The 115,343-nt window shown below is 59.0% G+C and carries 101 protein-coding genes and 14 pseudogenes; 60 read left to right on the top strand and 55 right to left on the bottom strand.

The genetic code is table 11. From position 1 onward, the window contains the following. Window positions 1-67 precede the first annotated feature (67 nt). Window positions 68-523, top strand: coding sequence for a YybH family protein (locus tag QA637_RS19260; protein WP_153441354.1), 456 nt, complete (start codon window positions 68-70; stop codon window positions 521-523). Window positions 524-877: 354 nt separating this feature from the next. Here QA637_RS19260 and QA637_RS19255 read toward each other — a convergent pair whose 3' ends face one another. The 9 genes and pseudogenes from QA637_RS19255 to ligD form a co-directional block, all read right to left on the bottom strand. After that, a complete protein-coding gene (locus QA637_RS19255; RefSeq protein WP_153441353.1) occupies window positions 878-1,171 on the bottom strand; it encodes a type II toxin-antitoxin system RelE/ParE family toxin in 294 nt (97 codons plus the stop codon). Further along, window positions 1,168-1,476: a type II toxin-antitoxin system RelB/DinJ family antitoxin gene (locus tag QA637_RS19250; protein ID WP_010967242.1), complete on the bottom strand. Its 309-nt coding sequence runs from the start codon at window positions 1,474-1,476 to the stop codon at window positions 1,168-1,170. Before QA637_RS19250 ends, QA637_RS19255 begins: the two co-directional genes overlap by 4 nt. A 421-nt stretch (window positions 1,477-1,897) precedes the next feature. Further along, window positions 1,898-2,125: pseudogene (locus tag QA637_RS19245) on the bottom strand (hypothetical protein); the annotation flags it as partial. A gap of 291 nt (window positions 2,126-2,416) precedes the next feature. Beyond that, window positions 2,417-2,737, bottom strand: a complete 321-nt coding sequence (locus QA637_RS19240; RefSeq protein WP_283066278.1) for a hypothetical protein — start codon at window positions 2,735-2,737, stop codon at window positions 2,417-2,419. Window positions 2,738-2,890: 153 nt separating this feature from the next. Further along, window positions 2,891-3,118, bottom strand: a pseudogene (locus QA637_RS19235) (hypothetical protein); the annotation flags it as partial. A 291-nt stretch (window positions 3,119-3,409) separates the two neighbouring features. Beyond that, window positions 3,410-4,444, bottom strand: coding sequence for an ABC transporter substrate-binding protein (locus QA637_RS19230; protein ID WP_283066277.1), 1,035 nt, complete (start codon window positions 4,442-4,444; stop codon window positions 3,410-3,412). Window positions 4,445-5,090: 646 nt separating this feature from the next. Then, the gene (locus QA637_RS31015; RefSeq protein ID WP_428843156.1) at window positions 5,091-5,330 is read right to left on the bottom strand and encodes an HWE histidine kinase domain-containing protein; all 240 of its coding nucleotides are present in this window, start codon (window positions 5,328-5,330) and stop codon (window positions 5,091-5,093) included. A 384-nt stretch (window positions 5,331-5,714) separates the two neighbouring features. After that, on the bottom strand, window positions 5,715-6,626 hold the full coding sequence (locus tag QA637_RS19225) for a PhnA-like protein (RefSeq protein WP_283066275.1): 912 nt from the start codon (window positions 6,624-6,626) through the stop codon (window positions 5,715-5,717). 120 nt (window positions 6,627-6,746) lie between these two features. Next, window positions 6,747-7,590: pseudogene (ligD, locus tag QA637_RS19220) on the bottom strand (non-homologous end-joining DNA ligase); the annotation flags it as partial. 72 nt (window positions 7,591-7,662) lie between these two features. Between ligD and QA637_RS19215 the strand changes: the two are divergent. After that, window positions 7,663-8,690 (top strand): annotated as a pseudogene (locus QA637_RS19215) (IS110 family RNA-guided transposase). Between the two features lie 254 nt (window positions 8,691-8,944). After that, complete coding sequence (locus QA637_RS19210) at window positions 8,945-9,439, top strand: ferritin-like domain-containing protein (RefSeq protein ID WP_184108491.1); 495 nt, start codon at window positions 8,945-8,947, stop codon at window positions 9,437-9,439. A 287-nt stretch (window positions 9,440-9,726) separates the two neighbouring features. On the opposite strand, the gene QA637_RS19205 is transcribed toward QA637_RS19210, so the two are convergent. Beyond that, window positions 9,727-9,900 (bottom strand): DUF3606 domain-containing protein, encoded by a 174-nt coding sequence (locus tag QA637_RS19205; protein WP_153441349.1) that lies wholly within the window; start codon window positions 9,898-9,900, stop codon window positions 9,727-9,729. Between the two features lie 121 nt (window positions 9,901-10,021). After that, entirely contained in the window at window positions 10,022-10,378 is a 357-nt protein-coding gene (locus tag QA637_RS19200; protein WP_184108490.1) for a low affinity iron permease family protein, read from the bottom strand. A 365-nt stretch (window positions 10,379-10,743) separates the two neighbouring features. Here QA637_RS19200 and QA637_RS31010 point away from each other — a divergent pair, with 365 nt between their 5' ends. Then, entirely contained in the window at window positions 10,744-11,178 is a 435-nt protein-coding gene (locus QA637_RS31010; RefSeq protein ID WP_428843155.1) for a DUF892 family protein, read from the top strand. 210 nt (window positions 11,179-11,388) lie between these two features. Here the strand turns inward: QA637_RS31010 and QA637_RS31005 are convergent. Next, window positions 11,389-11,757 (bottom strand): annotated as a pseudogene (locus QA637_RS31005) (ATP-binding protein); the annotation flags it as partial. A gap of 527 nt (window positions 11,758-12,284) precedes the next feature. Here QA637_RS31005 and QA637_RS19190 point away from each other — a divergent pair. The 6 genes and pseudogenes from QA637_RS19190 to QA637_RS19165 all read left to right on the top strand — a co-directional run. Then, a pseudogene (locus tag QA637_RS19190) lies at window positions 12,285-12,548 on the top strand (hypothetical protein); the annotation flags it as partial. 81 nt (window positions 12,549-12,629) lie between these two features. Further along, entirely contained in the window at window positions 12,630-12,812 is a 183-nt protein-coding gene (locus QA637_RS19185) for a hypothetical protein (RefSeq protein ID WP_153441348.1), read from the top strand. Between the two features lie 309 nt (window positions 12,813-13,121). Beyond that, window positions 13,122-14,411 carry an SDR family oxidoreductase gene (locus QA637_RS19180; RefSeq protein ID WP_283066273.1) on the top strand — a complete coding sequence of 430 codons (1,290 nt, stop codon included), beginning with the start codon at window positions 13,122-13,124 and terminating at the stop codon, window positions 14,409-14,411. Beyond that, the gene (locus QA637_RS19175; RefSeq protein WP_283066272.1) at window positions 14,411-14,887 is read left to right on the top strand and encodes a DUF2269 family protein; all 477 of its coding nucleotides are present in this window, start codon (window positions 14,411-14,413) and stop codon (window positions 14,885-14,887) included. The genes QA637_RS19180 and QA637_RS19175 overlap by 1 nt, the downstream gene beginning before the upstream one ends. Before the next feature lie 102 nt (window positions 14,888-14,989). Then, the gene (locus QA637_RS19170; protein ID WP_153441345.1) at window positions 14,990-16,393 is read left to right on the top strand and encodes a cytochrome B6; all 1,404 of its coding nucleotides are present in this window, start codon (window positions 14,990-14,992) and stop codon (window positions 16,391-16,393) included. Window positions 16,394-16,412: 19 nt separating this feature from the next. Beyond that, a complete protein-coding gene (locus tag QA637_RS19165) occupies window positions 16,413-16,994 on the top strand; it encodes a DUF4142 domain-containing protein (RefSeq protein WP_153441344.1) in 582 nt (193 codons plus the stop codon). A gap of 317 nt (window positions 16,995-17,311) precedes the next feature. Here the strand turns inward: QA637_RS19165 and QA637_RS19160 are convergent, their stop codons facing one another. Beyond that, a complete protein-coding gene (locus QA637_RS19160; RefSeq protein WP_283066269.1) occupies window positions 17,312-17,704 on the bottom strand; it encodes a hypothetical protein in 393 nt (130 codons plus the stop codon). Window positions 17,705-17,983: 279 nt separating this feature from the next. Continuing rightward, window positions 17,984-18,400 carry a DUF6766 family protein gene (locus QA637_RS19155; protein ID WP_153441343.1) on the bottom strand — a complete coding sequence of 139 codons (417 nt, stop codon included), beginning with the start codon at window positions 18,398-18,400 and terminating at the stop codon, window positions 17,984-17,986. A gap of 478 nt (window positions 18,401-18,878) precedes the next feature. Here QA637_RS19155 and QA637_RS19150 point away from each other — a divergent pair, with 478 nt between their 5' ends. Together QA637_RS19150 and QA637_RS19145 are read left to right on the top strand one after the other, a co-directional pair. Then, entirely contained in the window at window positions 18,879-19,979 is a 1,101-nt protein-coding gene (locus QA637_RS19150) for a glycosyltransferase family 4 protein (protein ID WP_153441342.1), read from the top strand. 19 nt (window positions 19,980-19,998) lie between these two features. Further along, complete coding sequence (locus QA637_RS19145) at window positions 19,999-22,200, top strand: amylo-alpha-1,6-glucosidase (RefSeq protein WP_283066266.1); 2,202 nt, start codon at window positions 19,999-20,001, stop codon at window positions 22,198-22,200. Window positions 22,201-23,034: 834 nt separating this feature from the next. Here QA637_RS19145 and QA637_RS19140 read toward each other — a convergent pair. The 3 genes and pseudogenes from QA637_RS19140 to QA637_RS19130 all read right to left on the bottom strand — a co-directional run bounded on the left by QA637_RS19140 (window position 23,035) and on the right by QA637_RS19130 (window position 24,342). After that, window positions 23,035-23,737 (bottom strand): annotated as a pseudogene (locus tag QA637_RS19140) (molybdate ABC transporter substrate-binding protein). Window positions 23,738-23,818: 81 nt separating this feature from the next. Further along, window positions 23,819-24,031: pseudogene (locus tag QA637_RS19135) on the bottom strand (hypothetical protein); the annotation flags it as partial. 77 nt (window positions 24,032-24,108) lie between these two features. Next, window positions 24,109-24,342: a hypothetical protein gene (locus QA637_RS19130; RefSeq protein WP_283066264.1), complete on the bottom strand. Its 234-nt coding sequence runs from the start codon at window positions 24,340-24,342 to the stop codon at window positions 24,109-24,111. 115 nt (window positions 24,343-24,457) lie between these two features. Here QA637_RS19130 and QA637_RS19125 point away from each other — a divergent pair, with 115 nt between their 5' ends. After that, the gene (locus QA637_RS19125; RefSeq protein WP_283066262.1) at window positions 24,458-26,548 is read left to right on the top strand and encodes a bifunctional AfsR/SARP family transcriptional regulator/alpha/beta hydrolase; all 2,091 of its coding nucleotides are present in this window, start codon (window positions 24,458-24,460) and stop codon (window positions 26,546-26,548) included. Between the two features lie 125 nt (window positions 26,549-26,673). On the opposite strand, the gene QA637_RS19120 is transcribed toward QA637_RS19125, so the two are convergent. The 4 genes and pseudogenes from QA637_RS19120 to QA637_RS30895 all read right to left on the bottom strand — a co-directional run bounded on the left by QA637_RS19120 (window position 26,674) and on the right by QA637_RS30895 (window position 30,768). Further along, a protein-coding gene (locus QA637_RS19120) for an IS630 family transposase (protein ID WP_283064986.1) occupies window positions 26,674-27,619 on the bottom strand; the annotation gives its coding sequence in 2 pieces (ribosomal slippage) (window positions 26,674-27,279 and window positions 27,281-27,619; 945 coding nt in all). A gap of 391 nt (window positions 27,620-28,010) precedes the next feature. After that, window positions 28,011-29,399: a transposase gene (locus QA637_RS19115; protein ID WP_283066260.1), complete on the bottom strand. Its 1,389-nt coding sequence runs from the start codon at window positions 29,397-29,399 to the stop codon at window positions 28,011-28,013. A gap of 384 nt (window positions 29,400-29,783) precedes the next feature. Then, a pseudogene (locus tag QA637_RS19110) lies at window positions 29,784-30,399 on the bottom strand (IS110 family RNA-guided transposase); the annotation flags it as partial. Between the two features lie 207 nt (window positions 30,400-30,606). Further along, window positions 30,607-30,768 (bottom strand): hypothetical protein, encoded by a 162-nt coding sequence (locus tag QA637_RS30895; protein WP_346283777.1) that lies wholly within the window; start codon window positions 30,766-30,768, stop codon window positions 30,607-30,609. Here QA637_RS30895 and QA637_RS19105 point away from each other — a divergent pair. Together QA637_RS19105 and QA637_RS19100 are read left to right on the top strand one after the other, a co-directional pair. Continuing rightward, window positions 30,761-31,102 (top strand): AI-2E family transporter, encoded by a 342-nt coding sequence (locus tag QA637_RS19105; protein WP_346283776.1) that lies wholly within the window; start codon window positions 30,761-30,763, stop codon window positions 31,100-31,102. The two genes, QA637_RS30895 and QA637_RS19105, sit on opposite strands and share 8 nt — an antisense overlap. A gap of 94 nt (window positions 31,103-31,196) precedes the next feature. Then, on the top strand, window positions 31,197-31,634 hold the full coding sequence (locus QA637_RS19100) for a hypothetical protein (protein WP_283066258.1): 438 nt from the start codon (window positions 31,197-31,199) through the stop codon (window positions 31,632-31,634). A gap of 144 nt (window positions 31,635-31,778) precedes the next feature. Here the strand turns inward: QA637_RS19100 and QA637_RS19095 are convergent. The 4 genes and pseudogenes from QA637_RS19095 to QA637_RS19080 all read right to left on the bottom strand — a co-directional run. Next, a pseudogene (locus QA637_RS19095) lies at window positions 31,779-31,910 on the bottom strand (cysteine hydrolase); the annotation flags it as partial. 516 nt (window positions 31,911-32,426) lie between these two features. Then, a complete protein-coding gene (locus QA637_RS19090; RefSeq protein ID WP_283066256.1) occupies window positions 32,427-34,127 on the bottom strand; it encodes a pre-toxin TG domain-containing protein in 1,701 nt (566 codons plus the stop codon). A gap of 4,030 nt (window positions 34,128-38,157) precedes the next feature. Continuing rightward, a pseudogene (locus QA637_RS19085) lies at window positions 38,158-38,334 on the bottom strand (response regulator transcription factor); the annotation flags it as partial. A 352-nt stretch (window positions 38,335-38,686) separates the two neighbouring features. Beyond that, a pseudogene (locus QA637_RS19080) lies at window positions 38,687-39,201 on the bottom strand (OB-fold nucleic acid binding domain-containing protein); the annotation flags it as partial. Here QA637_RS19080 and QA637_RS19075 point away from each other — a divergent pair. After that, on the top strand, window positions 39,146-39,883 hold the full coding sequence (locus tag QA637_RS19075) for an amino acid ABC transporter permease (protein ID WP_283067382.1): 738 nt from the start codon (window positions 39,146-39,148) through the stop codon (window positions 39,881-39,883). The pseudogene QA637_RS19080 and the gene QA637_RS19075 overlap by 56 nt on opposite strands. A 522-nt stretch (window positions 39,884-40,405) precedes the next feature. Beyond that, window positions 40,406-41,292: pseudogene (locus QA637_RS19065) on the top strand (transposase family protein); the annotation flags it as partial. 149 nt (window positions 41,293-41,441) lie between these two features. Here the strand turns inward: QA637_RS19065 and QA637_RS19060 are convergent. Together QA637_RS19060 and QA637_RS19055 are read right to left on the bottom strand one after the other, a co-directional pair. Then, window positions 41,442-42,053 carry a hypothetical protein gene (locus tag QA637_RS19060; RefSeq protein WP_283066252.1) on the bottom strand — a complete coding sequence of 204 codons (612 nt, stop codon included), beginning with the start codon at window positions 42,051-42,053 and terminating at the stop codon, window positions 41,442-41,444. Between the two features lie 239 nt (window positions 42,054-42,292). Continuing rightward, a complete protein-coding gene (locus tag QA637_RS19055; protein WP_283066250.1) occupies window positions 42,293-42,748 on the bottom strand; it encodes a transposase in 456 nt (151 codons plus the stop codon). Window positions 42,749-43,541: 793 nt separating this feature from the next. On the opposite strand from QA637_RS19055, the gene QA637_RS19050 reads away from it, so the two are divergent. Then, window positions 43,542-43,694 (top strand): hypothetical protein, encoded by a 153-nt coding sequence (locus tag QA637_RS19050; protein ID WP_283066248.1) that lies wholly within the window; start codon window positions 43,542-43,544, stop codon window positions 43,692-43,694. A 149-nt stretch (window positions 43,695-43,843) separates the two neighbouring features. On the opposite strand, the gene QA637_RS19045 is transcribed toward QA637_RS19050, so the two are convergent. Beyond that, window positions 43,844-44,449 carry a hypothetical protein gene (locus QA637_RS19045; protein WP_283066247.1) on the bottom strand — a complete coding sequence of 202 codons (606 nt, stop codon included), beginning with the start codon at window positions 44,447-44,449 and terminating at the stop codon, window positions 43,844-43,846. Between the two features lie 138 nt (window positions 44,450-44,587). After that, a complete protein-coding gene (locus QA637_RS19040; protein ID WP_283066246.1) occupies window positions 44,588-45,565 on the bottom strand; it encodes a 3'-5' exonuclease in 978 nt (325 codons plus the stop codon). A gap of 334 nt (window positions 45,566-45,899) precedes the next feature. Between QA637_RS19040 and QA637_RS19035 the strand changes: the two genes are divergently transcribed. Beyond that, a complete protein-coding gene (locus QA637_RS19035) occupies window positions 45,900-46,205 on the top strand; it encodes a hypothetical protein (protein WP_283066245.1) in 306 nt (101 codons plus the stop codon). Between the two features lie 406 nt (window positions 46,206-46,611). Here QA637_RS19035 and QA637_RS19030 read toward each other — a convergent pair whose 3' ends face one another. Together QA637_RS19030 and QA637_RS19025 are read right to left on the bottom strand one after the other, a co-directional pair. Further along, a complete protein-coding gene (locus QA637_RS19030) occupies window positions 46,612-46,824 on the bottom strand; it encodes a hypothetical protein (RefSeq protein ID WP_283066243.1) in 213 nt (70 codons plus the stop codon). Between the two features lie 167 nt (window positions 46,825-46,991). After that, a complete protein-coding gene (locus tag QA637_RS19025; RefSeq protein WP_283066242.1) occupies window positions 46,992-47,351 on the bottom strand; it encodes a sunset domain-containing protein in 360 nt (119 codons plus the stop codon). Window positions 47,352-47,729: 378 nt separating this feature from the next. On the opposite strand from QA637_RS19025, the gene QA637_RS19020 reads away from it, so the two are divergent. The 9 genes from QA637_RS19020 to QA637_RS18980 all read left to right on the top strand — a co-directional run bounded on the left by QA637_RS19020 (window position 47,730) and on the right by QA637_RS18980 (window position 56,213). After that, window positions 47,730-48,683: a hypothetical protein gene (locus QA637_RS19020; RefSeq protein ID WP_283066241.1), complete on the top strand. Its 954-nt coding sequence runs from the start codon at window positions 47,730-47,732 to the stop codon at window positions 48,681-48,683. Between the two features lie 66 nt (window positions 48,684-48,749). Further along, window positions 48,750-49,073 (top strand): hypothetical protein, encoded by a 324-nt coding sequence (locus QA637_RS19015; protein WP_283066240.1) that lies wholly within the window; start codon window positions 48,750-48,752, stop codon window positions 49,071-49,073. After that, window positions 49,054-50,463 (top strand): His-Xaa-Ser system radical SAM maturase HxsB, encoded by a 1,410-nt coding sequence (gene hxsB, locus QA637_RS19010; RefSeq protein WP_283066239.1) that lies wholly within the window; start codon window positions 49,054-49,056, stop codon window positions 50,461-50,463. The genes QA637_RS19015 and hxsB overlap by 20 nt, the downstream gene beginning before the upstream one ends. Next, a complete protein-coding gene (hxsC, locus tag QA637_RS19005; RefSeq protein ID WP_283066237.1) occupies window positions 50,460-51,548 on the top strand; it encodes a His-Xaa-Ser system radical SAM maturase HxsC in 1,089 nt (362 codons plus the stop codon). Before hxsB ends, hxsC begins: the two co-directional genes overlap by 4 nt. Beyond that, entirely contained in the window at window positions 51,545-52,144 is a 600-nt protein-coding gene (hxsA, locus tag QA637_RS19000) for a His-Xaa-Ser repeat protein HxsA (RefSeq protein ID WP_283066235.1), read from the top strand. Before hxsC ends, hxsA begins: the two co-directional genes overlap by 4 nt. A gap of 48 nt (window positions 52,145-52,192) precedes the next feature. After that, window positions 52,193-52,873, top strand: a complete 681-nt coding sequence (locus QA637_RS18995; RefSeq protein ID WP_283066234.1) for a vWA domain-containing protein — start codon at window positions 52,193-52,195, stop codon at window positions 52,871-52,873. Further along, the gene (locus tag QA637_RS18990; protein ID WP_283066233.1) at window positions 52,870-53,640 is read left to right on the top strand and encodes a PP2C family serine/threonine-protein phosphatase; all 771 of its coding nucleotides are present in this window, start codon (window positions 52,870-52,872) and stop codon (window positions 53,638-53,640) included. The genes QA637_RS18995 and QA637_RS18990 overlap by 4 nt, the downstream gene beginning before the upstream one ends. Next, window positions 53,637-55,550 carry a helix-hairpin-helix domain-containing protein gene (locus tag QA637_RS18985; RefSeq protein ID WP_283066232.1) on the top strand — a complete coding sequence of 638 codons (1,914 nt, stop codon included), beginning with the start codon at window positions 53,637-53,639 and terminating at the stop codon, window positions 55,548-55,550. The genes QA637_RS18990 and QA637_RS18985 overlap by 4 nt, the downstream gene beginning before the upstream one ends. A gap of 9 nt (window positions 55,551-55,559) precedes the next feature. Continuing rightward, window positions 55,560-56,213, top strand: a complete 654-nt coding sequence (locus QA637_RS18980; protein ID WP_283066231.1) for an SH3 domain-containing protein — start codon at window positions 55,560-55,562, stop codon at window positions 56,211-56,213. A 1,015-nt stretch (window positions 56,214-57,228) separates the two neighbouring features. Here the strand turns inward: QA637_RS18980 and QA637_RS18975 are convergent. After that, on the bottom strand, window positions 57,229-57,459 hold the full coding sequence (locus tag QA637_RS18975; RefSeq protein WP_283066230.1) for a hypothetical protein: 231 nt from the start codon (window positions 57,457-57,459) through the stop codon (window positions 57,229-57,231). A 140-nt stretch (window positions 57,460-57,599) separates the two neighbouring features. Between QA637_RS18975 and QA637_RS18970 the strand changes: the two genes are divergently transcribed. Beyond that, window positions 57,600-58,637: an IS110 family RNA-guided transposase gene (locus QA637_RS18970; RefSeq protein ID WP_283066229.1), complete on the top strand. Its 1,038-nt coding sequence runs from the start codon at window positions 57,600-57,602 to the stop codon at window positions 58,635-58,637. A 263-nt stretch (window positions 58,638-58,900) separates the two neighbouring features. Here QA637_RS18970 and QA637_RS31000 read toward each other — a convergent pair whose 3' ends face one another. Further along, window positions 58,901-59,167, bottom strand: a complete 267-nt coding sequence (locus QA637_RS31000) for a thermonuclease family protein (RefSeq protein WP_428843154.1) — start codon at window positions 59,165-59,167, stop codon at window positions 58,901-58,903. Window positions 59,168-59,887: 720 nt separating this feature from the next. Between QA637_RS31000 and tnpA the strand changes: the two genes are divergently transcribed. From tnpA to QA637_RS18945, 4 genes are read left to right on the top strand one after another with little or no spacing between them, the layout of a single operon-like run. Next, complete coding sequence (gene tnpA / locus QA637_RS18960; protein ID WP_283066227.1) at window positions 59,888-60,283, top strand: IS66-like element accessory protein TnpA; 396 nt, start codon at window positions 59,888-59,890, stop codon at window positions 60,281-60,283. Continuing rightward, complete coding sequence (tnpB, locus tag QA637_RS18955) at window positions 60,280-60,627, top strand: IS66 family insertion sequence element accessory protein TnpB (RefSeq protein WP_283066225.1); 348 nt, start codon at window positions 60,280-60,282, stop codon at window positions 60,625-60,627. The genes tnpA and tnpB overlap by 4 nt, the downstream gene beginning before the upstream one ends. Window positions 60,628-60,672: 45 nt before the next feature. Further along, the gene (gene tnpC / locus QA637_RS18950; RefSeq protein ID WP_428843110.1) at window positions 60,673-62,307 is read left to right on the top strand and encodes an IS66 family transposase; all 1,635 of its coding nucleotides are present in this window, start codon (window positions 60,673-60,675) and stop codon (window positions 62,305-62,307) included. Then, the gene (locus QA637_RS18945; RefSeq protein WP_283066224.1) at window positions 62,265-62,678 is read left to right on the top strand and encodes a hypothetical protein; all 414 of its coding nucleotides are present in this window, start codon (window positions 62,265-62,267) and stop codon (window positions 62,676-62,678) included. Before tnpC ends, QA637_RS18945 begins: the two co-directional genes overlap by 43 nt. A gap of 40 nt (window positions 62,679-62,718) precedes the next feature. Here QA637_RS18945 and QA637_RS18940 read toward each other — a convergent pair. From QA637_RS18940 to QA637_RS18925, 4 genes and pseudogenes are all read right to left on the bottom strand, one after another. Next, window positions 62,719-63,258 (bottom strand): annotated as a pseudogene (locus QA637_RS18940) (Rossmann-fold NAD(P)-binding domain-containing protein); the annotation flags it as partial. Window positions 63,259-63,374: 116 nt separating this feature from the next. Beyond that, the gene (locus QA637_RS18935) at window positions 63,375-66,008 is read right to left on the bottom strand and encodes a patatin-like phospholipase family protein (RefSeq protein WP_283066223.1); all 2,634 of its coding nucleotides are present in this window, start codon (window positions 66,006-66,008) and stop codon (window positions 63,375-63,377) included. Window positions 66,009-66,541: 533 nt separating this feature from the next. Continuing rightward, the gene (locus QA637_RS18930) at window positions 66,542-67,429 is read right to left on the bottom strand and encodes a hypothetical protein (RefSeq protein ID WP_283066222.1); all 888 of its coding nucleotides are present in this window, start codon (window positions 67,427-67,429) and stop codon (window positions 66,542-66,544) included. Further along, on the bottom strand, window positions 67,414-69,102 hold the full coding sequence (locus QA637_RS18925) for a caspase family protein (protein WP_283066221.1): 1,689 nt from the start codon (window positions 69,100-69,102) through the stop codon (window positions 67,414-67,416). Before QA637_RS18925 ends, QA637_RS18930 begins: the two co-directional genes overlap by 16 nt. A 151-nt stretch (window positions 69,103-69,253) precedes the next feature. Here QA637_RS18925 and QA637_RS18920 point away from each other — a divergent pair, with 151 nt between their 5' ends. From QA637_RS18920 to QA637_RS18895, 6 genes are all read left to right on the top strand, one after another. After that, window positions 69,254-70,549, top strand: coding sequence for a GTPase-associated system all-helical protein GASH (locus QA637_RS18920; protein WP_283066219.1), 1,296 nt, complete (start codon window positions 69,254-69,256; stop codon window positions 70,547-70,549). Then, on the top strand, window positions 70,546-71,508 hold the full coding sequence (locus QA637_RS18915; RefSeq protein WP_346283775.1) for a TRAFAC clade GTPase domain-containing protein: 963 nt from the start codon (window positions 70,546-70,548) through the stop codon (window positions 71,506-71,508). Before QA637_RS18920 ends, QA637_RS18915 begins: the two co-directional genes overlap by 4 nt. Further along, the gene (locus QA637_RS18910) at window positions 71,508-72,347 is read left to right on the top strand and encodes a TRAFAC clade GTPase domain-containing protein (protein WP_283066216.1); all 840 of its coding nucleotides are present in this window, start codon (window positions 71,508-71,510) and stop codon (window positions 72,345-72,347) included. The genes QA637_RS18915 and QA637_RS18910 overlap by 1 nt, the downstream gene beginning before the upstream one ends. Then, window positions 72,344-74,788: a GAP1-N1 domain-containing protein gene (locus QA637_RS18905; RefSeq protein ID WP_346283774.1), complete on the top strand. Its 2,445-nt coding sequence runs from the start codon at window positions 72,344-72,346 to the stop codon at window positions 74,786-74,788. The genes QA637_RS18910 and QA637_RS18905 overlap by 4 nt, the downstream gene beginning before the upstream one ends. A 5-nt stretch (window positions 74,789-74,793) precedes the next feature. Beyond that, entirely contained in the window at window positions 74,794-75,849 is a 1,056-nt protein-coding gene (locus QA637_RS18900; RefSeq protein ID WP_283066214.1) for a caspase family protein, read from the top strand. 182 nt (window positions 75,850-76,031) lie between these two features. Beyond that, window positions 76,032-76,157: a helix-turn-helix domain-containing protein gene (locus QA637_RS18895; RefSeq protein WP_283066212.1), complete on the top strand. Its 126-nt coding sequence runs from the start codon at window positions 76,032-76,034 to the stop codon at window positions 76,155-76,157. A gap of 278 nt (window positions 76,158-76,435) precedes the next feature. On the opposite strand, the gene QA637_RS18890 is transcribed toward QA637_RS18895, so the two are convergent. The 6 genes from QA637_RS18890 to QA637_RS18865 all read right to left on the bottom strand — a co-directional run bounded on the left by QA637_RS18890 (window position 76,436) and on the right by QA637_RS18865 (window position 83,072). Next, on the bottom strand, window positions 76,436-76,753 hold the full coding sequence (locus QA637_RS18890) for a transposase (RefSeq protein WP_283066210.1): 318 nt from the start codon (window positions 76,751-76,753) through the stop codon (window positions 76,436-76,438). A 413-nt stretch (window positions 76,754-77,166) separates the two neighbouring features. Beyond that, the gene (locus QA637_RS18885; protein ID WP_283066208.1) at window positions 77,167-78,024 is read right to left on the bottom strand and encodes a hypothetical protein; all 858 of its coding nucleotides are present in this window, start codon (window positions 78,022-78,024) and stop codon (window positions 77,167-77,169) included. Between the two features lie 161 nt (window positions 78,025-78,185). Further along, entirely contained in the window at window positions 78,186-80,102 is a 1,917-nt protein-coding gene (locus tag QA637_RS18880; protein WP_283066206.1) for a GH25 family lysozyme, read from the bottom strand. Further along, the gene (locus tag QA637_RS18875; RefSeq protein ID WP_283066204.1) at window positions 80,056-81,003 is read right to left on the bottom strand and encodes a GH25 family lysozyme; all 948 of its coding nucleotides are present in this window, start codon (window positions 81,001-81,003) and stop codon (window positions 80,056-80,058) included. Before QA637_RS18875 ends, QA637_RS18880 begins: the two co-directional genes overlap by 47 nt. Window positions 81,004-81,197: 194 nt before the next feature. Further along, entirely contained in the window at window positions 81,198-81,863 is a 666-nt protein-coding gene (locus QA637_RS18870; protein ID WP_283066202.1) for a hypothetical protein, read from the bottom strand. 660 nt (window positions 81,864-82,523) lie between these two features. After that, a complete protein-coding gene (locus QA637_RS18865) occupies window positions 82,524-83,072 on the bottom strand; it encodes a thioredoxin family protein (protein WP_283066200.1) in 549 nt (182 codons plus the stop codon). Window positions 83,073-83,295: 223 nt separating this feature from the next. On the opposite strand from QA637_RS18865, the gene QA637_RS18860 reads away from it, so the two are divergent. The 13 genes from QA637_RS18860 (at window position 83,296) to QA637_RS18805 (ending at window position 93,501) form a co-directional block, all read left to right on the top strand. Beyond that, complete coding sequence (locus tag QA637_RS18860; RefSeq protein WP_283066199.1) at window positions 83,296-83,493, top strand: hypothetical protein; 198 nt, start codon at window positions 83,296-83,298, stop codon at window positions 83,491-83,493. Window positions 83,494-83,656: 163 nt separating this feature from the next. Next, window positions 83,657-83,926 carry a hypothetical protein gene (locus tag QA637_RS18855; RefSeq protein WP_283066197.1) on the top strand — a complete coding sequence of 90 codons (270 nt, stop codon included), beginning with the start codon at window positions 83,657-83,659 and terminating at the stop codon, window positions 83,924-83,926. After that, a complete protein-coding gene (locus QA637_RS18850) occupies window positions 83,923-84,711 on the top strand; it encodes a M12 family metallopeptidase (RefSeq protein WP_283066195.1) in 789 nt (262 codons plus the stop codon). The genes QA637_RS18855 and QA637_RS18850 overlap by 4 nt, the downstream gene beginning before the upstream one ends. Next, window positions 84,708-85,937 carry a S1 family peptidase gene (locus QA637_RS18845; RefSeq protein ID WP_283066194.1) on the top strand — a complete coding sequence of 410 codons (1,230 nt, stop codon included), beginning with the start codon at window positions 84,708-84,710 and terminating at the stop codon, window positions 85,935-85,937. Before QA637_RS18850 ends, QA637_RS18845 begins: the two co-directional genes overlap by 4 nt. A 235-nt stretch (window positions 85,938-86,172) precedes the next feature. After that, window positions 86,173-87,291 carry a peptidoglycan-binding domain-containing protein gene (locus QA637_RS18840; RefSeq protein WP_283066193.1) on the top strand — a complete coding sequence of 373 codons (1,119 nt, stop codon included), beginning with the start codon at window positions 86,173-86,175 and terminating at the stop codon, window positions 87,289-87,291. Between the two features lie 62 nt (window positions 87,292-87,353). Next, window positions 87,354-87,515, top strand: coding sequence for a hypothetical protein (locus tag QA637_RS30995; RefSeq protein WP_428843181.1), 162 nt, complete (start codon window positions 87,354-87,356; stop codon window positions 87,513-87,515). A 246-nt stretch (window positions 87,516-87,761) separates the two neighbouring features. After that, window positions 87,762-87,980: a hypothetical protein gene (locus tag QA637_RS18835; protein ID WP_283066191.1), complete on the top strand. Its 219-nt coding sequence runs from the start codon at window positions 87,762-87,764 to the stop codon at window positions 87,978-87,980. Between the two features lie 127 nt (window positions 87,981-88,107). Beyond that, window positions 88,108-89,637 carry an IS21 family transposase gene (gene istA, locus QA637_RS18830; protein WP_283066189.1) on the top strand — a complete coding sequence of 510 codons (1,530 nt, stop codon included), beginning with the start codon at window positions 88,108-88,110 and terminating at the stop codon, window positions 89,635-89,637. Window positions 89,638-89,648: 11 nt separating this feature from the next. After that, window positions 89,649-90,371, top strand: coding sequence for an IS21-like element ISRel16 family helper ATPase IstB (gene istB, locus QA637_RS18825; protein ID WP_283066187.1), 723 nt, complete (start codon window positions 89,649-89,651; stop codon window positions 90,369-90,371). Between the two features lie 506 nt (window positions 90,372-90,877). Further along, window positions 90,878-91,183 (top strand): hypothetical protein, encoded by a 306-nt coding sequence (locus tag QA637_RS18820; protein WP_283066186.1) that lies wholly within the window; start codon window positions 90,878-90,880, stop codon window positions 91,181-91,183. Between the two features lie 461 nt (window positions 91,184-91,644). Next, window positions 91,645-91,902 (top strand): type II toxin-antitoxin system VapB family antitoxin, encoded by a 258-nt coding sequence (locus QA637_RS18815; protein WP_077498148.1) that lies wholly within the window; start codon window positions 91,645-91,647, stop codon window positions 91,900-91,902. Further along, a complete protein-coding gene (locus QA637_RS18810) occupies window positions 91,899-92,300 on the top strand; it encodes a type II toxin-antitoxin system VapC family toxin (RefSeq protein ID WP_283066182.1) in 402 nt (133 codons plus the stop codon). The genes QA637_RS18815 and QA637_RS18810 overlap by 4 nt, the downstream gene beginning before the upstream one ends. Before the next feature lie 25 nt (window positions 92,301-92,325). Beyond that, the gene (locus QA637_RS18805; RefSeq protein ID WP_283066181.1) at window positions 92,326-93,501 is read left to right on the top strand and encodes a tyrosine-type recombinase/integrase; all 1,176 of its coding nucleotides are present in this window, start codon (window positions 92,326-92,328) and stop codon (window positions 93,499-93,501) included. Here QA637_RS18805 and QA637_RS18800 read toward each other — a convergent pair. The 4 genes from QA637_RS18800 to QA637_RS18785 form a co-directional block, all read right to left on the bottom strand. Then, on the bottom strand, window positions 93,490-93,849 hold the full coding sequence (locus tag QA637_RS18800; protein WP_184108997.1) for a hypothetical protein: 360 nt from the start codon (window positions 93,847-93,849) through the stop codon (window positions 93,490-93,492). The genes QA637_RS18805 and QA637_RS18800 overlap by 12 nt on opposite strands. 134 nt (window positions 93,850-93,983) lie before the next feature. Next, complete coding sequence (locus QA637_RS18795; protein ID WP_283066179.1) at window positions 93,984-94,463, bottom strand: RES family NAD+ phosphorylase; 480 nt, start codon at window positions 94,461-94,463, stop codon at window positions 93,984-93,986. Then, the gene (locus QA637_RS18790; protein WP_346283773.1) at window positions 94,460-94,843 is read right to left on the bottom strand and encodes an antitoxin Xre/MbcA/ParS toxin-binding domain-containing protein; all 384 of its coding nucleotides are present in this window, start codon (window positions 94,841-94,843) and stop codon (window positions 94,460-94,462) included. Before QA637_RS18790 ends, QA637_RS18795 begins: the two co-directional genes overlap by 4 nt. Window positions 94,844-95,005: 162 nt before the next feature. Next, window positions 95,006-95,917 carry a nucleotidyltransferase and HEPN domain-containing protein gene (locus QA637_RS18785; RefSeq protein ID WP_283066177.1) on the bottom strand — a complete coding sequence of 304 codons (912 nt, stop codon included), beginning with the start codon at window positions 95,915-95,917 and terminating at the stop codon, window positions 95,006-95,008. A 46-nt stretch (window positions 95,918-95,963) separates the two neighbouring features. On the opposite strand from QA637_RS18785, the gene QA637_RS18780 reads away from it, so the two are divergent. After that, window positions 95,964-96,227, top strand: coding sequence for a hypothetical protein (locus tag QA637_RS18780; RefSeq protein WP_283066175.1), 264 nt, complete (start codon window positions 95,964-95,966; stop codon window positions 96,225-96,227). An 887-nt stretch (window positions 96,228-97,114) separates the two neighbouring features. After that, window positions 97,115-97,612, top strand: coding sequence for a potassium channel family protein (locus QA637_RS18775; RefSeq protein ID WP_283067378.1), 498 nt, complete (start codon window positions 97,115-97,117; stop codon window positions 97,610-97,612). A 146-nt stretch (window positions 97,613-97,758) separates the two neighbouring features. Here the strand turns inward: QA637_RS18775 and cax are convergent, their stop codons facing one another. The 4 genes from cax to QA637_RS18755 form a co-directional block, all read right to left on the bottom strand. Next, window positions 97,759-98,904 (bottom strand): calcium/proton exchanger, encoded by a 1,146-nt coding sequence (cax, locus tag QA637_RS18770; RefSeq protein WP_283066173.1) that lies wholly within the window; start codon window positions 98,902-98,904, stop codon window positions 97,759-97,761. A 213-nt stretch (window positions 98,905-99,117) separates the two neighbouring features. After that, window positions 99,118-100,383, bottom strand: a complete 1,266-nt coding sequence (locus QA637_RS18765; protein ID WP_283067376.1) for an alpha/beta hydrolase — start codon at window positions 100,381-100,383, stop codon at window positions 99,118-99,120. Between the two features lie 343 nt (window positions 100,384-100,726). Then, window positions 100,727-101,695 (bottom strand): DUF2950 domain-containing protein, encoded by a 969-nt coding sequence (locus QA637_RS18760; protein WP_283066172.1) that lies wholly within the window; start codon window positions 101,693-101,695, stop codon window positions 100,727-100,729. A 17-nt stretch (window positions 101,696-101,712) separates the two neighbouring features. Continuing rightward, window positions 101,713-103,107 carry a DUF3300 domain-containing protein gene (locus QA637_RS18755; protein WP_283066170.1) on the bottom strand — a complete coding sequence of 465 codons (1,395 nt, stop codon included), beginning with the start codon at window positions 103,105-103,107 and terminating at the stop codon, window positions 101,713-101,715. A 211-nt stretch (window positions 103,108-103,318) separates the two neighbouring features. Between QA637_RS18755 and QA637_RS18750 the strand changes: the two genes are divergently transcribed. From QA637_RS18750 to QA637_RS18730, 5 genes are all read left to right on the top strand, one after another. Then, the gene (locus QA637_RS18750) at window positions 103,319-104,104 is read left to right on the top strand and encodes a pseudouridine synthase (protein WP_283066168.1); all 786 of its coding nucleotides are present in this window, start codon (window positions 103,319-103,321) and stop codon (window positions 104,102-104,104) included. Between the two features lie 203 nt (window positions 104,105-104,307). Beyond that, window positions 104,308-105,285, top strand: coding sequence for a tripartite tricarboxylate transporter substrate-binding protein (locus tag QA637_RS18745; RefSeq protein ID WP_153443082.1), 978 nt, complete (start codon window positions 104,308-104,310; stop codon window positions 105,283-105,285). Between the two features lie 335 nt (window positions 105,286-105,620). Further along, window positions 105,621-106,082, top strand: coding sequence for a tripartite tricarboxylate transporter TctB family protein (locus QA637_RS18740; RefSeq protein WP_283066165.1), 462 nt, complete (start codon window positions 105,621-105,623; stop codon window positions 106,080-106,082). 9 nt (window positions 106,083-106,091) lie between these two features. Further along, window positions 106,092-107,597, top strand: a complete 1,506-nt coding sequence (locus tag QA637_RS18735; protein ID WP_283066163.1) for a tripartite tricarboxylate transporter permease — start codon at window positions 106,092-106,094, stop codon at window positions 107,595-107,597. 232 nt (window positions 107,598-107,829) lie between these two features. Further along, entirely contained in the window at window positions 107,830-108,330 is a 501-nt protein-coding gene (locus QA637_RS18730; protein WP_153443074.1) for a hypothetical protein, read from the top strand. 45 nt (window positions 108,331-108,375) lie between these two features. Here the strand turns inward: QA637_RS18730 and QA637_RS18725 are convergent, their stop codons facing one another. Beyond that, the gene (locus tag QA637_RS18725; protein ID WP_283066161.1) at window positions 108,376-109,518 is read right to left on the bottom strand and encodes an RHE_PE00001 family protein; all 1,143 of its coding nucleotides are present in this window, start codon (window positions 109,516-109,518) and stop codon (window positions 108,376-108,378) included. Window positions 109,519-110,132: 614 nt separating this feature from the next. On the opposite strand from QA637_RS18725, the gene QA637_RS18720 reads away from it, so the two are divergent. Further along, the gene (locus tag QA637_RS18720; protein ID WP_283066160.1) at window positions 110,133-110,969 is read left to right on the top strand and encodes a glycosyl transferase; all 837 of its coding nucleotides are present in this window, start codon (window positions 110,133-110,135) and stop codon (window positions 110,967-110,969) included. A 702-nt stretch (window positions 110,970-111,671) separates the two neighbouring features. Here the strand turns inward: QA637_RS18720 and repC are convergent. The 3 genes from repC to repA all read right to left on the bottom strand — a co-directional run bounded on the left by repC (window position 111,672) and on the right by repA (window position 115,340). Continuing rightward, complete coding sequence (gene repC, locus QA637_RS18715) at window positions 111,672-112,982, bottom strand: plasmid replication protein RepC (protein ID WP_283066158.1); 1,311 nt, start codon at window positions 112,980-112,982, stop codon at window positions 111,672-111,674. 156 nt (window positions 112,983-113,138) lie between these two features. Then, window positions 113,139-114,143, bottom strand: coding sequence for a plasmid partitioning protein RepB (gene repB, locus QA637_RS18710; RefSeq protein WP_283066156.1), 1,005 nt, complete (start codon window positions 114,141-114,143; stop codon window positions 113,139-113,141). Window positions 114,144-114,146: 3 nt separating this feature from the next. Next, a complete protein-coding gene (gene repA / locus QA637_RS18705) occupies window positions 114,147-115,340 on the bottom strand; it encodes a plasmid partitioning protein RepA (RefSeq protein WP_428843180.1) in 1,194 nt (397 codons plus the stop codon). Between the last annotated feature and the right edge of the window lie 3 nt (window positions 115,341-115,343).

Below are 115,343 nucleotides of genomic sequence, written 5' to 3'. Positions count from 1 at the left end.
GCTGCCGGTATAAAGTTGTGCCCATCGGCCAAGAACAAGTGCCGGAATCGCCCAGGGGAGGATTTCGATGCGCTACTTTCTAGCGTCTTTTTGTTTCATCGCACTCGTTATCGGCGCTGGTGAACCTGCCGGTGCCCAGACAGCCCAATCGAGCATAGAGGCGAACAATGCTGACTTCGTCGCCAAGTTTGCCGCTAAGGATGCGAAAGGCCTGGCTCAACACTATACCGAAGACGCAGTAGCGTTTCCTCCCAACGAGAACCGGGTCGCCGGCCGCGAAAGCGTTCAGAAGATGTGGCAGAGCTGGATTGATGCCGGATTGACCGATCTGACACTGAAAGCGGCGCAGGTCGAGGAGAGTGGCAATCTCGCGTATGAGGAGGGCACCTACTCTATTAAGATTCCCGGCAAGGACGGCAAGACCAGCGAGGAAATCGGCAAATACATTGTCGTATGGAAGAAGGGCGACGACGGCGAGTGGCGACTGCATCGGGATATCTGGAATACGAACCCTGCTAAGTAGGGTTCGTGCTCGCGTTGCCGCTCGGCTGCGGCATGCAAACGCTCCCTGCGCTACGTCAAAGCGATTTAGAGAGGCGCTGCGTCCAGCAGGTTAGAAAAGCGGCAGTCTCAGCGTTTCACAAGGGCAGGGTCCGACCCACGCAGTCGCTCGGGCTCACCATCACTCTGGCGCAAGTTGGCGCTTTCTGCGCGTTCAGCTCGTCGCCAGCAATGTGAACTTCCGGGGATTGCCCACGGGACAGCGGCAACCCGACTGCAAATCCCTCGCCTTGAACGGGATCGAACCATCGACCTCGCGATAATCGGCGTGCTCAGGGAAACCGTAGGGGCCACGACGCGACAAGTGAGGCTGCTTCTACTCGTCGTCGAGCTCGCTGGGCCACTTCTGGGCGCCATGCAGGACACGCAGAATTCGAATTCTATCCGCCATTACCATGTAGGCGGCAATGTAGGGGGTCCGAGGGATAACAAGCTCTCGAGTTCCGGCAACCCGGCCAGGGCGGCCGCTTTCCGGAAAATCAAGCAGACGACGTACCGCGCTGACGATCTCCTCGTCGACGTGGACCGCCGCCCTCGGATTCTCCCTTTCGATGTAACTGAAGATGGTGTCGCGATCGTCAAGCGCATATCGCGCCCAGACGAGCCTCATCGATCACCCGCCGCAGCCTTGCGCAAAGCTGCCGCCCGGCGCTCTCGAAAGTGCGCATCGGCGTCGGCATCGTCGACGTCGGGTCGGGTATCCTCGAGTGCCCGCAACACTTTGGCGCGGAACCAAGCGTCGTGCGCCTCGCTGTGACTGAAGAGTTCCAGCGGTAGGGCGCCCTCATTCGCCGTCCGAGTTAACAGGATTCGAACAGCGTCCGAGACCGTCAGACCCATGTTCTCTAAAACCGCCGTGGCGCGCTCTTTGACCTCGGCATCGATCCGGGTCTGAACAAGTGCATTTGAAGCCATGTGCAATCTCCTTCACGCCAATGTAATGCACATGCATGACACATTCTAGAGCCGCAGCGACCGTCTCATGCCAAATTCACACGGACTCGGCCCAGCGACAGCGCCGTTCCTGTTGATACATTATGCGATCTTCTGTAACGGGCGTTGCGTCAATCCCTTGTGCGCTTGATCCCTCGCCGAGTGCTTGCTTCTGTCCGCAGTCGGAGCTTTGCCGCTGCTCTATGGGGTCTGCTGAGGACCGGTTGGCCAATCTTAGAAGCGCAGTCACCGGGTGCTGCTGATCGCATAGCGGCCTAACCCATCCATCGTCCCGGCGAAGGGACCTTGCTCCGGTCTTGAGGCTGGCGGAGGTACGGCTGTTCTCGAACCCGCGTTCAGCGATTGAAGATGGGTGCCTATTGATTCACAATGCCGCCGCCTACTAGGCTGTCATCCGTCCGCTCGCCACAATGGCACGTCTTTCCAAGCTCGGGCACCTCATGGCTAGGCGCCCACGAGCGAAATAACCCGACGCGGCTCGCCTTGGCCATTTCCAGCCGCCGCGTGGCGGACGCTCATGCACCTGGTACAACTGGGCGGGAATCTCGCGTAGCGACAAATCGCGATCAGCGATCGCAATCCCGGCGACCAACCTCGTCAGGTGATCCTCACGCCATTTGGTCGACGAACAACCTCGCGCCGGTCCGAAGTTACAGAGAGCCCGAATGCTACCGCTTCGCCACACAAAGTGAGGCAAACCAGTTAATGTGAGAACCAATGGGACTGCCAGCGAGACACCGCGGCCTACTTGCCGCCGGACAGCGGCATCACGGATTACGAACTGCTCACCCTCAGCGCATATGGCGCTCGGTGCGGACCGCAACGCAAACGATATCGTGACGCTGGCAAAATGAAGTAACGCAGGCCCGGCAGCTTGGCTGCCGGGTAGTTGACGCGGCGGTTAGTTCGCCTTGGGAGCGGCATAGACCTTGTCGATGAAACCGCTCTTGTCCAATTCAGCGACGAAACTCTCGTCGTAGAATTGGGCGGCATCATGACTGTCTAAAACAGGGTTGTGGTAGAGTTCCTTGACCAGGCGGATGCCATCGATGCCGGGATATGGTTTCTGTGGCGTGGTGCCCACTTCTGTAACGGGCGTTGCGTCAATCCCTTGTGCGCTTGATCCCTCGCCGAGTGCTTGCTTCTGTCCGCAGTCGGAGCTTTGCCGCTGCTCTATGGGGTCTGCTGAGGACCGGTTGGCCAATCTTAGAAGCGCAGTCACCGGGTGCTGCTGATCGCATAGCGGCCTAACCCATCCATCGTCCCGGCGAAGGGACCTTGCTCCGGTCTTGAGGCTGGCGGAGGTACGGCTGTTCTCGAACCCGCGTTCAGCGATTGAAGATGGGTGCCTATTGATTCACAATGCCGCCGCCTACTAGGCTGTCATCCGTCCGCTCGCCACAATGGCACGTCTTTCCAAGCTCGGGCACCTCATGGCTAGGCGCCCACGAGCGAAATAACCCGACGCGGCTCGCCTTGGCCATTTCCAGCCGCCGCGTGGCGGACGCTCATGCACCTGGTACAACTGGGCGGGAATCTCGCGTAGCGACAAATCGCGATCAGCGATCGCAATCCCGGCGACCAACCTCGTCAGGTGATCCTCACGCCATTTGGTCGACGAACAACCTCGCGCCGGTCCGAAGTTACAGAGAGCCCGAATGCTACCGCTTCGCCACACAAAGTGAGGCAAACCAGTTAATGTGAGAACCAATGGGACTGCCAGCGAGACACCGCGGCCTACTTGCCGCCGGACAGCGGCATCACGGATTACGAACTGCTCACCCTCAGCGCATATGGCGCTCGGTGCGGACCGCAACGCAAACGATATCGTGACGCTGGCAAAATGAAGTAACGCAGGCCCGGCAGCTTGGCTGCCGGGTAGTTGACGCGGCGGTTAGTTCGCCTTGGGAGCGGCATAGACCTTGTCGATGAAACCGCTCTTGTCCAATTCAGCGACGAAACTCTCGTCGTAGAATTGGGCGGCATCATGACTGTCTAAAACAGGGTTGTGGTAGAGTTCCTTGACCAGGCGGATGCCATCGATGCCGGGATATGGTTTCTGTGGCGTGGTGCCCACTTGGGCATACATGTCGTCAACCTGCTCGGGGTCAGATACGCCATACCATTTGCCTAAGGCCGCCTCGACCACGCCGCGGTCTTTCTTCATCAACGCATAGGCTTCGATCATCGCCTTGAGGAAGTTCATCGTCTCCTCGCGGTGCTCGGCGAGCCAGGCGCGATCGACGTTCACGCCGGAACCTGCGATCGGGAAATTGTAGTCCTGCAGGTTGACCAGGTCCTTGGCGCCGTTCTGTTCGGCCATGGTGTAGTAGATCTCGCTGCCGATGAAGGCATCGACTTCACCACTCTTCAGCCGCGAGTAGTCCATGCCTTCTTCGACCAAGGTGATGTCCTGGTCGGGCGTCCAGCCCTGCTTACGCAGGAATTCAAGGGCCATCAGATGGCTTACCGCACCAGGGCTCGAGAAACCCAGACGTTTTCCTTTCAGGTCACCAGCCGAATTCAGTGCGCTATTGGCGATGATGTGAAAGCGCGCCTCGCTGTCAGTCGTCGCGACAATCACGCGGTCCACGCCCCGTTCGGGGTGGGCGGTCATCGAATAGATAAGCGGGCTGCCGCCGCCGATCGAAATCGGCGCCTTGTCGCCCTGTTCCTTGGTGCCGATGAATTCCGTCGGCACGGTAACGCCGCTTCGGCTGATGCGGTCCGCGGCCCCCTTGGTGATGAACTGGTGGATATTGAGCCCATACTTCTCATAAAGCCCGTTATCCCCGGCTACGAGGAAAGCAATTTTATTGAGTGACACGTCGGTGAGCGACAAGTCGATCGGCTCGCCGTCTTGCGCGAGCGTCGGCATGGCAAATGTCAGGGCGGTCATAGCGGCCGCCATACAAAGCACGACTTTCATTGATTTTGTCTCCTCCTCACACAGGGAAAATCCCCCAACGCTGGCGAGGCTACACAGCACAACCTGGTCAGCAAGTCGCGTTCTGCGCTGGCTGCCAGCAATAAATTAGCTGACGCACGCATATCAAAAAATGCTGACTGAGCACCGACCGTCTAATTTCACCTTAGTTTGTCGGCGATTGAGCCGAGGTTTGCGACCGGTTGTGGAGGGATCGAAAACCGCAATATAAAAGCAAAAAAGATCGATCACTTTATCGCGAGAGTGGTTGTTCTTGGCACCGCCGCTTCGGACCGAAGAACTCCATCGACGAGAAGGCGGATTCCGATTGGGGACCGTTCCGCAGACGCGAGCTTCTAAAAGCTTGCGACCGCTTTGCGGCGATCACGCCCCAGCCGTAACGTTGTTGCTGTCAACGAGTCTGACGTCGCAAGCTATGGCGAAGCGCCACAGGCGTCGCCAGACGTGAAGGCGGACGGGCAGCAAAGCGGAAATAGCGGAAAGGGCAGCAAGAGCGGAAACAGCGGCGAACTCAAACCCGGGCGTTCATGATCTCCAGGCGCCGTGCTTTACGGCATTGGTGGCCAGTTCATGGATCCCCATGGCGAATGCTTGCGTGGTTTCACGCGACAGGGTGACGTTTGGACCGTCAAGCTGACATTTTTTCCTTCATAGCGCCCTGCGCTTCCAACTCCAAGCGCAGAACTTCAGCCATGAGGACATCGTGCGCAGGTGCGCGCATCAGCAGGTCCTGAGTCCTGGAGAGGGCGCCCAGGCGCGTTGCAAAGCTGTCGCGAAACTCATCAAGCGATCGGCTCTCATAGAGGCTGCGCTTTGGCCGCCTCCTGGATAACTTCCACCTCTGGCGCGAAGGCGAGGTTGAAGTCATACCTCGATCACTACGACTACCCCATGCCGAAAGAGAGGTAAGCAGCCGAACAGTGACTTGCGAACTAGTGCGATGCTGCCCAACATCGTGGGAACTTCGCTCTCCTAGACACGTTTTATAGATGCTGTGTAGTTACTGTGCAGAATCCCCCACGGAGACAGTACGTACATGGCTTCGTCATGCATACTTCGCCCGCCTCACGGCGGGCGTCTTTTTTCGGCGATACCTTGTCAGGAGACCGCTTCATATTGCCTCGAAGATCGTCGCGTCCTCGGCGCGCTCTCGAATCCCTTGAATGACGTGCCGCAGCTTCCGTCATCCATTGGTCATGGTCGTTAATCACGGCATCGTGCCATGGCGATCGTCGTGACGGTGCTGGAATGCCTAACCCATACGCCGAGTAGTGTCAGTCGTCACCACAGAGCGCGTCGTTCCAGCCGCGCCACCGAACCAGGCAGCGACGGCGCCTATAACGAGCGAGAGGAAGCCGAGAATCGCCCCACTTGAAACAGCGGTAGCAGCCGCGTCGGCGGCTTCGGTCGCCTGCTGCTTGGCTCTCTCGACCGAGGCTCTGTAGCTTTCTTCGTACTGTTGGACCTGCGCGCGCGCTTGGTCCACCGGAATGTTCTGCGCCTTCGCGATGGCGTCAGCGGCGCGATTTCTGGCTTCTTCCGCTGTCGCTTCGTCGCCGGTGACGGCCGCCCGTACGGCTGCGACGGCAGCATCGCGAAGAGTTGCCGGATCATTGCCTCCGGTGACACTTCTGACCTGCCGCTCTATGTCTGCCATCGGGTCAGCGGACGTAGCGATTGCCGGCGCCGCGGCAGTAGTGACCGTGGCGGCAGTTTTGCCGACACCACCGATGACGCTGCTAAGACCGCTGAAGGCCCCGCCGACTAAGGCGCCGACCGAGGTCGTCAGCAGATAGAGAATGATCAATGTCGTGACCGCCCAACTGGTAAGCCCATGGTAACTCCCCGTTGTCGTACTGGGACGGCCGGAGACCCTGCTGGCGACATATCCGCCGACGAAGGCCGCGACAATACCAGAGATAACGAACCAGAGACCCCCGGCTATCGAAATTGTGCTCGGGTTCGGATTAGCGGACGTTGTCGGCTCAATCACCGCGGCTCCAATCCCGACGCCCAATAGATTCAGCAGAAATTGCACCGCAAGGGCAAGCGCCACGCCCGCAAATACAGCTCCCCAAGAGATTTCGTTGATGGCGGCATTGGCCGAAAGACCGGCGGCGTAATCGGTCTCGCGGGTTTGACGAACGGCGACGGGTTCGCTCATCGTAAAATCCTCCCTTGTGTTCACGCCGCCCATCCAAACCAAGGTCCCGTGAAACTGTTCCCTGGCAACGCCGTAGAGCGGAACCCGCCCGTGAAAAGCTGGTCCCGCGGGGGCGCACGTTCACCACCTGGAGGGCGTGACAGGGACATCAAACACCGTCGCATCATCCGCTCGCTTCCGTATCCTTTTGAATGACGGATGCCGCAATTTCCCGTCACCTGTCCAGGTGCGATACTCCACCTCGGCGACGAGCATCGGGCGCACGAATACAGCACCCTTGCGCCGCAGCGACACCGCCGGCTTGTCGGTCCTGATCTCGTCGAGCAGCTCGCGCAGCTTGATCGATTCCTGATAGCTCCAGCCCGTCCCGCAGCCTCCAACACGGACGAGGCCCTCGCCCTTTCGTGCCGCCAGCAGCAGCCGGCCGATCGCGCCCGGCACGGTCGACGGCTCATAGCCGACGATCACGAAGCTGTCGCGCTGCCGGCAAGTGATCTTCAGCCAGCCGCCACGACCGGAGCGGTAGGGTTTCTCCCTGTCTTTGGCGATGATGCCTTCCAGGCCGTGCGCGCAGGCAACCCGAAAGAACCGTCCGCCTGGACCTCCTTGGAAAGCCGGATTGCCCCTCACCGCCGGCGAGGAGCGGCTCCAATTGCCGGCGGCGCTCGCGAAGCGGTAACCGTCGCAGGTCGCGGCCGTCGAAATAAAGGAGGTCGAATGCGTAAAGAACGATCGCGCCCGCTTCATGCGACGACGGTAGGCGCCCAAGAGCACGCTGCCGCACTCCGAAATCTGAACGGCCCTTGTCGTCGAGCACGACGGCCTCGCCGTCGAAGATGGCCGTTTTCACAGCAAGCCGCCGCGCATCGTCGGCGATAGAGGGAACGCGCTCGGTCCAGTCATAGCCGCCGCGTGTGATGACGCGCACCCTCCCCGGCTCCACGTGAACCGCGAGGCGGTATCCGATGGGGTGGACGCCCCTCGACGGCCTCGAATGTGACAGTATCTGGAGGGTGTTCCTGCGAGGAGAATGGTTATGAACGAGATCGGCATCATCGGCTTAGACTTGGCAAAGCAAGTATTCCAGATCCATGGCGCGAGCCCCGATGGGAGGGTGGTTCTCCGCAAGAAGCAGGGGCGCGGCAGAATGCTCGAGTTTTTTGCCAAGCTTCCAAGCTGTATCGTCGCGATGGAAGCATGCGCCAGCGCGCATTACTGGGGACGAGAGATCGGCAAATTGGGACATGAGGTTCGACTGATCAACCCGTCCTATCTGAAGCCTTTCGTCAAGCGCCAGAAAAACGATGCCGCCGATGCCGAAGCCATCGCGGAAGCTGCCTCCCGTCCGACCATGCGCTTTGTCCCGATCAAGAGCGCTGAAAAAAAAGCAGGCCTCCTCGATGACGTTCAAGGTTCGCGACCTTTTGGTCCGACAGCGAACGCAAACGATCAACGCGTTGCGGGGGCATCTGATGGAATACGGCTTGGTCGTCGCGCAAGGGATGCGAAACGTTCCCCGCCTGCGGCAATTGATCGAAACGCATCCGGACCTGCCAGAGACCGCCAGAAGCCTGAGCTTCGGACTTTTGCAGCACATCGAATCTCTCACGGATAAGATCAACGCGGTGAGCAAGACTTGCGAGCCAGAGCGCGACAGGACGAGGTTGCCTCGCGCTTGACCACCATCCCAGGGATTGGTGCAATTTGCGCCACAGCAATGGAAGCCTTGGCACCATCGGCGGCGGCCTTTTCCAAGGGCCGTGATTTTGCGGCGTGGATCGGGCTCACGCCTAAACAGAACTCGTCCGGAGGCAAGGAGCGTCTGGGAAAGACATCGAAAATGGGCAGCGGGATCTGCGGCGGCTGCTCATCATTGGAGCCACGACCGTCGTCCGCTGGGCGAGGCGACGCGGCGCGCCGGCTGGTACCTGGCTGGCAAGAATGCTTCTGACGAAACCGCCAAAGCTGATTGCAGTCGCTCTGGCCAACAAACTGGCACGTATCGCCTGGGCTCTCATGGCCCGCGGGGGCGTCTACGAAGCTGCGGCCACTGGCCCTGCCTGACGCAGCAGCCAGAAGTCGCGAGACGTCGGGAATGTGGTGAGGTCTAACGGAGGATTATGGGCAATCGGTCAGAGAACGGGATCGGATAAACCAGCAGTGGGATGAGTGCTCAGAAGCGCGCGTAGCCGATTGGGATCCGATCCACGAACTCCATAAAGGCCCGCGGCGTCTCGATCTCGCCGTTGGAGGCAGCCGCCGTCGGAACAAAAAGATAGCCTCAGTGTTTTAGGGCTCCCACGACAGGAGGAACGCACGTGACTGAAGCCCGCGACAATTTCATAGCCTGGCTGCGCGACGCGCACGCAATGGAAGAACAGGCCGTCACCATGCTCACCGCTGAGGCCGGCCGCCTTGATGACTATCCGGAACTCAAAGCCAAGGTCGAAACCCACCTTGAGGAAACGAGAGAGCATGCCCGTAAACTGGAGATATGCCTTGATCGCCTTGGTGACGACTCATCCTCGATCAAGGACGTAGCGGGTAAGGCCACAGCGATGGCGCAGGGGCTGAGCGGCATGTTTGCCAGTGACGAAGTAGTGAAGGGCTCGCTGGCAAGCTACACGTTCGAACATATGGAGATTGCCAGCTACCGCATATTGATAGCGGCGGCGGAGGAGATCGGAGATATGCAGACAAAGTCGGTTTGCGAAGAGATCCTCCAGGAGGAAACAGCGATGGCTGACTGGCTGGCAACGCATATAGGAGGTGTCACGCGGCAGTTTCTGACGCGTAGCGAAGCCACGAGATAGCTTTGACGGGCCGCCTCGACCATCCGAGATTTTCATCGGAACGATCGGTCCGCACATCCTGCCATATAAAAGCTGACCGGCCCAAGCAGGTCAGAAAGACCATCGCAGATCTGGCAGATCTGGCACCAAAGCGGTTCACTAAAGCAAAAGGCTCGGCGGGTCTTGGCCTGCCGAGCCCGGTTACTGCCATCGCTTTGCTCGGGACATCGGCCGTGGGACTTCATACCAAAGGAGATGTCACTGGTGGCGATATTCGCCTCCCGGTGGATCACCACCTGATGGCTGCGCTACTTCTTCGCAAGGTAGCCCATCACCTTCTCACGGCTCGGCCCGGCTTCACGGATCGCCTCGAGCGCCTTCTGCCGTGTCACTTTGGCCGTCTTAACGATGTACGCCACCTCATGCTCCTGGGTGGAAACACGCGATCGGTCGCGGCCTTTCTTCTTCGGATCGTCTGCCATTTCCTTCCTCCGACTTTATTGATGAAGGATAGGACCCGGTTCGTCCGCGGCAAGATCTCGAAGGCTCGTGGGCTCGCGATGGCGATCGCGGCGGTAAACGCCCGGAGCAACGATCACTCCGTTATGAAATGGTCTCCCGACTGGCTCTTGTTTGCCCGTTCGCTTCCGCTTCGAGCTGCTCGACTGCCGCCTCGATATGCTCTGGCTGTTCGTGCTCGAGCCCGACTACCCCGTTCCGGGTCTCACGCAGTGACACAATGATCTCGTCCAGCTTGGCGTGAATTGCCGCCGTGTCGCGATAGCCTTGGATCAAAACAACGCTGGTGATCACTATTGCCGCCACTGACAGAGCATAAGTGACGACGCCCGTGAGCCCGAAAGGCACCAATGCTGTGCTGACAACCATTGCCAGAATCACGAAATAGAAGCCGGGAGGGCGAGAAAGAAAATCAGCCATTCCAAAAAGAAAATGATTCACTATCAGTTCTCCCGCAAAAGCGTTGCTCTCAATAACGCGCCAATGCCAGATCTGGTTCGGCTGGGTGTTCGCGTCGCGACTGCGCGCCAAGCGCGGTGGCCGCTATGTCCGTTGATGATGCCATAGAACTGGTCATAGCTTCCTGAAGCCGTCGAATGGCCGGCAGCGGCCCTCAGTCCCTCCGACGGGCGCACTCTCATCTGGATGCAGACGTCCGCCAAGAACCGCATTGACATTATCGAGAACGGGAACATATCAGAAACACCGACGGCGCAGTGCGGTCGCTCCTCCACGACATGCGGGATATCGGCAACCTCAACCGAGGAGGGAATAGGCATGTCTGAAGAACCCAAACCCAAATACCAATGGCGGCATGGCCAGACGTCCCGAAACACTTTTCCGGGTACGACGGCAGCCGACATATCGCACATCCGCTGGTACCACATGGGATGGTGGGATTGGTACATGACCTGGAATTGGGCAAAAACGCCAACACCTGGATGCCACCGAACGGCCAGGCCGATTCCGCAAGGGCGGCGGCGCTCGAAGCGGAGGCATGCTACGATGCCGTCCTCAGGTGTGAATGGCCGATCATCTTGCTAACAAAACAATCCGGGCGGCTTGAAGATTATCCTGAGCTCAGGGCCCGGATCGCTGCTCATGTGCAGGCAAAGTGCGACCACGTCGCTATGCTTGAGCAATGCCTCCAGCAGCTTGACGCCTCCACCGCCAAGGATGTCCCCAGTCGGGATATGGTCGTTCGAAAAAGATTCAGCGCGCCGGTCAGCCCCCCTAGGTAGATTAGCGATAAAGAAAAAGCACAGGGGCGAAATGCCGCGTGAAGCATCCTCATGTAGGCTGCTTTGCGGCTGCGTCAGCCTCTGTGAACTGTTTCGCAGTTTCGAGCTGCGTTCGCAAAAGCCGGACAGGGATTCCGCTAAGTCGCGGACATTCGTTTCACTAAGTCGCGGACAGTTTGGTGGCGGTGGTCCTCGGGTGCCTGGTTGTCTTCATGAGTGATTGATTTCGTCGTTTTCGCCGCCGGTCAAGAGCGGGGGCGCTTTTTGCTTTCGCATGCTGTCGCCCCGGAGGGTGATGCGGTGGGCGTTGTGAACGATCCTATCGAGAATGGCGTCGGCGACGGTGGGGTCTGCGATCAGGTCATGCCATCTGGCCACCGGAACCTGGGCGGTGATCAGGGTGGATTTGCGCCGATAGCGTTCCTCGATGATTTCGGACAGATGGAAGCGCTATTGGTCGGTGAGGTTGTGGGTTCCAAAGTCGTCGAGAATGAGCAATTGCACGCGCGTGAGCTTGTCGGTGAGGCGGGGGTAGCGGCCATTAAGGCGGGCGAGCGCTAGGTCCTCGAAGAGCCGTGGGTCAGGCGCAGGATCGTCCGGATGTCTCTCACGCTCGTTCGTCTCGCTTGCTTCCGTCTTGGCATGGCGCCTCTCAATGTCTTCGTGAGACGCCACATTGCCAAAACGGCGCAGCCGAGAACCGGCCGTAAAATCCGCCCCGGAAACTGTCCGGGATTTAGCGGAATCGCCATCCGCGAGTTACTGAAATCGGTGTCCGGGACTTACTGAAACACGCAGCAAGATTAGGTCGCCGCCATCGGTCGTGTCGCCGCTATGGCGCTCGGCAATCTAACGCTTTTAGAGATGGCCAAGCAGGTGCGGTCGATGCTGGAGAGCGTTGTCGATGCCGGTCACCCGTAGACTGCCTCGCGCACGGAGGCGGCGACGCCATCAACGCCCGTGCTGACCTGCGCGGAGCGAGGCGGAATCAGCATCGCTCCGGAAGTAACGCGAGGCCGCCTCCGTGCCGGCGGCCTTCATCCATGATGGCGAAGACGTTCCTGAATTGCCGTTCGACTGTTGATTTATCCCGGTAGGATAAGCGCATGAGCCTTACGACCGCCTTCATTGCCGAGCTAATCAGTGCCGCCAACGAAGCGGACAGGCTGACCACGTTCGAGATCAAAGGGCTGCTCAATCGGTCGATCGCCGATACGCGACATGCGCGAGGAGAACGGGATCTCGGGCAGCAACCGGACGAAGAATGTCGTTGTCGATCTGCAGGTTGCCGCGGCGCGCCGATAGCCTAAAGTCAGAGACGCACTCTTGTATGCGGCCGACCCATAAGAACGTTGAAGGTTGTGTTGGAAAGAGGGGCTAGCGGGTGGAGCCCCTTCCTGCCGGAACCGCCAAGCTCCCGACGCCGTTCTTTCTTCCGAAGGAGATGCTCAATGGCAACGAAAGACACCAATGCAAAGCCTGAGCAGGCGAAGCCGAAAGACGTCCGTCAACCTGCGGATCGCAAGAAGCATCCGGACGAGGAGTCGATTGCACCACCGACGGTCCAGCCTCCCGGCGCTAAGGACACGAGCGAAAAGCCGAAAGTTAATCCGGTTACCGGTGGGCCGATGTAGTCCGCGCGAGCGCACAATGCCTCAGATCGCGATAGCATAACTCGAAGGTGTGTTCGTCGCCCAATCTCCTGCGTGATTGCGCTCAACGTCCTCGGCCGTGGGGCATACATAAACTCCGCTATGTTGCGGTCTCCCGACCGACACCATGCTTTACGGCATTGGTGGTCAGTTCATGATGGTGTAAGGACGATCGACAAAGAGCCGCCGAACGCTGCCGGCGACAAGAACAACCCGTCCTGACTGCAGGAGACGATCAGAACCTCGCTCGCGCGAAGCCGTTGTCGTAGCAGATATATCGAAGGACGAACCATGAGAGTGCTTGTGGTAGGCGCTTCCGGCCTGATCGGCTCAGCGGTATGCGCAATGCTCTCCGAACGCGGCATGAAAATCGTGCGCGTAATTCGGCCTGGCTCTGCGCTGGCGGCTGAAGCAGGTGGGAATGTCGTCGAACTCGATGTTGCACAGGCCGGCGAGCCGGCAGCCTGGCTACCTCATTTGTCAGGGATTGCAGCGGTGGTGTACTGCGCAGGCACACTACAAGACGGTCCCGGCGAGAATACGTCCGGCGTTCACGAACGCGGCCCGGCGGCTCTATTTAGAGCCTGTGAACAGGCAGGTGTGCACCGCGTAATCCACTTCTCTGCGATGGGAGTCGAAAAGGAACAGCCCTCGTCCTTTTCGCAGACGAAGCTCGAAGGCGACAAGGAATTGATGGCACGAGATCTGGACTGGGTCATCCTGCGCCCCTCGGTGGTGCTCGGTCCCGGCGCCTATGGAGCCAGTGCCCTCTTCAGGGGGTTGGCGGCTTTGCCAGTCTTGCCACTCATGCCGAACACCGGGCTGCTTCAGGTCGTGCGCCTGGAAGATGTGGTGCAAACGGTCGAAATATTCCTCAGTCCGGATGCTCCCAAGCGCCTCGTGCTGGAACTCGCCGGTCCGGAGGTCCTGTCCTTTGAGGACGTTGTAGGCACCTACCGGCGTTGGTTTGGTTGGCCGCCTGCTCGAGTAATCAGGGTGCCTCACCTTCTGGCCGAGCTCATCTATGGGTTTAGCGACTTCGCCGGAGCTCTGGGCTGGCGTCCGCCGACGAGAAGTACGGCGCAAAAAGAGATTGCGCGCGGGGCCGTTGGCAATAATCGGCTCTGGCTCGAGACAACGCAAATTCAGCCACTGGCATTGTCCGAAGCACTCGCGAGAACGCCGGTGTCTGTCCAGGAACGTTGGTTCGCGAAGCTCTACCTCTTGAAACCCATCATCTTCGTTATCCTGTCGCTGTTCTGGGCCAGTACAGGCATTGTCTCCCTTACCTCCGGATACGGCATCGGCGTCGATCTGATGCGACGGACCGGAGCCGGTATGCTATCAGAGCCGAGCGTCGTTGCCGGGGCGCTCGCGGACATCATTGTAGGGCTCGCGATCGCCATTCGTAGAACCAGCCGGATCGGACTCTATGGAGCGGTCGGCTTGTCGGTCTTTTACGCGCTCGCTGGAACGGTCCTGCTCCCCGAGTTGTGGAATGAACCGCTTGGACCCCTCACGAAAATCTTCCCGATCCTGGCGCTACACTTCGCCGCCCTGGCGATCCTCAAGGAGCGGTGATGCTTTATTTCTTGCTCAAGTATCTGCACCTCATCGGTGCCTCAGTCCTGCTGGGCACGGGTGCCGGTATCGCGTTCTTCATGCTGCTCGCCCATCGCACCGGCCGCGCAGAGGTCATTGCTGCCGTTGCCCGCATCGTCGTTGTGGCCGACTTCCTCTTCACAGCAACCGCCGTCATCGTGCAACCGATCACGGGCGTCGCCCTTGCCTGGCATGTCGGCTACGCCTTGACGGAGGGATGGATTCTGCTTTCGCTGCTTTTGTATGTCGTGACGGGCGCGTTCTGGTTGCCGGTTGTCCGGATGCAGATGCAAATGCGCCGGCTCGCGGAAACGGCGCACAAAGGCAACGAACCCTTGCCAAAACGCTATCACCAGCTTTTCCGCTTGTGGTTCGCCTTCGGCTTTCCGGCGTTTGGGGCGGTTCTCGCGATTTTCTGGCTCATGATAACGCGACCGGCGATCACCTTGGGATAGCGAACTCTTGGCCTCACATCCTTTGGAACATTCCTTACGCCGGAAAGTTTGGGGGACTTCATTCATCGTCAAGCACCGGTTCCGACGCAGGAGGACAGTGTCATGCCCAAGATCTCGACGCTGACGGTGGTCGGTGCTGCGGCACTCGGAGCCGTAGTCTATAGCTTGGAGGCCAATTCGGACCCCTTGCCGCCCGATCTCACCTACCGGCCGCTCGCCACACTGCCGTTTTCGCAGGTGAAGGAGATCGATGAGGCGCAGAAGTCAGCCGTGATGCAGAGGCAGCTCGACACGCTGAACCGGCGTTACGATCTCTCGAACCGTCCCGAGGAAGGCGCAATGATGTCGGGAGGCACCCGGCCCGTCCAGTCTGGCGTCAGAGTGAAGTTGCCCGACGGGGTGAGCTGGGATTCTCTTGCGTCGATGACGCCCCAGGAAATCCGCGAGAAGAGATTGCTGCCGGAGGGCTTCATGCCTCTACCGCATGTGAAGCAGGCAACCGGCGGTCAGGTCTTTCCGAACCGGCAGATCGAAGAGATCAACAGACAGGAGGCGCGCGACCTCCGCCGCTTCGACGTTGATTTCGATCTTCCCGATCATATGACACCGGAGTTCCCGCCGCCTATCTTCCTGACCACGCATCCCGAGCTCGGTGACGTTTCGCGGGGTCAGTTGCTGACGATCAAGAACCACTACGAGCTCTTGAACGGGATCATCACCCCTGTGCAGATGGAGGGGCTGAGATTGCTGCTCACACCTTTCCCGCAAGAGGAATTCAACCAGACCGAAGATCGGAAGGTGGCAGGGCAAAGTCTTGGAGTCGCCTGCCTTGATTGCCATGCCAATTTCAGCACCAACGGTGCGTTCCACTTGACGCCGGACATCCGGCCGCAGGCTTCCCGCTTCCGCCTGGACACGACAAGTCTGCGCGGCATGTTCAACCAGCAAATTCACGGTTCAAAACGGTCGCTGCGGTCGGTGGAGGATTTCACTGAGTTCGAGCAGCGCACCGCGTATTTCAATGGCGATCACGTCAGCGCAACGCGCAAGGGGGCCAACTTACCTGATAGGACCAACCAAGTTGCGATGATGGCGCAGATGCAAAACATTATTAATTTTCCGCCGGCTCCCAAGCTGGACATGTTCGGACGCCTCGATCGGGCACGTGCCACCGATCGGGAACTCGAAGGTGAAAAGGTCTTTCTCGGGAAGGGTAGATGCGCGGATTGCCACATCCCGCAGACGTCATTCATGGACAACAACATGCATGACCTCAAACTGGAGCGCTTCTACGACGTTGGCCGGACCATCAACGATTTCGTCGCCATACCGGACGGACCGATCAAGACCTTCACGCTTCGCGGTATCAAAGACACGCCGCCATATCTGCACGACGGTCGCCTTATGACGTTGGCGGACACGGTGGAGTTCTTCAACCTCGTGCTTGGCGTGAAGCTGAGCCAGCAGGAAAAAGACGCACTGGTGGCCTATTTGCTGACGCTCTAGCCGAGCCGAGGAGGAGATGATGTCCCGCTTTGCAGGTTGTTACCTTGCTACCGCCCTTCTCGCCGTGCCCGCCGCCGCCCAGATCGGCAACCCGGCGGGGCTGGATGCCGATACGCGGATGGCTAAGCCCGGCGTTCCGGCGCTCCACCAGACGAACAACCAGGATCGCTTGTTCGCCCGGCTGGCGGCAGCAGGCGGAATGGCAGAGGTCGAGCTCGGGAAACTGGCGGCCGGCAAGACCGAGACCGAAGCTGTCAAGGAGTTCGCAAACCGCATGGTCACCGATCATGGCACCGCGAACGACCGGCTCAAGCAGCTCGCGGAAGCGTCGAAGATGCCCCTGCCCGAGAAGCTGGACGCCGAGCACGCCGCGATCAGGAAAAGACTGCAGTCGCTCAATGGCAAGGCGTTCGACCTCGCCTATATCAAGGCCCAGATCGTCGACCACCAAAAGGCGTCGCACCTCCTGCAGTGGGAGATATCCTCCGGCGAGGACGCTGAGCTGCAGAGATACGCCGCAGAGATCCTGCCTCGCGTCTTGCTGCATCTTGAAATGGCCCGGAACATACATGACGAGCTTGCCGGTGTCGTGACCCAGTAGTTGTTACTCCACGCTGGTCGGTACGTCAGCCCGCTCATAGGTCACTGTGGCGTCGGAAAGTCGGCCGCACGAGTGCGGGTGACGCCTTTAAAGCCGAAGCGAGCCACGCCGCATGCCAAGGCCCCTCCCCTTGACCAGAGATTCTCGTCCGCTCGCCTCGACGTTGCACTTCCGGCGAAATCGTTCCGCCTAGTGCCAGACCGAGCGCCATCGCAATAAACGTCGCCCGATCGACCGCTTCGAAATGGCCGTCTCCCATCCAGGGGTCAACCGCTTTGGCACGAAGCCATAGTCAATCAAGGCCGCGGTTGCGGCGATTAGCGCGGCTTTCGGGTCACAATCGATGGAGCCCTCGAATGGCCGGCCGCCAGCCATACTTGAAACGGTACAGCCCAGAAAATGGCGGACACGTGATGCGTGCAGTAGCCGAACAGCGTGTGCCTCGCGTCTGCGGACCTGACACTCCCGGCAGCGTCGCCATACATCCAGTGACTGGTCGCATTCGTCGGCTGGAAGATGCTCTTCCCTTCCGATCTTGCAAGCAATGCCAGCGCGACGGTTGTCACTATACTGGTCACCGTGCCGGTTACGACCGCCGCCAGTGCCGTTTCCTGCCAGCTTGGACGCTGCCGCAGCAGCAGCAGCGTCGCCCGGCTGACGCCGTGTTTGCCGCCCGGACCGGCACGGGAGGTCCGCAGTTTATCGCGCATTCTTTCATCTCCGTAAGGCTCACCCAATCTTTGAGCGGCCGTGAAGTTCCCCCGGTCCGCCGCGTCCGGACCTTGCGTCAGGGCGCACAGTGAACATCCGCGACGAGATCTGATTGTTTTGGAACGTGCTCGGTGGGAGTGCAATCAATCATCACTGGGGTTGGCTCAGCGGTCCAGCGGGCAGCCGTGCACGGCGGTGAACCCCGAAATGGTGCTGATTGGAGGGGATCGCACCTGCGTGGGACAGGCTCGTCTTGTTCTGTCGGAGCTCCCGGCGGCCTACCCCCGGTGCTGATGCGGTTTGTCGGTATGCCGGCCGCCGTACTGTTCGTCCAGTTCGTGAATCAGAGCCTCTCCCTTCTCTTCGTCGACTAGCCTGAGAAGCTCGTCTACTTTCGCCTCCACCCGATCGGAGCCCTCCTTGGATTGCGGAGAGCCGACGAACAGCAAGAAAGCCAAACCACCGACCTGCCAGAGCAACTGCAGGAATTCCGACTGCCAATTTTCGAGCGTATCGCGCGACATCTCTATGAGGTAACCGCTGGTATCTGCCGGCTGACCAAGGGCGGTCTGCTCGTCGACATAAGCAAACCAGCCGAATATCCAGTGGCCGACGATGGTCAGAATAAAGAAGGCTAGCGTAATCCACGCGTAACTGTACGACCGCCAGATCGAGTGCGATTTTGGCTCGCTCATCGATAAGGTTCCCTTTCCGCTCTCAAACGTCGTCTTCGGCCTGGAGCCGCAAGAATATGACTGTGAACCGGTGAAACCGTAATAGATCGAACGTTGCCGGAACGGCTTTGTTCCTTCGGTGGCGCTCGTGGCCGGAAACCCGTGAGCGGACGCGGCCTGCTCCGCCGGATCGTCCTCGCCGTCGAGGATGGCGTTTCCACAGCAAAGCCGCCGCGCATCGTCAGCGGTCGAGGTGAACGGTCACTCCAGTCATGCCGCCGCGCGTGATGATAGTGTTCCGGCCGGGCTCAATGTGAACTGTAAGGTTGTAGCTGTCCCACTTCACGTCGGAAACACAATCCTGCCAAGAGCCCTTTCGCGGCGGAACATTGCGGCGGCGCAGCGATTGGGGGGAGGTTCCGGAGCCAACAGAATGCCCGCTTCTCCGCATCGGCAATCTTGGCCCGGTGTTGTTCATCGCTTGAACTTAGGTTTGTTCATGAAGATCGCCCAGATTGCGCCGCTGTTCGAAAGCGTCCCGCCGAAGCTCTACGGCGGAGCCGAGCGGGTCGTCCACCATTTGACGGAAGAGCTCGTTCGACAAGGGCACGAGGTCACACTGTTCGCGAGCGGCGACTCGATGACATCGGCGAAGCTCATATCTTGCTCGAGAACGGCGTTGAGGTTGAACCCTGCCATCCAGGATCCGATCCCCTATCACGTGATGATGATTGAACAGGTGCGCCGGCTAGCGAAGAGTTTCAATATCCTGCACTTTCACATTGACCTACTGCACTTCCCGGTCGTTCGCAGCTTCGCCCACAAGACGCTGACAACGCTGCATGGGCGGCTCGATCTCCCCGACCTCAAGCCGTTCTACGACGTCTTCCCCGATGTCCCGCTGGTTTCGATCTCGGACGACCAGCGAAAACCTATGCCGCCGGTCAACTGGGTCGGCACGGTGCACCACGGACTGCCACCGGACGTCCTGCCGTTCAACAGTCATCCGAAGGGCAATTATCTCGCCTTTCTTGGCCGCGTCTCACCCGAAAAGCGGCCCGACCGCGCGATCGAAATCGCTGATCGGGTCAATCTGCCGCTCAGGATCGCCGCCAAGATCGACAAGGTAGACGAGCACTATTGGCGCAGTGAAGTCGAACCGCTGGTGCAACGGTCTGCGAATGCCGAATTCATCGGAGAGATTAACGAGCAGCAGAAGGCTGAATTTCTCGGAAATGCGCGCGCTCTTCTCTTCCCGATCGACTGGCCGGAACCCTTCGGCCTGGTGATGATCGAAGCTATGGCCTGCGGCACGCCGGTGATCGCCTTCCGCTGCGGCTCCGTGCCGGAAATCATCGATGACGGCGTTTCAGGCTTCGTCATCGACAGCATGGAGGAAGCGGTGAAGGCGGTCCAAAGCCTCGACCGCATCGATCGCCGCGCTGTTCGGGCGACCTTCGAGGAGCGCTTCACTGCGCAGCGCATGGCAAGCGACTATCTTGAAATCTATCGCGGCCTGGCGGGCGGACGTCAAAAGGTCATGTCGATTCCCGCTATCAGCGACAGCGGGTTTGGCAGTGATTTGACCGAGGTCGTCTGATGTAACGGAGACCGAACCTATGGCAGCCGATATCTATGGGGGACCGGCGGAAGCCGGTCCAGGCGAAATAATTGCCGACAATCTCGTGCCTGCAGCAGTCTCGCGGTACGAGCGGAGCTCGAGATCTTTAAAGCATGGCGACACCTTCGCCGTGTTCGACTATCTCGGTGATGCGTTCTCCTCTCCGGCCAACCCAGAGGGAATCTTTCACCGCGACACACGCCATCTCTCGCAATTCTTACTGTCGTTGAACGGCGCTCGGCCACTGTTGCTGAGTTCTACCTTGCGGGACGATAACGCCACGCTCGACTGTGATCTCACCAATCCGCGTCTGGTGCTTGGTGACGGCGAGGTGTTGATGCACGACCTCATTCATGCGCGGCGCACCCGCTTTCTGTGGCAGGAGGCATGTTACGAGCGCCTCATGCTTCGCAATTACGATGACGTGCCGAGGACGCTCAAGGTCGAGATAGTGTTCGCCGCCGATTTCGCCGACCTCTTCGAAGTGCGCGGCACGCCGCGCCAGCGCCGCGGCATGCATCATAGTCCGCTGGTCGGCAACGATCGGGTCTTGTTGGCCTATGACGGCCTCGACGGTCGGACCCGCAGCACGCTCCTCCGTTTCGACCCGCAGCCGAATGCCCTCTCCGGACGCGAGGCGAGCTTCGTCGTCGAACTGGCGCCTCACCAGGCGCAATCAATCTTCATCGAGATCATCTGCAATGCCCGCCAGGAGCACCGGAACTCTCCGGCCCTCACCTTTTTTCTCGCGCTTCGCGATGCAAGGCGGGCGCTACGCTATTCGTCCTCGCGCGCCACCGCTATCGTCACCTCCAATGCGGCCTTCAACGAAGCCATCAGGCGCAGCGTCGCCGATCTCTACATGTTGATCACGGAGACACCCGAAGGTCCTTACCCTTACGCTGGCATCCCTTGGTTCAGCACGGCCTTCGGCCGCGATGCTCTCATCACCGCGCTGGAGACGCTGTGGCTGGATCCCGAAATCGCCAAAGGCGTGCTCAACCATCTCGCGGCCAATCAGGCAACCCAGTTCGATCCTACCGCCGATGCGGAGCCGGGGAAGATCCTACATGAGATGCGCTATGGCGAAATGGCGGAGCTGGGCGAGGTGCCCTTCCGGCGCTATTACGGCAGCATCGATTCGACACCGCTCTTCATCATGCTCGCCGGCGCCTACCTCGATCGCACCGACGATCTGCAGACGGCCCGGAAGCTCTGGCCACACGTGGTGGCGGCACTCGACTGGATTGAACGTTACGGCGATCGCGACTCGGACGGCTTCGTCGAGTACGGAAGCCGGAGCGCGAAGGGCTTGGTCAATCAAGGCTGGAAAGACAGCCACGATTCGATCTTTCATTCCGACGGGAGATTGGCCGAGGGGCCGATCGCGCTTGCCGAGGTACAAGCTTATGTCTTCGGCGCCTGGCAGGCGGCCGCTCGCCTGTCGCGGAAGCTCGGCCATGTCGACGATGGGTTGCGGTTTGAACGACGAGCGGAAGATATCCGCACCCGCTTCGACGATGCTTTCTTTGACGAGCAACTTGCAACCTATGTGCTGGCCCTCGACGGCGAGAAGAAGCCCTGCCGCGTCCGCTCCTCCAACGCCGGACATGCACTTTTCACCGGTATCGCGCTGCCGGAACGCGCCGACAAAGTCGTCTCGACACTGATGGCGCAATCTTCCTTCTGCGGCTGGGGTGTGCGCACGATTGCCACCTCGGAGGCGCGCTACAATCCGATGAGCTACCACAACGGCTCCGTCTGGCCCCACGACAACGCGCTGATTGCGTCGGGTTTCGTGCGTTATGGCTTCCGTGCCGAAGCGGCCAGCCTCTTCGAGGGGCTGTTTTCGGCATCGACCTACATCGACCTCAGACGTCTGCCCGAACTCTTCTGCGGCTTCCCACGCCGGCGTGCCCGTGGTCCGACGTTCTATCCGGTTTCCTGCATACCTCAGGCCTGGGCGGCAGCGGCGCCGCTTTATCTGCTTCAGTCAATGATCGGCCTCGGCTTCGATCCCGCTAAGGGGCATGTCACGTTGAACGAGCCGACGCTGCCGCGCTTTCTCGACGAGGTCGTGCTGCGACGCCTGCGGACCGGTTCAGGACTCGTCGACATCGCGCTGCGCCGCTCCAGATCCCAGGTCGTCGTCGACGTTCTTGAACGGTCGGGACGAGTGAGAGTAGCGACCACACACTAGGCGTACAGCGCCTCCTCGCATGTTCAACAAGGTTGCTGCCTCCCCGGATACGCCGACTGCAGGTCGAAGAGCGGCTCCTGCGGCGGCGCCGCACGGTGGCCCCTCTCGTGCGGGTCGCGGCCGCTCATCCTCGCGAGGTACGGCGCCCTATAGGCGGGCTTCGTTCGATTTCGGACATGGAGCGTTCATCATCGATACCGAGCGTGTTCACGTCTTCGCCGACGGTCCGTTAAAACCTGCCGCACCGCGCCGCTGAGGCGAAAACACCCGGTATATCCGGCTCGATGGACATGGAGGAGGCGCGTGCAGCGCTCCGGCTATGTCGAGGTTCGCGACAATAACGCGACCTGGCGATCTCGCGCGCTTGGCGGGATGCTGGCCTCAACGATGTCATCGACATGATCACCATTCGCATGGACTTCGCCAGCTTCGAAGATTTCTGGACGCCTAGGGAAGGCAAAGACGGGTTTCGCCGAATATGTCGGCACACTCTGGAAGGAAGAAAGGCGCGAGCTTCGATGCACTCAGGTTGGCTTACCTACACGGCGAATGCGACGGCGCGCGCTCGCGCGCTTTATGGCATTCGCCCCTACGGCTTTCGGCGTTCTTTCCGGTACGCTGAAAGCCTGTCTGGCGGCGACCCTTCATCGCGCAAATTCCAGTGTTCCAGTCGATATATTATGCGATTTTCTCAGCCCAGAACGTGAACGTCATCCCAACAAGGGCGCACAGGGCTCGTGAAGAACGGCTCGCTTCGACCCAGAGCGGACGCTTGGGCACCAGCAAGAGTTGCCACCACGACGCCCACCGGCTAGCGGCCGTGAGCCGAGCTTATCAAGCATGCGATTGGCGGCGCTCGACACCCTTTGCCGCCAAAGTGTCATCGACCTCATCCGCCATCAGAAACTCCGACAGTCGCTTGGCAGCTTCTGCGTCCCTTGGATCGGCGCTGATGCCAATGGCGAAGTCGATGTACCTTTGCAGTTCCGCGGGAAATCGGCCGCCGAGCATGACATCAGGTGCGGCGGCGAGAATCGAAGTCACGGGAACGACCCCCAATTCGGCTTCCCCGCGGGCTACAGCCAGCGCTGTCTGCCCTCCCGTTCTGCCCACCAGCTTGGGCTTCACCTCGTCCGCTATCCCCAGGCGCTCCAGCAACCCGGAGAAGTAGCCGCCGCTGGTTCCGTCAGCGGCATAGGCGATTGATCTGGCGCTCTTCAATGCGTGTTCGAACGCTTCCACGGACGCTATGTCGAGCGGTGGACTGCCTGCCTTGGCTGCCACGCCCATTGCTATCCGGCCAACGCAACCTGACTCCCCACCTTCACCTTTCCCAAGGCGGTCAGATGCTGAACCAATGTGGATTGATGATGACGACGTCAAAAGGCTCACCGGCCTCAATCTGCTTCTTTACTGTCGGATTGGGTTCGAACTTGGCCGCAACAGTATATCCTGTCGCTGTTTCGAACGGAGATATGAGAGCAAGGACGGCGGGCCGGACAGCAACAGCGCCAAAAAGTCGGATTTCCTGATCCATGGCCTAACCTGAAATCGGTCAAAATGACTTCGCCTATCATATCCCGTGCAGCGACATGCTGTGAATGCGGAAGCTGGTTCGCAGATCGGCGGAAGTCAGGTTCGTGAGTCTGTTGCGCACGGGCGCGGCCGTCAATCTGCCGACCAACGCTTCGACTGTCTTGCCCGTCACCTCATCCTGAACGGCGAAGATGTCCTCCAAGCCACTGTCGAACCGTTCGGCCCAAAGGTGGTCCCCTCCAATCGCATCGATCAACCGGGCGTTTATACGCACACGCACCGCCGCCCGCGGAGCGCCGCGGTGACCAGGCACAGGGGTGCCGTTCACACGTCGGACGAACGCCCGGTCAGGGCCGCTTGCCAAAAACACGCCTATTCGCGATCCGGAAAACGAAATCGGCGAAACGAGCCAAAGCTTCTCCGATACGCCTCCCACTCGGCATCGGCAGCGGTCTTGCCGATATCCCGCAGAAGATGCTCGCTCTGTCGGTGCCATAGGACAACCGGATTGAGGGCAGCAATCCATAGATCATGCAGGCGCGTCCACCACCAGGGCCTCTCGGCTCCCTCGCGCATCTCCTCTTCGCCTTTACGGATGAAACTCATTGCACTACCCTCCAACCTCGACGTGCGTCGTCGTCCGCAACGATCCTCCGTCCCCGTCAAAAGGGTGTGAGGCCGCGTGTGATGGATTCGTAAAAAGATGGCTTTAGCGAATTCGATGAGACGCCCCTTCCTCACCCTGCTGGGCGGTTTCGACTGCGCGGGGCTTGTTGCGGGGTCTCCAGCCTCCACGCGCAAGGCGCGTGCCTTGATGGCCTATCTGGCGCTCCAGGCCGGACACTCCCAATCACGCGAGAAACTTGCCGCCTTGCTATGGGGCGGGGCGAGCGAAGAGCAAGCCCGCACGAACCTGCGGCAAACATTGTCAGTGCTGCGGCGAACGCTGGAGGCGACAGGACGGGAATGGCTCGTGATCAAGGGGGACCGGGTGACACTCGCCCTTCGCGATGCCGATCTTGACGTCTGGCAGTTTGAGGCCCTGGCCGCCGGCACCGCGACGGACGAGCTCGAACAGGCGATCGCCCTCTATCGCGGAGAACTGCTCGAAGGCTTCAATCTTGCGGAAGAGCCGTTCGAAGACTGGCTTCGCACCGAACGGGAAAGGTTGCGGCTGCTCGCCATTGCCGTTCTGGAGAAACTCATCAGCCGCCGCATCGCGGAAAACGAGTCGGGTGCCTACGTCCCCGCGGCAACACGCCTGCTCAGCCTGGAGCCGCTGCGGGAGGACATACACCGCACGCTGATGCGCGCCTACGCGACGAAGGGGCAGTTCAATCTCGCCCTCGCACAATATCAGCGCTGCGCAGATACGCTGCGCAAGCAGCTCGGCGTCCGGCCCGAGCCAGAAACACAGGCCCTCTACCAGGATCTGCGGGCGCGGCGCACGGCCCCGGTTGCCGGGCGGCCGCCAGAAGAAGGGGCGCTGTTCGAAGGCCGCCCCCAGACCCTCTACGTGAAATCGGACGGGGTCAGCATCGCCTACCAGGTGACAGGGGACGGCCCCTTCGACCTCGTCTATGTGCAAGGCTGGGTTTCTAATCTGGACTACGCCTGGGAGTCGCCGAGACTGTCGCGCGTTCTGCACCATCTCGGTTCCTTCTGCCGCCTGATCCGCATCGACAAACGCGGCACGGGCCTTTCCGATCGTGGCACCGGCTTTCCAACACTTGAACAGCGCATGCAGGATGTTCGCGCCGTCCTCGATGCCGTCGGATCGCAGAAGACGGTCCTGTTCGGCAGCTCGGAAGGCGGCCTCATGTGCATGTTGTTCGCCGCAAGTTATCCTGAACGCACGAGCGCCCTTATCTTGCACGGCGCCTATGCGCGAGGACTATGGTCATCCGACTATCCCTGGGGGCGCACCCGGAAGGAACTCGAAGAGGACCTGCTCGCCATCGAACGGGAGTGGGGCCGCCCTGCGGACTTCAGCCGGGCGGCCCCGAGCCTCGTCGACAATATGGTGGAACGCGAATGGTTTGCGGCTTACCTGCGAAATTCGGCATCCCCCGCCGATGCGGTCTCCTTGTGGCGCTGGAGCGTCGAGATCGATGCGCGCGAGATCCTTCCGGCGATTCGCGTTCCAACCCTGATCACCCAGCGAACCGGCGACCGTTGGGTTAAGCCAGAAGAAGGGCGTTATCTAGCAAGCCGCATTGCCGGCGCGACCTATGTGGAGCTGCCCGGTGATGACCATATCATCTGGGGCGCCGATGCCGATCGGCTGATGGACGAAATCCGGCGGTTCCTGGCCTCTGCCCAGCCTGGTCCGAGCGAAAGCACCTTGCTGACGGTCTTGCATCTGAACATTCAAGCCCACTACCCGTCCGAGAACAGCTCATCTTCCGGACGGATGAAAGATTGGCAGGACGACGCCTTTCGGCAGCTTCGTGCCGCCGATGGTGAGGCGATCGACCTCCAGGATTTCGGGCTTGTCGCTGGGTTCCGGCAGCCCAGCCAGGCGATCGCCTGTGCATTCGATCTTCGGGGCCGCCTCAATCATATCGGCCTGAATGTGCGAGCAGCCGTCCACATCGGCGAGTGCGAGAGGCACCATGGCCGCTACGCTGGCCCGGTTTTGCGGCTTGCCGCCGAACTTGCAGGCTGCGCGGGACCGGGCGATATCATTGCCTCCCGCACCGTGCGGGATCTCGTCATCGGTGCCAACCTCGCCTTTGATCCGCGCGGTCAGCTCGACCTGCCCGGGATCCCCGGCCCATGGCCGTATTTTTCCGTTGGACCGCACTCCTGAACGATGAATTCGGACCAAGCTCGCATACGTCAAAGCGCAGCCGCGACGTTCCCGACGATACATATGCGATCTTCGAAGCACAGAACGGGAACATCGCTCGTCAACGAACCTAGAGTCTGTCAGACCTACGTTGAAACGTATCCTGCATGCCTGAAATAGGCGGCGCATTCGTGCGGGCTGAACGCCTTGAGAACTTCGCCGACGCGCCGCCATGTCGCCTCGACGCTACGCTCGTCGGCCTTGCGCAGCAGGGTCTTGAGTTTGGCGAACATCATCTCGATCGGATTGAGGTCGGGGCTGTAGGGCGGCAGGAAGAACAGATGGGCGCCGGCGTCGCGGATGGCGCTGCGCGCCGGCTTGCCCTTGTGGCTGCCGAGATTGTCGAGGATGACGATATCCCCGGGGTTGAGGGTTGGCGCCAGGCATTGCTCGACCCAGGCGGTGAAGGCAATGCCGTTGATCGGGCCGTCGAGCACGAAGGGTGCGACGATGCGGTCGTGACGCAGCCCGGCGAGGAAGGTCAGCGTCTTCCAATGGCCATGCGGTATTCTGGCGATCAGCGGCTGGCCGCGCTGACACCAGCCGCGGCTGCGCGTCATGTTGGTTTTGACCCAGGTTTCGTCAACGAACACCAGGCGGCGCGGATCAAGTCGATGTTGATGGGTCTTCCAGCGGCTTCGGAAGCGCGCCACCTTCGGCCTGTCCTGCTCGCTGGCGATCAGCGTTTTTTTTAAATGTCTTGCCTTCGCGGCGCAGGAACCGCCAAACGGTGTCATGCGAGACATCGATCCCGGCCGCCTTCAGATCGGCGGCAAGCGCCCGCACCGTCCAATCGGTTTTGGCCGCCAGTCGGCGGTGAACCTCATCGGCCGCCGCGCCCCGCAGCATGGGTTTGACATGGCCCCCCATCTTGGCCGGCGCCAAACCGCGGCCGGACCGGTCGAGCTGGCCGATCCGCACCGCCGTCGCCGCCGATATCCCAAAGCGCAAGGCGGCCGCCCGCACGGTCATGCCTCCGGCCAAAGCGGCGGCGACGCGCTGGCGTAAATCAAAAGAAAGAGGTCGCGCCATCATTGCTGGCCTCCTCACCAGCAATGATCTTGAATCACAATCCCAACAAAAAGGGAATCCTGTTTCGATTCAGCTTAACGCTGACCGACTCTAAAATTCGTGCATGAGCGTCTGTCGGATCAACGGCCGCCCTCGACCCGGCTGTCATTGGCGTCCGGGGCAATAAATGCTCGATTGAGCCCCTTGCGGACGTAGCCGACGAGGACCCGGAATGGCTCGTTTGAGCCCGGTCCAGTCGTTCCCGCCACGCTTTACGAACGTCGGCTGTGCGCCCGATATCGTTGAAAAACTCGCAGTTTGGGCATCCGCGACGCTCTGCACGCGGTTTTTCAAAGGGTCGGCAAGGTGTCTCCCGTTCTGATGCGGTGGGACGGCTCCAGGCAACCGGCCATTATGCGGCCATGGCGGAGGATGGGAGGCGTGAAGGCCTAAGCTTTGCCAGCCTTCTGAGGTTTTGTGCCGTTGCTGCGAGCAGGAATTCATCGCGTGCACCACATGGACCGCGCAGTCTCAACCTGGCCATCCGCAGGATGCGCTTGAGGTGAGCGAAGAGCATCTCGACCTTCTTGCGACGATGCCGTGAACGCTCGTAATCGGGCGTGCTGGCAATGGCTCTGGCGACGTCACGGGCATCCTCATTGAGATCACGCGGGACTTTGCGAGCAACTGCATTCGGGCAGCAGCGCTGCTTCAGGTCGCACACATCACAGTCCTTCTTGCTGGCCCGATAAAGCCGGGTGCCTTCACTGGTGATGCCCGATCGGGGCGTCGCGTAGGTGCGGCGGAACTGAACCAGTTCCTTGCCCGCCGGGCAGATGTAGCGATCTCCCTCGCCATCCCAATTGAAGTCGGCACGCGAGAAAGTCCCGTCTGTCCGGTTGGACTTGTCGAACACAGGAATGTGCGGAGCGATCTCCTTTTCCTTCACAAGCCAGGCCAGATTGTCAGCGGAGCCGTAGGCACTGTCGGCGACCAGATAGCCCGGCTTCAGACCAAAGCGGTTCTCTGTTCTGTCGATCATGGTGCGTGAAGCGCCAACTTCAGCCTGTCGAATGGCACGGGTCGCTTCCACGTCAAGAATGACGCCATGGTCGGTGTCGATCAGATAGTTGGTGGCGTAGGCGAAGAAGGCATGGCCTTTATGGGCACCCGTCCACTGGGCTGCCGGGTCTGACGGGGAAACAAACTTCGGCGTTACCGGCGAAGCCGCACCAAAAGCAGCGTCATCAAGCACCGCCAAATATTCCTGAACGGAGCGGCCTGCATTCTCCTTCGCCTCTTGCGCGCTCCATTCTGCGCCCGATACCGAGCGCTGTTTGTTGGCATCCGCGGCGATCAAGCTGGCGTCGACGGCAAAGCCTTCAGCACCGACAAGTCCCTGCACCAGGCAGCGCTCAACCACCGTCTCGAACAGATGCCGAAGGATATCGCTTTGCCGGAAACGTCCATGGCGGTTCTTCGAGAAGCTCGAATGATCCGGCACCTTGCCGTCCAGTCCAAGCCGGCAAAACAAACGATAGGCGAGATTGAGATGAACCTCCTCGCACAGCCGGCGCTCCGACCGGATGCCCATGCTGTAGCCAATGATCAGCATGCGCATCATCAGTTCCGGATCGATCGACGGGCGGCCCGTGCTGCTGTAGTAGGGCTTCAACTGCGCGCGAACGCCATCGAGGTGCAGGTGGCTGTCGATCCGGCGTAGGAGATGGTCGGCAGGCACGTGCTCTTCGAGACTGAAATCGTAAAAGAGCTGCGCCGGAGCCGCCTGAAATCCCATCATTCGCCTGATCCCCTGCCAAATCACTCAGACGATTGAATCACGCGTCCCAAGTGCCTGCAATGACGAGTTTTTCAACAGTATCGGCGCATCGCAGCCGCCGCAGCCATGTGGCCGAGCGACCGCTCACCATCTGTGGACGCCCCCTAAGACGCAAGCGGTTTTTCGGCGGTTGGCACGTTGTCGGATGCTGCCATCTGTCCGGCCTCTTCATGCAGCGCAAAGGCTGCGGGCCCGCATGGGAGTGCGCGGACCGGAACCATATCACCCTGAGCGTGCTCGCTGGCACGGTGGTGAGCCCTGGTTCTTCCGGCCCCGTCTCGCCGACTGCTGTGCCATACCCTCCTTCGACCGACCACGTCTCCGACGGCCCCTGGCCGGCCCGGCTTACGCCGTGACCGCGGCCGGAGCTCGGTAACTCTCCTGCTTCATGAGCAGCGCCCATACGATCCGTGCCATCTTGTTGGCGAGCGCGACCGCCATCAGCATCCGCGGTTTGCGCGCCAACATCTGTTCCAGCCATGAGCCCTTCGGTGCGCCGCGCCTTGCTGCCTGCTTTATCACCGCCATGCTGCCGATGATGAGCAGATGCCTGAGCGTGCGCTCGCCCATTTTTGAGATCGCGCCGAGCTTCTGCTTGCCGCCCGTCGACTTCTGCAGCGGGGCAAGCCCGAGCCAGGCGGCGAAGTCGCGCCCCTTTGCGAAGGTCTCGGCCGGCGGAGCGAGCGCGGCGATTGCGGTTGCGGTGATCGGCCCGACGCCCGGAACCGTCATCAACCGCCGCGACACCGCATCCTCGCGGGCGCGCCGCGCGATCTCGCGGTCAAGGTCGGTGATCCTGCCGTCCAGTTCGGCCAGGAGGTCCAGCATCACCCTGAACATCGCAAGGGCTGCCGGCGGCAACGAGGAGGCCATCTCCTCCTCTTCGAGCAGGGGCAAGCATCGCCACATAGGACGGTCCCTTGGGCGCGACCCAGCCATATTCCGTCAGGTGGCCGCGGATCATAAGACCGCCGACCACGATGAGAGCGCCTCCGGGCCAGCCAGGCAGTTCCGCCAGCCATTCAAGGAACCGTCTTCGCGCGTGTAGGAGTGCGTCGCTGGGTGTCTTCGGTTGGCCCAGCAGGCGCTCAGCCAAGGGCATTCGGGATAGCCAGAACAGGCCGAAGATGGAAATGATCGCGCCGAAAACATCCATCCTGTTTGCTCTTTAAGCCCTCTCCGCCGAGCGCTGTTCAGCCGCTTCGCGCTCACAATCAACGCCATCGTCAAAGGCAGCATCGTCGTGGCGCTCGTGCAGGGGACGCTTGGTGCCCTGATCCTTTGGATGCTTGGTATCAGAGCCCCGTGCTTGGGGCACGGTGATGGTCATTTTCGCACTTCTGCCGGTGGTGGGGACCAGTCTTGTGTGGGGACCGATTGCGATCTACCTGCTGGCCTCAGGGGCGGCATGGCAGGGCGTCGTGCTGCTCGTCTACGGAATGCTGGTGATCGGGCTCGTGGACAATCTGCTGCGGCCGACCCTCATCGACAAGGAGACCAGGATCCCCGACTACCTGGTGCTGATCTCGACGCTTGGAGGTATCGCCACGTTCGGTCCGAACGGCTTTGTCGTCGGCCCGGTGATCGCCGCGCTGTTCCTGGCGGCGTGGTCGGTATTTCCGGGCGAACAATCGACCGCGGACAAAAGCAACAGACAAAAGTGAAAACCCGCGCTCTTCGTAGGCGGGCCGTTCCGTTGTGAGCTGCGCCGGCCCCTCAACGCACCACGCCGGCGATGCCGAGTAGGATCAGCGGAGAATGCCGCGCAAGCAGTTGTTCCGGCAATTGCAGAATTCGATCTTCCTGCATCGGGCCAATAACTCGGCCTCGATAGCAGGAACCATCCAGCAGATCGCTGGTTGGAAAAGGTGCTATGCGATGCCGGTTCGCGCGCTGCCTCTATTATTGAGCCGGTTGATTGCAATGCCAGCCATCCATTGGCGAGCGTTGCTCACTTTAGGGGATAGCGCTATGTCAGGAGGCAATGTCATGGGCGCATGCATCGGCGACGGATCTCATCTTATCTTGCCGGGTGAATTCGAGATGCTCAGGGATGCCCTGGAGATTTCCGTCCAAGAACGAAACCTGCCGATTGAGAGTGAAGAAGCAAAGGAACTCGCTGCACGACTGGTCGAACTCTATCACAACGGCGTCAGGGATCTGGCCGGCCTGCGCGCCATGGCCAAGCTCTTTTAGCCCAATAACTACAATCGGCGACAGCCGACCGCAATTCGAGGATGGAGACAATCCTCTCGTTCAGCCTCTGTTATTAGCGTACCGACGAAATGCGGTAGCGGCAATAAAGCTGCGTGTTAACCTGCCTCCGTGAGAAATGTTTCGGAGAATTACCCGGTAGCGGAGGTCGACTGCGCCGAGGGTAGCGCCGAGAACGCAGACGTCGGTTTCGTCACTGATAACGAGCGTCGAGACCCGATCGCGTTGAAGTCTCGAGTGGAGAGTGCCGTCAACCCACAAATCAACGGGATGTTCCTGAGGCCGATCGATGGAGTCGACCGGCAGGAACCAAAGGAACGCTTTTCGCCGCGGCGCGTTACCTCGTCCTGGCAACAGAAGCGGATTCGCAAAATGAAAGGCATTATTCTCTGGCTGATGGGTGTCCCCCTGATCGTCATCATCTTGCTCTACATGTTCGTGTTCTGATCGTGGCGGCGCCCAGAATTGCGCGGCCATCCCTTGAAAGAGCGCACCTTGTCCACCGACAAGGTTTCACCCCCATAGTTGAGCTCGGCAAAGATAGCTTGGCACTTAATTTGAGACTTGGCAGTTAATTTGAGATTGTCCCTTTGATTTTGGCACGTAATGTGAGATTCAACCGTCGACGAAATAGACGGTGTTTCTGCATGAACGATCCATTGCCCGACGAGATTGACGAAGCGCTTTGGGATGAGGCGTGTCGACGAGCCGAGGCGATCCGCGGATTCCGGGCTTCGAAAGAGATCGTGACGGTGAATCCAAAGTTGTAGTGGTTCAAGGAACAACTTCGATCTTGATCGCGTCAATGATCTTTTCCAGTCCTTCCGATTTGACCCACTTCCTGCCGACCTTCGTGAAGATGTTGCCGTATAGATTGTCGACTATTTGTCGATAAATGTGAGCAGTCCGGCTGTCGCTGCACCGGATGATAATCTGGCCCAAAGCTTTTGGATTCTCGAGGATCAGTTGGGCCTGGCGTAAGAATTGATCGATCTTGCCGGCGAAGCCCTGGTAGTGCCCGGACTTCTCAAGTTCCTTGAAGAAAACATCGTCATACTTACCTTTCGATTTCTTCAGTATGTCGGCGATCTCGGTGACCTCTTTCGAGTGCTTGTAGTCGACCAGATCGAGAGTTTCGGGCGCGGCCTTGTTTATTTCGAGATCATCGATCCTGACCTCGCGACCATCCTTGAGCTTCGCGGCCTGCTCGTAGTTCTTTCCCGTCTTCCCGACCTGGTACCGCCCCCAGGGTTTGTATTGGTCACCTTGCGGCATATTCCTTCTCTCGAACCCGACGTCCTTATAGGCCTTTGTCCTCTCGGCCGCAGACAGGGCCTTTGGACCGGTCTTTCCTGGCGTTTTTTTCCTCGGTCGCCGTCCTGCTCCTCCGCTGCCGCCGGATCCCGCGCCGGGCACGGCGCCTGGCATGCCCGGGACCTGGGGCTTCGGTGTCGGCGGGGCCGGGCTTGTCGCAGCCTTCGACGCTGCCGGGGCCTCGGCTATCGGCGCCTTTGCCGCTTTCTGCGATATCGCTTTTTCGATATCCGCAACCTGCTCGGCGGAGAGCACACGGCTCAGTTCCCGAACCGCCGCGTCCTGCGCCTTGCTCGCGGAAAGGACGCCCCCGCTCACTTTCTCAGCCTCTTTTGCAGCGGTCCGGAGCACGGTCCTGTTGAGACCGGCGACATTCTTGATGATCTGCATCGATTCAGCGGGCGTTGCCTTGGCGACGGCCACCACCATGGCGATCGGGAGGACTGCCTTGACAGCAGCTTTGCTGCCGCGCTGGGCGGCCCTCAAGCCTGCGCGGATCGCCTTCCACGCAGCGCCCGCTCCAGGCAATACGGCCAGCGCCACGTTGAGGCACCGCGCCCAGTCAGGGATCTTGTCGCCAGTTATAAGGTCCCGGCCCGTATATGCCTCTATGAGGCCCTTGATGTTCCCGATCACCGGCATGAAATCGAGCGCGAGGCTCAGCGCCGTGCCAAAGCACTCGAGGAAGTTCTGGGGTTTCAAGCATTCCTGAGCGGCCGACAGGAAGAAGTCGAACGCGATCTGCGTGCGGGGCATCACGCCCACGTTGTAGCCGCGAGGGTCGACCGTGCCCGGGAAACGAGGCGGGGGCGGGTGGAGCGCCCGGATGCGATCCTCGAGGACCTCTTCGGACAGTTTGACGCCGCTGTAGAATTGCTCTCGCGCGTAAACGACGACGATCTCGAATTCCTTTTCGGTGAGGCCGGCATCAAGCAGGAGTTTCTTGAAGTCCGCTTCGTTGCTGCGCCGTTCGGCCGCGATCACTTGCGGCGAAGGAAGCAATGCGCGAAGCTGCTCGTTTCTGTGGACCTTGCTTGCCTCTGGAAGCGCTTGCCTGAATCTCTCCAGTTCCGAGGGTGGCGGGCTCACGCCCGGGGCATAACACATGCGGTCCTCGGTGAGCGGGGCGGAGCACATCCTGTCGCTGAACCCGTCGCCCATCGCGCGGTTCCTCCAGCTCTTATGTTCCTTCAGAAACATGCAGCAATTCAAGGTGCTACGGCGCCTTCGCGCGTCTGGCAAGGCGCGCGGGGGCGCAGCGTTCCTAAGTATCGTCGGCGGGAATTACAACACTCGACCCTTCGACGACGACCTTCCTTTCGATCTCCGGATCCTCGAGCTCATCGCCGAGTACGCGGGCGGCGTAACGGACATTCTCCAGCTCGATTTTTCGCACTTCCGCCTGAGCCCGTTTGACGTCGACCGCACGGTGGCGAGCCTTGAACTCCTCGATGAGGGAATGGGTCGCCGGAAGAGCTTCGATGAACAGCGATCCCGACGGCACCGTGACCATGTCGTCGGCCCGCCGGCTGGCGGTCAGAAGCCTCTTGAACTGAGCCTGGAGCTGGTCCTTGATCTGATCGAATTCAGCGTCGTCCAGCTGATCCCGCAAGCAACAAACATAATCGGAAAAGTCCTCGAGGGACCAGTTGCCGAGGTCGTCGGGGTCGACCAGGGCATTGAAGGCGTGGTCGATATACGGAGCCATCATGAAGTCCGTCAGCGCGTTGGACTCTTTCAACGGGAACACGGCGTAGTTGCCTTTGAACCCGAGAAGCGTTTCCAGATCGGCGACCTGCGACAGCGGCACGTAGTGGAGCTGGGGATCAAAATCGGGGTGCAGTTCATACTTCGTCTCGACTTCGTATGTGCGCACCGGGGAGGCGCTGAAACTCGGGAGCGTCCTGTGGGCCATCGCCGCCATCATGTCGGGGCGAGGGGCGCTGAAGTCGACCCGTATCCACTTGCGCTTTTTCCGCAGCACCGGCGTCTTCGTGTTGTGCAGCCGGAAGAAGCGCTGGTCCGGGGGCTCATGGTTCCAAATGGCCTGCATGTAAAAGAGGATGTTCTGTTTGACATGCATGCGCAGCCGGGCGATCTGCGTCAGATGATTGACGTGGTCCCGGAATGCCTCGGAATAGGCACTTACCAGTGCGTTCAGCGCTTCGGTTTCCTTCCCGATCTGGCCGCCGAGGTCGTTCAGATCGTCCGCGACGGCCTGAATGGCATCCTCGACCGCCGCCTTGTCCTTTGCGAATTCCTTGTACAAGGGGTTCCTGAATTCATCCAGGAATGACGGAGTCTTCAGCAAGCGAAGGTACTCCTTCAGGGCCATCATTCTGATTTGCAGGCGCTCCTGGATGGCTCGAAGCGATTGCGTCTTCTCGCTCTGGGCCTTGAGGCTCAGCCTCATCTGCGCCAGTGCCACGTCGTCGCCGGCGACGTTCTCAGTCAAATAATCGAGGGCCGGGAGGAACGAATCATCCAGGAGCACGCGCCGCAGGATCCAGTCGTAGGTCATCAGCCAATCGTTATCGATCTCGTCGGGTCGCGGCACTTCCTGAGCGACAAGTATGACCGGTGTTATCTTGTGCAGCGATTCCGAAACGCGGAAGCGGCGTTGCAGCTCGTAGAATAGAAACGTGACGGCAATCTCGTCATTCGGGTTGGTGATCTCCGTCGTTTCCACCGTTTCGAGATCCTCGGTATCCTCCGTGACGACCTCGGTGGAGCGCTCGTTCTTGTAGTCCTGTGCCGATTTGGTGACGGCCTCGTGGAAGGATTTCTTGATGTCGTCGGACGACTTGCTGGCGTCCCGTGTGAAGCTGCTCGTGACCGTATTGTCGGTGCTTCCGAGCCCCGGGACCTTGACGTCAAACTTATGCTGGGTCGTTAGGTTGAAGTTGGTCTTGACCGAAGCACGCCGCACGATCTCCTCTTCAGCCCGCGCCGTCAGCGTGGATTCCTCGCGCCAGCTCCGGACGTGGTTCTCCACCTCTTTCTGGTAGCGTTTTTTGTGGATCTTCCTGGTGACGCTTACCTTTTGCACCTGTTTCGGAGCAAGCGTGATGGTTCTGACCAATTCGCCCGCCTGGTAGGCCTGCGGCTTCCATTCCTGATTGTAGGTCAGCAGGATCCCGAAATTGATGCTGCGTTCCTTCTGGTTCGCCGCGTAGATGGTGAAATTGAAAGGCTCCTTTATCCGCTGCTCCAGATCCTTCAGGACCTGAGGCAGGTCGTCGGCGACCCCGAGCGCCCCGGTGCGATGGTCGCGGGCCTCGCCCCAGGAAGAGTCGGTGACCCTCGTGCCACCCGACCACGTTGAACTATCTCCGCTGTCGGCGCCATCTCGATGGTCCCTGACGGTCCTCGCGACCCGCCTGCCGAGCTTCACGAAGCCGTGCCCGACATTGGTTGTGAAATCGAACGCGTTTGGGTCACCCCCCAGGGCGACGATCGTGTCGAACGCATTTTCGGCGAGGTCGATCAGGCCCTGATCGATCACCTCCTGCCAGACATGCTCGAAAGCGATCTGAAGATTGTGAAAATCGAAATAGGCGGGCGTGTCCGCCGGGCTTTTCTCCAATGACAGCTGCCGTATCTGCTTCTGGACCTCGATCTTGTCCGACCGGGGCGTCAGGCCGTTGACGACTTCTTCCTCCGGCGAGGTCAGTGTGCTCATCAGATGGGACAGGCGTCGCCTTATATCGCTTTTGGTGATTTGATCGTCATCCGGAACAATCGCGCCGGCGCCAGCCTCGACATCGCCAGTGTCTTCATCCGGGCTACCCGCCGGAACATTCAGGAGTTCGGCTGCTCGCCTTTGCCTTCGCGAGAGGTCGCGGCAGACCTGGACCAAAGGAGCCTCTCGAATGAGGGCCGCGTTTCCGTTTTGCGCCTCGACTGACGGTGAGGGGCCCAGGACCTTCGCAACGTCCGATTCATCGATAAAGCCGTGGGCATCGCGAAGCGGTTCGAGTTGCCCCTTCTGATCATCGGAAAGGCTGACATAGCCTCGGCGCGGCGACCGGGCGACCGGATCGTTGATGACCTTCGTGATGGCGTCCGTCATGACGGCGACGCTCTTGTCGAGAACGCTTTGGCCCGGCAGGACCAAACGTTCGGGATTCACCAAGTTTTCGTTCACGGTCGAAAGCTCTTTGATCAACCGCGGTTTGATGTCGTTATGGAAGGTCTCGAGCCGTACCTTCTCTATCTCCAATTGCTTCCGCGTCAGCTCCGCGAGCCCCAAGCGCATCGCCTCGCGCCGTTCATCGATGGCGGCCACTCTGGTGAGAACACTTCCCGACGGCTCACTGTCCGCGAGGTTGAGCGTCGGCAAAGGGATGCCGGCTTTCGTCAACTGCTCGGAGGAAAGCCGGATCAGGAACGTCTCGAGCCGACCGGCATTCTGGCGTACGGCGAGCGAGAAATGGAGAATACGGGAGTTCGGGTCCTGGCCCGTTTCTTCCGGCGCTGCCACCATGAGCAGAAGGTCCGGGCGCTTTTCCTGCTCGCTCCGAATCTTGAATTCGGAATCCTCGAACTTGTACCCGAACGCGCCGTTCCGATCAGTCGCGACGGAGCAAATTCGATCGCCGAGCGCTGACATGCCCGCCACGCCGGTGGTCACCGCGGTGCCCGAAAGCAGGGTACCGTCAAGCGCCAATTCTTCAGGGCGCGTGTCGGGATCGAGGTCATAGACGATCACGAGTAGATCCGGGACCCCGAGGCCGCTTTCCTTGTGTGTAATCTTGCCGATGATCTCATTCATTGCAGCACCCCCAAGCTCGTGTCGTTTGCGCAAATCGACGAGCGCGCTACGGAAAGAAGCGGCCAGCAATTGAACCGCATGAGGCATGTGCAGATCGGGTCTGGAGATCAGGATAGCACCGACCGGAGCACCGGCAATCGTTGAAATATAGGGCAAATGGATGTGTTCCAGTTGGTGTTCGAGGCCAGCCTGACGAGTGTCGTTCCAGTCCTTGCCGAGCTTGAACATTGTGGCGTCATAGGCGGCTTGTATCGCATGCCATCGGCGGTGAAAGGGTGATGTCACTACCCGATTTTTCGCGGTCACGGCGCCAGCAGTTCCCTTCAACACACTATGCAATCTTTTTAACACCGACAGGGAACAAGGCCGCCAGCAGCAGGCGACCTTGCGAATTGCGTGGTCAGACTTGCCCTCGCACCAGCGCGACGCCGCCTCCGTCCTGTTGCGCACGTTCATCTTCTTGTAGATGTTGCGGACATGCACCTTGACGGTGTTTTCCGAAAGCCCGAGGCGACCGGCGATGATCTTGTTCTGCATGCCCATGCAGATGAGATCGAGAATCTGGGCCTCGCGCGTCGTGAGGGCGCCCTTGCCGATCAAAATGGACTAGTTCAGATCGTCGGCAACAAGGGTACAGTGGTCTGAGGAGCGATGCCTCTTTGGTGGGCAAGTCAAACGATCCGAGCGTTGGCGTTCGATCAAGACTCGCCTCAAGAAAATGAACGCTTTGCGGTCCGGAATCGCTACGGTTTCAATTGGGACAGCGCGCGACGTGTCCGACGCTTCAAGATCTCCCTTGACCCTCATGAGACCTGCGGCAACGGGTAAATTCGACCCAATTTGGACGATAGGTAGGCCGGCCATAACCGCCGCGTTTCGGGAACTCGACTGTTTATCCCTCGCCTGAAAGGATTCGAACCGAAGACCCAGTCGTCAGCCTTGAGCATTACTGAATATTCCGGCTCTTGACCTTCAGTGTATCGATATGAAGATCCGGCACAAACATATCCCTCGCCCGAACTCCCGGGACCGGCCGCTCGCGGGAATCCGGACTTCCGGGAGAGCCATGGGCGAACTCGTTGCCGCCGCCGGTCGGTGGCCGGAATGCTCCATCGCGTTCACAAGGCCCGATAGATCGGTCGAGAGATCGAAGAGTTGCTGGGCAACTAGGTGAACCACCTCCCCTTCCCGCTGGATCCTGCCGTTGATCGCCATCATGCTAGCGCCGAGCACCACCCGGCGCGACCGCTCGAAGAGTTTTGGCCAGAGACGACATTGGCCACACCGGTCTCGTCCTCGATGGTGATGAACATCACCCTTTGCCGAGCCTGGTCGCTGGCGCACCAGCACCAGGACTGCCGCCATTAGCCATTGCCCGTCACGCGGCGTCATCGCCTCGGCACAGGTGACGATCCGACGCTTGCCGAGATCGCTCCGCAGGAAACCCAGGGGATGCTGCCGTGGCGGCGATGAACCTCACGTCTGCCCCGCCGTTCCGACGACGCAATTGGGCGGCCTGCCGCTCTCCTTCACGCTGTCTTTCGTGGGCCTTGCCTGCGCGCTGCCGCTCGGCATCCTGCTTGCGCTGTCGCGCACATCCGAACTGCCCGTGATCCGCGTCCTGGCCACGTGCTTCATCGAGATCGTCCGCGGTGTGCCTCTGATTAGCATCCTTTTCATGGCAACGGTGATGCTGCCGCTGTTCATGCCCGACGGCGTTACAGTCGACAAGCTGCTGCGCGCGCAGATCGCCATCATCATCTTCGCCGCCGCCTATATCGCCGAGATCGTGCGCGGCGGCCTGCAGGATGTGCCCAAGGGGCAGCTCGAAGCTGGTGCGGCGCCTGGCATGGGCTATTGGCTGGTGATGTTCAAAATCGTGCTGCCGCAGGCGATCAAGAAGGTCATTCCCCCACTCGTCGCGCTCTTCATCGGCTTCTTCCAGGACACCACGCTTGTCACCATCGTTGGCCTGCTCGATTTCCTCGATACCGTGCGCTCGGCAATGCGCGATCCTGCCTGGCAGGGCATTGCCGTGCTGGAAGGCTATGTCTTCGCCGCCGCCGTCTACTTCACCTTCAGCGCGCTGATGGGAGCCTATAGCCGCTTCCTGGAGCGTCATTTCAGGACGACCCATGACTAAGTCCATCCACGTCATTCGCAATGTCGAGACGATCGTCATCTATGACGAACAAACTGGCACCCACGCCTATCTTTCCGATGGCGACATCGCCTTCGACGATAGCGCGATCCTCCATGTCGGAGGTCGCTATACCGGCCCATTTGAACAGGAGGAACAGGGTCCGGCCGCATGCTGCTGCCGGGCTTCGTCAACATCCATTGCCATTCCGACGAGGAGCCGCTGTCCAAGGGCATCTTCGACGACATGGGCACCGCCGCCCTCTGGGGCCAGGCGATGTACGAATACTCGACCCTGATCGAGATCAGTGAGGAGGCGCGCGAGGCCTCTTTGACGATCATGCTTGGCGATCTCATCCGCAGCGGCGTCACCACGCTCGTCGATATCGCCGGCCCACACGAGGCTTGGCTGCCGACGCTTGAAAGGCGGCGCCCGCGCCTATGCCGCGCCGGGCTTGTCGTTTGCCATTTAATCAGGGTATTCCTCAGTTTGTGTTCGTTAGATATGATGCCGCTATGGGTGGGCATGCGAACGAAAACGAAATGGTCGCCCGGCCCAGGGGGTCAAAGTTCTGGGTGTCGCGCTCACTGATGATGACAGTTGGGTTGTTTTTCCGCCGTCGGACCAGCCTTCGGCATTTGCCCTGATTGCGGACGGCGGACCCGAAATCGGCATGGCTGGTCCAACCGAAGCCTTCAAGATCTGCCGGCCCAGGGCAAGACCGTAACGGTGAAGCTTCGGTTGAGCCGCTGGCGGTGCGCACATCAGAACTGTCAACGACAAACGTTCACCGGATCGCACGTCGCACCGGCAACGGCCGACGCAGCATCGCGAAATGGTTGACTTTTGAGACGCCAACCCGACCGGCGAAGGTCGGTGTTGAAGCCGACATCCCCCTTATATTTCGAGGCGTTTCTCGCCCAGTGTTGGAAAGATCGCAATCGCTGCGGACGGCATCTGTTTCACTTTATCAAACAGCGCGGCTACCCGGGCGGTTTTTCGAATCTCGAGCGGCTTCTCGCAAGCTGGCGCCGCGCCGAGAGGTCGGTCAAGGACGGTGCGTCGCCGGCTCCGATCATACCCGATCAACCGGCTCGCGATGCTGTCCCGATACGGGATCCGGAGACCGGCCATGTGATCTCGCCGGTGGTCGCAACTGCCCTCTGTATGAAGCCGCGAAGCATGCTGACCATCAATCAGGCGAGCAAGGTGGACGCCCTGAAGCAGGGATCACATGAGTTGATGCGCAGCCTTGCCATGCGATTTCGCGGCATTCTCCGGAGGGTGAATCGAGCAAGCTCGACATTTGGATCGACGATACCATCAGCTCCGGGCTCGCCCCGATGATCCGGTTCGCGCGGGTCTTGCGCCCTGACATCGGCACCATCCGCAACGCCATCGAATTGCCCTGGCACCCGTGATGGTCTGCCATGTGGAAAGCTTATCCGACTGAATGGGCGGCTGCGGCGGTGACATCGAGGTAGCGCAGCCCGCGCGCGGCTATCCGCGGAACGCGCGCCTAAGCGGTTTTCTTGGCCCTGACGCCAGTGGTGCGACCTCGCTATTCGGCACCAAATCGTTCAAGCATCTTCTTGAGCCACAGGTTCTGTGCACGCAGCTGTTCAGCCAGCAACCTCTTGAGGCGCTTGTTGTCTGCGTCCACGGCGGCAAGCTCGTCGTGGCAGGTCGGATTGTCGACAGTCCCGGTCCGCGGCTGTCGATCATCGTGCCCAACCGTCGAGTTGAGCGCAATCGTCTGGGCGGGCGCCCGCTGGGCGCGCATTCGAGGAGTGCCGCTTGATGTCGCTCGACGCTGCGGTGCCGGTTGGCTCTCCTCAACTTGCACAGCCGCTTCGGCCGGATGATCGGCCTCATGGTGCTTCGAGTTTTCGACCTCTACTCCGTTGCCAAATGGTACCGCTGCTGGCGCAACGTCGACGTCGTCGACGCGTTCGTTGCCAGACCCTGCATTGATCGGATCAGCCGGCCTAGTCTCACCCGAGTCAGGCGTTCCAGGTCCTTTATTTGAATCGAACAGATGCGGCGCCGCATCCTCCACTTCACGGGCCAAAGCCTTGAGATCTGTGTCCCCCCAGATGGAGTTCGTCGGGGCTTTTGGCTGTCGTCGCCCCGACCTGAATTCAACAGCGAATCTCCGTTGTGGCGTCTTCATCTACTTTCGATCCCAAGCAACCGTAAAAGATGCAACGCCGATCGGCGCCGCTGCATTCCTGCGGGCGCACCAATACAGCCCTTCCTCGCGCGCTTCAACCGCTCGCCAACTCGCAGCTGGCGCGCCTTTCAGCCGGCAACAGCAGGGCTTCGTTTGCCGCGACAATGCCGAATGGGAGCAAATATAAGCTCGACACGAAGGTCGCGAAGAGGCGTCGCCCGGCGCATCCCCGGCCCTGATTAGTCCAGACCGAGCCTCTTGCGCAGTTCGGCATTTTCCGCTCGCAGCTTCTCCGCCAGTAGCTTGCGGAGCCTCTGGTTTTCCTCTTCGAGCTGGACAAGATCTGCCAACTCATCGCCGGCTGGTAGCGGCTTGGCGCTCTTGGTGTCCTTTTGCTCGACAGGCTTCGCAGCACCTTTCCAATGATAGTAGGTTTGCTCCGATATGCCGGCGCTCTTGATAGCGTCCTTGAGGGTGCTGCCGTCGCTGACTTGCGTCGCGATCAGCCTCAACTTCTCGCTCTTCTCTTGCTCGGTATACGCCCTGCGTTTAGCGGCCGGCGCCTTTGATTGACCTGGTTCGGAAGCCGCCTTCTGAGGCCGTGGCGACCTCCGCTTCTTAGCCGTTGGTGCTTTCACCTCTGCGTCCGTCGCTACAGCCGCAGCAACTGGTCCCGCATTACTCTCGTCAGCCATCCGCAATATCCTCCTTTAGTCATCGCCTGTTTTCGGCTGAGTGCTTCACAGAGTCAACACAACCATCATAGTCCTGCTTTACGGATCGTTGATGTTTGGCTTGTGCCTGGAGCCTGATGATCGACGGTGAAAGGCTGCCAGCTCTCACCTGAAATAGACGGCACTCTGCTTACTACTGTCCCTCCATTTGACGATCGCGGCGACCCCTACAGGGTGGTGCAGGTTCGGCGCGGCGTGAACGGTATCGCAGTCTGATGCCGCAGGGTACCGCCTTCCAGAGTTCACGCCTGCCGGTCACGGCCAAGGCGATCGCCGTGCTTCAATTGCTTGGCGAGCTCTACTCCTCATTTTCTACCGACGCCAGTTGTACGCCAATATAAATCCCGCCGATGAAATTCGTTTAAAAGTAATACTTGAAAATTGACTCGACCGGAAAGTCGTTCTCTGGTTCTATCTTGGCGTACTGTTTCCCAGTAGCAAGGGCGTAGCAATGGCTTACGATTGGGATGGAAAGCGCACACGTCGGCTCCAGATGCTCAGGTTCATGGGAGCTCTGGCTATACCTGCCCTGCTATTCGGCTCGGCCATTGCGGCACTGCAGTGGACCGATACGGATGGTCCGGCCTTAAGGACGGCTCACGTTCGATAGATCTCCAGGAAGCTGCACTCGTACAAATTAGACTCAAACGCAGGGGTACAAAGGGTCTTCCGTCGCATCCGGTGGCGGAAGGGGGGAACGACGAATTCAGCGCAAACCTTGAGTTTCGATCCAATTGGGCCTGACGAGTTGGCCATGATCGGCAGGGCCTTCCAAGACGAGCTGCAAAGGCGAGCCTTGTCACGCAAGTCTGAAGAAGCTGAAGCGCTCGCCGCAAAGCTGATCAATGCTTATCAAGCAGGGATTCGCGACGATCTGGGCTTGAGTATTGTCGCTGGGCTGTCCTGAGGCGCAACGTGCGCAGCGGCGAATAGACACTGAGCCGATGGATGGCCGTCTGCTAAAAAAGGTCTCGCACTCATTCAGTTGAGTCGCGGCGAGGGCTTCGCCGCCGGCAAAAGATGACGCAAGTGCGCGCTTGTAGGAAGGCGCCAAGCTCATGAAACTTCGAATCGCTCAAGCATCTTCTTAAGCTGGGCGTTCTGCAGATGAAGCTTTCGGGCGAGTTGGGTCCTCAGCATTTTGATTTCTTCGTCGAGTGTTGCCATTTCATGGAAGAACAGGTCACCTGAAGACGGGGGCGGCAAGGTGTGATGATGCTTTGGGGCGACAGCGCTCTGCACAGCCACCTGGGCGTTGACTCTCTTCCTACGTTCTCGACGCTTGATCCGCGGTTTGCTTTGCGACTTTGTGCTTGCTGCGCTTTTTTGAACCGACGAATTGGCTTCGGCACCCGAATGGTCGGCTTCATGACGCGCACTTGTTTGAGGCTCTTCAGCATCGATCGGCGGTTTTAGCGCCTGTGCGACAGCGGCATCGCCTTTCGCCTTATCCGATGCGACCGCCCCTTGATCAATCGAGACGTCCTCATCATGAGCATGTGGGCTGGCAGCTACCGTCGAACTGGGCGGATCTGCGGACGTATGCTCCACTTCGCTCTCGAGAGCCTTGGAATCGGTGTCATTCCCGATCGAACTCTCTTGCGCTTCCGCCGATGGTCGCCGGGACATCAATTGGGCAAGGAATTTCCACGGTCTTTTCATAGTGTTCCAACCTTGAGCAAGCGGACAGTGATCCGGCTGCAGCTGTTGCTTCCTCACAACTTTCGAGACGGCAACACCATCGCGGTAACCGAGCCTGCGCAACCTGGATGCGACGGGCTGCGCGGCAAGGCCATCCCATCAAGCCTTGTACCGATCGAACGCCGTCAGCCTTTTGACCGGTGGGTCGGCCTCTTGCCACCGGTAGATCTCTGACTTCAGGAAAGCGAGCTCCGCGGCGAGCTGCTCCTCGTCGATGTCGATCCACCAGGATTTCGGGCGGCCGTCGCTGCCATCCGACCAGCGGTATCCCCGAGCCTTCAGATGATCTTTCATGTCGAAGGGGCTATGCTCGGCGAAGATGCGCACGCGCGAGCGCTGACTTGTCTGGAGAAGTTCCGCAAAAGCGCTTGGCTCCGTCACTCCGTCGGCGCCGGCGAGCACCTCGAGCAGAGCAAAACAGTCGTCGACGGCGCGATGGCCATCGTGGAAATAGCCACTTTGACCAATCAGATAGCCGAGCTTCGTGCCCTCGAAACCGCGCGTCGCCCAATCGACTTCCTTGACCGAACAGGCCCATGCCTTGCCGGAAAACATGCTTGAGAACGCCTCGCAGAACGGACGATCGAATCCGGCATTGTGGGCGATCACCAGGTCGGCCGGATCGAGCAACGCTCGAAGCGAACCGACATCGATCATCCGCCCGGCAACCATCTGGTCGGTGATTCCTGTCAGGCGGGTGATTTCAGGGGGGATTGGGACAGTTGGCTGCTGCAGGCCGCCGTAAACGCCCGTGACGTCGCCGATATTGCCCTCGTCGTCAAAGGTGAACGCAACTGCGCCGATTTCGATGATCTCGTCCTTGCTGTGGTCGAGGCCCGTCGTCTCGGTGTCGACGATCACTCCGATGCGAGGAAATCCCGCCCGCGGTATATCGACGATCCGGCGGCCGACAAGCTTGCGCAGCACGCGATAGCTGCCGCTCTCCTCCAGAAGCCGGGCCATGCTCTCGTCATCGAGTGGCCGCCGCCGCCGCAGCTTCAAGGGTCCTCGCAGCTTCACAACGACGTCATTGCCTGGCTCAGGCGGCGAGGCAAACATATCCAGCTGAGATGTCATCGGCCTTAGTGTCCTCGGGCTTCGGGGCACCAGTGCGGTGCTGATCATGCGTCAGGATAGAAACCGAGTGAGACTCTGGCAACGCGATTGAGGTCGGCAGAACAGGTCACACCAGCCAGAATACCCAGAAATCTGTCGAAAAAGGATATCCACCTCCGGCACGCCGCTCGCTCACTACGGCGCTGTCGAGGGCGCGAGCGGTTTCGCTACCACCTATTACACCACCTGTGGGGACGCGACCCAGTCAATCCATAGACAATGGATTGTGCAAGGTTGGAGTTGACCGTTTTCGATGGTGAGGCGACACTTCTGCAGCAACGCAGGAGGAAAAATGATGGCCGAGCCAGACGACTGGCGCCACATGGCAAGCGCGCCGAAAAACGGCAGTCGGATCCTCGTCACGATCCGCCCGTCCGAACAGGGGGCGGCAGAAGTTGACCTCGCGTACTGGTCGAGTGGCGATCAGTTCGGCCCAGAAGGCTGGCGCGCCGCTGATTCCTCGCCAGGCTGCATCATCATATACGCCGAGCCCGAATTGAAGTGCTGGATGCCGATGCCATCGGCCAATCTCAATCGCACCTCTATGCCCTCACCCTGGGAAGGCGATGACGACCAAGAGCTCAACGGGTCAGGGATTTAAGAACTCGCGCCGCCATGTTGCGAAGATAGTATGCAGCGAGCGGCAAAATCCGATGCGGGACAGTGCAGCCCCGAGACGCTTAAGACTCATGGATGGTCCAACAAAATCGATCAGCGTCTCTATTTTCGGAAGTGCCATGCGAGAGCTCGGTATTTCGGTATACTTCTCGCAATTCGCGTTGGCTGACTTCCTCGTACACGACGGCGTCACGAGAACTTTTGAGACGTGCGCTTGCAGCCTGTGGAACGCCTAATCTGGAATCCGATGTAACGTCGCCTTGAAGAGAGTCAAACCGAAGGCCCCTGAAATCTGGAAAGGTGTTTGTCTGGACTATTCTTTCTGTCGCCTGCAAGCGCGACTAGAAGCGTAGCGCCATATCAAAGCGCAAGAAAACCAGATCTAAATCCTACCGGCGCCCGCTGATCAGTCCCCAAATAAGGCGCCACAAGCTGAACGTGGTCCAGTTATAGATCCTGTTGTAGGCGGCTTTCTTCGGATTGGTGATCCAGCCATACCCTTTCGGGGCCTTTACGCCCAAGTTATGCCGCACAAACCGCCTTGCCGAAGTACGGGCCGCCAGGCTCTTCTTCAAGCTCGGCTTCCTCATTCCAAATTTCATTCGCTTCTCCCACTTGTATCTTGACGCCTCCAGACCGCTCACCGGCTAGACGACTTCCCGCGCTTCCATCGGTTCGGCAATTTGCGCTCCATGGCTTTGGGCCGGAAGACCAGGACGTAACAAAGAAGAAAACGCGTGTGCAGGTGAGAGTCGGTGGTGCCTTCGCTTCAACGATATGCCTTCCTCCACCCAGCTTCACGCGCCGCCTCTTCGGAACAGAACCATCGTTCCCCCTGTAGCGGATTGATGATTGTCTCGCTGTAATATTCCTGTCCCGGAACGTGGTAGATCCGCTCGCCGCCGAAGCTGACGTTACCTTTGATGCCGCATCCAATGCTGGACGCGATTGGCGATGTGAGCATCGCGACGGCGAGTATTGCGATGCCGGTCGCGAGCGCTGCCCCGGGGACCCAATCGGGAAAATGACCATCCACTCGGACTTTGCGGGCATAAAGCGTCTGTGGTCGTACCGCACCTTTGCGTCCGGACTTCCACTTCTGACGCTTGCGCGGATCGAAATCGACCACTTTCCCCATCTCGCCCCTCACGTGGAGACAATGGGCTATGTTCACGGTTGAGTCCATTAGCCCCATCGAGTGAACCGAGGGGTGAGTTTCAGCCCGACGCGTGCATGTGTTTAAGCGTGAAACATCGCTATCACCGAGCTTGAATTCGATCTTAAATAAATGCTTTTATGTGGTCATTTACGAAGGCGCGATTGGGGGTGAGACGTGCCAAGCCATGAGCGGGCTCTGTTGTGTGTGCAGACGGCGCTTCTGCTGCTGGGCGTAGTGCACCAAGGACTTGCACAATCGTTATCCGGACATTCCATAGGTGAGAACCGGTCTATTCTTGAGGCAGAGGGGTCGCCTGTCGCAATCGAGAATCGCGGTGAACACACATCGATGACATTCGGGATCGCTTCGTCGGTCGAGCTGTCAGGCACGTTTCAAAATTCGACAGGGGATATCGTTTACCTGGAGGCTAAGCGAAGCGCACAAACTGACGCATCGCCGGCTTATTTTGCCGACTTTAGGTTTGGGCAGACCAAACTCGCCGACATTCGGTCGCGTTTCGGAAGCGCGGGGATGCTGTTCAAGGGAAGCCCTCCCGCTTATGCGACACCGGACGGCGGGGTAGCAATCACCAGCAACTATGAAGTCGCAGACACGAACGTCATCGCATCGTTCGTCTCCAAGGTGTCGCCAATCGCGCTCGTCACCCTCAAGAATAGGCACGGTACCGACGTCTACACGCACGTGGCCAAGTTCGCATCGCTCGACACGGTCATCATATCCGATGCCGACTATTTCAAAAGCCTACGTGGATCCGCTTTTGTCTTCGACGAAGGGTATCATCCGATAGCCTGGCAGGAGGCAAGCGTCCCGACTGTGCCTTCCAAACAGATTTCGCTTGCGCGAATAAAGCCCGCTCAACTCCCCGCCTATCGCATTTATTCTGGGCCAATCAACGCCCCGGACTTCACAGACAGAGATTCCTCCTATCGTAGCTTTCAGACCCGTATCGCGGACGGTATGGCGAATGGTCCGAACTTCGCAGGCGAATTCGCTGTCATTCAGATCGGCTGTGGCACGGGATGCTCGATCGCCTTCGTGGCCAGCGTCAGAACGGGCGAAGTTTTTCGGCTGCCACTCGGCGGAGAGGACAATATGTATCTCAGCCTCGAATATCAGCTCGACAGCCGGCTCATGATTGCACAGTGGGCAGAAAATGAGGCAAGTAACTGTTACGTCGAGTTCCTTGGGTTCAAGGATGGCGAATGGACACAGTTGCTCAAACACGAGGTAGGATCATCAGAGCAATGTTACAACGCAGTCGCAGAAAATCTCAGGCAATGAAACACGATCACATGCGTTCAATTGCTCAAGCGCTCTCTCGTGGAAACCATCTTGTCGGGGCGCAGGATGAGGGCCGCCAACACATGCCTGAATTTCAATTGGTGTAAGTTTGTGATGGAAAGCGTCCCCGACCAGGTGCGAATAACAGTAGAAGCAGAGCTTATGCCTTGGCTAGCGGACGCCAGTGCGCGGTTTCGCTATCTGCATCCCGAAGTTGATGTCACGATTGAGGGCTTAGCAGTCGTCCTCAGCGGTTCCGGGGTACGCGAACCGGCGTTGGCGCAGGACTTCTGGCATTGCCTCTACCGCCAGAAGATCTTCAGCGAAACGCTACCGCTTCGGAAAATGCTAATTGAGGGCGTGACAGGCTTTGTCAGTCGTACCACTTAAATTTCGTCCCACCAGTGATGGACTCCTGCTCTTTGCGGACGATGCTGGTGGGTATTTCAAGTCCGATCATGACTTTCTGCGTCGCTATGCGCTCGGACACCTGAACCCGTTGGATTTGCGTTTCCTTCACGCAAACGGACACGCTTTCGACGAAGTGACTGATCTCGCCTATGCCGGTTTCGAGCACAGGTTTGCCAGCCGGCTGTACTCCCCCACTGAGCTGGACTACGTAATCCTGGTGCCGACGTTGAGATGTAACCTGGCCTGCGGATATTGCCAGGTGTCCCGCGTCAACGAAAACACGACCGGATTTGATTGGGATGAAAGAACGATTGAGGCGGTCCTTCACTTTCTTGACAAGCTCTCTGCGAAGAAAATCAAAGTAGAATTCCAAGGTGGCGAGCCACTTCTTCGGCTTGATGCGATCACACGGGTTCGAGATTTTTGCCGGGCCAGGTTTGACGCGAGCGAATTCGTGATTTGCACAAACCTTCAGGAAGTAAGCGCAGAAGCATGGGCCCTGCTGGAGCAGCCAGATGTCTTCACAAGCACGTCCTTGGATGGCAATCCTGCCACTCATCAAGTGCAGCGCACGATCACCGCCGATAAGACTGCTGCGTTTTTCGAGAATGTTGCGACAGCCGTGAAGAGGTTGGGTCCCGGCAAGATCTCCGCTCTACCAACCATAAATGTCAGCAGACCACCCGAGCCGCAGTCAGTCATCGATGCCTTCCTCGCCTACGATATCCGGTCAATTTATCTCCGCCCTGTGAACTATCAAGGATTCGCGCGCAAGCGCTTCGATGCACGAGCAAGCGCATCCCGGTGGAACCATTATTACTCATCCTTCATCGATGCGCTTGTCGAGTTCAATTGGAGCTCAGATGAGTCGATCGAAGAGTATTATTTCGTCCACTGTCTCCGACGGGTGCTGCGCTCGGGTCACAATGGTCATGCGGATCTGCGCAACCCCAATATAGTCGGCCATGGCTATTTAGTAATCGATTACGACGGCCGGCTCTATCCAACGGACGAAGCACGGATGGTTACCAGAGTAGGTCAGTTCGATCTCTCAATGGGCGATGTTTTCACTGGCCTTTCGCGCGAACCCATCGACACCTTAAACGCAGAGGCCCTCAACAATTTTCACCCAGACTGCGTCCACTGCCCCTATCAGGCGTTTTGCGGTGTCGATCTCATCGATGATCTGTCGCGCTACGGCCGCATCGACTTGCCGAAACACCTCACAGATTTCTGTCAGCGCCATACGTACATCTTCGACAAGATTTTCAGCATGATATATTCCGCTGACCCGAAAGTTCAAAAAACGCTGGCAATATGGTCAGGGGCACCTCGCTTCGACGCATCGCTCGCGAAAGTCCATCAATGATTAGCCTTCGCCTTCGGGTCGACCCGCTACCAATCGACCAACCCATCGTCATTAGGCTGCGGGAATCGTATACCGCGGACCAAACCCAACACGACGCCATACTCGTGGACCATGACGGAGAGCGCAGAGAATATGACTTCCAAGGGTTCTCCTTCGTTGTGCGGGCATCGCCTGACGAGGATCTTGACGGCGACGTCCTGCTTGTCGTTCCCGGCCAAGCGAGCGCGCATCGTCTGATCCGTGCGACCTCAACGCACAACACACTTCTGGTGACAGAACAGTGTGACCAGCTATGTGTGATGTGCTCGCAACCGCCGAAGAAGTACCACGCCGATCTCTTTGAGCAATTCGCCGTGGCAGCGTCACTTGCTCCCGAGGACGCCATGATTGGGATCTCCGGCGGTGAGCCTTTGCTGCACAAAGACCGTCTGTTCCCGATGCTTGAGGCGGTTGCAGCGGAGCGCCCCGACATTGGCTTTCATATCCTCACCAACGGTCAGCATTTTGAGCCCTCCGATGCCGTGAGGCTCGTCGGCCTCGGCTCGGACAGAATTCTGTGGGGTGTCCCTCTCTACTCGACAAATTCTCGGACCCACGACTTAATCGTCGGCAAAGTCGGCGCATTCAATCGTCTGGAGCGCGGCCTTACGACATTGATGCGCGCCGGGGCTTCCGTCGAACTTAGAACCGTCGTTCTTCAACAGAACTGGCGCGACCTTCATACCCTTGCTGACTACATCACCACGCGCCTCGGATTTATTTCGGTTTGGGCGATCATGCAGCTCGAGCGCATCGGTTATGGGCGCATGAACTGGAGCTCGTCGTTCAAGGACACGTCAATGGAATTCGAGCAGATCGCTCGCTCGGTAGACATCATGGCGGCGCGTGGAATGCCAGTTTCCCTGTACAACTTTCCGCTTTGTTCAGTGCCCGCAACATATCGCGGCTACGCGCCTTCAACCATTTCTGACTGGAAACGCAAGTACCTGGATTTTTGCGCTGACTGCAGTCTCCATGCAGCTTGTGGTGGTTTTTTCGAATGGTATAGTCACGATGAGGGGTTCGCAGCGCTGGGGGCGTTATGAAGACTCGACTATTTCTGATTCCGTCATTCGTGGCGGCGGGATTCCTGCCGTCCAAATCCGACGCAATGCCTGTCGGTGAAGTCGTAGCTAAGAAGAGCCCGCTTCCGTCGGTGCTAGAGCGGCTGCGCCTCAAGCACGTGTTCACATTAGCCGGACACCGCTCGCACAGTTCCCACCGGTCCCACAGCTCACATTCCAGTCATCGATCCAGCAGTGGCGGCGGCTACAGCTTTGGCGGGTACAGTGCCCCGACGTATTCCCGCGTGTCCCCTATCTACACGCCTCCGCCTGCTCCGTCCTACCCTTCCGTTCCCGTCACGCCCGTCGCTCCCTCCGCAGCAACACCCTCGATCGCTGCCCCTCTGGCCCCGGCTCCGCTGAAACCGTTGCCTGGTAACACCGACAAGTTCAGACGCATCGTAATGCAGGTTCAGACAGCGCTTACTGCCTACGGGTACTACTCCGGGCTCATCGATGGCCAAGTCGGCCCAGCCTGCAAGACTGCCCTTACGGCCATGCAATCCGACTACAATCTGAAAGTCACTGGTACCATCACCCCCGAGGTCCTTGACGCTTTCGGCATCGTCGCGAACTGACAACAGCTTATTCCTTGTAACCATCTCACAAGATTGAAGGTCCAATTCATGAGCAATCCATTTGATCAGCAACCATTCGAGGGCGCTGAATTCGTCGACAACCCCGAGCCCCGCTGCCCGTGTCTCCTTGTTCTGGATGTTTCCGGTTCGATGCGCGGAGCGCCAATCAAGGAACTCAACGAGGGCCTCGTTCAATTCAAGGACGAACTCTACGCGGACTCACTGGCGGCTAAGCGGGTGGAAGTCGGTCTGGTTACATTCGGGCCGGTCACCGTCGTCAACGATCTCCAGGGCGTCCAGAGCTGGCTGGTTCCCAGCTTAGAGTCGCAAGGTGATACCCCGATGGGACGTGCGATCGAGGAAGGCCTTCAGATGCTACGCGATCGAAAGAATTCCTACAGGCAGAACGGGATCTCCTATTACCGCCCTTGGGTCTTCCTGATCACCGATGGCGCGCCCACCGACGCATGGCAATCCGCGGCAAATGCGGTCAAGACCGGCGAGGCCGAAAAGGCATTCTCGTTCTTCGCCGTCGGGGTCCAAGGCGCAAACATGGAAATCCTGTCTCAGATCTCGGCACGTCAGCCACTTGCTCTCAAGGAGCTGCGCTTCCGCGACCTCTTCTCCTGGCTCTCGAGCTCGCTGAGTTCAGTTTCTCAATCGAACCCTGGCGATGCGGTTCCGCTCTCCAACCCCACCACTCCCCAAGGATGGGCCTCGATCGCATGAATGGCAACTGGCGGTGGGCGGGAGCTCGATCGATCGGGACCTCTCATCTGAAAAACGGCACGGCATGCCAGGACTACGCGTGCGCCAAACAATTCCTCACCGACGATGGCCCGGTCATGGCCGCGGTGGTGTCCGATGGCGCGGGGAGTGCTTCTCGAGCCGAGATCGGATCAAGAATGGTCTGCTTCTCGTTTCTTCGTGCATGCCGGGAATTCTTAATCCGAGAATCCCTTCAGTCGCTTAGCGAGGAGATAGTCTGGGATTGGATTGACAGCATCCGCGAAGGGATAGGTGTCAGGGCGCAGTTCGCGGATCTTCGCCCGCGAGACTTTGCCGCCACCTTGATCGCTGTTCTGGCTGGTCCCGAGAATTCCATTGTTATCCACGTTGGCGACGGCGCGGCAGTGCTAAAACGCTCAGGCTCGGATGTTTGGGAAGTTCCGTCTTGGCCTTATCAGGGCGAGTACGCGTCCACGACTTCGTTTATAACAGACGATCCTCAACCCCGTCTAAGCGTTGTCTCCATCGACGACACTGTCGACGAGTTCGCGCTGTTTTCGGACGGGATCGAGCGCCTTGTTCTCGACCATGCTGCGAAGCTACCTCACGCACCCTTCTTCAATCGCATGCTCGCTCCTTTGAAGGCCTCCAGCGAATTTGGAGACGATAAGCAGTTGTCAATGGCGCTACAATCCTATCTCGACAGTCCAAGCGTTTGTGATCGGACCGATGACGACAAGTCGCTGATATTAGGCGTCCGACTATGAGTGGTATGATCTCATCGGATGGTCGAAGGCTCACGCTAGGCCCCTTGTTAGGACAAGGTGGAGAGGGTGCTGTTCATGAGATTATCGAGGCACCCAACCTCGCCGCAAAGATTTACAATCCGGGGAAGGCAAAAGAGCGTCACGCCAAGATCGAGGCATTGGTATCTGCGCGGCTTCACGCCACGTCGGAATACGTCGCTTTCCCCATAGAGACCTTGAAATCGGCGAACGGTGACTTCCTCGGATTCTCCATGAAGAAGGTGGCCGGCTTCAAGAGCGTGCACGACCTGTACGGCCCAGCGAGCAGAAAGACGGAATTCCCAACGGCGGATTCCAAATTCTTGCTGAGGACAGCCATCAATCTGGCAAGCGCAGTCGCGAACATTCACGCGAACGGGTGCGTGATCGGCGATATCAACCACTCCGGCATCCTCGTATCAAACAAGGCGCTCGTCACGCTGATCGACAGCGATTCTTTCCAGTACCGTTCATCCTCGACCTTGTATCGCTGCCTCGTGGGGGTGGCGGAATACACTCCCCCGGAGCTACAGGGAGCCTCCTTCGACAAGGTTGACCGAACGCCAAATCACGACAACTTCGGCTTGGCTGTCCTGTTGTTTCAGCTCTTGTTCCTGGGGCGCCATCCGTTCGCCGGGCGTTACCTCGGCAAGGGCGACATGGATATCAAGACCGCGATCCGTGACGGGCGCTTTGCCTATAGCGAGCGCCGCGCTGAGACACAGATGGAACCGCCGCCATACGCCCCTGCTCTTGCCGACTATGGCGCAGAAGTCGGCCGCGCATTTGAGGCGGCATTCCGTTTGTCTGGGCGTCAGTTATCAGCCCGCCCTACTGCAGCCGATTGGGCAGCCAGACTGAAGACAGTGGAAGGCAACCTTGCCACTTGTGCGACGGACAAATCGCACTCCTACTTTCGATCGCTCCCTTCATGCCCGTGGTGCAAGCTGGAGCGATCGATGGGACGATCGCTATTCCCTGTGCAGTATTCCCCATCAGCACCCGTTATGGATATTGGGCAATTACTGGCAGCGATCCGAGCGATCCCAACTCCCACCGTGCCGCCAGACCCGGAAACAATTATCGGACCTCTCCCTACCCTGACGATCTCCGCTGCTGGGCAGGCTGCGCGCTCCGAAAAGAGTGTAACCGTGTTCGCGGGTGTCATAGCGGTGGCGATTGGGATCTACCTAATGGTTGCCGTTCAAGGCTTTTGGGGTCTGGCCCTTGCGGTCGGCGCGGGGATCATGACGCTGCGGGCAAAGGATCTTGGGTTGAGGTTCCAGGGCGAACACAAGAGCGCCCAAGCCAACTGGGAAGAGCAGCGAAAGGTCTGGTTGGATCAAGCCGGGCCTGAGAAATTCGAGCGTAGGAAGAGCCACTATCTCTCGCTCGCCAACGCACATGCCGCGTTGCCAACCAAAGAACGCGAAAAGTTGGCAGCACTTGAGCAGAAGAAACGCCAATTGCAGCTCGCCAAACACATGGAGTCGCATCGCATCGACAGGGCCAATATTCCGAACATTGGCCAGGGTCGGAAGGCGACGCTTGCGTCATATGGCTTTGAGAATGCGTGGGATATTCAACATCGTTCGGTGACAAGTGTTCCAGGATTTGGCCCGTCTCTCGCTGGTGACCTGCAGGCTTGGGCGCGCTCGATCGAGAGGAAATTCGTTTTTAATGCTTCTGTCCCGACCGATCCGCGGGCGATCCAGGAGGTCAAAGGGGAAATCGCCAAACAACGAGCTGAGATCGAGCGCGAACTTGCCAATGGCCCTTTGGAACTGCGCCGTTTATCCGATGAGGCTTTAGCGCTGCACAAGACGCCGCCTCAGCGACTTGTCGACGCCTACACCCGGTTGAAGCAGGTTGAATTGGACATGATGGCTTAGGCGGATACGATGGCTGCGCCCTATCGCGATTTCTGGATCATCGTCGGCATGACCGTTGGAGCGGTCGTTGTCGCCAACATCACCGCAAAGCCTAATCCGCCGCGGATGCCGGATCTTTCGACCCGTTATCAAACAAACAGGACCAAACCTTCCCTCGATGTGGCCCGGGCGCCAAGCACAGGAACGGAGGTCCTCGCCCCGCGAGCAACATCGACAGAAGCGGCGAACTCTGAAAAGGCAACGGTGGAGCAGCAAGTTCGAAGCATCGACCCGGACATCCGCATCGCTTTCGACAACGCCGTTCAAGTTGCGCTCGCCAACGCTACACGCGAACAGGAAGATCAGCCGCCAGACACGACGAATACCGGATCTGACGTGCCCCAACTGGAAACGCGGGAAATCCGTTCGGAGCCGAAAGTCTTCGAAGACCCAATCCCGACGGCAAATCCAGGCTTGCCTTTCCCGTCGGATCTCGGGATAGGGAAAACGACCACGAACTTGAATATGCGCGAAGGTCCGGGTCCAAAGTACATCTTGATCGACACTTTGGGCACCGGCGCTCCACTGGTGATCATGGGGACCGAGGCCGGCTGGTTGCATGTGAGAGTTACAGCATCAGGGCGTGAGGGTTGGGTAAACGCGAAATACGTTTCTACGAACTAGCTGTGAGGGCGACAACGAATCGAGCGTAGGCGACGAAGTTGCTCCGGTTTCCGGACGATATATTAGCAGGCTGCTCCATAGCGCGCTCCATCGTTGTACCACACCGGAAATCCATTGACCACGGAAGTACCGGCAATGGCTGCAGGAAAGTCGGGTTGCTCCGACCTCCTTCGTTAACTCATTGGCGATGATCTTTCCATGCGCGCCAAGATTCCTGTCGGTTTCCTGCCTTTATCAACGTCATCGTAGCAACTGTAGACTCGACTCCTCGTTAGGTTGTGCCATGATCGCCTCGGGCAACTGGGGGAATACACTTGAAATCCGTTCTTTTTGCGCGGCTTGGCACAGCCGCGGTGATGGCTTTTGCCTTGTCGAGCTGCACCACAACTCAGGCCGAACTCCGCAAAAATCCGAAAGCCGTCAGTAAAGCCGCTCTCTGCAGGACTCTTGTTGAAAACCAAGATCCATACTTCCGGCAGGAGCTCGCCGTTGAGCTAGGCCGACGAAATATCAACCCCTACGACTGCTATGGGATGGTTCAGCAGCAAAACCAAGCCGCTGCTGCGCTCGTTGCTGTTGCTCTCGTCGGTACTGCGGTCGCCGTGTGCGCAAACAACAACTGTGGCGGAGGGTCTTACTATTCTCCGCCTAGGTACCGAGGAAACTGCCAGTACGACTGGCAGTACGATGCAGCTGGTAACCGGTGCGGCAGAAGAAGCGCGTACTCGCGGACAGGAGGCTGGTGATGCGAGCTGTATGCAGATTCCGACTGTCGGCGCGTTTGTTTGAGAGAGCCACGGGCGTTATTCGACTTGCTCTGGCCGTGGCCCTGGTACTGGCGCTACCCGACCTCGCTACTGCGCACGGCGGTGGATGCAGGAAGAGCTCCCCTCCAGGCAAATGCTGCCACATGGACCGGAAAGCTGGCTCCGTCCATTGCCATTGATAAGAGCCTGAATCACTTCGCACATGGGGATCTCCCCGCATTGTACGGGGTTCTTTTTGGCTGCCCTAGTCAGGCGCGCAATTCAAAGCTGATCGCGAAGATGATCATAAGACCGCCGACCACGATGAGAGCGCCTCCGGGCCAGCCAGGCAGTTCCGCCAGCCATTCAAGGAACCGTCTTCGCGCGTGTAGGAGTGCGTCGCTGAGTGTCTTCGGTTGGCCCAGCAGGCGCTCAGCCAAGGGCATTCGGGATAGCCAGAACAGGCCGAAGATGGAAATGATCGCGCCGAAAACATCCATCCTGTTTGCTCTCTAAGCCCTAAGATGGTGTAACGGGCCGACCCGGCCCGGCAGGTTTGAAGGGCCGGTGGTCGTCCCTCACAATGATGGTGTCGCGGAGTCAGGAGTGGCCTGCTCCATAGCAGCACGGAGAGACGACCATGAAAGAGTATGCCGGCATAGACGTATCCCTGGAATACTCAAGTGTGTGCGTGGTGGATGCGGATGGCCGCATTGTGCGGGAAGCAAAGATCCTCAGCGAGCCCGCTGCGCTGATCGCCTGGTTCGGCGCGCACGGCGTTGCGATGGAGCGAATTGGTCTGGAGGCCGGGCCCTTGTGGCAGTGGCTCCATGCCGGGATGGTGAAAGCCGGTCTCTCGGTCGAGCTGATCGAGACGCGCCACGTGCGTGCAGCCTTCAAGACAATGCCGGTAAAGACCGACAAGAAGGACGTTCGGGGCATTGCGCAGCTGATGCGGCTTGGCTGGTTCAGGCCGGTCCACTGCAAATCTCTTGCGGCCCAGGAGGTGCGTGCGCTGCTGACCGCCCGCAAGCTCATTCAAGGCAAGCTTCACGACATCGAGATGAGCATCCGGGGCATCCTGCGCGGCTTCGGCCTCAAGGTCGGGCCGACGACGCGGCGCACTTACGCGGGGCGCATCCGCGAGCTGATTGCAGGCCATTCGACCTTGGAAGCGATCGCCGCTTCGCTGCTGAAGGTGCGCGACGCGCTTGTGCATGAGTTTGCAGGGCTTGAGCGCCAGCTGCGCGCCATCGCCCGCCAGGATAACAACGCACAGCGGTTGATGACGACGCCAGGCGTTGGTGTCCTGGTGGCGCTGACGTTTGTGGCGGCCGTCGATGCGCCGGAGCGCTTCCGCTCCTCCCGCGCGGTGGGGCCGCACTTCGGATTGACGCCGAAGAAATATCAATCGGGCGAGACCGATCATAGCGGTCGCATCTCGAAGATCGGCGATGGGAGCGTGCGCACCGCGCTCTACGAGGCGGCCAACGTCATCCTGACGCGACCGGTCAAAGGTTCCGATCTGAAGCGCTGGGCGTTGGCGGTCGCCAAACGGGCCGGTCCCAGAAAGGCGCGCGTGGCGCTGGCCCGCAAGCTCGCGGTGGTGTTGCATTGCCTGCTCAGGGACAGAACCAACTTCATTGCTCATAAGGGAGCGCCAGCCGTGGCGGCTTGATCGGAGGAGACGACAAGACAGGCTTTCGGACGGCCACAGCCATCAGCCCGCCGCAGCAAGGTCCCTTCGCCGGGACGATGGATGGGTTAGGCCGCTATGCGATCAGCAGCACAAGGTTGACTGCGCTTCTAAGATTGGCCAACCGGTCCTCAGCAGACCCCATAGAGCAGCGGCAAAGCTCCGACTGCGGACAGAAGCAAGCACTCGGCGAGGGATCAAGCGCACAAGGGATTGACGCAACGCCCGTTACAGAAGATCGCGTATCAGCACCAAGGCATGCGCTGGCCGGTCCATGTGCGCGCCAATCCTTCCTCAACGAGAATGCCGCCCAGCGATCGGCCGTCGCGGTAGACGGCCCGAAGCTTCCGCCCGTATTTGTCTTCGTCTCTAAGGCCCGCCTTTAGTCCGAATGGACCTTGGTTCAGCAGCGACAACAGTCGGTATTTCGCAGTCTCGCCGAGTGCCCGTTCCTCTCGGCACCGCGGTTCACTAATCTCGGGCGTGTCGATGTCGGAGATTCGATACTTCACGCCATCGAGCCAAAATGTGTCCCCATCAACAACGCAGGTATTCCTGGCTGTGGCACCACATATTGAGAACAAGGCGCTGATGTTGTCTTGCGGCGGGACCGTTGCCCAGCCATAAGCAGCGCCGGCCGCGATAGCGATCAACGGCACGGCGAACAGCCATGGCCACAAGCGCCTAGCGGCGCGCTGTGTTGAGCGTTCTTTTCGCTGAAATTTTACGACGGTCCCCATCACCACCCACTGCAGGTAGAGTAAAGCAGAAAAGCAACCATGCGTCGAGGCCCACGAGTCGTTGTGGTCGTGGCATATTCGCAAATTTATTTGATGCCGGCCGCCGCGCGACTGCTGGGGCGAACACCGTTTTGAGGGCGCAGTTACCCATTCCGATGTAGGCTAAGGCAAGCCGCAAGCCACGGCCCCGCGCGCCGTGGCCGGGTTCCCGTTGATACATTATGCGATCCTAAACGCACAAAGCGGGAACATTCCGTGAATCGCTACGCCGAGCGCCATCGCCCAAATGGCGGGAGTGGCGCGCCGCCCCCGCCTTGACCAATGCAGACCAGCATCGGTATTTTTACAGAGATCGCCGCAACATACCGACGTACCGAGCAGGTCGCGCGTATCAGCCGGGGTCAGCGATGATGTGTATCCCCACGGTGACGGCCGCCTTGCTGAGATGGCCTGAAGGCTGCAAGTCCTAGTGCAAGCACTAGGGATATTCCTATGACAAAGCAGCTTGTTGAGGTGATTACGTCGGTCGAGCGTCGTCGACGCTGGTCTCGTGAGGAGAAGGAGCGGCTGGTCGCAGCGACGCTCGAGCCGAACGCCAGTGTTTCGGAGATCGCGCGCTCGGCGGGGATCCATGTGAGCCAGCTTTTCCGCTGGCGTAAGGAACTCTGCCAGATCTCCGCGCCGTCCATCCCGCAACTGGTTCCCGTGGAGGTCGTCGAGACGCTGCCTGCGCCATCGATCCCGACCGAGCCGCCGCCGGGAGACCGGCGGCGCAAGAAGGCGAGCCTGGTGATGATCGAGCTTGGCGGCGGCCGTCGCCTGCGGGTCGAGAGTGACATTGACACCGAAGCCTTGGCCCGGATTCTTGATGTGCTGGAGCGGCGATGATCCCGGTCCCGAACAGTGTGAAGGTCTGGCTGGCAACCGGCTATACCGATATGCGGAGAGGCTTTCCTGGCCTGTCGCTGATGGTGCAGGAGACGCTGAAGCGCGATCCGATGAGCGGTCATCTTTTCGTCTTCCGCGGCCGACGCGGCGGGCTGATCAAGGTGATCTGGCACGACGGCCAGGGTGCCTGCCTGTTCACGAAGAAGCTCGAGCGCGGGCGGTTCATCTGGCCGTCAGCGGCCGATGGCACGGTGGTGATTACGCCCGCGCAGCTCGGATATCTGCTCGAAGGCATCGACTGGCGAATGCCGCAAAAAACCTGGCGTCCGAGCTCAGCGGGATGAGCAAAACCGCTGGCATGCAGGGAGCGAATATGATTCCATCCCGCCATGACCGATGCGGCCGATCAGCTTCCCGACGACCTTGCCAGCGCGCATGCGATGATCCTCGCCGAGCGCGCGGCCCGCCGTGAGGCGGAAGCACTCGCCGCCCGCGCCCAGGCGGTAAACTCGCATTCGGATGCGCTGATTGCCCGGCTCCGGCTGGAGATCGAGAAGCTGAAGCGCGACATCCATGGCAGCCGCTCGGAACGCAAGGCCCGGCTTCTGGAACAGATGGAACTGCAGCTCGAGGAGCTGGAGGCCGACGCCAGCGAAGACGAACTGGCCGCGGAGATGGCAGCACGCTCATCGACGGTTAGGGCCTTCGAGCGTAGGCGTCCGTCCCGCAAGCCGTTTCCCGAGCATCTGCCGCGCGAGCGCGTCGTCATCGCCGCGCCGGTGAGCTGCCCGTGCTGCGGTTCGGCCAAGCTGGCAAAACTGGGCGAGGACATCACCGAGACGCTGGAGGTGATCCCGCGTCAGTGGAAGGTGATCCAGACCGTGCGCGAGAAGTTCACCTGCCGCGAATGCGAGAAGATCACCCAGCCGCCAGCACCCTTCCATGTGACGCCGCGCGGCTTTGCCGGGCCGAACCTCTTGGCGATGATCCTGTTCGAGAAGTTCGGTCAGCATCAGCCGCTGAACCGGCAGAGCGAACGCTATGCCCGCGAGGGTATCGACCTCAGCCTGTCAACGCTCGCCGATCAGGTCGGGGCCTGCGCCGCGGCGCTGAAGCCGGTGCATGCGCTGATCGAGGCGCATGTGCTGGCCGCCGAACGGCTGCATGGTGACGACACCACCGTGCCGATCCTGGCGAAGGGGAAGACCGATACGGGTCGCATCTGGACCTATGTCAGGGATGACCGGCCGTTTGGTGGGCAATCGCCGCCGGCGGCGCTCTATTATGCCTCGCGCGATCGGCGGCAGGAGCATCCCGAGCGCCATCTGAAGAGCTTCACCGGCATTCTGCAGGTGGACGCCTATGGCGGCTACAATCCGCTGTTCAAGGTGGATCGCGATCCCGTTCCGCTGACCCAGGCGCTATGCTGGGCACATTCACGGCGCAAGTTCTTCGTGCTCGCCGACATCGCCAGCAACGCCAAACGCGGCAAGAATGCTGCCGCGATCTCGCCGGTTGCGCTCGAGTCGGTCAAACGCATCGACGCTCTCTTTGATATCGAACGTGACATCAACGGACTTGCCGCCAGCGAACGCCTGCAACGACGTCAGAAGGACAGCCGTCCGCTCGTCGATGAGCTTCAGGCCTGGCTTCGATCTGAGCGAACAAAGCTGTCGCGCAGTTCACCGGTCACTGAGCCGATCGATTACATGCTGAAGCGCTGGGACGGATTCACGTCCTTCCTCGGCGACGGCCGCGTCTGCCTCACCAACAATGCCGCCGAACGGGCGCTGCGTGGCTTTGCCCTCGGCAGAAAGTCATGGCTCTTCGCCGGCTCCGACCGTGGTGCCGATCGCGCCGCCTTCATGGCGACGCTGATCATGAGCGCCAAGCTCAACGACATCGATCCGCAGGCCTGGCTTGCTGACGTTCTTGCTCGTATCGCCGACACCCCGATCACCAGGCTGGAGCAATTGCTTCCGTGGAACTGGGTGGCATCGTCGGCAAAAGCCGCCGCTGCGTAGGTCAACTCGGACGATTTGGCCTGCTCACGCCGATGTATAGGGGAATGATCGTGGTCACCAAACTCTCGAAAAACACATTTTTGGCGAAGAAGCTGACCGGCAAAATACTCGTTGCTGTTTCTACGATCTCAGAGGAGACGACGCTCTCGTTTAAGGACGGATCGCGGTTGATAGCTTGGACGGCAGTTCGAGTTGATGGTCGGGTCGCTTGCGGGTCTTCATCGGTGCAAGCGGTCACAGTCACCGATGAAGACTTGATGTTAGAGTTCGATGAAGGCCGCATAACAGTCGGCCGGATTCCTGACAAAGGTCCGGAGAGTTATCTTTTGGAGGACAGCAGCGGTGCTCTCATCGTCGACAACGGAGCCTGACCGTTCGCTCAGGTGAATGACGATCGGCCACCTGCGGTGCTCACCGGACGGTTACGATGATGTCGATGTCCGGATAGAAATCGGTATCCTTGGGGACATTACGGACGTATCGAAGCGCGGAGAAGTCCTCAATCGCAAAACCAACGCTGTCAAACAGCGTTATCTGCCGTGTGTCACGACCCCCTTGTATTTCGCCGCATACAACACGCCAAAGATCGCTAACGGCATAGTCCGGCGTCTACTAGATCTCTCCTTCAATGCGGGGCGTGTATTCAACGAAGGTGTCGGCTCTGAGAATGTCGCCGTGCAGTTCTGTCTTGCCGGGGCAATCGCCGCCAATGGAGATAATGTGAACGCCTACCGCATCAGATTATCTGTGAGAATGGTGGCTAATTGTTTGTCGGCCGTGCAGGTCGTGATGATGCCGGCGCCCTCGATCGCATCCTGTGCCGAATTGCAGACGGTAACCGTCAGGCCGGAGCCATGCAGGTTCGACAAAGGTCTTTTCGGTCGCACGCGGATCGATGTCGTACCGAATTTCCTCGACGCCTACCACAGCCTTCATGGCCAACGCCTGGAATGGTATTTAGAATAAATGCAGCGAGGTCCAAAAGACTTCGCGCCAAGATTGATTGAAGCGTCTCCCTCCGGCAACTCTCTTCTTGCTAGGATCGATCGAGATACCGATCCCTCCCCTTAAATCGCAACCTTGATGCCTGCGCGCAGCTGGTCCAAAAGGTCACGATGGCGACTGTCCTCGCCGTCGTTGTTCAGAGCGTGATCCATCGCGTGTAACCCGAGGGCTCGATAGGCCTCGAACTGTTTCTGAGAGAAGAACTGGTTGATCGTTGCTTGGTGCGGGAAGCGTGGAAACCGGCGTTCGTAGTCCAGAATGCTGCAGCATTCATCGCCGGTCACCGAAGACTTCACATAAAGCAAGATGCCCTCCTTCTTTGGCTGGCCGGGTGACCCTGGCCGATCCGCCGTTTTAGGATAAAAGATCTTGCCAATTACGGCGTGGGAGGAAGATGGGGATTGATAAGGACTATCCGGCGCCGCCGCGAGCTTCTCCTTGCGTTTCAGCGCATGTTCCTTGATCGCCTGCCACGGAAGATCCAATTCGACGTTCAGATCCTCGAGGGCAAAGTGCTGGACATCGACCATGGAACCGAACTTCATGCCTGGGTCATCCTCAGCATCCGAAACGATAATTAAATCGCATCGCCGCTTCAGGAGTTGGAAAAGTCCAAGATTGTCAAGGTGACCGCCGTCCGAAAGCAGCACCTTGGATTTTTTCTCATCAAGCAAGCCAAGCATCTCGTAAAGGAGATAGGACAGCCGCCAGTCCTGCTCCCGTGCGCTTTCCGCCTCCACTTTGCCGTCAAGACGACTCGGGTTTCGGACCCAATAACCGAGCCTCATGTTAAAAAGCGCGAGTGTCGGCGCCAGCACGCGCACACCAACACGCCCCATAGCCGAGGAGACAGCCGCAGCCGATATCGCCACGGCGGCGGCTATATCCAACTTTTGCTCGGCGCGCTCAAATTCAGCGGTTGGAACATAGCCCGTGGCATCGCTTCCAACATATTCTGGTGTGAATACAAAGAAATCAGCATCGCGCCCATGCCGTTTCGTCTCAGACCCCTGCAGGTTCACAGTCGCGTTGATGATTGGAAATGGTCGCCGCGATCCGCCGCTTGGGAGCGGCGAGGAAAGCTCGGAAAGGAGAACCCTCTCCTCACTGTGGCCGAGATCGAAAGCCTGGTTCAGCCTGTTCCTGTAGAACCAGTGGAGCGAGTTGGTGTTTTCCGTGAACAGGATGCTGATGAATGTTAGGCAGACTGCTATCGCCAAGTAGATGATGCCCATCGTGAACCGTTGCAGCCATGCGCCCTGTAACCAGGGTCCTTGTAAAATGGGTAAACTCAACGCGATTACGATCAACACCACGCCGGCGACTACCCAGAGAGAGGGCTTCTCGCAGCGAACGCCCGGCCGACGTCTAATGCGGGATATCAAGGTTTCGGGGACTGGGCCGACTTTGGCCTTCCAACGCAACAACCCGATGCTTGCCACAGCGACAGCCATCCCCAGGGACAATACCTCTTTGCTTGAATTGACCCACGTCGAACGTACGTCGTCACTCAAGCGCATACCGATCGCCGTCATCCACAAATAGCCAGCATAGAAGAGCAATGGCATCACACAGGCGAGGGCGACCAACCGTCTATTATATTTGGCCACGGTTCCCGCTCGCTCATTCATCCGATTCTGGAGCCATAGACAGCAAGCCATCACCGCGGCCGCCACCATTGCCAAACAGAAAAAGATCAACAGAGCGTTCGGAAGCAACGTCCAACTCGGCTCGAATTCTTTAGGCCCAATCCGTTCAAGGACCACCCGCAGAATGGGAACCTGTGGCGCCGCCACGAAAACCACAAAAATAGCCATAACTAGGATGGCCATCACAAGTGCCGGCCAAAACCCGGGATTATTGCGTGACCAATCGATAGACCTCTTAAACGCCAAGAAAAGCAAAGAGACCACCACCAATCCTAGGAGCCATTCAAAACACTCCGGGAACCGGGACTGCCACGGACGCCAAAGACTGTCAGCTGTCGGATGGAAAAAGAGGGTCAACGCCGCGCAGAAGAATACGGCCGAGCTGACCACAACGGCATGCCCGCCAATGGCACGTAGGAGAAGTATCGCGATCTGGAAGAGATCATGCCAGCCATTTGGCATCAGATAGCGCCTGTAGTCACTCGATCGCCGCTCGTGGTCTGGCGTATCGCCAGGTCCGCAGGCCTCCCGGTTCGTCGACGGCAGATCGAATGGAAACTTTCCGTCGTCGCGCCGCATTGCCGCAACCATTGCCATTCCCGCGAACCCTCCGCCCGAGACTGTGGACAGGAAGTCGATGCTTTTGATCGCATTGTTCATGTGGAGGGCCTGCAACACACCAATGCTAAAGGCCGTAGACCGGATCCCGCCCCCCGACAGCGCAAGCCCGACTTGAGATCCACCTCTAGCGACCGGTCCTATTTCACGCCCCGACGGTGGCAGCGGGTCACCGGTTCGGGCATCACCGTCAACGAACGCCATCGGTTCCGGCACTAAAACTTCCGGCGACGAAGAAGATCGAGCGACATCAACGTCCGTTTGCTCGAAGACGCCGGATGCGGCTTTCTCGCTGTTTTCGTTCATGAATTTGCCGCTCTCAGAAATCTGAATCGCTTGAGTTGCGTCTGTTACATCAACATTGCCGCGAGTGAAAGCCAGCCGACATTGTGCCGCACCACCGATCCGGCCACTGCAAGGATTGGCCACGCGGTCTCGTATCCGCGACCAGATCGTGGATGGTGGTGTGATCAGCGTGCTAGCGGTCTACGTTCGCCCCGATGACAACGTCCGAAGTATGCTGGTAAAGTGACAGTCCTTTCCGTTGTCCCGGTGTCGGACGTCCTTTCACAGGCTGAGGTGAGATGCAGAAACCTTGCGCAACTTAGACAAGTCGGCGGATGTAGCCCCCGGTACGGCCATCTCGCCCTTGTTGGAGTTCGGGGGCCGACATCCATGGGCCTACAGCCCCTTTGATGCTGCGCTTGAGAGATGCAGGCAGCCAATCCCTGTTGCGATCTCATCACAGCCGAACTCCGCCAACTTGTCCGCACGAACTTTGCGGTCCGAGCGAGTCGACGTGGAGTTCAGTACTCGTGCAGGTGGCACCCCAAGTTGCCGCCTCTTGGGCGAAGGCTTTGATCTCATGGAAAAAGGGCGCAGCAAAATCACAGGAACGGCTAAAAGCGCGTCAATCGCGAAGTCGCTGTACTGTCAGTAAAATTTGGACCAACTGCATCGGATTAAAGCGTGGACATCACCGCTCTATAGATCTGGTCAGCAACAATAGGATCGCTCAGGTAGCCCGAAATACCGTGGGCATTATCCGTCCGGTTTCTGACCCTGTCGTAATTTGTCACTTCGCCACCTTCGATTGGAAAGTGTTTCGGATCCAACGAATTCAGCGCCACCACATCACGGTCATCGAATGCGTTGAACCACGTTCCTACTCGCGCCGGGTAGTTGATCGGCCGAAGTACACGCATGATCGGGCCCACACCGAGCGGCGAGCCGACTGTGATATAGGCCTTAGCTTCGAGGTTCTTCTTATCCCTAAGCACATCATAACCGACAACTGATCCGAGTGAATGGCCGATCACCACCAAGGGGCCACCTTCCCTAATCTCGTCTTCGATAATCTGGTTGATGTGACCGCGAACCTTCGATCGCGAAAGATAGAGGTAAACGTCTCGCGTGATTTTTTGAATAGAGTAGGCACTCACACCCGGGATAGCGTCAGCGGCTTGAAGTAGCGCCTGCACCCATCGCCAGTTCTCCGGGCCCCGCTGGAGCACGTCGGACGTTGCATTGGCTGCAAGCTGTTGGTCTGAAACACCCAAGTTCCGTTGTACAATGCCGCATATCTCGGTGATGAAGGCAGCGTATTCAGGCTCGGTGAGGTCGCCTTCCCCACGGACAACGATGTCCGCAGGTATGTCCTTGTCAACCTGTCTGGCATAGTCGTCCAGGACATCGCCGTAAAATGGTAAGCTGACGTCGACCTTCCCGAAGAACTCGTCGGCACGATTGCCGAGGCCGACAGCTAGCGCATCCTCCCATTCCCTCCTGATTACCATCGGGTCGCGTCCTTCCTGTGCGCGACCGTGGACGAAAATCAGCTTTGTTGCCATTGCAGTTCTCCGGCCTCCCTTGCCCTTTCGATTAAGTCCATCCCCTCCGCGGTAAACGTCGTCCAGAGCGAAGCCTGTCGATATCGACCAGCTTCGACGATGTTATCGGGAAGGTTTTTCATGTCGTTTTCCAGGAATGCCCACGTTTGGCTTAACAACGGGCAAAATGGCCCCGCATCAACGCTCCAGCTGCCGAGGTGAAGGCACAAGTCAAATAGTGCGCTGCTTTTGGACCATGCCATCTTATCGGTGAGTGAACTTATCTTGCTCCGCAGTCCGACCTCTACGAGTCCCATTACAGCGTAGAGGGTCAGGGTCGGATTGTTGAAGTGAGCTGAGCTGCTCGCGAACGCTTGTGCATCCTCGCGGCTCTCAGGAAACATCCCGAAATTCGCCGCAGTGGCTATCTCTGAAGCCATCGCTCCGTAGTCTAGTACCAAGCCCAGCTTACCATCCCAGTCCTGTGCAGCGAACTCGAATAGCACGTTGCTGATCCCAAATGGCTCGACCATCACCGTAGTGTGATGTTTTGGAACTATCCCGATAACCGCTCCAGTGCCATCCTCGAATCGTGCGACAACGCTGATGATTGAGACGATATCGTCTCGCACGCGGAGTTGGGTAATTCGACCGGACTTTACCACCCCTACCTCGACATCAGGGCTGAAAGCGCTCGCGACGGGCTTACCTATGATTGTCGCCCCAACCGTCTTGCCCAACAGAGCGAATGGAGGCCTAGCACGGTCACGAAAATCACGGAAGCTAGCCTCGTCTCTAAGTGGAACCGGTATTGAGAAATCGTTCAGGATGGAGCGGTTCAGTGACAGACTTGCAGTATGGCGGTAGAGCTGCGAGGCAGATTTGCGGGCGATACCCCCCTTTGACGTCGTTGGCCTAGCGACATAGCCGTCGTCTCCGCACTCGAGGACGAGCTGAGGTTGCTGTCTCAAGGACAAGGACTTGTCCTGTGCCCTGCCGTCCACAACGTGTGGCAGCAAAGACTTCAGTTTGCGTGATAGCACGCCGACGCTAGCCTTTCCCTCAATGGTAACAGGGCCAATAAGAGTAGCATCCGGATCGATGTGGATGTCGCGAAGGGCCTCGGTGAAAATTCCAACGTAACGTTCTCTATCCGATGACCCGGCTCCCTGCCCGCTACTTATTTCAAGGGCTGCCATGCCAGGCCGGGTAGCGAAAAATCTGTCGACTTCGACGTCGACCGAGTAGTCGTTCATCGCGGGGAAGATCATAGCTCCTGACGTCCGGCTCTGAGATACGGTGCCGGGAAGCAGGCGGCATGCGTCGGAAATAATGACTACACTTTTCACCCCGCAGGTCCGAGCCGCCTCCACGTTTCGGCTAACGTCTATCACTTGGTCAATATCGTGCGCGGCGTCGGATAACAGCCACAGTTCGGAAAGGCCATTCAGCAAACCGTGACCTGCGAAATAGACGACGAGCTTTTCCGTGTCCCCTTTTTCCACGATCGACTTCAAAGCCGCCTTCACATCGTGAACAGCGACAGCGCCGCCATTTTCGTCTGTCAGAAGGGTCGTTTGGTAGCCTTCGGCAGCGAGCCACTCGCCCACCGATTTTGCACCACTGACAGCAGCCTTCAACGGTGGAAACTGGGAAGCGTTGTCCAAGCCGATGAGCAGCGCTGCGCGCTTCATTTGTTTGCCCCTTCCGCGGTTCCCGGGCGTGATCCAAGTTTAAAAATACTTGTGGAAACATCTACGTTTACCCGCTGAGGTAGTCAATCATTCTCGTGCAATGCCATAAGTTTCAAGAACAAACGTGATTTTCGAAGAAAGGTAACTTTCGGTGGCACAAGACGTCCTGCAGAACTTTCTTAACGTGCGCCTTTTCGATCTTGGCGGGGACGACAACAAGCTCAACCAGCTCCGTGATGCTTCGGCCGACCTCGCAGCCAAATTTAAAAGCGATCCCGCGGGAATTCCCTCGTTTGTAATGGTTGCCATCGATTCGAAAGTCGCTCCGGACGAGCCGATTTTCAGGGACGTCGCGGACGTCGTCGGAAACAGATGGAATTCGTACATGGGCGCATTCTCAGACACGACTATTCCCACGGTCATGCGCGCGGTCATTCTCGAAGCCATCGCTAGATCGCTCGATGACGACCGCGTCGCTATTGCGGTTTCGTTGACGGCCAGGAGCCTGCTTCCACATCTCGGTTCGCCGATGGATGTCGGGTTGTGGACGGACATCGTCACCGATGCAGATACACGACTGGAAACCCGAGCGCGTAAAGAGTGGGCGTTGCCCTCCTCGACAGCTGTTGAGCTACCTAAAATCGAATTGCCCGAGATTGAAGACTTCACGCACAGAGTGATGAACGTCGACTGGCTAACCGGACAATTGGCCGCGGCGGTAGGCCCCAGCGACAAGGAAGGTCAGGCGCTCAAAAACCCGAACCCACACTGGCCAAACGCCGGTAACCCGTGGTCATTCGAATTTTCGCCGCGAGCGGCGCGGGCCATCTCCGCCGCGGTCGACGGTGTGTCAAAGGCCACGGCCTCGTATATGACCGAGCGGGCGAAGGCTGACGATCGTATTCGTTCCGCCCTGGATCAGATACTTGCATACGTTTCAAAGGGCTCCACAATGTCCAAGGGTCTGGAACGGCGCACTTCGCTTCTGTGGTGGAAGGAGTCTCTCTATTCCCCTGCGGCGGATGCAAGCTATAGAAATTTTACCGTTGGCAAAACCTGCGCTTGGATGGCGCTCGACGCAGTCGCGATTACGGGACCCTTTGCACCGCGCATGGCTGAAGCGTTGTTGGCCGAAACGCTGCGGTCGTTTCACCATGAGGACGCGGACGAGCCAACCTCGCTCGCGCAACTCTGTTCGGAAGTTCGAGATGTCGGCCAAAACGAAAGCATTCTGACCTCTTTAGCCATAGTGCGAAGCAAGGCTGGTCGCTCGCAGCTGGCCAGTATGATCGCCCAGCCTGACACTGTCGACATCCCGGCAACGCTCGGCCTCCCATCCGATGCCAAGCTGAGTCCCGTTGCGTTCGCGTTGTGGATCTACAGAGACCTTCAAATCGCCCAAGCAACAGCCGTCTCAGGAAAGCCCAAGCGAAAGGCCGCGCAATGAGGGAGTGTAGTTACTCGAAGTGCAACGTCCCGGACGTTAGCTGTTACATGGGCGAAAATGTGCCATCCAAATGTAAGTACTGGCAAGAAGGGGCCGGAGCTAGCAGCGATTCCGGCGGTACGAGATCGGCCGGAACTGAGGCTCTGTTTCCGTGGAGCGGAACCGCAATGGGCACGGGCGAGCTTGCATTCTTAACGAGTCGGGGGGAAGCCCGCCTTATCGCGATCGCTGGAGCTCACAACGCTGGAAAAACTACCCTTCTGGCCGCCTGGTATCAACTTATAGGCAGATCTGGAAGTATCAGCGGAAACCCGTTCGCAGGCAGTTTCACATTGGAGGGCTGGGAGGCCGTAGGGCATAACCTGCGATGGCAGGGGAACCGTCCAAGTTTTCCTCCACACACCTCGTCCGGGGCGGGCCGCGCGCCCGGTATGCTGCATCTGTCTCATCGCCAGTCTGACGGTGAGTTGTGTGATGTTTTGTTCGCCGATTCCCCGGGAGAGTGGTTTCAACGATGGGCGGTGGACAAAGACGCCCAGGATGCCGAGGGTGCTCGCTGGCTTGCGACGCGCGCTTCCTCCTTCTTGATCACGGCGGACTGCGAGGTGTTGGCTGGCGATAAACGGGGTCCTGCCCGGTCAGCACTCATCAATCTCATCCGGAGGATTGGCACCGAACGCGGAAATCGTCCGGTAGCGCTGGTTTGGACAAAGGCAGACATTCAAATATCGGACACCATGAGAAATGCAATCCGGGAAGCCGCCAGATTGGTCATGCCGGACATCGTAGAGTTTTGCACCAGTGTCGAGGGTTTCGAACAAGGCAGCGTGAAGGTATCGGGAGCAGACTCGATGCGAGCGGTGCTTAACTGGTCTGTTGCTGCACCAAGCCGCGGATTTGAGGTAAGGGCTCCCCAGCTTTCCGACGGCGACCCCTTTTTCAATTATGGAAATGCATGATGGACGCAAGAATCCTGCTGCTCGGCGAATCGAATGTTGGAAAGACGCATTTCGGAGGCCAGCTTCTCGGGCGGCTAAATCAGGAGCAGGGCTACCTTCGGATGGTGGGGTCGGTCGGATCCCTGGCTGGTTATGAGGAAGTGCTGAACGCTCTTAACGACGGCCGTGCGGCACAACATACGGGGGCCTCGCAGTACATCGAGAGCACCTGGAATGTCGTCGATCCAGACGGTATGGCGATCAATTTGGTGTGGCCGGACTATGGAGGAGAGCAGGTCAAAGCAATCCGGGAAAGGCGCGCTATGCCCCAGGCCTGGCGCGAGCGGGTTCTGGACAGTGACGCCTGGGTCGTGATGGTGAGAGTTCACAATATGCAGGTGAGCGACGATATATTCTCCCGGCCCATCGGCGACTTGAGCTCCGCGGAAAACCGAGCACACGACACGTTCGAGCTATCCGAACAGGCCCGTCTGGTGGAGTTCCTCCAATGGATGCTATTCGTAAAGGGCAAAGGTCAGCTGAAAGCTGTGACAACACCGCAATTGATGCTGGTCCTCTCGTGTTGGGATGAACTTCCGGAGCAAGAAGCCTCGATGCGGCCTTCAACCGTTCTCGAGAGGCGGATGCCGCTTGTGGCGGCGTTTCTTCGATCGAATTGGGAAGCCGACAGTGTGAAGGTGCTCGGGCTGTCAGCTCTTGAACGACCTCTGAGCGAAGATAGCCGAGACAATGACTATATCGACCAAGGCCCGGAGCAATTTGGTTACATCGTGGACGAGCTGGGCAATCGGTCGAAGGACCTGACGTTGATGTTCAAACCTTTCATGCGGGCCGGATGATGCTCGTAGGTCAAGCTGCTTACGGCGAGCGGAACAGTGGACATGCAATGCTTGGCGCAAGTCCGAGCGCCGATATGGCCACGGAACTGACAAACGAGATGGACCTTCGTGGAAGTCCGCCACCTGGGACGATATGGACGCCATATTTCACGGGATTCTCACATCGCACCCACTATGTGCTTGCGCGTACAGCGCCTGACGTTCATGCGTCCAGAGCAGGAATGGTGCGGTCCCGAGCGTTGTTTATCCCTATCGACGCCCTGACGGAGTGGGATTCGATCGGCCATGCGCTCTCGTTCCTGGTCGATGACTTTGATACCCAAGGATCCTATCAGGACGTGGACATCGCGACCGAGGGTGCCGTCGGCAGTCCGCATTACGGCCTGGCCAGCGCCCTAGCCGAAGTGAAGGAAGGCACCATTATTTGGGCTGATGACATCGGCTTTCAGGCTGCGATTGCGAACCTTTGGCATCACCTTTGGCCTCATGCTCGGGCGGCGTTGAGCTTTCGAATGGCATTTTCACCCCAGGACGTCCCGGATCGCCCAACGATTGCGACGACAATGAGCCAACTAAAGGCTCGTTGGACCGGGTTTCCGATAGTTAAAGACAATGTCACCCAGCTCGATCGAGCTGGGGCGGTGCTTGCAGGTGCCGAAGACGGGACAGCGCTGCGCAAGTTGATTGACGCTCTAAACGCTAGAGTGAAGTCATTCAATCAACTGCATCAGTTTGTCGATATCCTCGAGGTACTAGAAGGCGATGCAGAGTTTCCCGAGACAATTGCCGCCGTCAGGCTGACTGGACACCTGTCGCCTCAGCCTTCCGACGGCGTTGAGGAGAAGGCGCGCCTTATCGACAAGTCAACAGCCAAGCTCATCAAAGCTGACGTCGGCGAGGTTCGTACATCGCGAAATCTCTCATTGGCGGCGTTTCAGAAAGCTAATGACTTCTGGAAGGCGCTAGAGGATTGGGCTTCAACGGAGCTTTGGAAAAAGACCCCAGAAGACATTGGAAGAATAATACGCGACGTCTCTGATGAGGGTCCTACGGAGATCTGGAGGAATCATACCAGCAAGGGTATGCGATCGTTTCTTAAGAAGGAAACCCATGCAGCTCCAGCAATCTGGCGCGTACTCGAAGGCACGCCCGATCTCCTGTCGCCTATCGCTAAACTAGCGACGAACATCGACGCCTTCGATAAGGCGCTCGCTACGACATCCCCCAGGGCGCTCAGCCATACCATCGCTGAAGCCCTGCTAAATCATGCTGGACAACTAGGTCTTCCAGAGCTCCACGCCGTATGCTGTTCACTCGGTTTCGCTCCAGAGAAATCAATCGAGGTCCATCTCAAAGTCAAGTCGGCTACCGCGCGTAGCATCGCGTTGGCGTTGTCGCACGCCACGGCCGAACAGATTGCTCTTGCCGCGGTCAATTCGTCGGACGAGCGCGTTATAGACTTGGCTGTGAACCGTGCGGCCCTGGCAACGAGCGCGCTTCGCGGAATTGACGTCGATAATCCGACATGGCGCGGGTTATGGCGATTGACGCTGGCAAAGAATCCGACGGCGCTCAATGCGCCCCGCGATGCGCGGCGTTGTTACTTTCGCCTGCTCGACCTTCTAATCGACGGCGTGCTGACCGAGGATGACCTCGAGCTTATCCGGAAATTGGCAAATACGGGGCTTGCGGAGATATCGACCTATCCCCGCCGTGAAGACGTTTGGGCGTCGTTGCCCGGCACGATGCGGTCGAAAATTGCCACGGCCACGGCAAACACATGGCTTACCGAATTTTTGGAGGGCAAGCATGGACCTGCCCCAGAGCGTACCTTGTCAGACGCCATTATCGCGTTGGCCCAGGAGGCTCCTCACCTCGCAAAGCTTGTCGCCAACCCCTTGACCGGCTTGGAGTTCTTCAGAACGTTCCCGAACGTTGCAGAAAGCGCGTTCATTGAATGGCTGAAGCTCGCTCTGCGGAGCGCTGTATCGAAGGATATCGCGACAGCAATTGGCGCGTTCATCGCAACACGGTCGTGGTCTACATCTGCCAGCTTTCTTGCTGACCAAGCGCTTGCGGGGCGCAATGATGTTGAACCCGCCCTCGAATACTGCCGAGACCTCTTGGGATATTTTACGCGATTTTGGCTTGGCATTTTGGGGCCGACCGCAGACTCCGTAAAATGGCGGGTATTGGAGGACATTGGTGCAGACCTTTTCCCTATGGGGCCGGGGGACAAGAGTCTCTGGCAACGTGCTGGAGGAAAGGCCGCCGATATTCCAAATGCCCCGAGCGGCCGCGAGGCATGGCACACGGTCGTCACCGACATGGAAAAGGGCGGCAAGAGGATGAAGGCTCGCGATCTGCTGAACGCGATGCTGTCGGAGTTTCCCGACAACCGCGTTTTGCAGAAGCTTAGGCAGGAGCATTTTCGTTGGTGACCGGGATGAAAAACTATGTACCAGGCCGCGCATTGATCGTAGGTATTGCAAGTTACAAGAATATCCGCTCTCTGCCGGCCGCCATTCGTAACGACATCAACGATCTGCACTCGGCGCTGATCAATCCTGAGGTTTGCGGACTTGATCCGACAAAAGTCACATTGCTGGCAGACGCCGAGGCAAACCGCAAGACGCTGTTCGAAGCACTCGATAACCACGCTTCCTTGATGTCCAGTGACGAACCGTTTACGTTCTACTTCTCGGGGCACGGGGAAAGAGACGACCTCGACCAGAGTTTTCTCCTTACACATGAAGCCGATCTTGGCCGCCTAACGGAAACGGCAATCAGCGATACCGAGCTTTTGACGGCACTGCAGTCGGTGAGATCGGATAGACAAGTTCTAATTCTAGATGCTTGTCATGCCGGAGCTGTCGGAACCCTCAAATCCGGCTCCGCTTCCCAAAGACCGCGAGGGCTGTCCAAGAAGACCCTTGACCTGATGAGTGCTGGCAAAGGACGCGTCATAATGAGTTCTTGCCGCGCCGATGAGAGCTCTGTCATTCGCCAAGGTGACCGGAATAGCGTGTTCACGTCGAGCTTGCTGAGGGGTCTGTCAGGTGGAGCTAGGCCCAAGGAAGACGGTACGGTCGGGATATTCGATCTCTTCGGTTTTGTTGCCGATGATGTGCCCAAGTTTGCGCCGCAGCACCCGGTTCTCAAAGCCGACGGGCTTGAAGGGGACTTTGGTCTATTCAAAGCTCCTCCGGCTTCTACCAACCAATCGCCTAGCTCGACGGCGAGCCCGCCGACCGTTCTGGAGATCAGCGACCTGCTGGCCAATCTGTTTCCCACGGGGCCAACGCAGGACGACATATGGCTTAGAGCGGGCGGCGACCTTTCTCGCTTGTCACTCAGGGGTCACGGGCGTTCACAATGGTTTTCGGCCATAACCACTGTCACCCAAGGTGGTGGTGGACTGCAACTTCGGGCATTGTTGAACGCTGTCGCTCGTGACTTTCCCAATCACGATGAGCTCAAACGCATGATCGCCGGGTTATAGAGCGCTATCAAACATCCCACGTGCTGTCACCCTTCGCTACTAGTTGGCGCGTCGACATTGCTTGGGCCAACCCTCCCTCGCTTAGCACAGGGAGGTCAGCGGTCCAGTCGGCGCGGGCTCAGCTGTCGCTTTGCAGTTAATCGGGTGTCAAGCGAATCGAGGAATTGACCCCAGCCGGAGATGTGGCACTGTTTGCGACCGAGCTCAAAATCAGTCGAGCGACCGCGTACCGCCTTATCAAATTGTTTCGAGCCGGTGGCACGGTCATGTCGTTGGTGGATTGCAAACGCGGTCGACCGGTTGGATGACGAACGGGAAGAGATCATCCGCACGACCATCAGCCGATACTACCTGACGCGAAACCGTCCGACCGTTTCGCAGTTGGTCCGGGATGTCCAAACGAACTGCATTTCGGCCGGGCTCAAGCCGCCGCATCGCCGAACGATCGATGCTCGACTCGAAGACATCAAGACATCGACCTGCAGAAACGCGCCAAACGCCGCGGCGAAGATGAGATCGTGAAGCAGACACAGCCCGTTCCTGGGGTGTTCGGCGCCTCCCGACCTTTGCAGGTCGTGTAGGTCGATCATACGACGGAGCCTACAATAATCTCGGGGCGGCTGGCCTTTTTGATCGGCGGCTCCGAAACGGGTGGGGCGACGATCACCGCTGCGAACTCCACCGGGTCCTCGGGTGCGGGCAGAACCAGCTTGCCCTGCCGCGCCATCGTGCGCCAAGTGGACAGATGGTTGGGCTTCAGGCCATGCCGCTCTGTCACCTCGTTCACCGTCGCGCCGGGCCGAAGGCTCTCCGAAACGATCTGCGCCTTCACTTCGTCCGGCCATTGCCGGTGAACCTCACGTCCACGCTTCCTGGTCGTGAGAACCTCCAATGTACTCTCCATGGAGAAACTCCCGCTGCTCATCCATGGAAAGCCGATCACAGATTAGGACGGCTGGGACAACGTGGGAGCAAAACACCGGTTACTGTGCAACGGGTGCATAAACGATCGTTTGCGCAACACCGTCAACGAATTCCGACAGCTGCCGGCTCGTCACAGAGGCGTAATCTGGAGCCTCGTCAGCGCCGTTAAAGGTTAAAGGCTTAATTGTTGCAATTGATTGACGCGGACCGGCCCAGGCCGGGAATATGCACTCATAGTTTTTAGAAATGTTTCTGCTGACGTCATTGAGCCGATGCGGCCAAGCGTGTCCGCCTAGAAGGGACTCGAACGGAGCTAAGCTGGAATGCCCGTGGCACGACAGCCGGTATGTTCACGTAGTACTGAAAGGGAACGCCACGGCCCAGATTATATGACTATCGAAACTTTGAACACACGGACGGATTTTCTTTAACATAGCGCTGCACGCGCTGCAGCATAGAATCACATTGCAGAGAAACCTCCGCTTGCTTCTTTCGAATCGGATTGAATTCGCCCTTAGCACCTCCGCTCGTGCGTAGTACGATCGCTGCATATTCCACGGCGAAAGCAGGGCAGGCCTTGGTCAGCTTTTGCCAATCCGCCCCTACCCCGGATCCGGCGACGTCGCTGGTCGAATCTGGACACTTTGGGTTATGGCTTTTTCGGATCTTGCAAGTCAGGTTACCTTTAAAGATTGGCAGCATACAGTCGCGCTTCTTGCTGCTGTAGGTGTCAAATAGCTGCTTCAGTTCGAAACTGGCTTTGTTAACTCCCCAAGAAGTCTGAAACAGCCCTGCCTCCGCGCTACTGGCCTCGGCGAAGCACTGGCTCACATCTCGACCTTCACAATACTTGCCTGCACTTTCCATCATCCCAAGACCTATGAGCAGTACATAGGCATGTCTAAGCGTATCTTCGCCAGACGTACTGTTGATCATGTTCTTGGCAGCGAAGATGTCGCCATAGTGCGTTAGCGCGTCAGCCTTGCTGCTGGTGGCTTCGGGCGTGGCCGACACAACGACGACACCTGCAGCCCCCGGTTGGCAGATCGCGCGTGCGAAAACCATCGCCATGCCCTTGATATAGGGTTTAGGCGCGAGGCCGCGCCGTTTCCATTCTCGCGTCGCACACCCGGAGCCACCGGCGATCTGCTCGATGTCCTTCAACGACTGCGCGACGGCGCGCTGCTCAGCGCAGAGCGCGACGATGCCCACCGTGAGGGCCAGAGTTGTGAGGGTTCTCAAGGCGGTCACGTATCACCTCCGCTGTATCGACGGCCCAGGAGCTCCAACCCGAAAATCTGGTCCGATTGTGGGAAAGATCGATTGGCATCCAGGCACCCCTAATCACTGAAATCGAAAACCTCCCAACGGCTTCGGGGAGCAACGCAGCCGGTTTTGACAGGCTCGTACCCTCATTTGACAGATTCGGCTTGTAACGCTGCCTCTAAAGCAACATTCCTATTGCCCAAGACGAATTCCGCAAACTGCTCCTGCGTTCCAAAGAACGCATTTAGATCCAGGTCGTTGCTTCCAAAATGTGCGACCTCACCTGCGAATTGCCATATTGTCCAAGGATTGGCCCCCGACAGCGACGGCCCGGTACTTTCGGGCGTGCCGTCTTTCGTCCAGTCCTGAAGCCACAGTGGATACTCATTGAACTGATTCGCGATCAGTTCACGAATGCCGCGCTCATGGGCGAAGATCACTGGCAATTTCTCATAGTGTTCGCGGATCAGCTGCAACAGTTCGTGAAGGTTTTTTTGAATTCTATTGATATCCGTGCACTTCTTTTGGCTCTTCAAGATCGGTCCATCGTTATACCATTCGAGATCGACCGCAATTGGCATGGCGCTCGGATCCTTTGGGACGTTCTTCTTGATGTTTTCGAATTGCGGGGCAGCAGCTTTGCAGAAATTTACAACGTGATAGGCGCCGGTTACCAGTCCAGCATGCCTTGCATCTTTCCAGTTCTGTTCGAAATGATCGTCCACGAAGTCTCCCCCTTCGGTGGCTTTCATATAGGCGAATGTTAGTCCATCCTCTTTGGCTGCTTTCCAATCGATCTCGCCGCTCCAGTGGCTGACATCGAGGCCGCGAATCGCATAACTATCAGGTGCATTAAACACCTTGATCTCGGGATGGCGTTCTATCGCGCTACCAGTACTGAGTGCCACCTCTGGAGAGTCTTCGGAGCTCGCAGTGGTGACAGTTCCCACCCAATCGATGGAGCCAGCAGGTTTCTTCGGTACAAGAAAAAAGAAAGCCCCCCCCCATTCCTTGCCGTTGTGCAAACTGCCCGAGCGAACTTGCGGAAAGTCCTCTCCGGTCGCGGGGTTTTTAGTCATATCGAGCTTGAGCGAGATGTAGCTCGTGACCGGCCCAAACCGGGCGATTCCGCCACCGTTAATAAACGTCGCACCGCTCTTGTTTGATGTCATTCCGGCAAAGATCGGATCGGCCCATCCGGAGCGGACGCCCTCGATCAAGCTGTCAAAGAAAATGCTGCCGTCATTGTCGGTCAGCCCGTAGGCCAGCTTGTCAGACTCCGTAGACGACAACGCATGTGCTCCGCGAGCCTTTGGAAAGTTATCGCTCCCCCAGCGCGGGTCGACCATTGGAAATATGCCACCTGAATAGCACGAGCCGATCAGCGCGAGGAAATGATAGGTGTTGTGCGACAAATTGACGAGCATGGTCGCTAGGTCATTGAGTCGCAGCAAATTTTTGCTGTCATTGCTGTTTTTGGCTGCCGACAAGACGATCGAACCTGGCTCGTCATCGTTGCCAGGCGCGCCGTGGCCCGAATAGGCGAACACGATTCGCGCGCGCTTCTGCCGAGCCTTTGACTGCTCCGGGAGGTACTCTTCGAGAAAGTAGCGGATGTTATCTTTCGTCGCTTGGTCGTTCTCGAGAACGATGATTTCGTTGAATTTCTGCTCGACAAAGAATTTCTTCAGGTTCTTGAGATCATTCTCAGCCGGCTTAAGTCGCCGGTCCCTGGGCAGCGCGAAGTTCGGGTAGTAGTTGTTGTCGACGATGAGCGCATAACTCCTTATCGGTGGGTCTCCAAGGTTGCCCTTAAGACGTTCCGCGATGTTCGCATCAACAGCCATTGCCCCGTCGTCAACATAATGGAAGAAATACTTGCATTTGTCGTCTGGGACATCTGCGTCGTTGCCCTCGCACGCACTTGCAGGAAATGCGGCGAGAGCCACGAGTGAAACCAGATAGGGAATGAGCCGGCATGAGAAGCCCATGGTCCACACTAATCCCTTGAAGCAACTATTGCGTAATGCCGAAATCCTGTTCGAAGCTTGCTCGAGTCCCATAATAGATGTTGGCATCCAAGCCGCTCTTGTAGCCGGTCGTCACATTGGCGTCGTCTGCGAACTGCCACAACTTCTGGGTCTTGCCGTTGATAATGGCCGGCTTTTCGACGGCTTTGTGTGAGGTTGAATAGTCGGCGATCCAAATATGATATCTATCCAACTTGGTCAGGAGTTTTTCATCGATCTTGCGGGACTTCCACCAGCTCCTGGCTGTGTAGATGATTGGCGTACGCTTGGTCTTCTGCTCGACGATTTCGAGCCAAGTACGCGCCTTTTCGATAATTTTAGCGGCATCTTGGCCGGCCCAACGGTCGGGATTAGTCGAGGTACGATCCCATTCGAGGTCGAGGCAGGGCGGCATGTCGCCTGCACCGATACCCCCGTGAAGTGCCAGGAATTCGACAAAGCGGTTCGCCTGCTCCACGACATCATCATTGGCGGTTAGAAAATGATAGGCGCCGCGGTAGACCTTCTTATCGCCATCCAGCTTTCCAAGATCGGCCCAATATTTGCCGAACATTCCATCCTTAAACTTCGTACCTTGAGTCGCCTTCACGTAAACAAAGTCGACCTCTTGCAGCGCTAAGTTATGAAACTTTATGTTGCCGGTCCAATGGCTGACATCTATTCCGAAGATCACGTCCCCTCGCGCTTTCTTTTCGACTTTGTCGAATTTCGCATCGTCAGGAAAAACGAACTCTTTAGGTAGCGCAAAGTCTTTCGGGGCGCTGGGATTATCTTTCTCTTCGGCCAGCTTGGCCGGAATAACCTCATCTATGAACAACGTCTGGCGTGATACGTCGTCTTTGAGATCCTCCCAAGAGGTATCGCCCGCGCGCGCTATTCCGATACAACTCGTAACAAGGCAGAGCAAAGCTTTTACAGCGAAATTCCATTTCATAGCGGCCTCCACGTATCTTTGTTGTCTGCATGAATCTCAAGCTATTACATGGAACACACTGAGTAATCCTAGATTGCATTCGGTGCTTTAAAAGGCGTGCCTTCTGGATCCCAATTTACATGCGATATTATTATTTGCTTTTGAGCAGAGATTTTTCACGTGTCGACCGCGTTGGGCCTACGCCGACACCACGCCTAAAGATTATCGAGGTAAAGACCGTAGAATAGCCCCCTACCAACTTGTCCTTCCTGTCCCTCAAAGTTAATGCCGAACTCAGTGGCTAGCTCCTTTCGGATAAGCCGAGCGACGCCGGCCGAAACCGCGCGTTTGTATGTCAGCTTGTACTCCAGGTCGGCTTTGAACGCGCCAACGACCTGATAAGCATTTCCTTTGGCACGCTGTAGTTCCAAGAGTTCAGCGCAGACTGGCCCCAAGTTGCTCCTTATTGACCGAAGATCCTCTAGGGAATACTCCTGCACTTCAGTGTTTTTGAAGCTAATGCTCACGTTACTCAAGTATGCAGCAGATGTTTTTAATCCAAGTCTTTCCAGTCCGCTTGCACTAAAACTAAAATTCTTGTTCCTAGCGAAATCAATGGACTCCGCTCCAGACTTACTTAGGGAATCCGGAAATACCATGTACTTCGGCGAGCAAATATCTCCGAGCGTCACTTGGTTTCCGACTGGAACATTAGTGCTCCGTTTCCAGACCAGATTACCAGGACCATGAAGAGACGAGGGAGGAACATGCACTGAATACCCATATCTGGATAGAATCGACGTGGGTGAATAAGGAACAACATCTCTATGGCCGCACCCGGTAAGAAATATCACGAATATGGGCCCAAATAACATCTTCATTATTGCCCCCTCGGAACTCTCCACTAGCTGAAGAAACACAAGTCTCCATCCGAGCACACAAAAGAGGCCTTGCACGCGAGTTTGCGAGGCAAAAGCGTACTTCATGTGCCGCCCCGTGAGGCAGTCGTAGTCGCCTCCGGAGCAGAAGCGATCGAAGGAGAGGGTCTAAATCAAAGCAATCACAACCATGCTGACGATCGCTCGGAATTGGCGAAAAATGTTAGCAATTACTCTATTAGCTTGCGAAAACATTACATTGAGTTGTGGTCGATGTAAAGGACAATCCCCGCCGGCGGGCGCAGTCCAGCATGCCACAGCTTGCACACTTGCTCCGGGTACGGACGATCCGAGGCTGCTGCAAAGTAAGATCCATGGGCCGAACTATCTCGCCGGCTACAACTTCTCGCGGCTTCATCAATTGGTTCAGGCGGTTTTTGTGGCTGCTGCTTGCCTGGCCTCACACACTGAGCGAAACCGCGAACCCCTTAGCGACCGATCATTGTTCACGTCGAGATTCAGCGCTATAGCCGAATTGCTGCACGTCGATGTTCTTACGGATGCGCCACGGCGACCCGTATCCATATCTCCGTCGTTATCAAAGACTCGCTCCAGCTGCCGCGTCAATGTGAATCAAACTCTCGGGCACTAGCCACCATGACCTCACTGTCCACCGAAATAATAGAGAAAGTAAGAGACATACAACTGTTTCGGAGCTGCCCCGACCTTAGTTTCTATGTGTCTCCCGTTCCGCAACAAAACGACGGTAGGGATTGAGCGGACACCGTACAGCTCGGCCACATCTGGCGTTTTGTCAATGTCGATCCTGACAATATCAAACCTTTCCTTTTGTTCACTTGCTATCTCTGCCAACGATCTGCGGATCATCTGGCAGGGCCGGCACCATTCGGCCGAAAAATCGATAACGATCCTACTACCTTTAGCGCTGATGCGACGCTTAAGTTCGGCTCCATCGATGGTTCTGATATACCTCATTCCTGCTAGTCGGCGGACAGTTTTCGCTCTACACAGACTAATCGCCAGATCCGAGACTGTCGTGTAGTGGGCGCCACCGTCGAGCTCTCGTTCCGTTCGCCTCTCGGCATTCAACACCACTCCACCTAGAGTGTACTCATCCAATCCGAGATCCGAAATTAAGTTAGCATCGGGAACGATCGATTTCCGCTGAACCCCCGCATGCTCGACCAGCATGTCCGCTACAATTGTATAGCACGACCTCACTATTCGGTGGTTGGGTCCACCAGTTTCGTAAGTATAATCCAGCATTTCTCCTTTAGTTGTCGCGCACGCATAATCGACGGTAGTTGCTATTATTAGCCCAGCGAGGGCCGTGGTTTGCCAAAACGAGCGCAATGCAATCACCTCCTATTGGGGGCTCGGCATCGGCGTGTACATGGCCAGGCCGGTTGCGCTGATGTCGAAGTCCGAGGTAGATGCGACGGGCAGGAAAAAGCAAAAGATCCGCCGCGCCGGAGGATCGGCACGTCCAGGCATCGGCTTCGTCAAATATCGGCTGGCGAGTTATCCACTGAACCACGAAAGGTCGGAATACTTTTCGTGCTTCATCGCTGAAAGTTGGCCGATGAGCTTTGCCGCAAGACTGTTCTCCTAGCCGCCGTTCTTTACACGCTTTAGCCAACCCTGCGACTCAGGACAGTTGCAGAATGTTATAATTTTTGGTTTACTAATACAAGTTCAAAGAGAGTTCGATCTCGGCGTGCCACGCGACGGAAACAAATTCCAGGCCGGCGGCTTTTCAACCATGGGTTACCGCCATGGTGTCCGACATCAACGGGGTCGCCGCCGGACCTCTATACGCATTAATGCTCCGCTACGAATGCGACAACGATTTCGTGATCAAGAATACCGTCAAAGGCGGTGCATCACTCGAAATCGTCCCGATTGAAGTTTCCGGATCGGTGGACGCAAGCAGGTCCGACATTCAGCACATTAACGTCACCATCGCAGCAGTCAGTGACAATGGCCGCCGGAAGGCCGGTCCCGACTTCATTCAGGAGTTACAATATCGGGGGGAATCGAAATGAAGAGATGGTCAATCGCAATGGTCGCGGTCTTTACTCTCTTTTCGACGTGGGCCGTCGCGCAGGAAGGTGCGGCGATAAAGGCAGCCATTGAGAACGAAGCTTCGAACGGCGTGATGCTGGCCTTGCCCACAACGGCTGGAGACGCGGCTCCTGCCATACCCGGAGGTGCTACCTCCCAAAGCTTCTATGCGAACCTGACGACGCAACAGGAAAAGAACATCACTGACAAAGCCTATCCGCTAATGGCGTCCAAATGGCCGTTCAACGAAGTCTGGGTTTGCTGGGAAGAGTTGCAACCTGATTTCTCCGCACAACGACAGCTCGTACGGGAAGCCGTTCGAGACACCTGGGAAGCAAACTCGGGAATCCGTTTCGTGGGCTGGGGCCAATGCAACCCCAGCGCTGGCGGAATACGCATTGCGGTTAAAGATGAAGGCCCTCACGTTAAATTTCTCGGAAAGTTCGTGAACGGCATCAAGAATGGGATGGTGCTCAATTTTACCTACAACAACTGGAGCCCGGCGTGTCAGTCGATGCTCGATTATTGCAATCGGGTTATCGCAGTTCACGAGTTCGGTCACGCCATCGGGTTCGCCCACGAACAAAACCGACCGGACACACCCGGGGAGTGCGATAAGCGTCAAGGGACGGATGGCGACAATACGCAGTTGACGCCGTGGGATGTCCACTCGGTCATGAACTACTGCAATCCGGTTTACAGCAACGACGGTGTTCTAAGTCAATTCGATATCATCGCAGTCAAATACATTTATGGAGCAGGATGATGCGATCAGCGGCGATATTTGTCCTCCTGTTCCTGATTGTGCTTCCGGCAGGAGCCAAAGCTCAGAATCCGCATCTACCGGTACGGCCTTCGCTCATTCATCTGCACGCCATCGGAACACCGACGATAGGGCCTTCGGCTGGCACTGCAGACTCGGTCGAGAGCCAGGCAACAGGCTTTTTCATTAGCCCTGAAGGCTTCGCACTCACGGTCGAGCACTTCTTCAAGCCGCTGGAAGCGGTTGACGCAATCAACGTGAGGATAGAGGCAAGCATCGGCGACGCGGGAGCGGGTGTTATGAAATATCCGGCGTACTTCATCTCCGAATTGGGCAATCTCGACCTCGCATTGCTGAAAATCGATTTGCCCCACGACCACCCCCCAATCGAACCATTTGTACTTGGCACGATCGCAGACATCGATCCCAGCGACCCACCGGATATATTTTCGTCAGGATTTTCGGAGAACAACTATAAGACTCACGCGATATCGGTCAACGACCCCGAGAGCGATGAAGTTCCATACGGCTGGACACTCAATGTGGCCATCGACGGCGGGGAAAGCGGAAGCCCGGTCTACACGAAAAACGGCACGGTCATCGGGCTTCTCAAGGGATCACCCAAGCACATCGCCACTTTGGCGATAATGATCCCCGTCGATTTCGCTCAGCCACTGGTCGGATACATAAAGATCCGCGAACTGGAGAAGGAAATCCTGCAGCTCAGGCAAGTCGTCGGAGCGATGAAAGCTGGCGATCCGCCTATCGACATACGTTTGAACCAGGTCGAGGACGGGCTCAAGGAGATCGGAAAACGCTTCGAGTGGACCGCAACGACGTCAAGAGATGACGGCTCACTTCAAGTCAAATACACGAAGCTGATTAAAGGCGGCCCGCAGATTGGAAGCATACAGCTCCAGATCACGCCGAGATTGAGACTCCGCGAGGGTAACGATATTATCAGCAAGGACATGCCCACCCTGAAGCTGAAAAGCGGCGGCCCTCCGAGTTTTCCCCGCGATAGTTTTGATCCCGTCCTGAAACAAGGCGTGTTCGTTGTCGCCGACGTACAGGATAAACTTGAAGCGCAGTACGAGCTCGCGGAAAACGCCGTTGGAAAGCCGGAACCTTACCGTGACCTATTGATTTCCATTGTCCCCGCCACAGAGGACGGACTCAATTTACCGCCTGTAATTCTTAACGTGAGCCCCGACTATGTCTGGAAGTAACTCCACTCGGCTATCTTTGAAACTTGCACTTGCCGTAGGCCTGGCTCTGTCGCCATGCACTTCGCTCGCCGACGGCATGTACGTTCCGGAGTCCCCTCTTTCGAACGGGACGACAAAACGCCTCGACTTTCAACCAACCGTGGTTGTCGCGAGCGACAGAGTTGTCGTGGTCGCCGGCGGGCGAGACGAGGCCGATGCCCACATCGCAATACTCGACCCGAGTACCTTGGAGGTCATGAGACAAATCCAGCCGGAGATGCTGGTCGAAGATATGGTCGTCACAGCCGACGGCGGCAAAATCGTTGTGGTGGGGTCTAACGGCGTCTCGACTGAGCTTGCCGTTTACACTGAAGAGCTCCACGAACTTTCGCACCTCGACCTTGAGCGGCCGGTCGGATACCCGCAGCTCTCAATCGAGGACGAAGGCGTCGTCGCCCTCGCCGGACAGAGAACGTCGATTGCTTTTCCTGCCCTCTCCTTCTACCGCCTCAACGGTAGCGGCGAACTGGCCTGGCGAAAAGACTTTCAATCTGAGGTGAAGTTTGGCTCGCGGGGAGCGTGGGTTGATACGAAGTCGAAACTCGTGCTCGTCAACAACGCCACCCGTCCCTCGTTGACCGCGTACGATTTCAGTTCGGGCCGACGAGTTGCCACCCTGCAGGTCCAAAGTGACAACAGCCGCGACTTGACAGCTTATTCCGTCTTCGGACTTGTCGGTAGTGAGTGCGGGGGTTCTGCTCCAGCTTCGCTGCTTATCTCAGACGGTAGCTCGCGTGTTTCCCTTGTCGATTTCGATCCGCTTTTCGAATCCTTTGACGTCAAAGCCGCAATCAATGTGCGATTGCGGCTGCTACCAGGGACAAGGCTGGAAACCTTGAAGGACACGTCTTCTGTAAAGCCTGCGACATTGCTCGCAAGCGTGTGCGATCAGTCGGTGATCTGGGTGGCCAATTCATTCTCGAATGAGATAGCCCAGTTCTCGCGAAATCCGGTGACATCGGATCTTGAAAAGGTCGGAAGCCTGGATCTGCCGGGTCTCCCCAACGCCATCACGCTGCAGCCGAAAGGCCCGTACGGCTATGCGGTGTTGAAGAAAGCAAGGTCGATAGTGAGTTTTCGGCGATCAACGCCAGACAGCGAAGCGAACCCCATTGTGGGCGACGACAGAGTAAGGGAAATCCAGCGTTTCCTGTCGGCGAAAGGCTATCTGTATGGATCTATTGACGGTCTGGTCGGTCCTTCGACCATTAGGGCGCTAGAAGTCGTCAGTTCGCGCTATGGCGTGGACCTTGACATACGGTCCGATCCTGCAACAACTTTGGAGAAGCTGAAGACCACATTGGCTGATGAGTAGGATGGCTCTTCGGAGGGCCACCTTTAGGCCGGACAGTGACCGGGACCGAAACGGCGCGGACGATGCAGCGTCTATTGACTGAGAACGGCTTTTCGGTCGGTCCCATTACCGGACAGATCGGTGTCCGCACCCTCGAAGTCATCACCCGGTTTGAGCGCAGCAATAATTTCCCTCGACATCAGTCGCGACCTCAAAAGGGCTTTCGAGACGCCCCACCACAGTAGCACCGCTTACATGCAATGCAGCGCGGGAATGTCAAAATGAGAGTGCTCTGCAAACTCCTCGCCACTGCCGCACTCGCCTTGGCGCTGGCAGCCGGCGCTGCAAGTGCCCAGAGCGTGCGGCAGGGATGGACGGACGATGAGCGCGAGGCAATATATATTACGGCACACAGGGCTCGCGACTGATCCCCAAGACCTGGCTAGACGCCTTGGTCATGGACGACGGCAGGCGTCCAATGGGACGGCTCGGTGACAAACAGCCGCATCAAGATCGGCGCTGGCTGGGTCGAATATGGTGCCCTGGGCCGCAATACTGGCGAAGTGCTTGACGTCTTCGGCAATATCGTTTTGAAAGACAAATCTCTGCTCAGCGGGCTAATCGGCTACGACTCCCACCCTCGTTGCGGATTCCGAGGCAAGCCGCCCCCGCATTCCGAAATCATTCCGCCCCCCAATTCCGAGAATTAGTCGCCCCCTGATTCCGAGATGATGCCGCCCCCTGAACGGAGGCGTTTGTCGAGGTGTCCTGCTGGTGAGACGTTCCACCTTTCAGTGTCGGAGGGGAAGGAACGGGATGCCAGCGGAGAGACTAAAGATGCGGCGTGTCCGCGAGATTCTGAGATACAGATTTGAGGAAGGCCTTGGCCACAAGTCGATTGCAGTGCGCGTTGGCGCGGCCCCCTCGACCGTGCGCGAGACGTTGCGCCGTTTGGAGCGTGCCGGACTTTCCTGGCCGTTGGGCGACGATGTCAGCGATGCGGTGTTGGAAGCGGCTCTCTATAAGGCAGCCGGCACGAAGACCGGTCACCGGCGCAGCGTTGAAGCGGATTGGGCGCATGTTCATCGCGAGCTGAAACGCAAGCATGTCACGCTGCAGATCCTTTGGTACGAGTATATCGGCCTTCACCCCGATGGCTATCGCTACAGTCGCTACTGCGATTTGTATCGCGCTTGGGCCCTGAAGCTGCCGGTGACGATGCGCCAGGACCATGCGGCTGGCGAAAAGCTGTTCGTCGACTATGCCGGCGACACGGTCACAGTGGTCATCGACCGGTTGTCGGGAAAGACGCGGCAAGCGCACCTGTTCGTGGCCGTGCTCGGGGCATCGAGCCTTTCCTTCGCCCATGCTCGCTGGAGCGAAACACTTCCCGACTGGATTGAGTGCCACCTGCGGGCGCTCGAGGCCTTCGGTGGCGCACCGGCGTTGCTGGTTCCCGACAACGCCAAAGTCGCCGTGATCAAGGCCTGCCATTTTGATCCGCAGGTCAATCGCACCTATGCCGGAATGGCGGCCCATTATGGCAGTGCCGTTTTGCCGACGCGACCGCGCCGGCCGCGCGACAAGGCAAAAGTCGAAGCTGCGGTTCGCATTGTCGAGCGCTGGCTGCTGGGCCGGCTACGCCACCGCGTGTTTTACAGCCTTGCCGACGTCAATGCGGCGATTGGTGACTTGCTCGTCGATCTCAACGACACCCGTGTTCTGCGCCGCGTCGGGCGCACGCGACGGCAGTTGTTTGAAGAGATCGATCATCCCGCTCTGCGGCCGCTGCCCGCCGAACGCTTCGTCTTTGCCGAATGGCGCATACGCCGGGCCGGCCTCGATTATCATGTCGATATCGACAAACATTATTACTCGGTGCCCTACCGATTTGCCCGTGAGCAGGTCGAGGCGCGCATCACCGCCAATACCATCGAGATATTCCACAAGGGCGAGAGGATCGCTGCCCACCGACGCTCGAGCGGCAATGGCAAGCACACGACAACGCCGGAACACATGCCATCATCGCATCGCCGCTTTGCCGACTGGACGATTGAGCGCATTAGCCGCGAAGCATCGGCAATCGGATCGGATGTTGCCTTGCTCTGCGAGCGTATTCTCGCGGATCGGCCGCATCCGGAACAGGGCTACAGAGCCTGCCTGGGCATTATCCGCCTCGTCAAAGCCTTCGAGCGCGAGAGGGTCAATGCGGCCTGCGGCCGGGCATTGGAAATCGGCGCGCGAACCTATGGATCGGTGCGCTCCATTCTCGACAACAATCTCGACCGATCGCCAGCGTCAGCCGGCACAGCCTCACCTGACCCCATCCACCACTCCAACATTCGCGGTCCCCGCTATTACCACTAAGGAGAAGACCTATGCTTGCCCACCCGACCCTTGATAAATTGAACGCCATGGGCCTGACCGGCATGGCCAAGGCGTTCAACGAACTGATCAGCAACGGCGAGAGCGAACAATTGTCCCACGCCGAATGGCTCGGGCTGCTGCTCGAGCGAGAATGGAGCTGGCGCTACGATCGCAAGCTTGCCGCACGTCTGAGGTTCGCCAAGCTGCGCAATCAGGCCGTGCCGGAGGATGTCGATTATCGCAGTGAACGCGGCCTCGATCGCGCCCTGTTCATGAAACTGATCGGCGGCGACTGGATTGATGCCCACGACAATCTTGCCATCTGCGGGCCGTCCGGCGTCGGCAAAAGCTGGTTGGCCTGCGCACTCGGGCATAAAGCCTGTCGCGATGATCGCTCGGTTCTCTACCAGCGCGTTCCGCGGCTGTTTGCCAATCTTGCCCTGGCTCGCGGCGATGGCCGCTATGCAAGCCTGCAGCGAACCCTCGGGCACGTGCAGCTCCTGATCCTCGATGACTGGGGCCTGGAGCCGCTCAACGAGCAGGCGCGCCACGATCTCCTGGAGATTCTCGAAGATCGTTACGGACGCCGCTCGACGATCATTACCAGCCAGCTTCCGGTATCAGCCTGGCACGAGATCATCGGCAATCCAACCTATGCCGATGCCATCCTCGACCGCCTCGTTCACAATGCCCACCGCATCGACCTATCCGGCGAAAGCTTACGGCGAAACTAGCGCCGGAAAGCTTGACTCGCGACCACGATCAACTGACAAACTAAGACAGCCAGCAGGACCCCAACCTCAAGGGGGCGAGATCATCCTGGAATCCGGGGGCGCAATCATCTCGGAACAAAGGGGCGGCTTCATCGGAATCGGCACCCTCGTGCCGGATAAGGTGGCGCGCGGCCAGACCGTCTTCCGCAATCGCTGTGCCAGTTGCCATTTGACCCCAGACATGCAAGTCGATGGCCAGCCGACCGAACGGATGATTCCGCTGATCAACACCCCGCCGGAGGACCTCACGGACATCTGATGGCCTGCAACGCCTATGTCTACAACGGCCCTACCGGCCCGTTGAAAGGCGCTGAGGATCTTGAGGGCAATATCCTGGGCGACAAGGCACCAGTATTCAGTATGCTCGGCAGGCGGCCCTCACGGGAGGCGGGCTTTACGTCGCTAAGTGCTATCTCGATTTCGATCATACCGGTGTCGCGCTTCTACCGCTCATTGGTCAGCCTCAAGTGCAACTTACGCCAGACGACTGGCCAATCGAACGCGCCAAGCGCAATGGCGCCAAGGAAACCTACATCAAGCAAAACAAAATTGCCTTCGACTGGTTCGCCGACTTTCCCTTCTCGCAAACCGACGGCACCGCGCTGATCATCTTAAGGCTTTTGCCGCTACTCGCGCCCGAACAATGGCAAGACGGCGACAAACTATTATCCGAGGTCGGTCTATTTATGGATCCTCGCAATAGACAGACCATTCCTGCCGCGGCGGTTGGGTTTTCTGGTCTAGAAATCCGTCAGACTTCCGAGAAGCGCTGAACTATCACACGCGCCGACATGGTGGGCCAAAAAGCGCGTCGGCGTCGAGACCGTCTGACGGGAGCACCAAGAGTGCGGCGCGACAGACAAGGTGAGAGTGATTTCATCCAGATTGTCGCTCTATAACAGAGGCTACCGGGTGCTCCATATTCTTTTGCACGTGCCTCTTTAGCTATGCCCATCAATGATCTGGCTGCCGGAGAACGCCACAGCGCCTCTAGCCACCAAGCTCTGCAGCAGCAGCGACCATATTTGTAAACAATTAGCCATAGGAATTAACGTCTGAAATCCCACAAACGGAGGCTAAAAGGCATTTATTTTCCGTCATCCGGACGCTGTTTTCCGCGCCCCATCACTATCGATAGTATTCAAGTATCGATAGTTAGCCATCTGAAGGTGATTTCCTTGCCATCTGACGCCGAAATCGCTATTCTTCGATGAGCTTTGATCGAGGAAACGCAATGTCCGAACCGCAACTGTCAGTCCGCAGCACCAAGGCCAGGGATCTGGCGCACGCGCTGGCGCGTCGCACGGGTCAGCCGATCAACAGGCTGGTCGAGCAGGCGCTCGAGCACTACGATCTGGAACTGCGCCAGCAGTCTGCCCGGGCGCCGATCGATGTGCTGTCGGATTTGATGGCCGAAGGCCGGCGTGCGGTCCCGGCCGGCACGACATCGGCGCATGACGATTTCTACGACGAACACGGTTTGCCGCGATGATCGCGGTCGATACGTCGGTCATTCTGGCGATGGCGCTGGCAGAGCGGGAGGCCGAACGGTTCACGCAGTTGATCGGTCGAGAGGCGGTTGCGATCGGCTGGCCGACCCTGCTGGAGGCGCGCATGGTGCTGACAGGCAAGGGATTCCCCAACGCCTCAAAAATTGTCGATCAGCTTGTCCAGCTTCCGAACGTCACGGCGATTGCTTTCGATGAGGCGCATTACCGGGAAGCGGAACGAGCGTTCGACCGCTTCGGCAAAGGCCGCCACCCGGCGACGCTCAACATGGGCGACTGTTTTTCCTATGCTGTTGCGAGGATCACCAAGGCGCCACTGTTGTTCAAGGGCAACGATTTTGGCCAGACGGACCTGAAAATTCACCCGGCATCATCCGGTTGAGGGACAATTGCAAACCAAGCCCGAAATGATCGACAAACATAGAGCGGCGGAATCGGACAGCCAAGCGGTCCACCGACGCGCCGAAGAGCTCGACGCGCTCGACGCCATCCTGCCGTTCGACCGACGCGACCAGCTCGCCGCGCTGCTGACCGACGACGATGTCGCGACCCTGAAACATCTGGCAGCCGAAGGCATGGGCGACAACACATTGAGGGCCCTTGCCTCCGATCTCGGCTACCTCGAGGCCTGGTGCCAGCTTGCAACCGGCTCTCCCCTCCCCTGGCCGGCGCCGGAATCGCTGCTCTTGAAATTCGTCGCTCATCATCTCTGGGATCCGGTCAAGCGCGCCGAGGATCCGGCTCACGGCATGCCGGCCGACGTCGAGGTCGGATTGCGCGCCGAACACCTGCTCAAGGCCGACGGCCCGCACGCCCCAGGCACGGTGCGGCGGCGGCTGACCTCGTGGTCGATCCTCACCCGCTGGCGCGGCCTGATCGGCGCTTTTGCCGCGCCATCGCTCAAGTCCGCGCTGCGGCTTGCCGTTCGCGCCAGCGCCCGGCCGCGGGAACGCAAGAGCAGGAAGGCAGTCACTGGCGAAGTGCTCGCAAAGCTCCTCGAAACATGCGCCTCCGATCGACTGGTTGACGTGCGCGATCGGGCGCTGCTCCTGACCGCCTTCGCCTCCGGCGGCCGTCGCCGCTCCGAAGTGGCGGGATTGCGCGTCGCGGATCTCGTCGACGAGGAGCCTGTTCAGACGGACCCATCGGATGTCAGCTCCCCTCCCCTCCCCTGCCTGTCGATCCGCCTTGGTCGCACCGAAACGATGACGCATGATGACGACGAACACGTGCTGCTGATCGGTCGACCAGTGAGCGCCCTGAAGCATTGGCTGGCGGAAGTGCAGATCAACGACGGGCCGGTGTTCCGGCGCATCGACCAGTGGGGCAACCTCGATCGTCGGGCGCTGACGCCGCAGTCGGTCAACCTGATCCTGAAAAGTCGCTGCAAACAGGCCGGCCTCGATCCGGCACTATTTTCCGCCCATGGACTTCGGTCCGGCTATCTGACCGAGGCGGCCAACCGCGGTGTTTCCCTGCCGGAAGCGATGCAGCAGTCACTGCACAAATCGGTCACCCAAGCGGCGAGCTACTACAACAACGCGGAACGAAAGAATGGACGAGCGGCCCGGCTAATCGTCTAAGCGTGACGACGCACCGAAGAGTGCATCGGCTCGCCTCTCAAACGGCTGCCATTCTTCCGGTTCCGCTTCCGCCTCCGATCTATCGTGCCGGTCAGCACCCGATGCTGCCCTGCCCCAGGCTTCAGCACGCTGCATTAGCGACGCCATCTCTCCCCTCAAGCGATGCGAGCGTTGCAGGTCGGCGGCGTGCTCGGCGTTCTGGCGGGGATCGTAGAATACGGCGATCGCCTCGCCGACTGCCTGTCGTGCCGCCTCCAATTGTCCTTTCAGGCTCTCCAGCTCGGCTTTGGCCGCAAAATACTGTCTCATCACCGCGACAAGTTCGCGGTCACTGGCGCTGATTTCCACGATCCCTCCTCCTTGGTTCCTCTTTGCGGGAACTGATCGATAAGAATGGCAAAATCGGGATAAAGTTCCTGCGGAAACGACAAAAGCAAAGTCGGTCACGCAGGCGGCGAGCTACTACAAGACGCACTGCGCAGTTACGGTCCGAAGAGGCGACGATCCCAGTAAACCGGCTGATAAAGGCTGATCCGAATTTCAGGGAACTCCGAATGAGCTGGATTTATCAAAATATTGCGGTCGAGCCGGGCGACAACACTGGGGACCAACAAGATTACGCTCGTCCTTTCGAGACACCATTGCTCGCCAAACCCCTTGCTCACTGTCGGCGGCATCGCGTCCCAGCCTGGGAGGCCCGGCGAAAAGACCTCATAGGTCAAGCCGCGCGGCATTGTGATTTCCACGTAGTGCTGGGTTGGCGGCAATCGACCGCTGCCATGCACCAGCTTTTCGAGCACCGCCGTTGAGTAGTGCTCGCTGCTGTAAATGATCGGGCTTGCCGGCGTGTTCCAGCGCCCCGGGGCTATGGTTGAGCCGGTTGCGTCGAATATGGGATAGGTCCCTTTCGCATCGCCTATTCGAAGTGCCGACAGCGTGCAATCAGGAATCTGGGCGCTCACGCAGCGCTGCCGTATTTCAGGCTTGCGAGGGTTTCCAGGACGAGTTTGGCGCCGATCTCGCTCTGAATGACCACAGCAATCGGACGTTTGTTCTCGAGCATGGGGTGGGGCCGAAACAGGAATTTACGGGCTTCCTCATCGCTTTGCCAAACATCCAGTGACAGATTCCAAACCCTGGCGACACGCGCGACACGCATCCCTTCGTCCTGTGAGAGCCGAAGCGTCGCCTTTCGGCGTTCATAATAGGTCGCCTTCGGCACCAAGTGATACTTGAATTGGCTGTCATTTGGAGCCAGAAGGTGGACCACGCGCTCCAATGCCGCGACAGGCAACCCGCCCTCTCCGGAGATCGCATTCGACGGGAACGGAAGCTTCAGCATGCCGGCCCGGCCTGACCGCCGCTATAGCGAGCAGCGCTCCGAACGCTTTTGGTGGTGTAGCGCAATCGCGCTGTTTCTTCGGTGGACGGTATGCTGTTTGATCTCGACTGACGCAGTTATGCTGTAATTCGGACCTGGCCGGCAATCCGGCCACCGGACGGCTCAGTTGACGCCGCTTGTTTGCGCCAAGTCGGCCAGACGCTCCTTGCAGATCGCCTCGACAAGACGGTGAAGATGTTCGGTCCGCTCAATGAGCCATGCAAGAGCTTCCTCTGTGATTTCGAAATGCTTGGAGTAACGCGCCTTCACATAGGCCTCGTTGAGTATGTTGTACCAGGCGGTGAAGCGATGCTGGTCACGCGGCCAGGCTTCGACAAGCCGGCGATCCTGGTCTTCGGCGAGGCCGCGCAGAAATTTTAGATTATGCGAAGGCGGGCTGTAGTTGGTTAGGGTGAGGAGCAACGCAGAATAGGCTGACTCAACGGCTTGGTGCAATTCAAACACCGCCAGGTTCAAGTCCCCTTCGGAGAGATAAAACCTCGCACCCTTAGCGAACGCCGTCGAGTACCTGAAAACCCGACCGAAATGCTCCATTGCCACCCTGAGCGCATCGGACGACGCAAGCCGCTTCGGTTCCGCCAGCGGCCGGTCGTCGAGTTCGTAGAGCACAATGCCTTCGCGTAGGATGTCGACGAAGAAATACTGCCCGTCGGCCAGGAAGTTGTTCACCTCGCGGGCGCCATGGACGATCAGTCCAACCGGCGTCGAAACTGCCTTGTCCCACATCAGCCGGTCGGTCGCCTTGTCCCAGTATTGCGGTTCGGCAAGCTTCTTCGAATTGACGATGACGAGGATATCATAGTCGGAGCGATAGCCTTTCATAGTATGCGGCTCGTCGACAAAGGTGCCGCGGGCATAGGAGCCGAACAGGATGATCTTCAGGATCCGACCGCGCTTCTTGAAGCCCGCTGAACTTCCTTCGAGCGCATCGGCGAACTCCTCGTGAATGATCTCCACGACCCGGGCAAGTTCGCGCTGTTTTTTCTCCGGCAGATGTTCGAGGCTCGTTCTCATGTCCAACCGATAGGACAAAGATGACTCGCCGTCTACTGCGGGAATTATGAGTGGCGGCCGCGCCGCGGGCGTCGCCGCGGAGCCTCATTTTCTTGCTGAATGCGCGACCTTCCCTCCCGCCACCGGCGCACATGAACAGCGATGGAAGCATTCCTCCGCCGGACGCAAGCAGAATCCGGCCCGCTTCCGGTCGCCGATCACGAGCCACTGGTCAAACCGGGACGTGATCGCCAATCGCTACCGCGACGTGCGTATCGATACGGACGGGCTCGTTATCGACGAAGATGATATCGTTACCGCGGCGGCATGATAACCTGGATCAATCTCGGCCTGAGCTGGTCGGCCGGTCGCTCGGCACCGCTGTCATGCTTGCGAAAGCGCGCTTCATGCTGGTCGACCCCCGGCGCGCGCGAACAGAGCTACTACAGCGTCCTGGCCCCCAAGCCCGACCACGCGGACCCGGGTCATTCTGAAGATCCGGCACCCGCAGCAGCACAAAGGCCGTCACGCTGCAGACGATGGCCGGTCGCGCCGGCCCTGGAGGAGAACACATATTCCTCCGGCGCTTCCCGGAGGCGACGGGACTCAATCCAACGGAATATCGCCAAAGGTTGAGGATCGGAAGTCGCGCGAGCGTCTCGCCCAGGTATATCGCCTGCGCCTTCCGGTGGTCGACGGAACCCGCCACGCGGGGACGTGATCCTCATTCGGAAGACTCGGCGGCGCCGCAAAACGCATCTGGCGGTTATCCGGCGGTGTATTCGATGTGCGACCGCGCGTTAATACGAAGATTGCGAAGAGATGAGATAATGTAGAATTATGCGAAAATATATTATTAATATAACTCCTCGTTCATCCGATAAACTGAAGAAGCTCCGATAAAAGATCGGAGCCTCTTCAGTTCAACGGAGATCATGGAGGCGACGCAATAAAGCACCGGCACCGCAATACGTCTTCAGAACATCGCCAAGGCAGGGGAACTACAAGGAAATGCTTGAAGGTGTGCCCGCGCAATTAGGAGATTACACAATTGCTCAGACAAGGCAATCAAAAATAAGCGATGACTAATAAGTCATACTAAAGTCGAATCCAAAGAGCGCCCGCCTGCCAGTCACCATCGTCGGCACAGGACCGCATCATGCCGGCTGCCGCATGTTCACGGACAAGGCGACCTTTGATAGATTGACGCCGGCGGAGATGGTAACGCCCGGTTTGAATGCGCCCCGCCAGCCGTCGACACACCGAGGAGACGTCGTGATAATTCGGCTTTCCATTGCATGCGGCCTGATCGCGATAACAGTCGCCATCCAGGCATTATTCATGTCCGCCGGACTGCATGCCTTGCGCCGGATCGACGAGAGGCGGAAATTCTTTGCGTATCGCCACCCGACCGTGGTGACGGTCGCCTGGGTAATATACTTGATATTTCCCATTATAATCGATGTCTGCCTGTGGGCGGCGTTCTATTATGTCGCGGAAGCTTTACCGAGCTTCGAAGAAGCCTTTTACTTCTCGACCGTTACGTTCACCACGGTTGGATACGGCGATATTGTCCTTGGCAGGGATTGGCGCCAGATTGCGACGTTCGAGGCGGTCAATGGCTGGATCATCTTTGGCTGGGCGACAGCGCTCATGATGGCAGTGATCCAGCGCCTTTATTTTCGGGAGCCGGAACCTGGCCGCCACCGCGACTAGAGCGCGTCGCATTCAATTGGGGCCATGCGACGCGCTTTAGGTCTTTATTTTTCATGCAGCCGTTATCCGGAAATGCTGACACTTTCGGGCGACATGCAGTAGATCGGCGCTGGACCCGCGGCATCGGCCCGCGGTTCCGCCTCCCATCACGACGCCGCGGGTGGCAGGAGAAACAGCGTCATTCCGAATATGGCATAGGTCGCCAACGCCATGACACCCATGTACCAAGCCGCGCGTCCGCCGTTGGAAAGAAGGGTCGCGGCCATCGTCGCGACCAGCATCATCGCGACCGCGCCCGGCCAGAACTGCAGGGACATCGGTTCGGGACCGACGAAGTAGCTAACGAGCACCAGTACAGGGGCAACAAAAAGCGCGATCTGCGCGGCGCTGCCGAGCGCAATGCCAACGCTGAGATCGAGGCGATTGGCACGCGCCGCGGAGAAGGCCGTTGTCATCTCTGCGGCGCCGCCCACCAAGGCGACGATGATGAAACCGACGAAGGCAGGCGTCATCCCCAAATGCTCTGCGGCGATCTGCACCGAACCGACGAAAATCTCGCTGACGAGAGCAACCAGTAGCGTAACAGCAACCAGGACGACGATCGCTACGGAAAGCGGCCATGGTTTCTGCTCTTCGTCCTCATGACCGACGCTCGCAAAGAGCTCCCGGTGTGTCCTCAGCGAAAACAGCATGCCCATGCCGTAAACGGCGATCAGAAGTATCGCCAGTCCGAGGCTCAGCTTCTGGGAGAAGGCGGCGGCCGGAGCTCGATCCACTTCGCTGATCACAGAGGGAACCAGAATGGCAATCGTCGCCAGGAACAGCAGACAAGCCTGGAAGCGCGCGTTCACCCTGTTGAATTCCTGCAGGTGATGCTTGAAGCCGCCGAGGAGGAAGGCGCCGCCCAACATGAAGAGCGTGTTGGTGACGATCGCGCCAGCAAGGGAAGCCTTGACCAGCAGATATTGACCCGCCTGCAGGGCCGCGAGCGAAATCACGAGCTCGGTCAGGTTGCCGAGAGTGGCGTTAAGCAGGCCTCCCACCGTATCGCCGGTTTTCGCCGCCACCGCTTCGGTCGCGCGGCTCAACAGCGCGGCGAGTGGTATGATCGCTGCGACCGACAGGAAAAACAGCCACGTGTGCGCCTGTGGCGCCGTCTGCTCTAAAAAGATGACGACAGGCACGAACACGATGAGCGCCAGCAGAGGCGTTCGCCGAAGCTCCGCCAAGGCGGCCTTGCCGATTGCAGCGCCTGGCAGGCCCCCAGAGCTTCCGCCTTTCAAATTGCTCATCACATCGCCCTCCGGAGTCCGGGTGTGTCAGCCGCCGTTCGTCGCTTCGCACTACAGCGCTGCGCGTCCAAACGGACGCGCAAAGATTGCCGTAGAGCTTCGAATTCTGCATGGCGTCCTGGGCGCGCTTCGCCGTTCATTGACCAGTGGGGCGCTCTAACTCTTTGAAGGCGATCCCAAAGAAGATCGTTGCGCATCCCTCCTGGAACCGCGCTAATTGGTGGCCGCTCCGGCATGCGCGCCGCTTTCGAGCGTCTCGTCCAGATGCGGCCGCTTCTTGGGCGGCAGCGCCGGCTGCTCAAGCACTTTCACAGGCGCGCTGATCGTCGCGGCCGCGACCGTGCCGACATTCTTGGCGGTACCGGCAACGACGGCAGTGATGCTGTCGCCCAAGGTGACCTCGGAATCCGTCAGCGTCTGGCCATTGACAATGCGCTGGCCGATCAGTTGCACGATTTGCGGGCTTTCAGCGAACTTGCCATGGTGCAGACTATCCTCGGATTGAACCTTGGTGAGGTCGATCGCGGTGATGCCCGCCCTTTCGAGCTGCGTGCGGTAAGGTTCGGCCGTCGGATCGATCGCGCCGAGCCGCGAGATGTCGCCCGATATGAAGCTCGATACAGCGAGCGCCCGGTCATCCTGCGACACGAAGATCGTGAACTTCGGCCGCCGCTCACTCAGTTCCACGAACTGCTTGGCGAAGACATCGAGATCGATGTCGGGCGATGCGAGGATCACGTTCTTGATCTTGGGCGCGATGCCGCCGTCGCGAATGCCCATCTGCCTGAGCGACTCCATCGTCAGCCAAGTCCCCATCGAATGGGCGAGAATGGTGACTTCGTTGACATCCGGGGCGTTCGCCAAGGAGCGCAGAGCATCCTCGAGGGCCGTTCTCGAATAGTTGGTGCTTTCCTTGTCGTAGTTGTAGTCGAACACACGGGCGCGCGACGGCCAGGTGAACAGCATGGGTGTCGCCTCAGCGCCGGAATCATGCACGATCTGCGCCAGCCGGAACACCGAATCCTCGTAGGTGTTGTTGAAGCCGTGTACGAACAGCAGGATGTTTCCATCGACAGTATGCTCGCGGAACCACGCGCGCGCTTCTTCGCGCGATGGCAGTTCGCGCACGCGGGTCACGGCGAAATCGGTTTCCGGATTGGGAGGCAGGCGGCGCGGCCATTGCACGGTGCCAGGCTTGCGTTTCGAATCCGGCGGGATCGACACCGCGACGTCAGTCAAGGAAAGCGCTGCGTTTCGTTCGCCGGAAAAGAGGGTCGCAGGATTCCCGGACGGCTGGCGCGTCGTCGCGACCAGCATGTCGACCTGCGTTGTCTTACTCGGCGCCGTCAGCGCCACCGGCGTCATCACGCCTTTTGGATGCCCCCCGCATCCGACCAGTACGGCGGCCGCCACCAGCGCGCCTGCAACGGTTCGCCCAGTCCTACCAAGGCTGCGGCGACGCGCGCGGAGACCCCTCATTTGAGGCATCGGTATTCCCCTCTGACACCGCTACCAGACCCCGCGCCAGTTGACCGCGGCCGCGCAACGAATTGATGACGTCCCACGATATATCCGCACTTCAGCGTGTTGCGGAAGCCGGAATCGACTTTCCGCGCAGAACGAATTCTTCCTGACAAGGCGCAAATCACCCGATCGGATCGTTGGATACGGCAGAACCGCCGCCGTTTCGTTGCCGTCGCTCGCCGTTTCGCCAGCTCTTGGCTCTCTACACCACAGCAGGAAAATTCCCCACGCGCAGGCTGCTGCCGCAGCGCCGGCAGGCAGCCCGCCCGAACGATCGATATATTTTGCCGTCATAAAGTCAGTCGGCAACCACGGTCCATTTGTCGTCCGGATCGAAGCGGTCGATGAAGGGTACGATCGCTCCCGTGCTTGGGCCCAGGTCCCGCTCGTAGACGATGCCCTGCTGGTTGACGAGGAAGGTCTTGACGCCGGTCTCGGCATAGGTGACCGGCCAAGCGATCAGACCGAAGCCAGCGATCATGTTGCCGTTGATGGTGTAGTCGTATTTGCCGCCAGCGATGTTGTCGCCCTGTGACGTCAGGATGCGGAAGCGATAGCCGAAATAGCCCTCGCCGGCCTTCGCCTTTTCGAGCGCCGCTTCGCTGATCGCGTCGCCAACCGGGCTTGTCTCCTCGCCCTGATCGGCCGGCCAGTAGAGGCCGTCGGTCTGGCCCGGGCTGCTGATGAGCTTCTGGGCATATTCGAGCACGCCGTCGGCGTCGCGGTCCTGTGCGGCATAGTCCTTCTGCGCCTCGACATAGGCGCGCACCGTCTCGATCGCCTCGAGCTCGTTCTCGCCGACGCGACGGTTGACGATCTCCTCCAGCCCGACATAGGTGTCGAACGCCCATTTTCCGTCCTCGCCCTTGGTGAGCGGGAACGGCAGTGGCCAGAGGCGATCGCCGATTTCGAGAACCTTGCGTCCTTCGAGATCGCGAACGACGACATTGCGGGCCGCCCCCTCGCGAATGAGCGCGAAGGTTTCCATGATCCCTTCGCCCGTCCTGAGCTTGGCCGCATCGAGGCCCAGCAGCTTCGCCAGGCCATCGAAATCATTCGCGGCGAGCGTCGATTTGAAGGCCTCCACCGCCTTCAGCGGATCGTCGAACGCCGGCGGGTCTTCGGCCGCGGCATAGTCGTCGATGATGCCTGCCGGTTGCTGCGCCTGGTCCGGCTGCTCGGCCTGCGCGAGGGCGACGTCGATGGCAAGCGCGCTCGCAAGCGAGAGCGCCGATCCGAGGAGAAGGGTGTGCAAAAGCTTGGTCATGGCCGTTCTCCTCCTTGTCAGCGCCTGCGTCCACCACCGCCGCGGCCTCCGCCGCCACGGGCCATCGGCGGCCTGCCGCCACCGCGGCTCATCTGGGGCCGTCCGCCGCCGCGCTGACCGCCGCCCATGCTGTGACCGCCACGCCGCGACGAGGCGACCTCGCGCCGGCCCGAATTGACGTTGCCGAGGCCGGGTGGCTTCTTCGGCCGGTTCTGCGCCTTCGAAGCCATCTTCTTCTTGCCGGCTGGCCGGTTGGCAGAGGGCTTGCTGCCGCCCTTCGGCCGGTTGACGCTTGGCTTGCCGCCGTCGGCTCTCGCCTTTGCCGCCGCCTGCCCGCCACCGGGCCGCGCCGCGGTATCCCGTCTCGGTTGGGCCTTCAGCCCTTCGAGCGTGCTCTTACGCACATCCGTGAGCTGGCCGCCACCGCCGCCCGGTCGCGCCTGCGGCCGGTCGCGATTGATCTCGGCGGCGCGGTTGCGCAGGTTGTTGTTGCCGTTGGCCTTGATGTTGTTCTTGAGGTTGGTGCGATCGAACTTGTTGAGCTGGTCGCGGTCGAAACTGATCTTGCTACGGTCGACATTCTTCCAGTCGATGTCGTTCCAGTTGACCTTGCCGTCGAAGTCGATGTTGTTGAAACACTTGTTGCAGTCAACGTTAATGTCGCCGTCCCAGCGGCCACCCCATACACCCCAATCGTCCCAGTCGACGATGGCGGCGAAGGCCGCGCCAGTGACGGCACCAGCAAAGAAGGCCGCCCCGGGATACCAATAGGCAGGATAGGGGTCTTCATAATAGCTGATCGGCGCCGGTGCATAATCTGGCACATAAAGCATCTCCGGCGGATACTGCGGCACGTAGATCGTTTCCGGATTTGCCGACTGGATGATGATGTTGTCACCCTCCTCGACCACCTTCACCTTGTCGTCCGTCTTGATAATGTCCTTGGCGACCGCCTCGTCGCGCAACTGCTGGATGGCAATCAGCACATCCTTCTGCTGATTGGCGATCGCCTCGCCGAAGGATTGCGTCCATTCGAGGTCTTCGCTCATCATCTTGACGACCTGAGGATAGTTCAGCAGCGAGACAACGCTGCCGTCCCAATCTTCCTTGGGCTTCAGGTCAGGTTTTTTCTCGCGCGCCTCCAGGAACCGCTCGGCCTCGACGATTTGCAAGGGATAGAGCGAAGCCGCGGAGATCAGCGCCACCAGTTCGTCCGGATAGAGCGCGATGCGGGCTACCAGCACCTCAAGCTCGTCATCCGTCAGCGGTTCGGGTGCGGCCTCGGCTGGCGCAGCAGGAGCAGCCGCCGTCTGCTGGGCCAAAGCTTTCGTTGGAAGAAGGAAGCCGCCGCCGATGTGCAGCAGCGAGATTGCCGCAAGAGCGGTCGCCCCCCGCAGGATTGACTTGATCATGACAACGCCTCCCAAAATCGCCCGTCGGAGAACGTGTCGCTTTCTCGACGAAGCGGTTACCGTTCTAAGACGAGCCCTGTCGTACAAGTCGCAAGCGAGATTAGCACTCTTGATCGTTGCATCAAAGCCACAGCAATCAATGGTTTTCAACTCTGGCCGAGCGGCGCCGATTGTGCCAGATGGACCATGGTACCCTTGGAGACTGGAAGCCGTGAAACAACCGCGCCGCTCACCGAAGAGACAGGGCGAAACGAAAGCAGAGGCCGGCAAGCGCGTGACGCTCGCGCGTGCGCTCTCCAAACTCGGCTATTGCTCCCGCACGCAGGCCGAAAAGCTGATCGCCGACGGCCGCGTCAGCGTCGGCGGTCGAACGACGACGGATCTTTCGCGCTGGGTCGATATCGACGCCGACAGGATTGCCGTCGACGGTGTCGTAATCGCGGCGGAAGCAAAGACCTACCTGATGCTGAACAAGCCGCGCGGGCTTGTCACCACGCGTGACGACCCGGAGGGGCGGCCGACAGTCTATTCTTGCCTCGGTGCCGCGGACGCGCGGTTTCTCTCGCCGGTCGGGCGGCTCGACAAGGCGAGCGAGGGACTGCTGCTCTTCACCAACGACACGGTCTTGGCACAGCGCCTGCTGGACCCGGAGACGCATCTCGGCAAGATCTACCATGTGCAGGTGGACGGCATCTTCGATGACGCCGCGGTCGCGGGAATGATGGAGGGGGTCGTGGAAGGCGGCGAACGGCTGCGGGCCAGGAACGTGCAGCGGCTGAGAAGCGGCGAACGCAACAGCTGGATCGAGGTCGAGCTGCAGGAGGGACGCAACCGCCAGATCCGCCGCATGCTGGACGTGCTCGGCTTCGAGTGCCTGCGGCTCGTGCGTGTGTCGATCGGCGAGATAAAGCTCGGCGACCTGGCGAAAGGTGCGGTCCGGCCTCTGACAGAGGCCGAGATCCGATATCTCCGGCAGCGCACCGGCCTTGAGGTTTGAGCAATGCGATGGGTGGAAATCCACCCATCGTCCGGCCCTCTTGTTTCCAAATCCACCCATATCACGCGCATCAAGCACGGAAATCGGCAAAGTGACCGCCAGCGGCGGTTGTCTGTGCTAAAATCCCATCTGCAAATAGGCGATCCAGTACCGGCACGGGAGGAACCATGCCGGCTGGTCCATAATTTCATCGGGAGGAAAAGATGAAAATTCTGCAAGCGCTTTTGGGCGCTGTCGCCGCCGTTTCCCTTTTTGCCGCTTCGGCCAGCGCCCAAAACTATCCGGAGCGTTCGATCACGATGGTCGTGCCGTTCTCGGCCGGTGGCCCGACCGACACGGTCGCCCGTCTCGTCGCCGAGTCGATGTCCAAGGATCTCGGCCAGCAGATCATCGTCGAGAACGTCGGCGGCGCCGGCGGCACGCTTGGCGCGGGCCGCGTCGCCCAGGCGGATCCCGACGGCTATACGGTGCTGCTCCACCATATCGGCATGGCGACCAGCGCCACACTCTATCGCAAGCTCGCCTACGACACGCTGAATGCCTTCGAATATGTCGGCCTCGTCACCGAAGTTCCAATGACGATCGTCGCCCGCAAGGACTTCGAACCGAGCGATCTCAAGGGGCTGATCGACTACGTCAAGGCCAACAAGGACACGGTGACGGTCGCCAATGCCGGCATCGGCGCCGCCTCGCATCTCTGCGGTATGATGTTCATGAGCGCGATCGATACCCAGCTCACGACCGTGCCGTACAAGGGCACCGGCCCGGCGATGACCGATCTGCTCGGCGGCCAGGTCGACATCATGTGCGACCAGACGACCAATACCACGAAGCAGATCCAGGGCGGCACGATCAAGGCCTACGCGGTCACTTCGCCTGCCCGTCTGAAGATCTTCCCCGATCTGCCGACGGCGCAAGAAGCCGGTCTTTCCGGTTTCCAGGTCGGCATCTGGCACGGCATCTATGCGCCGAAGGGTACGCCTGCCGAGGTGACCGAGCGCCTGTCGAAGTCGCTGCAGCTGGCGCTCAAGGATGAGAACGTCGTCGCCCGCTTTGCCGAGCTCGGCACGGAACCGTCGAGCGAGGCGGACGCGACGCCGGCAGCGCTAAAGGCCAAGCTCGAAAGCGAGATCGCCCGCTGGAAGCCGGTAATCGAGGCCGCCGGTCAGTACGCCGACTGATCGCGTGAGAGAACGCGCCGCCGCCACCGCCTGTCGCAAGACAGAATGGCGGCGGCAACCCGTTTCCGTTTGGTATGGACGCATCCTTCCTCGTCCCGGGTCGGGGCCAAGAGGGGACGTTGACAGCTGTCAACTCGATAAGGGTCCGGCGCCCTGCCCGGACAATGAGACGCGAGCACATACGCCTACAGGCTGCGCGTCTTAGTAGGCGCACAAAGGACGCTGCAGCACTTTGAATTACTGCATGTTTTTATCCCTAAATCGGCTACGATTGAAGGAACCATGCAAGAGAAGGGGAGCACGGCTCAACGGCTCCCGAACAAAATGGGGACACGATGAAATCCATCTCCTTCGACACGACCAATGCCCTGTGCGGCGGCATCCTGACGGCCGTCGGGCTGTTCTTCGCTTGGCAGTCGCTTAGCCTCGATCTCGGCACCGCCTTCCGCATGGGTCCCGGCTACTTCCCGCTTCTTCTTGCCGGCGTATTGACGCTGCTCGGCGTCGTCATCCTCGTACAGTCGACCCGCGTGCAAGGCGAACCGATGGGGGCGATCGCAATCCGCGGCATGTTCTTCATCCTGCCCGCGCCGATCTTTTTCGGGCTCACAGTGCGAGGCCTGGGTTTTGCGCCGGCAATCTTCTTCACGGCGCTCATCGCCTGTTTTGCCTCGCATCGCATGAAGCCGCATTGGGCGATCGCCATTTCGCTGGTGCTGGCCGTCTTTTCGGTGGCGGTGTTCAGTTATGGGCTCAAACTGCCCTTCGAACGCTTCGGCCCCTGGGTCCGGTTCTAGGAGGCGGTCATGGATCTTTTCAGCAATCTGGCCCTCGGCTTTACCACCGCCGCCTCGCCGGCCAACCTTCTTTTCTGCCTGATCGGCGTTATGCTCGGCACGCTGATCGGCGTGCTGCCAGGCATCGGCGCCACGGCGACGATCGCCATGCTGCTCCCGATCACGTTCCAGCTCGAGCCGGTCTCCTCGCTGATCATGCTCGCCGGCATCTACTACGGCGCGCAGTACGGCGGTTCGACCACGGCAATCCTGATCAACATGCCAGGCGAATCCTCCTCCGCGGTCACAGCGATCGATGGCTACCAGATGGCACGCAACGGCCGCGCCGGTGCAGCGCTCGCAATTGCGGCGCTCGGCTCGTTCTTTGCCGGAACCGTCTCGACCTTTCTCGTTGCAATCTTCGCGCCGCCGCTCACCGAAATCGCGCTGGAGTTTGGCGCGGCCGAATATTTCTCGCTGATGATCGTCGGCCTCGTCTCCTCGGTCGCACTGGCGCACGGCTCGATCGTCAAGGCGCTGGCAATGGTCGCGCTCGGGCTTCTGCTCGGCCTCGTCGGTACCGACATCTACACCGGCACGCCGCGCTTCACCCTCGGCATCCGCGAATATGCCGACGGGCTCAATTTCGTGGCGCTCGCCGTCGGCGTCTTCGGCATTGCCGAAATCCTGCGAAACCTCGAAAACGAGAAGACCCGCGAAGTGCTGATGGCGAAGGTCAGCGACCTGATGCCGACGCGCGACGATTTCAAGCGGATGTTCGCTCCCGTGGTGCGCGGCACCGTGATCGGCTCGGCGCTCGGCATCCTGCCGGGCGGCGGTGCGATCCTCGCGGCCTTTGCTTCCTACACGGTTGAAAAACGCATCTCGGATCGGCCCGAGGAATTCGGCCGCGGCGCCATCGCCGGTGTCGCGGGCCCGGAAAGCGCCAACAATGCCGGCGCGCAGACCTCGTTCATCCCTCTGCTCACCCTCGGCATCCCGGCAAACCCGGTGATGGCGCTGATGATCGGTGCGATGATCATCCAGGGCATCGTCCCCGGTCCGAACGTGGCGGTCGAACAGCCGGCGCTCTTCTGGGGCATCATCGCCTCGATGTGGATCGGCAACCTGATGCTGGTGGTCTTAAACCTGCCGCTGATCGGGCTCTGGGTGAAGCTCCTGAAGATCCCTTATTTCGTGCTGTTTCCGATCATCATGGCCTTCTGCTCGATCGGGGTCTACAGCGTCAATTCCAACGTCTACGATCTTTACGCGGTCGCCTTCTTCGGCCTCGTCGGCTACCTGCTCCTGAAGCTGCGCTGCGAGCCGGCGCCGCTCCTGCTCGGCTTCGTGCTCGGGCCGCTGCTCGAAGAGAACCTCAGGCGCGCCATGATCCTGTCGCGCGGCGACCCGACGACCTTCGTCACCCGTCCGATCAGCGCCGTCCTGCTGCTGATCGCAGCGATCGTGCTCGTCGTCGTCTTCCTGCCTGCCGTCAAGGCCAAGCGCGAGGAGGTCTTCGTCGAGGAGGATTGAGCGCGCCAAATGCCGCCGTCAGCCCCTTCACGGTTGACAGCGGCGCCCAAAAGGAACCTCATTGAGGTCGGGGACCGACGAGCAATCGGCGTGTGCCCCGACTTCACCGATCCCGATCCCACTGCATGTTCCTTGGATCGGGGCCGATTTGCGGACAAGACACGCAGCAATTCAAAGTACTACAGCGACTTTTGTGCGGCTGAAAAGACGCACGGCTACAGGAGGAGGTTCCATGATCCAGCGTCTGCTGGCCGCAGGCAGCCTGCTTTTTGCCGTTGGAGCAGCGCAGGCCGACGAGACGGCGTTTCTCGGATCACTCGAAGGACAGTGGACCGGCAGCGGCATGGTGAAACTCCGGATCAACCGGTCGCCGATGAACGTGTCCTGCGTCTTCAATTCCGAGGCCAGCGGTCAGGCCCTGTCGATGAAGGGAACCTGTCGCAGCCTGATTGTCGTGTCACGCGCCGTTGGCGCCGACTTGAAGGTCAATGGGGCAAGCTACAGCGGCACCTATGTCGGGCCGAGCGGCAGACGGGCCGGCTTGACCGGAAGCCGAAGCGGCAATGCGATCAACCTCACGATCCGCTGGCCGAGGCTGGTAAACGGCGACCGCAGCGCAAACCTGACCGTGCAGAAGGTCGGACAGAACGGCATGAGACTCGTGACGACTGATGTCGACCCGAGCTCCGGCGACAGCGTCGTCACCAGCGACATCAACCTGCGCCGGCAATGAACGTCGCCGAACGCAAAGCGCTGACTCATTGCAGAATAATGCAGGCTAAAGCACGCCCCAGCCGCGATACCGTCCCCTGCCCGTCATCTCGCGCACGCCGAGTTCGCGGACCAGATTGAGGGCGCTACGCGGCGTGACACCGACATGGCGGGCGATCAGCGCCGTCGAGACGATCGGCCTCGACAGAACGAGATCGATCAACCCAGGGAGATTGCTGCTGGACCGGCGGTCCCTGACCCGCATCTCCATCTGCGTTTTTGCCAGAGAAAGGCGATCGAGTTCCTTCAAGCCGAGATCGGCCGTCACCGACATCGCCTCAAGAAATGCAAGGAGCCGCGTCAGCCTGTCCTTTGACCGGCGGCGTTCGTGGCGGATGGTCTTCAGGCCGGTGTTGAACGCCAGCACGTGCGAGGACACTTTTCCGCGAAAACGCAGGTAGGCTCCGACGAGCAGCGAGCCGAGCCAGTGCTGGCGCCTCAGCGGCTCGATGTGGTCCCAGGCGTCGAAGAGAATTGCCGCCCCGAGAGAAGCTGGCAACTGATCGGCCGTCGAAAGCACGGCACGCCAGGCATCGAGCCGCCGCTCTTCGTCCCAATCCTCTTCGAACAGCAATCCGAGCTGGCCCAAGGGTTCCGCGCTCGCCTTCGCGGCTGCCGACGCCGCCGGCTCCATATCGGCGATGCCGCTCGCGTGAATATCGAGCAAGCGTCGTGAGCGCGCCATCGCCGCATCGAGTTCGGCAAATTCGGCGGCGAGCGGATTCTCATCCATTTCGTCTTCCTTGTCCGAAAGCCCGATATCCCGATGACCTTCGACGGGGCGATCGTTGTGCTCGGTAACCCCACCCTCGCCTCTCAGCGCGTTCAGTCCGGCGCTCGTCAGCGCCCAGTCCCGATCGGCAAGATCCAGCCGGCGGCGGGCGCGCAGCACCGCATGGGCGATCGTCAACTCATGGGAGGGTGCGCGCGCATCCATATGTGCATCGTGCAGCACGAGGTCTTCGACATGCACCAGTTCACCGGCGACCCAGAGCGCCGCGGCCGCATCGAAGAACTGCCCACGCTCGCGAAACCCCTCCGAAACCGGGTGCCGACCAGCCCGCTCGTCGAGACGCGCAAGGCTGTCTTCCGCCGCAATCAGGGCCGGCAGCAGTGTTGGATGAAGCGGATCCGGGGTCTCGTATGTCATTTTAAAGACGAAGCGTTATCGACGAAACGGAAGGTAACACGCGATATCTTTCCGTCACAGGCTTCCCGGCCTTTCTCCCCTGCTAATATCCGCGTCGACCCTGGGTCGTTCGAAAAGGTGACCCCGGCGCCGGCCCACGCGCGTATTGCGCCGCAGCCTCGACTTCGACGCGCTCGGACGAGTTGACAGCTGTCAACACGCACCGCGGTCGGGCGACATTCTTTTCGTCGCGACGGCGTCGGATCGGCGGCCGCAGCCGTCAAGAACCTGCGAGACGATCGTGCGGGCGCGCCGTTGACAGCTGTCAACTGACATCGATATGAAGTCGGCCACGATCGAAATGCCGGCTGCATTCCTCGGAGAAGACGGGCCGGAGGGTCAGGAATGACGGGTAGCTTGCGACGTCGCTGCGGTTCTCATTCGAGGCCGAGCGTCATGCAGGCATGGGTCAATCGGCGTTTCGTGACCGTGCCTTACTGAATGCGCGAGAGCGCAGCAGCAGGATGGAAAGTCGAAAGCAATTCCCCGACTGTCGAAGTTACAGGCCGCACCTTTGAGACCGATGGACAGGTCGGCTGTTGCGGAAAGAGCTGTCGGCAAAGAATGGAGAGCCCATGGCAAGCGTTCTGGCGGCAAGTGGCGGCGTCAAACAGGTGATATGCATCAACTGGGGCACGAAATACGGTCCGCCCTTCATCAACCGGCTTTACGCCATGGTGGCACGCAACATCACGCCGCCTTTCACCTTCACCTGTTTCACCGATAACCGCAGCGGCCTGCGTCCCGAGATCCTTTGCGAAGATCTGCCACCGCTCGATGTCGCGATGCCGGTGAACAGCAAAGGCATCTGGCCGAAAGCGCGGCTGTGGGGTCCGAAGCTCGGCAACCTCACCGGTCCGGTCCTGTTCCTCGACCTCGATCTGGTGATCGTCGGATCGCTCGATGCCTTCTTCCAGTATGGCGGGGCGGATGACGTGATATTGGCGCGTAACCAGACGACGCCCTTTGAACGCCTCGGACAGACGTCGTTGTTCCGGTTTCCGGTCGGCAAGCTCGTTCCGTTGCAGGAAAAGTTCCGCGCCGACCCGCAGGGCGTGGCTGATGAATACAGCTTCGAACAACGCTTCGTAACCCGCAACGCCCCGGGCGGCGTCAAACTCTTTCCGCGGCGCTGGGTTCTGCATTTCCGCCAGGATTGCCGCTGGCCCTTCCCGCTCAACTATTTCCTGGCACCGCGGCTGCCTGCCGATGGCCGCGTCGTGATCTTCCCCCGTAACCTCCTGCCGCAACATGCGATCGATGGGCAGTTCGGCTACAAGGGGCGTCCGGCGTCACCGCTTGGACATATCCGCGACCTGTTTTCGCGTGACCGCCGGCAGAAAGGCGTGTTCGGCTATCTGCGCCACTACATCCGTCCGACGCCATGGGTGGCGGAACACTGGCGCGAGTGAGCGGCGACTGGCGAGCCGCCTTTCATCGAAGGGGGGGAGCGTGCACCTTCGTTTGTTGAGGCGTCATGCCGCTCGCAAAGCCTTTACGCGCATTTCATGGAGTTGTTTTCCTGCTTGCTTCCTTGAACCGGGAAAGGCTTTGGCGTCTGACAGGACGGCGCGCTGCGGGACCCTCTAAGCTTGAGCCGCGTCAGCTGATTTTCAGCCTACGGGCGCCGGGTCAGCCATGCTGTTGACAGCTGTCAACCTTGGATACTTGTCGGGTTCGAGGAGGCTCGCCGGCTTCGTTCTTATCCGGCTGCCGACAATGCGGAATGTCGCTGTTTCTGGATGTCCGAGGTGTCGGAAATTATGGGCGAGTTAGCTTCCGCAACGGGAAATTAAACTCTTTTCTGCCAATGCGTTACGATAGACGCAGAATTGTTAAGAAACCACCACCAGACCCATGCCAAATGCATATCCGGGCGAATCCGTTACGCCGCCCAGTTTCCAATATTTCGCTCGGCAAGGCAATGGTTCAGCACGATGCTGGCCAACGACAGTATCACTTGTCCCCTGCCCTATCTCGTTGCACACGGGCCGACGGGAAGTTTCCTTCCGGTGATTGCGCGTCGCGTTCAAGCGGACTGATGCGCGCCTGTAGGTCATGCTTTTGTGTATGTCGTCGCCCCAAGATCGCTGCACCCTTTTGAGCGACATGCATTAACTCGCTAGGGCAAAGCCTCCACTTCTCCTTGCCCGACTCAACGCCGCGACCATCGGGGCAAGGGAAAATTCCTGACGTTGCGCGCGCCTGGTGAGTTCACGGAGATAGCCGCCCGGCGACGTGATCTGTTCCGCTCTTTCGAGGATGCAGGCGACGACGGTCGCCGTGTTCTCGCAGCCAAGGACGGAGCAGGCCTCGTCATAAGCATCGGAGCTGACATTGAGCATAGAACGGACGACGATCGCGGCCGTCATCAGATCCTTCCAACTCGAAATCCGGCCCGAAGGCCCATAGTCGGCGATCTGCGGGCAGGCTTGCAGAACGGCCGGCAGCGGGATTTCGCGGTTCGGTCGTTGAGATACGGTAGTCGAGCGATCGACGGCGATGGAAGGCGACGATGCTTTGCGTGGCGTGGGTTTCGGTGGCTGTTCTTTCAAAATCTCTGCAACGTTTGCATCGGTTGCTTTTCGCAAAACCGGTTCAGCTCCTTTTCCTAAGCCAACTTCAGATTCAGAAAGAGAGTCTGGATGTGAATTCTGTATGTGGCATCCATTCTGGTGATCATAGGTGTCCGTTTTTTGGAAATTGAGCAAGTTTTCCAATCGGTTGGCGAGATCGCAACGAAGGCGGTCCATTGAACTCAGCACTGCTTCGATTTCTGCGGTTGAGGGCTTGCGGGGAAGCTCGTTTATGAGCTCTTCAAACATCAGCTCGTAGTCCTGCCAATCGCTTTGGGGAGCGCTTTCGTGAATGAGCTCCAGCAACTTGGCAACGTCGCGCCGGCAGAGGGTCAATCTCTCACGCATGATGCGCAGATGCTGCCGTTCGGCGGCGAGCTCGGCGGCGGCGGTTTCAAATTCGGCCGCGCGTGCGATGAGCGGCGAAAGATCGAAGCCAAAAGCTTCGCCGACGGCACCGCCGTGGCTTCGCCGGGCGTAGCGCTTGCCATTCGGACTGTCGCGCCGAAGGATCAAGCCTGCTTCGACGAGCGCTGCGAGGTGTCGCCGCAAGGTCGTCCCGGCCATGCCATGCGCTCGAAGCGAAAGCTGGGCATTGGACGGAAAAACGACAAGGCCGGCGTCCCTGGACAGTTCCGTGCCGGGATAAAAGCTGAGCAGCGCGTTCAGCACCGCCAGAGAGCGATCGGAGACGGCAACCACGGTTTTGGCTTCGCAGAGCCAGCGAAACAATTTCCACTTGTCGACCGATCGCTCCGGCCGGGTGCGGCCGGCAGTGATTTGGCTTGCGAGCATGCCAAGCGTCATCGGCCGCCGCCCAAAGGGCGTCGTCACACTTCCACGTTCCATTTTTCTTCACCTTATCCAAGGCAAAAGAAAACCGTTCGCCGAAACGACGTCAAAAACTCTTGACACTGATTCGCGGAAATGGGATTCTCTAGTTGCTACACGAGAGAAGGGTTTCCGCAGCGCTAGTCGTTCGGAAGCCTTTTTCTTTTGCTCTGTTTAATCTCCTGTTTCCTGTTGGTATTCGAGGTACAGAGATTGCAGCCTCTGCCTCACGAAATCGGCAAATCCCGGCGCAACCTTCCTGCTGAAGGCAAGAGTCGTTTCTGACTCCGTCTCGCGGATGCGTACGGGACGTGTGCGGTCAGGCGCGATCCAGGCTTCCGCCTTTGGGCTCTCCTTGGCGGTACTGAGGAAGCCGAACAGCTTTTCGAAGCGCTGATCGCTTGCACCGGCCGGAAACTCGGTCTCTCCGACAAATTCGAGCGCCCGCGACCGGTTTCCATCGAGATCGAGAAGATCCGCGAGTTCCATCCATCGCCGGCGTCCAAAACCGGGCGCGGCACCGACCGTCTCGATCACCTCGACCGGTAGCCGGCGCACGACCGTGATCATTTTCGAGAGCGCCGCCTTGTCGACGCCAAGCGACGACATGATGATCTCGCGCGAGAAGCCGCGGTCCTCCAGACGCGTCGCAAACAGCGCACGCTCGATGAAGGAGAGATCCGTGCGGGCGTTGTTTTCCTGCCCCTGGGAGACGACGAGTTGTTCATCACTGAGATTGCGAATGACCGCCTTGACCGTCCCGCCGATTTCACGCTGCGCCGCCAGCCGCCGGTGGCCATAGGCGACTTGGTAGCGCTCCTTCGCCGTCGGATGCGGCCTGACGAGGATCGGCACCTGTTGTCCGTGGTCACGGATCTGCTGCACAAGCGCGGCTTGGGCCTCGGCGGTAACGCCGAGGCGGTCGACAACGAAGGAGGCATCGATCAGCGAGGGATCGAGATCGACGATCGATTGCCCTTCGGCGAGCTGGCGCTCCAGTTCCTCGGCGCGTTCCACCTTCTGCGTGATGTTCGAGAGCGATCTCGTAATCCCGCCGACGAGGCCGCTTGGGCGGTGGCCCGCTGCAAGGCCGGCAATCGGACGCTCGACGGCTGGCCGCTCTCCGTCGAGCGAAGCCGTCGGACTGTCGGAAATGCCGATCAGGTTCTTGCGCGCCATCGATTACTTCCTTCCCCAGACCTTGCGGATCATCTCTTCGATCTCCGCATTGACGAGCGAGAGCGACTCCATCGCCCGGTCATAGGTGCCGCGAATGAATTGCGAGCGCTCCACCTCGTAGAGCGTCTGCTTGGTGACGCCGGCGTCCGAGATGGCGGTCGACTTCACCATGGCATTGTGGAGCATGCGGTTGCCGAAGATCGCGCGCATGAAGCCGGTCATCTGGCTTTGCGGCCCATCGTTCGGCTCGAAACGGGTGACGAGATAGCGCATCCAGTCGTAGCTTGTGCGCCCACCGGCCTTTTCCACCACGGTCATGAGGTCGCTCGTCATGGACAGGAACTGCGACATCGACATCACGTCGAGCATCTGCGGATGCACGGTGATGAGCACCGACGTCGCGGCGCAGAGCGCCGACATGGTCAGAAAGCCGAGCTGCGGCGGGCAGTCGATGACGACGATATCGTAGAAACCCTCGATCTCCGAAAGCGTCTCGCCAATTCGCGCGAAGAACAAGGTTTCGGCCGATCCGCCGATCATGGCCTTCGGCGTTTCGTGTTCGAACTCCATCAGCTCGAGATTGCCGGGGATCAGGTGGAGATTGGCGGTGTAGGTGGAGCGGACAACGTCGGCGATCGGGCGCGGGTTGTCGTAGCGGATGGCGCCATAAAGTGTTTCCGCCTCGCCGACGTCGAGCTCCGGCTGGTGGCCGAAGAGGGCAGAAAGCGAAGCCTGCGGATCGAGGTCGATCGCCAGCACGCGATAGCCGCGCAGCGCGAGATATTGGGAGAGATGGGCGGACGTCGTCGTCTTGCCCGAGCCGCCCTTGAAATTCATCACCGATATGACCTGGAGCTTTTCGCCCGGCCGGCGGTGAGGGATGTATTTTCCGGTCTTCGCGCCTTCGTCGAGCACACGACGGATGCGATCGATATCCTCGACGGCATACATGCGCCGGCCGTTTGACAGCGGCTGCGGCCCGTGGCCTTCTGACGCGATCTGGCGCAGGTAACCTTCACCGATTCCGATGAAGGCCGCGGCCTCGGCCGGAGTGAACAGCCGCATTGTTTTTTGCGCCGTCGGGGAGAAGATCTTTTTCTGATGTTCCTGCAACTGATGAGCAAGCTCCTGAGCGTCGGCAGACAGGAGGGATGGCAAATGCTCCTGCTCCTCAAGACTCTGGATTTTCTGCTGCAACAT

This window comes from Sinorhizobium terangae (assembly GCF_029714365.1).
Classification (GTDB): domain Bacteria; phylum Pseudomonadota; class Alphaproteobacteria; order Rhizobiales; family Rhizobiaceae; genus Sinorhizobium; species Sinorhizobium terangae.
The sequence above is the reverse complement of the archived record's forward strand: the minus strand, read 5'-3'. Positions and strand labels throughout refer to the sequence as shown.

Bases quoted from the DNA above. Each gene is read 5' to 3' on its own strand.
- QA637_RS19260 (WP_153441354.1), top strand. From the start codon at position 68: ATGCGCTACTTTCTAGCGTCTTTTTGTTTCATCGCACTCGTTATCGGC.
- QA637_RS19255 (WP_153441353.1), bottom strand. From the start codon at position 1,171: ATGAGGCTCGTCTGGGCGCGATATGCGCTTGACGATCGCGACACCATC.
- QA637_RS19250 (WP_010967242.1), bottom strand. From the start codon at position 1,476: ATGGCTTCAAATGCACTTGTTCAGACCCGGATCGATGCCGAGGTCAAA.
- QA637_RS19230 (WP_283066277.1), bottom strand. From the start codon at position 4,444: ATGAAAGTCGTGCTTTGTATGGCGGCCGCTATGACCGCCCTGACATTT.
- QA637_RS31015 (WP_428843156.1), bottom strand. From the start codon at position 5,330: ATGACTTCAACCTCGCCTTCGCGCCAGAGGTGGAAGTTATCCAGGAGG.
- QA637_RS19225 (WP_283066275.1), bottom strand. From the start codon at position 6,626: ATGAGCGAACCCGTCGCCGTTCGTCAAACCCGCGAGACCGATTACGCC.
- QA637_RS19205 (WP_153441349.1), bottom strand. From the start codon at position 9,900: ATGGCAGACGATCCGAAGAAGAAAGGCCGCGACCGATCGCGTGTTTCC.
- QA637_RS31010 (WP_428843155.1), top strand. From the start codon at position 10,744: ATGGCGGCATGGCCAGACGTCCCGAAACACTTTTCCGGGTACGACGGC.
- QA637_RS19185 (WP_153441348.1), top strand. From the start codon at position 12,630: ATGGCAACGAAAGACACCAATGCAAAGCCTGAGCAGGCGAAGCCGAAA.
- QA637_RS19180 (WP_283066273.1), top strand. From the start codon at position 13,122: ATGAGAGTGCTTGTGGTAGGCGCTTCCGGCCTGATCGGCTCAGCGGTA.
- QA637_RS19175 (WP_283066272.1), top strand. From the start codon at position 14,411: ATGCTTTATTTCTTGCTCAAGTATCTGCACCTCATCGGTGCCTCAGTC.
- QA637_RS19170 (WP_153441345.1), top strand. From the start codon at position 14,990: ATGCCCAAGATCTCGACGCTGACGGTGGTCGGTGCTGCGGCACTCGGA.
- QA637_RS19165 (WP_153441344.1), top strand. From the start codon at position 16,413: ATGTCCCGCTTTGCAGGTTGTTACCTTGCTACCGCCCTTCTCGCCGTG.
- QA637_RS19160 (WP_283066269.1), bottom strand. From the start codon at position 17,704: ATGCGCGATAAACTGCGGACCTCCCGTGCCGGTCCGGGCGGCAAACAC.
- QA637_RS19155 (WP_153441343.1), bottom strand. From the start codon at position 18,400: ATGAGCGAGCCAAAATCGCACTCGATCTGGCGGTCGTACAGTTACGCG.
- QA637_RS19150 (WP_153441342.1), top strand. From the start codon at position 18,879: ATGAAGATCGCCCAGATTGCGCCGCTGTTCGAAAGCGTCCCGCCGAAG.
- QA637_RS19145 (WP_283066266.1), top strand. From the start codon at position 19,999: ATGGCAGCCGATATCTATGGGGGACCGGCGGAAGCCGGTCCAGGCGAA.
- QA637_RS19130 (WP_283066264.1), bottom strand. From the start codon at position 24,342: ATGAGTTTCATCCGTAAAGGCGAAGAGGAGATGCGCGAGGGAGCCGAG.
- QA637_RS19125 (WP_283066262.1), top strand. From the start codon at position 24,458: ATGAGACGCCCCTTCCTCACCCTGCTGGGCGGTTTCGACTGCGCGGGG.
- QA637_RS19115 (WP_283066260.1), bottom strand. From the start codon at position 29,399: ATGATGGGATTTCAGGCGGCTCCGGCGCAGCTCTTTTACGATTTCAGT.
- QA637_RS19105 (WP_346283776.1), top strand. From the start codon at position 30,761: ATGGTCATTTTCGCACTTCTGCCGGTGGTGGGGACCAGTCTTGTGTGG.
- QA637_RS30895 (WP_346283777.1), bottom strand. From the start codon at position 30,768: ATGACCATCACCGTGCCCCAAGCACGGGGCTCTGATACCAAGCATCCA.
- QA637_RS19100 (WP_283066258.1), top strand. From the start codon at position 31,197: ATGCCGCGCAAGCAGTTGTTCCGGCAATTGCAGAATTCGATCTTCCTG.
- QA637_RS19090 (WP_283066256.1), bottom strand. From the start codon at position 34,127: ATGGGCGACGGGTTCAGCGACAGGATGTGCTCCGCCCCGCTCACCGAG.
- QA637_RS19060 (WP_283066252.1), bottom strand. From the start codon at position 42,053: ATGAAGACGCCACAACGGAGATTCGCTGTTGAATTCAGGTCGGGGCGA.
- QA637_RS19055 (WP_283066250.1), bottom strand. From the start codon at position 42,748: ATGGCTGACGAGAGTAATGCGGGACCAGTTGCTGCGGCTGTAGCGACG.
- QA637_RS19050 (WP_283066248.1), top strand. From the start codon at position 43,542: ATGATCGGCAGGGCCTTCCAAGACGAGCTGCAAAGGCGAGCCTTGTCA.
- QA637_RS19045 (WP_283066247.1), bottom strand. From the start codon at position 44,449: ATGAAAAGACCGTGGAAATTCCTTGCCCAATTGATGTCCCGGCGACCA.
- QA637_RS19040 (WP_283066246.1), bottom strand. From the start codon at position 45,565: ATGACATCTCAGCTGGATATGTTTGCCTCGCCGCCTGAGCCAGGCAAT.
- QA637_RS19035 (WP_283066245.1), top strand. From the start codon at position 45,900: ATGGCCGAGCCAGACGACTGGCGCCACATGGCAAGCGCGCCGAAAAAC.
- QA637_RS19030 (WP_283066243.1), bottom strand. From the start codon at position 46,824: ATGAAATTTGGAATGAGGAAGCCGAGCTTGAAGAAGAGCCTGGCGGCC.
- QA637_RS19020 (WP_283066241.1), top strand. From the start codon at position 47,730: ATGACATTCGGGATCGCTTCGTCGGTCGAGCTGTCAGGCACGTTTCAA.
- QA637_RS19015 (WP_283066240.1), top strand. From the start codon at position 48,750: ATGAGGGCCGCCAACACATGCCTGAATTTCAATTGGTGTAAGTTTGTG.
- hxsC (WP_283066237.1), top strand. From the start codon at position 50,460: ATGATTAGCCTTCGCCTTCGGGTCGACCCGCTACCAATCGACCAACCC.
- hxsA (WP_283066235.1), top strand. From the start codon at position 51,545: ATGAAGACTCGACTATTTCTGATTCCGTCATTCGTGGCGGCGGGATTC.
- QA637_RS18995 (WP_283066234.1), top strand. From the start codon at position 52,193: ATGAGCAATCCATTTGATCAGCAACCATTCGAGGGCGCTGAATTCGTC.
- QA637_RS18990 (WP_283066233.1), top strand. From the start codon at position 52,870: ATGAATGGCAACTGGCGGTGGGCGGGAGCTCGATCGATCGGGACCTCT.
- QA637_RS18985 (WP_283066232.1), top strand. From the start codon at position 53,637: ATGAGTGGTATGATCTCATCGGATGGTCGAAGGCTCACGCTAGGCCCC.
- QA637_RS18980 (WP_283066231.1), top strand. From the start codon at position 55,560: ATGGCTGCGCCCTATCGCGATTTCTGGATCATCGTCGGCATGACCGTT.
- QA637_RS18975 (WP_283066230.1), bottom strand. From the start codon at position 57,459: ATGGATGTTTTCGGCGCGATCATTTCCATCTTCGGCCTGTTCTGGCTA.
- QA637_RS18970 (WP_283066229.1), top strand. From the start codon at position 57,600: ATGAAAGAGTATGCCGGCATAGACGTATCCCTGGAATACTCAAGTGTG.
- tnpA (WP_283066227.1), top strand. From the start codon at position 59,888: ATGACAAAGCAGCTTGTTGAGGTGATTACGTCGGTCGAGCGTCGTCGA.
- tnpB (WP_283066225.1), top strand. From the start codon at position 60,280: ATGATCCCGGTCCCGAACAGTGTGAAGGTCTGGCTGGCAACCGGCTAT.
- tnpC (WP_428843110.1), top strand. From the start codon at position 60,673: ATGACCGATGCGGCCGATCAGCTTCCCGACGACCTTGCCAGCGCGCAT.
- QA637_RS18930 (WP_283066222.1), bottom strand. From the start codon at position 67,429: ATGGCAACAAAGCTGATTTTCGTCCACGGTCGCGCACAGGAAGGACGC.
- QA637_RS18925 (WP_283066221.1), bottom strand. From the start codon at position 69,102: ATGAAGCGCGCAGCGCTGCTCATCGGCTTGGACAACGCTTCCCAGTTT.
- QA637_RS18915 (WP_346283775.1), top strand. From the start codon at position 70,546: ATGAGGGAGTGTAGTTACTCGAAGTGCAACGTCCCGGACGTTAGCTGT.
- QA637_RS18910 (WP_283066216.1), top strand. From the start codon at position 71,508: ATGGACGCAAGAATCCTGCTGCTCGGCGAATCGAATGTTGGAAAGACG.
- QA637_RS18905 (WP_346283774.1), top strand. From the start codon at position 72,344: ATGATGCTCGTAGGTCAAGCTGCTTACGGCGAGCGGAACAGTGGACAT.
- QA637_RS18900 (WP_283066214.1), top strand. From the start codon at position 74,794: ATGAAAAACTATGTACCAGGCCGCGCATTGATCGTAGGTATTGCAAGT.
- QA637_RS18890 (WP_283066210.1), bottom strand. From the start codon at position 76,753: ATGGAGAGTACATTGGAGGTTCTCACGACCAGGAAGCGTGGACGTGAG.
- QA637_RS18880 (WP_283066206.1), bottom strand. From the start codon at position 80,102: ATGGGACTCGAGCAAGCTTCGAACAGGATTTCGGCATTACGCAATAGT.
- QA637_RS18875 (WP_283066204.1), bottom strand. From the start codon at position 81,003: ATGAAATGGAATTTCGCTGTAAAAGCTTTGCTCTGCCTTGTTACGAGT.
- QA637_RS18870 (WP_283066202.1), bottom strand. From the start codon at position 81,863: ATGAAGATGTTATTTGGGCCCATATTCGTGATATTTCTTACCGGGTGC.
- QA637_RS18865 (WP_283066200.1), bottom strand. From the start codon at position 83,072: ATGCTGGTCGAGCATGCGGGGGTTCAGCGGAAATCGATCGTTCCCGAT.
- QA637_RS18860 (WP_283066199.1), top strand. From the start codon at position 83,296: ATGTCGAAGTCCGAGGTAGATGCGACGGGCAGGAAAAAGCAAAAGATC.
- QA637_RS18855 (WP_283066197.1), top strand. From the start codon at position 83,657: ATGGTGTCCGACATCAACGGGGTCGCCGCCGGACCTCTATACGCATTA.
- QA637_RS18850 (WP_283066195.1), top strand. From the start codon at position 83,923: ATGAAGAGATGGTCAATCGCAATGGTCGCGGTCTTTACTCTCTTTTCG.
- QA637_RS18845 (WP_283066194.1), top strand. From the start codon at position 84,708: ATGATGCGATCAGCGGCGATATTTGTCCTCCTGTTCCTGATTGTGCTT.
- QA637_RS18840 (WP_283066193.1), top strand. From the start codon at position 86,173: ATGAGACAAATCCAGCCGGAGATGCTGGTCGAAGATATGGTCGTCACA.
- QA637_RS30995 (WP_428843181.1), top strand. From the start codon at position 87,354: ATGCAGCGTCTATTGACTGAGAACGGCTTTTCGGTCGGTCCCATTACC.
- istA (WP_283066189.1), top strand. From the start codon at position 88,108: ATGCGGCGTGTCCGCGAGATTCTGAGATACAGATTTGAGGAAGGCCTT.
- istB (WP_283066187.1), top strand. From the start codon at position 89,649: ATGCTTGCCCACCCGACCCTTGATAAATTGAACGCCATGGGCCTGACC.
- QA637_RS18815 (WP_077498148.1), top strand. From the start codon at position 91,645: ATGTCCGAACCGCAACTGTCAGTCCGCAGCACCAAGGCCAGGGATCTG.
- QA637_RS18810 (WP_283066182.1), top strand. From the start codon at position 91,899: ATGATCGCGGTCGATACGTCGGTCATTCTGGCGATGGCGCTGGCAGAG.
- QA637_RS18805 (WP_283066181.1), top strand. From the start codon at position 92,326: ATGATCGACAAACATAGAGCGGCGGAATCGGACAGCCAAGCGGTCCAC.
- QA637_RS18790 (WP_346283773.1), bottom strand. From the start codon at position 94,843: ATGCTGAAGCTTCCGTTCCCGTCGAATGCGATCTCCGGAGAGGGCGGG.
- QA637_RS18785 (WP_283066177.1), bottom strand. From the start codon at position 95,917: ATGAGAACGAGCCTCGAACATCTGCCGGAGAAAAAACAGCGCGAACTT.
- QA637_RS18780 (WP_283066175.1), top strand. From the start codon at position 95,964: ATGAGTGGCGGCCGCGCCGCGGGCGTCGCCGCGGAGCCTCATTTTCTT.
- QA637_RS18775 (WP_283067378.1), top strand. From the start codon at position 97,115: ATGGTAACGCCCGGTTTGAATGCGCCCCGCCAGCCGTCGACACACCGA.
- cax (WP_283066173.1), bottom strand. From the start codon at position 98,904: ATGAGCAATTTGAAAGGCGGAAGCTCTGGGGGCCTGCCAGGCGCTGCA.
- QA637_RS18765 (WP_283067376.1), bottom strand. From the start codon at position 100,383: ATGAGGGGTCTCCGCGCGCGTCGCCGCAGCCTTGGTAGGACTGGGCGA.
- QA637_RS18760 (WP_283066172.1), bottom strand. From the start codon at position 101,695: ATGACCAAGCTTTTGCACACCCTTCTCCTCGGATCGGCGCTCTCGCTT.
- QA637_RS18755 (WP_283066170.1), bottom strand. From the start codon at position 103,107: ATGATCAAGTCAATCCTGCGGGGGGCGACCGCTCTTGCGGCAATCTCG.
- QA637_RS18745 (WP_153443082.1), top strand. From the start codon at position 104,308: ATGAAAATTCTGCAAGCGCTTTTGGGCGCTGTCGCCGCCGTTTCCCTT.
- QA637_RS18740 (WP_283066165.1), top strand. From the start codon at position 105,621: ATGAAATCCATCTCCTTCGACACGACCAATGCCCTGTGCGGCGGCATC.
- QA637_RS18735 (WP_283066163.1), top strand. From the start codon at position 106,092: ATGGATCTTTTCAGCAATCTGGCCCTCGGCTTTACCACCGCCGCCTCG.
- QA637_RS18730 (WP_153443074.1), top strand. From the start codon at position 107,830: ATGATCCAGCGTCTGCTGGCCGCAGGCAGCCTGCTTTTTGCCGTTGGA.
- QA637_RS18725 (WP_283066161.1), bottom strand. From the start codon at position 109,518: ATGACATACGAGACCCCGGATCCGCTTCATCCAACACTGCTGCCGGCC.
- QA637_RS18720 (WP_283066160.1), top strand. From the start codon at position 110,133: ATGGCAAGCGTTCTGGCGGCAAGTGGCGGCGTCAAACAGGTGATATGC.
- repC (WP_283066158.1), bottom strand. From the start codon at position 112,982: ATGGAACGTGGAAGTGTGACGACGCCCTTTGGGCGGCGGCCGATGACG.
- repB (WP_283066156.1), bottom strand. From the start codon at position 114,143: ATGGCGCGCAAGAACCTGATCGGCATTTCCGACAGTCCGACGGCTTCG.